General features: G+C 63.3%; 79 protein-coding genes, 1 tRNA gene, 3 other RNA genes and 5 pseudogenes (1 of these 88 running past the window's edge). 49 read left to right on the plus strand and 39 right to left on the minus strand.

The genetic code is table 11. The features are described from left to right. Together tkt and fhuE are read left to right on the plus strand one after the other, a co-directional pair. Positions 1-791: the final stretch of a transketolase gene (tkt, locus tag XaplCFBP3123_RS14885; protein WP_104534738.1), read on the plus strand. It extends 1210 nt beyond the left edge of the window; 791 of the gene's 2001 nt are visible here — the last part of the coding sequence; its start codon lies beyond the left edge, outside the window; its stop codon occupies positions 789-791. A 521-nt stretch (positions 792-1312) separates the two neighbouring features. Continuing rightward, positions 1313-3505, plus strand: coding sequence for a ferric-rhodotorulic acid/ferric-coprogen receptor FhuE (fhuE, locus tag XaplCFBP3123_RS14895; RefSeq protein WP_104534740.1), 2193 nt, complete (start codon positions 1313-1315; stop codon positions 3503-3505). 283 nt (positions 3506-3788) lie between these two features. On the opposite strand, the gene XaplCFBP3123_RS14900 is transcribed toward fhuE, so the two are convergent. Beyond that, positions 3789-4766, minus strand: a complete 978-nt coding sequence (locus XaplCFBP3123_RS14900; RefSeq protein WP_172453297.1) for a LysR family transcriptional regulator — start codon at positions 4764-4766, stop codon at positions 3789-3791. Between the two features lie 97 nt (positions 4767-4863). On the opposite strand from XaplCFBP3123_RS14900, the gene XaplCFBP3123_RS14905 reads away from it, so the two are divergent. Then, complete coding sequence (locus XaplCFBP3123_RS14905; RefSeq protein WP_104534741.1) at positions 4864-5625, plus strand: SDR family NAD(P)-dependent oxidoreductase; 762 nt, start codon at positions 4864-4866, stop codon at positions 5623-5625. 55 nt (positions 5626-5680) lie between these two features. Here XaplCFBP3123_RS14905 and XaplCFBP3123_RS14910 read toward each other — a convergent pair whose 3' ends face one another. Together XaplCFBP3123_RS14910 and XaplCFBP3123_RS14915 are read right to left on the minus strand one after the other, a co-directional pair. Continuing rightward, positions 5681-6409, minus strand: a complete 729-nt coding sequence (locus tag XaplCFBP3123_RS14910; RefSeq protein ID WP_104534742.1) for a M23 family metallopeptidase — start codon at positions 6407-6409, stop codon at positions 5681-5683. Between the two features lie 2 nt (positions 6410-6411). Further along, the gene (locus XaplCFBP3123_RS14915) at positions 6412-7335 is read right to left on the minus strand and encodes a L,D-transpeptidase family protein (RefSeq protein WP_172453298.1); all 924 of its coding nucleotides are present in this window, start codon (positions 7333-7335) and stop codon (positions 6412-6414) included. A 200-nt stretch (positions 7336-7535) separates the two neighbouring features. Between XaplCFBP3123_RS14915 and XaplCFBP3123_RS14920 the strand changes: the two genes are divergently transcribed. Continuing rightward, positions 7536-7601, plus strand: a non-coding RNA gene (locus XaplCFBP3123_RS14920) — sX9 sRNA. Positions 7602-7839: 238 nt separating this feature from the next. Here the strand turns inward: XaplCFBP3123_RS14920 and XaplCFBP3123_RS14925 are convergent. From XaplCFBP3123_RS14925 to XaplCFBP3123_RS14935, 3 genes are all read right to left on the minus strand, one after another. Beyond that, positions 7840-10554, minus strand: a complete 2715-nt coding sequence (locus tag XaplCFBP3123_RS14925; RefSeq protein ID WP_104534744.1) for a TonB-dependent receptor — start codon at positions 10552-10554, stop codon at positions 7840-7842. 136 nt (positions 10555-10690) lie between these two features. Next, positions 10691-11866, minus strand: a complete 1176-nt coding sequence (locus XaplCFBP3123_RS14930) for a phosphatidylinositol-specific phospholipase C1-like protein (protein WP_429001631.1) — start codon at positions 11864-11866, stop codon at positions 10691-10693. Between the two features lie 131 nt (positions 11867-11997). Then, positions 11998-13956, minus strand: a complete 1959-nt coding sequence (locus XaplCFBP3123_RS14935) for an acetyl-CoA hydrolase/transferase C-terminal domain-containing protein (RefSeq protein WP_104534746.1) — start codon at positions 13954-13956, stop codon at positions 11998-12000. A 152-nt stretch (positions 13957-14108) separates the two neighbouring features. On the opposite strand from XaplCFBP3123_RS14935, the gene XaplCFBP3123_RS14940 reads away from it, so the two are divergent. The 4 genes from XaplCFBP3123_RS14940 to XaplCFBP3123_RS14955 all read left to right on the plus strand — a co-directional run bounded on the left by XaplCFBP3123_RS14940 (position 14109) and on the right by XaplCFBP3123_RS14955 (position 16493). After that, positions 14109-14477, plus strand: a complete 369-nt coding sequence (locus XaplCFBP3123_RS14940; RefSeq protein ID WP_104534747.1) for a BlaI/MecI/CopY family transcriptional regulator — start codon at positions 14109-14111, stop codon at positions 14475-14477. Continuing rightward, positions 14467-15765: a TonB family protein gene (locus XaplCFBP3123_RS14945; protein WP_104534748.1), complete on the plus strand. Its 1299-nt coding sequence runs from the start codon at positions 14467-14469 to the stop codon at positions 15763-15765. Before XaplCFBP3123_RS14940 ends, XaplCFBP3123_RS14945 begins: the two co-directional genes overlap by 11 nt. Before the next feature lie 70 nt (positions 15766-15835). Continuing rightward, positions 15836-15911, plus strand: a non-coding RNA gene (locus XaplCFBP3123_RS14950) — sX9 sRNA. Beyond that, the gene (locus XaplCFBP3123_RS14955) at positions 15900-16493 is read left to right on the plus strand and encodes a hypothetical protein (RefSeq protein ID WP_104534818.1); all 594 of its coding nucleotides are present in this window, start codon (positions 15900-15902) and stop codon (positions 16491-16493) included. The genes XaplCFBP3123_RS14950 and XaplCFBP3123_RS14955 overlap by 12 nt, the downstream gene beginning before the upstream one ends. 18 nt (positions 16494-16511) lie before the next feature. On the opposite strand, the gene XaplCFBP3123_RS14960 is transcribed toward XaplCFBP3123_RS14955, so the two are convergent. From XaplCFBP3123_RS14960 to XaplCFBP3123_RS15000, 9 genes and pseudogenes are all read right to left on the minus strand, one after another. Further along, a complete protein-coding gene (locus tag XaplCFBP3123_RS14960; protein WP_104534749.1) occupies positions 16512-17069 on the minus strand; it encodes a flavin reductase family protein in 558 nt (185 codons plus the stop codon). 46 nt (positions 17070-17115) lie between these two features. Beyond that, positions 17116-17730 carry a molybdenum ABC transporter ATP-binding protein gene (gene modC, locus XaplCFBP3123_RS14965; protein ID WP_104534750.1) on the minus strand — a complete coding sequence of 205 codons (615 nt, stop codon included), beginning with the start codon at positions 17728-17730 and terminating at the stop codon, positions 17116-17118. Then, positions 17730-18416 carry a molybdate ABC transporter permease subunit gene (gene modB, locus XaplCFBP3123_RS14970; RefSeq protein ID WP_172453300.1) on the minus strand — a complete coding sequence of 229 codons (687 nt, stop codon included), beginning with the start codon at positions 18414-18416 and terminating at the stop codon, positions 17730-17732. Before modB ends, modC begins: the two co-directional genes overlap by 1 nt. A 15-nt stretch (positions 18417-18431) precedes the next feature. Next, positions 18432-19208, minus strand: a complete 777-nt coding sequence (gene modA / locus XaplCFBP3123_RS14975; protein ID WP_104534752.1) for a molybdate ABC transporter substrate-binding protein — start codon at positions 19206-19208, stop codon at positions 18432-18434. Between the two features lie 75 nt (positions 19209-19283). Beyond that, entirely contained in the window at positions 19284-20108 is an 825-nt protein-coding gene (locus tag XaplCFBP3123_RS14980; protein WP_104534819.1) for an MBL fold metallo-hydrolase, read from the minus strand. Between the two features lie 13 nt (positions 20109-20121). Next, positions 20122-20937, minus strand: coding sequence for a S1/P1 nuclease (locus XaplCFBP3123_RS14985; protein WP_104534753.1), 816 nt, complete (start codon positions 20935-20937; stop codon positions 20122-20124). Between the two features lie 89 nt (positions 20938-21026). Continuing rightward, positions 21027-21641 (minus strand): OmpW/AlkL family protein, encoded by a 615-nt coding sequence (locus tag XaplCFBP3123_RS14990; RefSeq protein ID WP_104534754.1) that lies wholly within the window; start codon positions 21639-21641, stop codon positions 21027-21029. 119 nt (positions 21642-21760) lie between these two features. Beyond that, positions 21761-22384, minus strand: a complete 624-nt coding sequence (locus XaplCFBP3123_RS14995; RefSeq protein ID WP_104534755.1) for an OmpW/AlkL family protein — start codon at positions 22382-22384, stop codon at positions 21761-21763. A gap of 102 nt (positions 22385-22486) precedes the next feature. Further along, a pseudogene (locus tag XaplCFBP3123_RS15000) lies at positions 22487-22723 on the minus strand (SgcJ/EcaC family oxidoreductase); the annotation flags it as partial. 484 nt (positions 22724-23207) lie between these two features. On the opposite strand from XaplCFBP3123_RS15000, the gene gap reads away from it, so the two are divergent. The 8 genes from gap to XaplCFBP3123_RS15040 all read left to right on the plus strand — a co-directional run bounded on the left by gap (position 23208) and on the right by XaplCFBP3123_RS15040 (position 34478). Further along, positions 23208-24209, plus strand: coding sequence for a type I glyceraldehyde-3-phosphate dehydrogenase (gap, locus tag XaplCFBP3123_RS15005; RefSeq protein WP_104534756.1), 1002 nt, complete (start codon positions 23208-23210; stop codon positions 24207-24209). A 216-nt stretch (positions 24210-24425) separates the two neighbouring features. After that, positions 24426-24896: a hypothetical protein gene (locus XaplCFBP3123_RS15010; protein WP_104534757.1), complete on the plus strand. Its 471-nt coding sequence runs from the start codon at positions 24426-24428 to the stop codon at positions 24894-24896. Positions 24897-25090: 194 nt separating this feature from the next. After that, on the plus strand, positions 25091-27862 hold the full coding sequence (locus XaplCFBP3123_RS15015) for a DUF2339 domain-containing protein (RefSeq protein ID WP_429001633.1): 2772 nt from the start codon (positions 25091-25093) through the stop codon (positions 27860-27862). After that, positions 27859-29217, plus strand: a complete 1359-nt coding sequence (locus XaplCFBP3123_RS15020) for a DUF3999 domain-containing protein (RefSeq protein WP_104534759.1) — start codon at positions 27859-27861, stop codon at positions 29215-29217. The genes XaplCFBP3123_RS15015 and XaplCFBP3123_RS15020 overlap by 4 nt, the downstream gene beginning before the upstream one ends. A gap of 324 nt (positions 29218-29541) precedes the next feature. After that, positions 29542-30717 (plus strand): phosphoglycerate kinase, encoded by a 1176-nt coding sequence (locus tag XaplCFBP3123_RS15025; protein WP_104534760.1) that lies wholly within the window; start codon positions 29542-29544, stop codon positions 30715-30717. After that, positions 30714-31361, plus strand: a complete 648-nt coding sequence (locus tag XaplCFBP3123_RS15030) for an HAD family hydrolase (protein WP_104534761.1) — start codon at positions 30714-30716, stop codon at positions 31359-31361. Before XaplCFBP3123_RS15025 ends, XaplCFBP3123_RS15030 begins: the two co-directional genes overlap by 4 nt. A gap of 344 nt (positions 31362-31705) precedes the next feature. Further along, entirely contained in the window at positions 31706-33172 is a 1467-nt protein-coding gene (gene pyk, locus XaplCFBP3123_RS15035) for a pyruvate kinase (protein WP_104534762.1), read from the plus strand. Between the two features lie 301 nt (positions 33173-33473). Continuing rightward, on the plus strand, positions 33474-34478 hold the full coding sequence (locus tag XaplCFBP3123_RS15040; protein WP_104534763.1) for a class I fructose-bisphosphate aldolase: 1005 nt from the start codon (positions 33474-33476) through the stop codon (positions 34476-34478). A 161-nt stretch (positions 34479-34639) separates the two neighbouring features. Here the strand turns inward: XaplCFBP3123_RS15040 and XaplCFBP3123_RS15045 are convergent, their stop codons facing one another. The 4 genes and pseudogenes from XaplCFBP3123_RS15045 to cobA form a co-directional block, all read right to left on the minus strand. Continuing rightward, complete coding sequence (locus XaplCFBP3123_RS15045; protein WP_024938170.1) at positions 34640-35179, minus strand: O-acetyl-ADP-ribose deacetylase; 540 nt, start codon at positions 35177-35179, stop codon at positions 34640-34642. Positions 35180-35377: 198 nt separating this feature from the next. Next, positions 35378-35587 (minus strand): annotated as a pseudogene (locus tag XaplCFBP3123_RS15050) (methyltransferase family protein); the annotation flags it as partial. Positions 35588-35737: 150 nt separating this feature from the next. Continuing rightward, on the minus strand, positions 35738-36697 hold the full coding sequence (cysK, locus tag XaplCFBP3123_RS15055) for a cysteine synthase A (RefSeq protein ID WP_104534764.1): 960 nt from the start codon (positions 36695-36697) through the stop codon (positions 35738-35740). Between the two features lie 16 nt (positions 36698-36713). Then, complete coding sequence (gene cobA / locus XaplCFBP3123_RS15060; protein ID WP_104534820.1) at positions 36714-37919, minus strand: uroporphyrinogen-III C-methyltransferase; 1206 nt, start codon at positions 37917-37919, stop codon at positions 36714-36716. 163 nt (positions 37920-38082) lie between these two features. On the opposite strand from cobA, the gene XaplCFBP3123_RS15065 reads away from it, so the two are divergent. Together XaplCFBP3123_RS15065 and XaplCFBP3123_RS15070 are read left to right on the plus strand one after the other, a co-directional pair. After that, positions 38083-39066 (plus strand): LysR family transcriptional regulator, encoded by a 984-nt coding sequence (locus tag XaplCFBP3123_RS15065; protein WP_104534765.1) that lies wholly within the window; start codon positions 38083-38085, stop codon positions 39064-39066. Positions 39067-39341: 275 nt separating this feature from the next. Beyond that, on the plus strand, positions 39342-39623 hold the full coding sequence (locus tag XaplCFBP3123_RS15070; RefSeq protein WP_104534766.1) for a hypothetical protein: 282 nt from the start codon (positions 39342-39344) through the stop codon (positions 39621-39623). Between the two features lie 547 nt (positions 39624-40170). Here XaplCFBP3123_RS15070 and XaplCFBP3123_RS15075 read toward each other — a convergent pair. Next, a complete protein-coding gene (locus XaplCFBP3123_RS15075; RefSeq protein WP_102596758.1) occupies positions 40171-41367 on the minus strand; it encodes a GAF domain-containing sensor histidine kinase in 1197 nt (398 codons plus the stop codon). 291 nt (positions 41368-41658) lie between these two features. Here XaplCFBP3123_RS15075 and XaplCFBP3123_RS15080 point away from each other — a divergent pair, with 291 nt between their 5' ends. From XaplCFBP3123_RS15080 to XaplCFBP3123_RS15090, 3 genes are all read left to right on the plus strand, one after another. After that, positions 41659-42093 carry a DUF2946 family protein gene (locus tag XaplCFBP3123_RS15080; protein WP_102596952.1) on the plus strand — a complete coding sequence of 145 codons (435 nt, stop codon included), beginning with the start codon at positions 41659-41661 and terminating at the stop codon, positions 42091-42093. Between the two features lie 196 nt (positions 42094-42289). Then, positions 42290-44293 (plus strand): TonB-dependent receptor, encoded by a 2004-nt coding sequence (locus XaplCFBP3123_RS15085; protein ID WP_172453301.1) that lies wholly within the window; start codon positions 42290-42292, stop codon positions 44291-44293. After that, on the plus strand, positions 44293-45858 hold the full coding sequence (locus XaplCFBP3123_RS15090) for a PepSY-associated TM helix domain-containing protein (protein ID WP_104534767.1): 1566 nt from the start codon (positions 44293-44295) through the stop codon (positions 45856-45858). The genes XaplCFBP3123_RS15085 and XaplCFBP3123_RS15090 overlap by 1 nt, the downstream gene beginning before the upstream one ends. Positions 45859-45987: 129 nt before the next feature. Here XaplCFBP3123_RS15090 and XaplCFBP3123_RS15095 read toward each other — a convergent pair whose 3' ends face one another. The 3 genes from XaplCFBP3123_RS15095 to XaplCFBP3123_RS15105 all read right to left on the minus strand — a co-directional run bounded on the left by XaplCFBP3123_RS15095 (position 45988) and on the right by XaplCFBP3123_RS15105 (position 50372). Then, complete coding sequence (locus XaplCFBP3123_RS15095) at positions 45988-46713, minus strand: phosphoadenylyl-sulfate reductase (RefSeq protein WP_104534768.1); 726 nt, start codon at positions 46711-46713, stop codon at positions 45988-45990. Then, a complete protein-coding gene (gene cysI, locus XaplCFBP3123_RS15100) occupies positions 46710-48416 on the minus strand; it encodes an assimilatory sulfite reductase (NADPH) hemoprotein subunit (protein ID WP_104534769.1) in 1707 nt (568 codons plus the stop codon). The genes XaplCFBP3123_RS15095 and cysI overlap by 4 nt, the downstream gene beginning before the upstream one ends. 108 nt (positions 48417-48524) lie before the next feature. After that, on the minus strand, positions 48525-50372 hold the full coding sequence (locus tag XaplCFBP3123_RS15105; protein ID WP_104534770.1) for an assimilatory sulfite reductase (NADPH) flavoprotein subunit: 1848 nt from the start codon (positions 50370-50372) through the stop codon (positions 48525-48527). A gap of 180 nt (positions 50373-50552) precedes the next feature. Here XaplCFBP3123_RS15105 and cysD point away from each other — a divergent pair, with 180 nt between their 5' ends. From cysD to XaplCFBP3123_RS15150, 9 genes are all read left to right on the plus strand, one after another. Further along, positions 50553-51461 carry a sulfate adenylyltransferase subunit CysD gene (cysD, locus tag XaplCFBP3123_RS15110; RefSeq protein WP_104534771.1) on the plus strand — a complete coding sequence of 303 codons (909 nt, stop codon included), beginning with the start codon at positions 50553-50555 and terminating at the stop codon, positions 51459-51461. After that, on the plus strand, positions 51461-53437 hold the full coding sequence (gene cysN, locus XaplCFBP3123_RS15115; RefSeq protein ID WP_104534772.1) for a sulfate adenylyltransferase subunit CysN: 1977 nt from the start codon (positions 51461-51463) through the stop codon (positions 53435-53437). The genes cysD and cysN overlap by 1 nt, the downstream gene beginning before the upstream one ends. A gap of 119 nt (positions 53438-53556) precedes the next feature. Beyond that, a complete protein-coding gene (locus XaplCFBP3123_RS15120; protein ID WP_104534773.1) occupies positions 53557-54642 on the plus strand; it encodes an efflux RND transporter periplasmic adaptor subunit in 1086 nt (361 codons plus the stop codon). Beyond that, positions 54639-57764, plus strand: a complete 3126-nt coding sequence (locus XaplCFBP3123_RS15125; protein ID WP_104534774.1) for an efflux RND transporter permease subunit — start codon at positions 54639-54641, stop codon at positions 57762-57764. The genes XaplCFBP3123_RS15120 and XaplCFBP3123_RS15125 overlap by 4 nt, the downstream gene beginning before the upstream one ends. Positions 57765-57918: 154 nt before the next feature. Next, positions 57919-60594: a M1 family metallopeptidase gene (locus XaplCFBP3123_RS15130; protein WP_104534775.1), complete on the plus strand. Its 2676-nt coding sequence runs from the start codon at positions 57919-57921 to the stop codon at positions 60592-60594. Between the two features lie 116 nt (positions 60595-60710). Further along, positions 60711-60787, plus strand: a non-coding RNA gene (locus XaplCFBP3123_RS15135) — sX9 sRNA. Positions 60788-60804: 17 nt separating this feature from the next. Beyond that, positions 60805-61347, plus strand: coding sequence for a GNAT family N-acetyltransferase (locus XaplCFBP3123_RS15140; RefSeq protein ID WP_104534776.1), 543 nt, complete (start codon positions 60805-60807; stop codon positions 61345-61347). 322 nt (positions 61348-61669) lie between these two features. Continuing rightward, entirely contained in the window at positions 61670-62593 is a 924-nt protein-coding gene (locus tag XaplCFBP3123_RS15145; RefSeq protein WP_104534777.1) for a TrmH family RNA methyltransferase, read from the plus strand. Next, positions 62590-64104, plus strand: coding sequence for a carboxylesterase/lipase family protein (locus tag XaplCFBP3123_RS15150; RefSeq protein WP_172453286.1), 1515 nt, complete (start codon positions 62590-62592; stop codon positions 64102-64104). Before XaplCFBP3123_RS15145 ends, XaplCFBP3123_RS15150 begins: the two co-directional genes overlap by 4 nt. Before the next feature lie 74 nt (positions 64105-64178). Here the strand turns inward: XaplCFBP3123_RS15150 and XaplCFBP3123_RS15155 are convergent, their stop codons facing one another. Then, complete coding sequence (locus XaplCFBP3123_RS15155; protein WP_104534779.1) at positions 64179-66143, minus strand: glycoside hydrolase family 97 protein; 1965 nt, start codon at positions 66141-66143, stop codon at positions 64179-64181. Positions 66144-66362: 219 nt separating this feature from the next. Between XaplCFBP3123_RS15155 and XaplCFBP3123_RS15160 the strand changes: the two genes are divergently transcribed. Both XaplCFBP3123_RS15160 and XaplCFBP3123_RS15165 read left to right on the plus strand, forming a co-directional pair. After that, entirely contained in the window at positions 66363-69833 is a 3471-nt protein-coding gene (locus tag XaplCFBP3123_RS15160; protein ID WP_104534780.1) for a glycosyl hydrolase 2 galactose-binding domain-containing protein, read from the plus strand. Positions 69834-69974: 141 nt separating this feature from the next. Continuing rightward, entirely contained in the window at positions 69975-72911 is a 2937-nt protein-coding gene (locus XaplCFBP3123_RS15165; protein ID WP_104534781.1) for a TonB-dependent receptor, read from the plus strand. Between the two features lie 244 nt (positions 72912-73155). On the opposite strand, the gene XaplCFBP3123_RS15170 is transcribed toward XaplCFBP3123_RS15165, so the two are convergent. From XaplCFBP3123_RS15170 to XaplCFBP3123_RS15190, 5 genes are all read right to left on the minus strand, one after another. Then, entirely contained in the window at positions 73156-74208 is a 1053-nt protein-coding gene (locus XaplCFBP3123_RS15170; protein ID WP_104534782.1) for a LacI family DNA-binding transcriptional regulator, read from the minus strand. Between the two features lie 192 nt (positions 74209-74400). Continuing rightward, entirely contained in the window at positions 74401-75819 is a 1419-nt protein-coding gene (locus tag XaplCFBP3123_RS15175; protein ID WP_104534783.1) for a M28 family peptidase, read from the minus strand. A gap of 109 nt (positions 75820-75928) precedes the next feature. After that, on the minus strand, positions 75929-76360 hold the full coding sequence (gene mscL, locus XaplCFBP3123_RS15180) for a large-conductance mechanosensitive channel protein MscL (protein WP_024940317.1): 432 nt from the start codon (positions 76358-76360) through the stop codon (positions 75929-75931). Positions 76361-76420: 60 nt separating this feature from the next. Beyond that, positions 76421-77134 carry a fumarylacetoacetate hydrolase family protein gene (locus XaplCFBP3123_RS15185; RefSeq protein WP_104534784.1) on the minus strand — a complete coding sequence of 238 codons (714 nt, stop codon included), beginning with the start codon at positions 77132-77134 and terminating at the stop codon, positions 76421-76423. 220 nt (positions 77135-77354) lie between these two features. Then, positions 77355-77630 (minus strand): hypothetical protein, encoded by a 276-nt coding sequence (locus XaplCFBP3123_RS15190; protein WP_104534785.1) that lies wholly within the window; start codon positions 77628-77630, stop codon positions 77355-77357. 252 nt (positions 77631-77882) lie between these two features. Between XaplCFBP3123_RS15190 and XaplCFBP3123_RS15195 the strand changes: the two genes are divergently transcribed. Continuing rightward, the gene (locus XaplCFBP3123_RS15195) at positions 77883-78224 is read left to right on the plus strand and encodes a Rieske (2Fe-2S) protein (RefSeq protein WP_016903330.1); all 342 of its coding nucleotides are present in this window, start codon (positions 77883-77885) and stop codon (positions 78222-78224) included. A 75-nt stretch (positions 78225-78299) separates the two neighbouring features. On the opposite strand, the gene XaplCFBP3123_RS15200 is transcribed toward XaplCFBP3123_RS15195, so the two are convergent. From XaplCFBP3123_RS15200 to thiS, 4 genes are all read right to left on the minus strand, one after another. Beyond that, positions 78300-80162 (minus strand): SLC13 family permease, encoded by a 1863-nt coding sequence (locus XaplCFBP3123_RS15200; protein ID WP_104534786.1) that lies wholly within the window; start codon positions 80160-80162, stop codon positions 78300-78302. 66 nt (positions 80163-80228) lie between these two features. Further along, positions 80229-81014, minus strand: coding sequence for a tRNA (guanosine(46)-N7)-methyltransferase TrmB (gene trmB, locus XaplCFBP3123_RS15205; RefSeq protein WP_104534787.1), 786 nt, complete (start codon positions 81012-81014; stop codon positions 80229-80231). 172 nt (positions 81015-81186) lie between these two features. Continuing rightward, entirely contained in the window at positions 81187-81981 is a 795-nt protein-coding gene (locus XaplCFBP3123_RS15210; RefSeq protein WP_104534788.1) for a thiazole synthase, read from the minus strand. 49 nt (positions 81982-82030) lie between these two features. Then, the gene (gene thiS / locus XaplCFBP3123_RS15215) at positions 82031-82231 is read right to left on the minus strand and encodes a sulfur carrier protein ThiS (RefSeq protein ID WP_104534789.1); all 201 of its coding nucleotides are present in this window, start codon (positions 82229-82231) and stop codon (positions 82031-82033) included. Between the two features lie 190 nt (positions 82232-82421). Here thiS and XaplCFBP3123_RS15220 point away from each other — a divergent pair, with 190 nt between their 5' ends. The 5 genes from XaplCFBP3123_RS15220 to XaplCFBP3123_RS15240 all read left to right on the plus strand — a co-directional run bounded on the left by XaplCFBP3123_RS15220 (position 82422) and on the right by XaplCFBP3123_RS15240 (position 88141). Further along, on the plus strand, positions 82422-84206 hold the full coding sequence (locus XaplCFBP3123_RS15220) for an autotransporter outer membrane beta-barrel domain-containing protein (RefSeq protein ID WP_104534790.1): 1785 nt from the start codon (positions 82422-82424) through the stop codon (positions 84204-84206). A 104-nt stretch (positions 84207-84310) separates the two neighbouring features. Beyond that, a tRNA-Gly gene (locus XaplCFBP3123_RS15225) sits at positions 84311-84384 on the plus strand. Positions 84385-84622: 238 nt separating this feature from the next. Next, positions 84623-86503, plus strand: a complete 1881-nt coding sequence (locus XaplCFBP3123_RS15230; protein ID WP_172453287.1) for a tyrosine-type recombinase/integrase — start codon at positions 84623-84625, stop codon at positions 86501-86503. A 184-nt stretch (positions 86504-86687) separates the two neighbouring features. After that, positions 86688-87113, plus strand: coding sequence for a hypothetical protein (locus tag XaplCFBP3123_RS15235; RefSeq protein WP_104534792.1), 426 nt, complete (start codon positions 86688-86690; stop codon positions 87111-87113). A 26-nt stretch (positions 87114-87139) separates the two neighbouring features. Then, positions 87140-88141, plus strand: a complete 1002-nt coding sequence (locus XaplCFBP3123_RS15240; RefSeq protein ID WP_104534793.1) for an XVIPCD domain-containing protein — start codon at positions 87140-87142, stop codon at positions 88139-88141. A 57-nt stretch (positions 88142-88198) separates the two neighbouring features. Here XaplCFBP3123_RS15240 and XaplCFBP3123_RS15245 read toward each other — a convergent pair whose 3' ends face one another. After that, the gene (locus XaplCFBP3123_RS15245; RefSeq protein WP_104534794.1) at positions 88199-88855 is read right to left on the minus strand and encodes a LysR family transcriptional regulator substrate-binding protein; all 657 of its coding nucleotides are present in this window, start codon (positions 88853-88855) and stop codon (positions 88199-88201) included. Positions 88856-88956: 101 nt separating this feature from the next. Between XaplCFBP3123_RS15245 and XaplCFBP3123_RS15250 the strand changes: the two genes are divergently transcribed. Continuing rightward, positions 88957-89250, plus strand: coding sequence for a helix-turn-helix domain-containing protein (locus tag XaplCFBP3123_RS15250; RefSeq protein WP_039512342.1), 294 nt, complete (start codon positions 88957-88959; stop codon positions 89248-89250). A 266-nt stretch (positions 89251-89516) separates the two neighbouring features. On the opposite strand, the gene XaplCFBP3123_RS15255 is transcribed toward XaplCFBP3123_RS15250, so the two are convergent. From XaplCFBP3123_RS15255 to XaplCFBP3123_RS15260, 3 genes are all read right to left on the minus strand, one after another. After that, on the minus strand, positions 89517-90161 hold the full coding sequence (locus XaplCFBP3123_RS15255; protein ID WP_429001632.1) for a LysR family transcriptional regulator: 645 nt from the start codon (positions 90159-90161) through the stop codon (positions 89517-89519). 481 nt (positions 90162-90642) lie between these two features. Continuing rightward, positions 90643-91740 (minus strand): hypothetical protein, encoded by a 1098-nt coding sequence (locus XaplCFBP3123_RS21265; protein ID WP_146091355.1) that lies wholly within the window; start codon positions 91738-91740, stop codon positions 90643-90645. Next, positions 91737-92573 (minus strand): hypothetical protein, encoded by an 837-nt coding sequence (locus tag XaplCFBP3123_RS15260; protein WP_253254213.1) that lies wholly within the window; start codon positions 92571-92573, stop codon positions 91737-91739. Before XaplCFBP3123_RS15260 ends, XaplCFBP3123_RS21265 begins: the two co-directional genes overlap by 4 nt. Positions 92574-92977: 404 nt before the next feature. Here XaplCFBP3123_RS15260 and XaplCFBP3123_RS15265 point away from each other — a divergent pair, with 404 nt between their 5' ends. Continuing rightward, positions 92978-93691 (plus strand): hypothetical protein, encoded by a 714-nt coding sequence (locus tag XaplCFBP3123_RS15265; RefSeq protein WP_104534795.1) that lies wholly within the window; start codon positions 92978-92980, stop codon positions 93689-93691. A 186-nt stretch (positions 93692-93877) separates the two neighbouring features. Beyond that, complete coding sequence (locus XaplCFBP3123_RS15270; RefSeq protein ID WP_104534823.1) at positions 93878-97105, plus strand: hypothetical protein; 3228 nt, start codon at positions 93878-93880, stop codon at positions 97103-97105. Between the two features lie 231 nt (positions 97106-97336). Here XaplCFBP3123_RS15270 and XaplCFBP3123_RS15275 read toward each other — a convergent pair whose 3' ends face one another. Next, positions 97337-100600, minus strand: coding sequence for a DEAD/DEAH box helicase (locus XaplCFBP3123_RS15275; protein WP_104534796.1), 3264 nt, complete (start codon positions 100598-100600; stop codon positions 97337-97339). 59 nt (positions 100601-100659) lie between these two features. Between XaplCFBP3123_RS15275 and XaplCFBP3123_RS15280 the strand changes: the two are divergent. The 8 genes and pseudogenes from XaplCFBP3123_RS15280 to XaplCFBP3123_RS15325 all read left to right on the plus strand — a co-directional run. Further along, positions 100660-100821: pseudogene (locus XaplCFBP3123_RS15280) on the plus strand (transposase); the annotation flags it as partial. Between the two features lie 967 nt (positions 100822-101788). After that, a pseudogene (locus XaplCFBP3123_RS21860) lies at positions 101789-103335 on the plus strand (MASE1 domain-containing protein). Positions 103336-104354: 1019 nt separating this feature from the next. After that, positions 104355-105002, plus strand: a complete 648-nt coding sequence (locus XaplCFBP3123_RS15300; RefSeq protein ID WP_033836538.1) for a hypothetical protein — start codon at positions 104355-104357, stop codon at positions 105000-105002. A 31-nt stretch (positions 105003-105033) separates the two neighbouring features. Further along, entirely contained in the window at positions 105034-106170 is a 1137-nt protein-coding gene (locus tag XaplCFBP3123_RS15305; protein ID WP_104534797.1) for a type IV secretion system protein, read from the plus strand. A 43-nt stretch (positions 106171-106213) separates the two neighbouring features. After that, positions 106214-106732, plus strand: a complete 519-nt coding sequence (locus XaplCFBP3123_RS15310) for a DUF4189 domain-containing protein (protein WP_172453288.1) — start codon at positions 106214-106216, stop codon at positions 106730-106732. Between the two features lie 377 nt (positions 106733-107109). Next, complete coding sequence (locus XaplCFBP3123_RS15315) at positions 107110-107640, plus strand: hypothetical protein (protein WP_104534799.1); 531 nt, start codon at positions 107110-107112, stop codon at positions 107638-107640. Beyond that, complete coding sequence (locus XaplCFBP3123_RS15320) at positions 107637-108296, plus strand: hypothetical protein (RefSeq protein WP_053045106.1); 660 nt, start codon at positions 107637-107639, stop codon at positions 108294-108296. Before XaplCFBP3123_RS15315 ends, XaplCFBP3123_RS15320 begins: the two co-directional genes overlap by 4 nt. Next, positions 108293-109675, plus strand: coding sequence for a DUF6792 domain-containing protein (locus XaplCFBP3123_RS15325; protein WP_104534800.1), 1383 nt, complete (start codon positions 108293-108295; stop codon positions 109673-109675). Before XaplCFBP3123_RS15320 ends, XaplCFBP3123_RS15325 begins: the two co-directional genes overlap by 4 nt. Positions 109676-109849: 174 nt before the next feature. Here XaplCFBP3123_RS15325 and mobH read toward each other — a convergent pair. Beyond that, a pseudogene (gene mobH / locus XaplCFBP3123_RS15330) lies at positions 109850-111532 on the minus strand (MobH family relaxase); the annotation flags it as partial. Between the last annotated feature and the right edge of the window lie 50 nt (positions 111533-111582).

Below are 111582 nucleotides of genomic sequence, written 5' to 3' on the forward strand. Positions count from 1 at the left end.
ATGCCAACTACGTCTATTACGGCGTGCGCGAGTTCGGCATGACCGCCATTGCCAACGGCCTGGCGCTGCATGGCGGCTTCATTCCGTTCGACGCCACCTTCCTGGTGTTCAGCGATTACGCCCGCAACGGCGTGCGCATGAGTGCGCTGAATCCGGCGCACGCCATCCACGTCTACACGCACGACTCGATCGGCCTGGGCGAAGACGGCCCGACCCATCAGCCGGTGGAACACCTGGCCTCGCTGCGCTACATCCCCAACAACGATGTGTGGCGCCCGGGCGATGCGGTGGAATCGGCGGTGAGCTGGAAGGCCGCCATCACCCGCAAGGACGGCCCCAGCTGCCTGGTGTTCAGCCGCCAGAACCTGCAGCACCAGCCGCGCAGCGACGAGCAGCTCAAGCTGATCGAGCGCGGTGGCTATGTGCTGGCCGAGGCCGAAGGCGGCGTGCCTGACGTGATCCTGATCGCCACCGGTTCGGAAGTCGGGTTGGCGGTGGAAGCCAAGCAGACCCTGGACGCGGCCGGGCTGAAGACACGCGTGGTGTCGATGCCGTCGACCGATGTGTTCGATCGCCAGGATGCGGCCTATCGCGAGTCGGTGCTGCCGAATGCGGTGCGCAAGCGCGTGGCGGTGGAAGCGGGTGTGACCGGCTTCTGGCGCAAGTATGTGGGTCTGGATGGCGATGTGGTCGGCATCGACACCTTCGGCGCCTCGGCGCCGGCCGATCAGCTGTACGCGTACTTCAAGATCACCGCCGAGCATGTGGTTGCGGCGGCCAAGGCGCTGTAAGGCCTTGCGTATTGCCTGAAGAAAAAGCCGGCGAAAGCCGGCTTTTTTGTTGGACCTCGTGCGCGATGGGTCATCGTGCAATGGAGGCATTGCACGTGTCAGTGCGCGTCCTCGGCCAGTGCCGATGCGCGGATCTGGTCAGCACTTGTACCTGCGCATCCCGCATCGGCGGATTGGGATCGTGCCCGGTGCGTGGCAGCACGGGGATTGCCTGGTCTGGGCAGACAGTCCATCGAACAGGTCGTGCTGCTCCCCCTTCGAGACGGCCGGATCCGGTCCGCGCTGAATCGGGTGGATCGCTATGGCGAATGGCGGACCGCGATCGATCTGCGCGCCCGCGTCCAGGTCGCGCTCGCTTGTGTCAAGTGGATGCTAAAAATTTGTCAATCCGCTATTTAAAATGTGAATCATTCCCATTAAAATGGTGTACTGCCGGTGGTAAGGCACACGTTTCCTCCCCATTGTTGCCGGCGCGGCGTCTTCGCAGCGCGTGGTCTGATCCGTCTGCGTTGGAGTCCCCGATGATCCGTAGTACCGAATTGCGTCTTGCTTCCGTGGGCGCGCGTCGCCATTTACTGCCGCGCGCGCTGGTCGCTGCGCTGTGCACGATGGCCGCCGGCCAGGTGCTGGCCGAGACGCCCGTTGCCGCACCCGATGCCGAGGTCACCACCCTGGACCGGCTGATCGTGCAGGGCGAGCAGGCCAAGGGCTATACGGTGGAGAAGACCACCGCCGGCACGCGCATGGATCTGTCGTTGCGGGAGATTCCGCAGTCGGTGACCGTGATCACCCGCGACCGCATGGACGACCAGAACCTGCAGAGCATTACCGACGTGCTCAACAACGTCACCGGCATCTCGGTGGCGCAGAGCGACAGCGAGCGGCTGGAGTTCTACGCACGCGGCTTCTACATCGACAACTACCAGTTCGACGGCATTCCGGCCTACATGGAGCAGGCCTGGAGCTACGGTGACTCGGCGCTGGACGTGGCGCTGTACGACCGCATCGAAGTGGTGCGTGGTGCCACCGGCCTGCTCACCGGCTCGGGCAATCCGTCGGCCTCGATCAACCTGGTGCGCAAGCATGCGCTCAGTCGCGACTTCACCGGCACCGTGTCGGTGGGTGGCGGCGATTTCAACAAGACTCGCAGCGTAGCCGATGTCACCGTGCCGCTCAGCCCCAGTGGCAACGTGCGCGCACGGGTGATAGGCGTGTACCAGGACGGCGAGTCGGACATGGACCGCTACACCCTGCGCAAGAAGATCGGCTCGGCCATCATCGATGCCGACCTCACCGACAGCACCTTGCTGAGCGTGGGCTACGAGTACCAGAAGAAGGAATCGGACGATGTCACCTGGGGCGGCTTCCCGCTGTTCTACAGCGATGGCACCCGCACGAACTATGATCGTTCGTTCAACCCGGCGGCCGACTGGACCTTCTGGGACACGCGTCTGCAGCGCACCTTCGCCAGCCTGCAGCAGAGCTTCGACAACGGTTGGAACCTCAAGGCCAATCTGAGCCACGAGAAGACCGAAGCGGCCAATCACCTGTTCTATCCGTTCTATACGATCTTCGGATTCGACCGTGCCACCGGTAGCGGCGTGGTGCCGTACTCGGGCAACTACCTGACCGAGCGCAAGGCCGATGGTGCCGATGTCTATGCGGAAGGCCCGTTCCAGCTGTTTGGCCGCGAGCATCAGCTGGTCGCCGGCGCCAGCTACAACCGCCGCGAGTACGTCAACAACGGCACCTTCGATTTCCCGGCGGCACTTGACAGCTACTTCGGCTGGACCGGCGCCTATCCGGAACCCAACTGGAGCCCGCGCACGGTGCAGAGCGACGGCACCATCAAGCAGAAGGCCGCCTATGTGGCTGCACGCTTCTCGCTGGCCGATCCGCTGACGCTGCTGGTGGGTGCGCGCTATACCGATTGGCAGATCGATGGCCGCAACTTCGATTCGACCACGCAAGGCCTGGTGCCGTTTTCCGACACCCAGACTGAAGTCACCCCGTACGCCGGCCTGGTCTACGACATCAACGATGTGTGGTCGACCTACGTCAGCTATACCGAAATCTTCAATCCGCAGACGCTGCGCGATGCCAATGGCGGCTACCTGGACCCGTTGAGCGGCAAGGGCTACGAGGCCGGCGTCAAGGCCGCGTGGTTCGACGACAGGCTCAATGCCTCGCTGGCGGTGTTCCGCATCGAGCAGGACAACCTGGGCGTGGTCACGAGCATTCTTGTGCCGGGTAGTAGCGATTTTGCGTACGTAGCCGCCAACGGCGTGGTCAGCGAAGGCTTCGATTTCGAGGTGTCCGGGCGGGTGACCGAGAGCTGGAACACCACCTTCGGCGCCTCGCACTACACCGCGCGCGACGACAGCGGCACCTCGATCAATACGCATCTGCCGCGCACCACCCTCAAGCTGTTTAACAGCTACACCCCGCAAGGTGCGTGGAGCGATCTGACCGTGGGTGGTGGCGTCAACTGGCAGAACCGCTCGTACTACGTGGACCCGGTCTATGGCGCCTTTCAGCAGAGTGCTTACGCACTGGTCAGCGCGTTTGCGCGCTACCAGTTGTCACCGCAGTTCTCGGTGCAGCTCAATGTCGACAACCTGCTCGACAAGCGCTACTACGCGCAGTTCAACGGTGGCTATGGCGCATGGGGCGCATCGCGCAACGGCATGCTGACCTTCAACTACACGTTCTGATCGCAGACCAGGCCGGGCGCGATTCGGGCGTCTGGCTGTCGCTGCCGCGATGCACAGGCACCTTGCAAAAGGTGCCTGTTTTTTTGTCTGGAGCCTGCAGAGCGATCGTAGATCTGTTGCGCGTGCCGCACTGCCTGCGCTGCATGCTGGTATCGGGTTGCTTCGGTGGTGTCGAAGTGGCGCGCAAGGCGCTGGTGCCTTTCCCGCCGGCGTCGGCGCGCTGCACAGAGGCTCCCTACATACGCGTACGCGATGACTTGCCGGCAGTCGCATCCACGGCGGTCTAGGGCTGCAGCGGTTCCAGATGCGGCGCCATCACCTCTGCAACCCAATCCATGAACGCACGCACGCGTTGCGGCAGATGGCGACGCTGCGCGTAGAGCAGCGTGACCGGCATCGGTTCCGGTGCAAGGTCGGCAAGCACTTCGATCAGTGCGCCGCTGTCCAGATGCGGGCGTAACGGGCTGGCCGGCGCCTGGATGATGCCCAGGCCCGCCAATGCCGCAGCAAGATAGGCATCGCCGTTGTTGACCGTCACCGGCCCGCGCATCGGCAGTAGCTGGTAGGCGTGTCCGTCGTGGTACTCGAAGCCGGACGAGCGCTGGCCCAGCGTCGGCACGTAATGCACCAGGTCGTGGTGAGCCAGATCGTCCAGGCGCTGCGGCGTGCCCCGTCGTGCGAGGTAGCCGGCACTGGCGCAGTTGACGATGCGAAACGCACCGAGCGGCCGTGCGACCAGGTTGGTGTCTTCGAGCGTACCCACGCGCAACACGCAATCGAAGCCTTCGCGCACCACGTCGACGCGGCGGTCGGTGCCGCTGATTTCCACTTCCAGCTGCGGATGCTGCGCCAGGAACCCTGGCAATGCGGGAATCACGAATGTGCGCGCGATGCCGGAGGACATGTCCACCCGCAGGCGGCCACGCAGCTGGCTGCGTTCGCGCTGAAACATGCTCTGCAACTCGTCCATGTCGTCGAGCAGATCGCGGCTGCGCTGGTAGAACGTAGTGCCGTCACCGGTGAGTTGCACGCGGCGCGTCGTGCGATGCAGGAGCTGCGTGCCGAGCGAGGCCTCGAGCCGCTGCACGGCGGTGGAGACGCTGGCTTTGGGTAGCCCCAGCGTGTCGGCGGCACGCGTAAAGCTGCCGAGCTCTGCCACGCGCAGGAAGGCGCGCAGCGACTCCAGGGTGTCCATCGATTGGTCGAGGCTCTTGAACGGTGCAATCAGGTTGGACTGATTTATGCGATGCGGCAAGCGCAATAGTCTGGGCATGGCGGGCAACGTCACGCCCGTCTCGCGGTCACGGCTGGTTTGTTGATCGCTCCACCTCGCATCCAACACGTACCGGAGTCCATCCATGTCGACCACCACACCGATCACCCTGATTACCGGCGGCAGCCGCGGCCTGGGCCGCAATGCCGCGCTTGCGCTCGCTGCAGCCGGCAGCGACATCGTGCTGACCTACCGCAGCCAGGCAGATGAGGCCGCTGAGGTGGTCGCGCAGATCCACACGCTCGGCCGCCGCGCGCACGCACTGCCGCTGGATGTTGCCGACGCCGGGTCGTTCGCGGCATTCGCCACGCAGCTGAAGCAGGTGCTGGCCGGTTGGGACCGCACGCAGGTCGATGCGCTGGTCAACAACGCGGGCGCCGGGTTGCATGCGGCCATCGCCGACACCACGCCGGCGCAGTTCGATGCCTTGGTCAACCTCCATCTCAAGGGGCCGTATTTCCTGACCCAGGCGCTGTTGCCGCTGATCGCCGATGGCGGACGCATCCTCAATGTGTCCAGTGGCCTGGCACGCTTCGCGCTGCCCGGTGCATCGGCCTACGCGATGATGAAAGGCGGCGTGGAAGTGTTCACCCGCTATCTGGCCAAGGAACTGGGGGCGCGTGGCATCCGTGCCAATACGCTGGCGCCGGGCGCGATCGAAACGGACTTCAACGGCGGCAGCGTGCGCGATAATGCCCAGGTCAACGCGATGGTGTCGTCGGTCACGGCGCTCGGACGTCCAGGGCTGCCGGACGATATCGGGCCGGTGGTCGCTGCGTTACTCGCGCCGGGAACGGGGTGGATCAATGCGCAGCGCATCGAGGTATCGGGCGGGATGCTGATCTGAATGCGAAGGCCTGCGCATCACGCGCAGGCCCGTGTCTGCACCGCCGCTGGACGCATCACTGCAGGGGTTGATCGCCATGCAACACGGGATAGGGATTCAAGATCTCTCCCTTCCACCATTGTTTTTCCGTTCCCAGGCGATGGATCTCGAAGTGCAGATGCGGCGCGGCAGGATCGGCATTGCCGGTGCTGCCGACGTAGCCGATGATCTGGCCGCGCTTGATCGACTGCTTTTCCGCCAGACCGTCGGCATAGCGCTCCAGGTGCGCATAGTAGTAGCAGTACGTCCCGGCCGGGTCGAATTGATAAATGGTCAGGCCGCCGCGTTCGCTGTTGAACAGTTTCTCGACCGTACCGTCTGCCACCGCAATCACCGGCGTGCCGGTCGGCGCAAGAATGTCGATGGCATCGTGCACGCGGCCTTCGCTGCGCGCATCGGTAAACGTATTCTGCAGCTGGCCATTGCTGATGCCTTGCACCGGAATCAGCAGGCCGCTGCCTGCGCTTGCAGCGTCAGGCGAGGGGGCGGATGCTGCTGCGGTTGGCGCGTCTGCAGCACCTGCCGTTCCGGTGGAGGGCGAGGTGGCAACAGCCGGTGTAGCGGCAGCCGGAGCAGCAGCGGAGGATGCCGCCGTTTCAGCGCCTGCCGTTTGGGTCTGCGCTGCAACCGCAGCCGCAGCGGTGGACGCTGGTGCCACCGCTGCCTGCGGCGCCTCGCGTTCCAGCCACCAATAGCCGGCCGCACCAAGCAACACGCCTATCACCAGCATCATCAGCAGTTTCATGCTTACTCCTGCATCACCACCGGCATGGACGGGCCGACCACGCTGGCCAGATTGACCACGTCCCAGTTGGTCAGGCGCACGCAACCATGCGATTCGGTCTTGCCGACATGGCCGGGCTCCGGCGTGCCGTGCAGGCCGTAATGCGGTTTGGACAGATCGATCCACACCCGCCCGACCGGATTGTTCGGGCCGGAGGGCAGGGTGGCCTTTTGGTCGCCCTTCTTCGCGTCCCAGAACAGCTTGGGGTTGTACTTGAACACCGGGTCGCGCGCCACGCCCAGCACCTTCCAGCGGCCGATCGGCAGCGGATCGTGCTTGCTGCCGGAAGACACCGGGAACTGCGCATAGACCTTGCCGTCGGCATCGAACAGGCGCAGCGTCGACTCGGACTTGTCGACCACCAGCTTGGCCGGCTTGGCCAAGGGCGGGGCGCCGTCGATGTTCGGCACCTGGATCACGCCACCGGCCTTGTTCAAGTCCACGCCGGGATTGAGTTGGCGCAGCAGCTCCGGATCGGCATGGAACCGCTCGCCCAGTGCCTCATCCACCGAGGTATACCCGAGCGACGTCAGCTTGGCCTGTTCGGCCGGTCCCTTCGGAATCGGCTGGAACGGTCCGGCCACATCGGCATCGGTGAGCGTGTATTGCACCAGCGCCGGCGTGGTGTCGGCCTGCAAGGCCTGCCAGGTGGGCTCATCCAGCTCGCCGGTCACCTTGACCTTGTGCGCGGCCTGAAACCCGGACACCGCACGCTTCTGATTGGAGCCACGCTTGCCATCGATCTGCCCCGGCGAAAAGTGCGCGCGATCCAGCAGCACCTGTGCGTGCAGATCCGAACGCGGGCCGGTCGGCACGACGGTCGCAGCGGGCGTTGCTGCAGGGGCAGGTGCCGCCGCGGGCTGCGGCGCTTGCGCCAGTGCCGACAGGGAGGTGCCCAGAGCAAGGGCGAGCAAGCAGGCGTGAGCGTGGATGCGTGGTGGCATGAGCAGGTCCGAAAGAGGCATGCGCGCACCTTGCCCGAGCCGCCTGCGTGGTCTGCGTGAAATGGCTGCACCGTGACTGACTGATAGCAGCTATCAAAACTACTGTACAGCCCAGGCGGGCGCGACCGCTGCCCGGAATCGGCATGTACCCCCCGCACGCTCCGTTCCTCCGCGCCCACCTGACAACTGCTCGCTACGTTTTGTTAGCTGCTCTAAGGGCGCAGTAGCGATGCGGGTGAGGAGTGGATACCTGCCATCTCGTGTCCGCGCAGCGGCCGATTAGAGGCCGCCGCGTGCTGCTGATGCTTCCATCCGCACGGCGGAGGGGAGTGGTGCACCATGCACCAATCGATCGCCTGCGTGTCAGTCAGGCGATTGCTTCGGATCGGTGCAGACCCGGTCCCTGCAGCGGCCGACATCGCGCAGCAGCTGTCTGCAGGTCCGCCGTCAGTAGGTGTAGCCCAAGGTCAGCATGTACACCCGCCCGGTCTGCACATAGGCGCCATCGGCACCGGGGTCGTAGGCCATGTAGCGCTTGGACTTGCCCTGGGTTTCGTAGAACGTGGCGGCATTGAGCAGGTTCTTGGCCGACACTCCGACGTCGACATGATGCGGCAGATGATAGGTCGCAGTGACGTCCAGTGACTTGACCGGTTGCAGGTAATAGTTGAGCCGGTCGCTGGTCAGCCCCAGCAATTGCAGGCCGGTGTAGTTGTAGCTCAGGTCGGCGCGCAGGTGCGTATCGTCGTAGAACAGATCCAGGTTGTAGATCCGTTCTGGTGCGCGCGGCAGCCAGGTCTTTTCCGGTTGATCGCTGCGTTTGCTGTCTGCCTGGCTGTGTTGCAGCGTGAGGTTGGCGGTGACGCCGACGTTGCTCCACCGTCCCGGCAAATCCTGCAGGCGCTTGCTCGCTGCCAGCTCCAGTCCATACAGCGTTGCGGTGCCGCCGTTCTGCGGCATGGTCACCGGCACGCCGTTTTCGAAGGTGGTGCCGGTCGGTACCAGCCCGCCCAACGTGTTGTCATTGCTGGTCGCCGATTGCGAGGTGTAGATGAAGCCGGCGATGCGCTTGTAATAGGTCGATGCGCTGAGTACGCCACCGCTGTGGTCGTAGAACTCGGCGGAGAGATCGGCGTTGTCGGCCTTGCTCGGATGCAGATCGGGATTGGGCTTGGAGATGCCGATCACCTGCTGGGTATCGTCGATGGTGTATACCGTCTCGCCGGAAATCAGGCCGAACGCCGGGCGGCTGAAACTGCGGCGCAATGACGCGCGGTACACGGTGAGATCATCCGGCCGATAGTTGATGCTGATACCCGGCAGCACTTGCCCATAGGTGCTGCCGGTGCCGACGAAGCTGCCGGTGCTGCCATCGCCGCTGGATTGCCAGGATTGGGCCGAATAGCGTGTCAACTCGTAGCGCACGCCGGGCAGCACGCTCACCGAGCCGACATGCAGGGCGGCCATCGCATAACCGGAATAGATCGCCTCGGTGCTGGAGGTGGTGTTGGCGTTGTAGTCGTTGGCGGTATAGACACCTGCGCCGTTGGGATCGTTGACATATTTGTATGGCAGCGCCTGCGCAAGCATCCAGTTGCGGTCCAGCAGCTTGAACGGGCCGGCGTAGCGGCCGTCGAACGCGTGGTAGGTGACGCGGCCCGGGATCGCGCTCAGCGCTGGCCCGCCGGCGGTGGGGAATGCGTAGTTGGTGCCACCAAAGTAAGGCCCGTTGGTGACGAAGTTGCCGTCCTTGTGGAAGAACGGGTGATCGTAGGCGCCGCGATCGGAGTGGTCGGCAGACAGGCCGAGCTTGACGCTGTCCAGCAGGTCGCCATCGACCTGGTAGGTGATATCGGTGTGCGCGTTGATGCGGTTGTCGTGGCTGCCGGCGTCATGCCCCTGCACCTTCCACAGCAACGACGAATCCAGGTTGTAGAAGAAGTCCTGCAAGGCAGGCGCGCTCGGCGCGATGCTGGGATAGCGCGGGTTGCCAAGGCCGAAGGCGAAGCTGCCGGGCGTAAAGCCATACAAGCTGGCCGACACGTAGTCCGGGCGGCTGCGGGTGCCGCGACCGACCGAGCTGCCGTAGTCGAAGCGCAAGCGCTCCAGCGTGGTCTGGCCTCCCAGCTGCAGCGTCGCCAGTTTTTCGTCGATATCGTGCGTGTTGAAATAGCCGCCGCGCACCGCGGTGGGCTGGTTGCGATAGGTTTCCAGGCGCGCGCTGGACTGGTCCTGTTGTCCGGTGACGCCGTAGCTGCCGTAGATGGCACGCGCATACAGCGCGCTGTTGTCGCCTTGCCAATCCAGCGAGAGGTTGCCGCCGTAGCGTTCGATCTGGCTGGTGTAGAGGCTGTACTTGTAGCGGGTGCTGATCAACGGCCCGACATCGCGCAGGTCGGTTGCAGCGGCCAATGCGGGATCGGCCGGCAGGTACTTGCTGTTGGGCGCCGGCGCCTGCGCCATGTTGTTGTTCCTGCCGTAATACGCCGATGCGTAGAGGCCGAAGGCATGGCCATCGCCGAATTTCCAGGCCAGCTCCTGCTGGAAGGTGCCGCCGCTGTGCTTGCCGCCCAGCTTCGAGGCCAGCGCGTTGAACTGACCTTGCGCGGTGCTCTTGGCGTAGAGATCCTGGCCGAAGTCGAAGGCATTGGGCGTGCGCATGTCGATCGCGCCGCCGATCGAATCTCCGGGCATGTCGGGTGTGGGGGATTTGGACACCTGCACCGACTGGATGCCGAACGGCGCCAGCATGTTCAACGAGATCGCACGCGTCGACGAATCGGTTTCCGGCATGCCGAAGCCGTTGAGCGTGTAGGCGTTGTAGCTGGCGTCCATGCCGCGAATGCTGACGTAGGCGTTTTCGCCGGTGGTGGCCTGGCCCAGATGCATGTCGCTGTATGCGGACAGGCCCGGCATGTGCGACACGACATCGGCGATGCCGCCCGAGGGGATCGCATCGATCTGCTGCTTGCTCATCACGCTGTTGACGCTGCTGGACAGGCGCTGTTCGTTGAGCGACCCCGGTGTGGCGGCGTGCTTGGCCTGCACGTTCACCGAATCCAGCGTGGTGGTGCCGGGCTCCGGCGTCTCGGCAAACGCAGGGACGGACAGCGCCAGCGCGATAGCGCAGGTCAGGCGATGGGTGGTGCGGGGGGGCTGCATGCAGTTGGCTCGCGTGGTTGGAGAACGTGGGGTGCCCGGCCCTCGTGACGCGGGTACGGGTGTGCAACACCGACGCCTTCCATTGCGACAGGTCTGTGTGTGGTGCGGAGACTGCGACGACGGCCGCGACCTCGACTCAATGCGTGAGGTCGACGCCCTTGCAGTGCGCCTGCGCCAGCTGGGGATTGCAGCGTGCGACCGCAACGCCATCGAAACGCACCACGTAACCGTTGCCTGCCGGCTCATGTGCGGGGAAGTCGGTGCTGAGCAATTGCGCGCCGCTGGCCAGCATGCGGTCGCGGCGGGTGGTGTCGTGTCGCAGCGCTTCCTTCAGGTCTGCGTCGGTCCGCGTGCGCACCAGATAGCCGGCTTTCACCAGCTGGGTGATCGTCTCGGCGGGGCCATCGTTGAGCTCGGTGAACGCGGCATCGTCTTGGCCCGGCACGGCATTGGTGAAGCACACACGTCCGCGCAGCGACGGATGCCCGGGCAGGTAGCTCGTACCGGCCGCGCGTTGGTCGAGCAGGAACACCACCTTGCCGCGTGCCTCACTCAACGACGGCCAGCCATGCGCACGCACCGCGGCGTTGAGCGTGGCTGCGGTGCCACGGACCTGATCGGGGCTGAGGTACTCGCCGGGTCGAAACACCGAGCGCAGTTCGGCATCCAATGCATCCATCGCCGCCGGATCGAACGGCTCCGGCTGCACGGTCGGAAAGGCCAGGTGCACCGGCGCCTGCTTGGTTTCCAGCAGGATGAAGATCGGCACATGCCCGGGGTGCTGCATCGACCACGCGCGCACTTCCTGCAGGCACGCGATCAACGGCTGGCAGGTGCTGCGCTGGTCCAGATCCTGCACATGCATGACTTTGAAGCCCGGTTTGTCCATGACCCCGGCCGGTGCGCTGGGCGCTGCGGGCGGCAAGCCGGCCTTGGCGAGCTGCGCGACGATGGCCGGGTGCGCGTAGCGGCCACCGTTGGCGTCGGCGAAGACATCCAGTTCGAGTTGTCTGACGCCATCGTCCAGTTGTTGCCTCAGCGGCGGATGGCGGTAATCCAGTGCGGCGAACAATTCCGGATTCAGTTGTTGCAGCAGCGTCGCTTCGCTGGGGGCGAAGCCGGCGTGGTAGCTGTTGTGGCTGCCGATGTATTGCAGATCGGTAAGGCGAGGCGTGGCATGCGCGGTCACGCCGGCCATCAGCAGCAGGCCAAGGCATGTAGTGCTGCGCGTGTTGCTCGGCTTCGCGCGCGCTGGCGTCGCTCTGCGGTCATCGCCTGGATTCACAGCCGAAACAACGAATAAGCAGCGCATGCAGCCAGGCCGGAAAGAAGGTGCTCGCCATCATCCGGGCCAAATCTGACGCAAGGCTTTCCGCCGTATTGCCGTCGTGCGTCACAGTGCGGAAAACGCGCCATGGCATCGTTTTTCGCGACATGGACGCTTCAGGGCACTCTGGTCTTCTGCAAGGCATACGCCAGCAGCCGTGCCTGCACGCGTTCGGCGATGCTGCGTGGCGCCTCCAATGCCATCCGTTGCAGGCAGGCGGCGTCGTGTGCATCGCCCGTATCGCGTGACAGCAGTGCGCGGCAGACGGTCGTCAGCTTTGCGCCGTTGCCGGCGGTTGCACGTTTGAGCCAGCTCAGGGCGCGCAGCAGGTGTTGTTCGACATCGGTGAAGTCGCTGCCGAGCGGGTAGTCGGGCAGGCTGCCGTCGCGGCGGAACGGCGCCAGCGCCTGCTCCAGCGCCTGCGGTGTGTTGCGTTGCGCACGTGCAGGCAGTGCAGGGTCGCCACGCAGCTTGCGCGATGCCTTGGCAGTCGCCAGCAATGCGTCCTGGAAGCGTGCATCGCAGATGCCGGCCATCGCCAGTACGCAGTCCTGATCGGTCTGGTGGCGCAGGTCGGCGATGCCGTACTCGCTGATGTACAGATCGCGCAGATGGCGCGGGATGGTGGTGTGCCCGTAGTTCCAGCGCACATTGCTCGCTGCGTGTCCACCGGCATCGCGCGTGGCCCGCAGCATCAATGCGCTGCGCGCCTGCGGCAAGGCATGCGCCATCGCCACGAAGTTGTACTGGCCGCCGACACCGGAGACCACACGGCCATCTTCCAGCCCATCGGACACCGCCGCACCGAGCGCGGTTGCCATCATGCAGGAGTTGAAGAAGCGCGCATCGCGGCGTTGCAGGCGCTCCAGCGTTTCGTTGCTGCCATACAGCTGATTGATCTCGCTGATGCGGCGCATGCCGATGGCATCGCGCGTGTCCGCGTCCAGATCGCGTAGCCATTGGTAGAAATCCGGCGAGCCGAGATAGAACGCGCCGTGCAGAAACTCGCCTTCGCGTGCCAGGCGCGCGCGATCGACCGCGTCGGCGCTACCGTCGGCGATGCGCTGCATCAGCGCCAGATCGTCGTGCACCTTGCGGCGGATCACCCCGCTGTCCACCAACTGCTTGAAACCTTCATTGAGCATTTCGCTGCAGCCGTACAGGCCGATCTCGAACGGCGCCAGGCCACCGCTGGCGCGCACGGCAGGGTGCTGTTCCAGTTCCGGGTCCAGCGCATGCAGTACGCGCCGGTAGGTGGCGTTGTCGGTATGCCGCAATACCAGCGCATGGCTCAGCGCATCGGCCAGGGCGCCGATGCCGATCTGCAAGGTGCCGCCGTCGCGGACCAGCGTGCTGGCATACAGACCGATGGCGTAGTCGACGGTGTTCACCGGTTGCCTGGGCAACCCGAACAGGCGCGGCGACGGACCGGGCAGGTCGATCACCAGATCGAAGAACGCCTCCTCCACGGCCGCACTTCCATCGATCCACGGCAGTTGCGTGTCCACTTCCGCCACCAGCATGGGGCGCGGCAAGCCGAGTGCCTGCACCGCATCCAGCGTGTCCTGGGTGATGTCGTTGTTGCACGACAACGACAGCCGCGTGCCGCCCGGTTCGCGCGCCACCTTCTGCACGATCAGGTTCGGCGCGCGCTGCGCCACCGCTGCGGCAGCGTGGGTGTAATTGAGACTCGTGTAGTCGGCCTGCGCCTGGGTGGAGTGCAGCAGCCCGCCGGACTGCATGTAGAACTCTTCCACCTGCACATGCGCCGGCAGCGCATCGCGCAGCATGTCATCGACGTAGGCAAGACGCGGGAAATCCTCACCGAAATGGCGCGCAATGAACGGTGCCGCAAAGCGCGCCTCCAGTCCTGCGCCGGGCTTGGGCGGATTGAGTGACAACGCCGTGTACAGCGCCAGCGGCCGCGCCGGGGTGTGCTTGAGCTGCGCATACAGCGCGTTCAACAACCGGTGCGGCTTGCCGATGCCCAACGGCGCGCCGACGCGCAGCGGGCCATCGAGACGCTGCAGGATATGCGCAACAGCGCTGGGCAGGTCGGTCAGGTGTTCGGTCATCGGTCCAGGGTAGCCGAGGCGATGGTGGGGTGGTTAACCGGATCGCCGACAAGGCCGGGTCGATGCCCGCGTTTCCCGCAAGGCGATCGAGAACGGACTTGACAGGCGTAAGGTTTACATGCGTAATCGATAAAAATTACGGATGTAATCGCATGTCGATCAGTGACGCCGAAGCGGTGGTGATGCAGGTGCTCTGGGACGCGGCGCCACGCAGCGCCGACGACGTGGTCGGCGCGCTGGCAGGGCACAGCGACTGGGCTGAGCCGACTGTGAAAACCTTGCTCAACCGCCTGCTCGGCAAGGGCGCCATCCGCGCGGTGAAACAAGGGCGACGCTATCTCTACTCGCCGGTGCTGGCGCGCGAGCAGTGGGTGCAGCAGCAGAGCGAGGGATTGCTGCAACGCCTGTTCGGTGGGCGGGTGGCGCCACTGGTGGCGCACTTCAGCGAGCGCGGAAAACTCAGCGCATCCGACATCGCGGAACTGAAAAAACTGATCAAGGAGTTGGACGATGAACCCTGAGGCCTGGGTCTTGCTGTCGCGCGCGACGCTCTACATCAGCGCTGCGCTGCTGGTCTGTCTGCTCCTGCGTCGCCCACTGCGCAATTTGTTGGGTGCCGCCGCGGCGTATGCGATCTGGTCCTGCGTACCGCTGGCCCTGGTGGCGGCCTTGTTGCCCGGCCCGTCTCTGGGTGTCGTGGTGCCGAGGTTGCCGGCGCTGACTGCCATGCCGGCGCTCTCCAGCGTGCATGGCGAAGGTCGTGCGTGGGCAACATGGCTGGCAGTGGCGTGGCTGGGTGGTACGGTGGTGATGGCGATCGGAGTGTGGACGCGGCAACGGCGTTTCATGCGCAGCCTGGGGCCGTTGCACCGGCTCAACGACCGGCTCTGGTCGGCCGCGTGCGATGCCGGTCTTCCTGCATCGTTGGGACTCTGGCGTCCGCGCATCGTGCTGCCGGCGGATTTCAGTGAGCGTTACAACGCCGATGAGCGCGCCCTGATCCTGGCGCATGAGCGCATGCATCTGCGCCGCGGCGACCTGCATGCCAATCTGCTGGCGGCACTGATGCTCTGCATCGGCTGGTTCAACCCGCTGATGCATCTGGGCTGGCGTGCGTTCCGGCTGGATCAGGAGCTGGCCTGCGATGCGGCCGTGCTGGCGCAACATCCGGGCAAGCGCCGCAGTTACGCCACCGCCATGCTCAAGACTCAGCTTGGAGGAGACTTTACGCCGCTCGCCTGTCATTGGGCTGCATCGCATCCGTTGACGCAGCGGATCGCGGCGCTGCGCGGTTTGCCCATCGCTGCCGGACGTGCGCGTTGGCGCGTGGCAATGGTACTGCTGCTGGCGGCGGGGATCAGCACCGCCGCCTGGGCCGTGCAGCCGGCACGCATTGCGTTAGCGGCACAACCGGCGCTGGCGGCCGGCAACGCGGTGGATTTCGCCACGATGCAACCGCCGAGATATCCGGCAGCCGCGGTCGACAGCGGCATCGAGGGCTTTGTCGAACTGCAGATCGAGATCAGTCCAGGCGGCGTACCGCGGCACATCGCCGTCGTGCAGAGCATGCCGGCCGGCGTGTTCGATCGAGCGGTGCTGGAGGCAGCGCGCCGGTGGCGGCTGAAACCTGCCTATGCACATGGCAAGGCGATTGCTTCCACGGTGCGCGTGCCGGTGAAGTTCGAAATGGATGCGCCGGAGCAAACGTCTACCGATGCCGATGCCAGGGCCGCGCGCTCGGAGGCGCCAGCATCCAACCGCCTTGCCGGTTGTGCTTCAGCAGGCTGCGCAATGCAGGAGAGGCCGTGATGCAATCTAGAGCAGCCAGCAAAACGACTGCACAACTGTCAGGCGGGCGCGGCCGGTGCCCAGGATTGGCATGTACCACTCGTACACCCCGGTTCCTGCGCGCTGGCCACGGCCACCCGACGATTGCTCGCCACGTGTTGTCGGCCGCCCTCGCGCCGACCTGCGCTGCAATCCTGGCGCTGTCGCTTGGCGCATGTGCAACGCAAGGCGTGCAGGAACAGCAGCGCAGCCAGCGCGAAGATTCGGTGGACCAGCGCATGCTGAGCGCGCAGTCGGGCGGTGAGGGCGGCGGCTCCATCCAGCCTTACACACTGGCGCCGGCGCAGCGCTTCCGGATGCCGCGCGCGCTGCGCAGCGCGGCGCCGACGCTGCCGGCCGATTCGCCACGGAAGAGCTTGCCGCCGACCACCGTGTGCGCGCATGTGATCCTGACCGCCGAAGGCCTAGTACAGCGCGTCGACCCCATGTCCGATCGCGACGAATGCGCGGCCGGTCTGCTGCCGGACAACGCCGATCTGCTGCAGGCGGTGCGTACCACGGTACAGCAATGGCGGTTCGTGCCGGCCGCACTGTGCACGTTTGCCGCCGGCGTGGCGCAGCCGGCAGCGCTGGACGACTGCAGCGGCGCGATCAGCCAGGAACCGGTACCGGTGACGCTGTCGTTCGCGTTCACCTTCGAAGTGCGGCAGGGCAAGGTCAGCGTGCGCACCGACAAGGCCGCGCACTGAGCGTGCGCATCGCTGCCATCAGAGCATGTCGGGTGCGAACAGACGCCGCCGCGAGACTTCGTCGCCGGACAGCATGAAGCGGCCATCGCCGCGGTAGTGCACCGTCCTGGGCAGCGCGGGCCGCTTGGCCACCTGCGCGCTTATCACTTCCCATACAAAGAGGGCGTGGCGGTTGATCTGCCGACCGTCGTGCAGGCGGCATTCGAAACTGGCGTAGCACTCGGCGATGGCTGGCGCTGCGACCCGTTGGCCGGGGACGGCAGTCAGTCCGAAGTGGTCGAACTTGTCCATCTGTGCACCGCTGCTGTTGCCGATGCCGATCACGGTGTCGAGCAGCTCGGCCGTCGGCAGGTTGATCACGCACTGTTTGCTGCGCCTGACCAGTTCGAAGCTGTGGTTGCCGCGAGCGATGCAGCAGGCGATCAGCGAGGGCGAAAACTCCAGCACCATATGCCAGCCCATGGTCATGATGTCGCGCTGGCCCTTGTGGGCCGAGCTCACCAGCACCACCGGGCCGGGTTCGAGGAAGCGGCGCGCCTGTTCCACCGGGAATGCATGTTTTCGATACTGTTTCATGGACACTCCAGGTGATTGGATGCGGTGATCGTCGGTGCCGATGCGCTCATCCCAGTCCATGCACGCTATCGGCGATGCGTTGTACTTCATCGGGATTGTGGCTGACGTACAACATCGGCAGACGGATCTCGTCGCGCACGCGCTGCAGGTAGGGAATCAGTTCTTCGCGTCGCGCCTGATCCAGTGCCGACAAGGGCTCGTCGAACAACAGGATCGCCGGTTGCGACAACAAGGCGCGGCCGATCGCCACGCGCTGCGCTTCGCCCCCGGACAGATTGCGCGGCCGGCGTTGCAGCAACGGCGCGATACCCAGCAGCGCCACCACATCGTCGAAGCCGAATGGCGCCGCGCCACGGGCATGCCGGCCGTAACGTAGATTGCGGCGCACATCCAGATGCGGAAACAGCCGCGCATCCTGAAACACGTAGCCGATCCTGCGCTTGTGCGTGGGCAGGTTGATGTCTTGCCGGGCGTCGTACAGGCAGCGCCCGTCGATGCGGATATGCCCGGCCTGCGGCCGCACCAGCCCGGCGATTGCGTTGAGCACCGTGGTCTTGCCCGCACCGGAAGGGCCGACCAGGGCCACTACGCGCGCCTGGTCCTGGATGTGGATATGCCGTTGGAAATTGCCGCGCTGCAGGTGCAGGTCGATATCGAGCATCAGCCGTCCTCGCGTGGATGCGGTCTACGCACCAGCCACTCGGACAGCAGCAGCGCCGCCAGCGAGATCGCCAACGCAACGCCGGCCAGCCGCCACACGCCCGATTCCATGCCCGGCACCTGCATCAGCCCGTAGATGGCCGACGACAAGGTCTGGGTTTCGCCAGGAATATTGGACACGAAGGTGATGGTCGCGCCGAATTCGCCCAGGGCCTTGGCGAACGCCAGCACCATGCCGGCCACCAGGCCCGGCCAGGCCAGCGGCAAGGTGATGCTGAAGAACACCCGCCACGGGCCCGCGCCGAGCGTGGCGGCGGCCGCTTCCAGACGGCGGTCGGTCGCTTCGATGGACAAGCGGATCGCGCGCACCATCAGCGGGAATCCCATCACCGCGCATGCCAGCGCCGCGCCGGTCCAGCGGAACGCGAACTGGATGCCGAGATGTTGCAGCAACCAGCTGCCGACCGGCCCCTGCGTGCCCAGCACCACCAGCAGCGCGTAGCCGGTCACCACCGGTGGCATCACCAGCGGCAGATGCAGCAGGGCGTCCAGCAGCGCCTTGCCCGGGAAGCGCCGCCGCGCCAGCAGCCAGCCGCAGGCGATGCCCGGCGGCAGGCTGGCGATGGCCGCAACGATGGCGACCTTGAGACTCAGGCCGATCGCGGTCAGCTCCTGCGGTGTGAACATCGACAACGGCGCGTCTCAATCCTGCAACGAGAAACCACGGCGAACGAAGATCGCCCTGGCCGGCTTGCTGCCCAGCCATTGCACGAACGCGGCGGTGCCGGCATTGCTGCTGTTCTTCAAGGCGGCCACCGGATACACGATGGCATCGTGGCTGTCGTCGGGGAAGGTGGCGACCACGCGGACCTTGGGGTCGGCGCGTGCATCCGAGCCGTACACGATGCCCAGCGGGGCTTCGCCGCGCGACACCAGCATCAATGCGGCGCGCACGCTTTCCGACTCGGCCAGACGATTGCGCACGCCATCCCACTGGCCGAGTTTACGCAGCGCTGCGGCGGCATACTTGCCGGCCGGCACGCTGTTGGTCTGGCCAACCGCCAACCGACCGCTGTCGCCGAGCGCCTTGGCAATCGCGCCCGGCTGGCGCGGATCCACACGCAGCGTGCTGGTGGCCGGGGCGATCAGCACCAGGGTATTGCCGAGCAGGTTGCGACGCTGCGCCGGCACGACCAGGCCGCGCTGCTGCAGATAATCCATCCATTCCAGGTCGGCCGAAAAGAACACGTCTGCCGGTGCGCCTTGTTCGATCTGGCGTGCCAATGCAGAGCTGGCGGCGTAGGACACGCGCACGGGTGTGCCGGTTGCCTTTTCGTAAGCGGCCGCAGCCTCGTCCATCGATTCCTTCAGGCTTGCAGCAGCGAACACCGTCACCGGCGCGGTCTGCGCAGTGGCCAGGACGGGCAGGGCAAGCATCAGCACGCAGAAGGCGCGCTGCCAAAAACCGATCGTGCGCATGGGAAGCTCCAGCTGGGTCAGACACCGATCATAGCGGCTGCGCGTCATCGGCCGCGTCGCGGTCACGCTGGCGCGTCAGCGAACCAGCCCATCGCAACGGCCGGCCTGCAGGTTGGTCTGCAATGCCGGCCGGATCAGCTTGGGCTCGGGCAGTGTGGCATCGCGGGCCTGGCGCTGCGCCACGAATGCATCGATCTCCACCCCGTCGCGCACGTGGATATTGCTGCGCCGCTGTTCGCCGATGCTGGTCTGATACGCCACGCTGCGGCCGCCCGGGCCGTAGTCGTGGCAGACGAACACGCGGGTGTCTTGCGGTAGCGCGTACATGCGCTGGATCGAGGCGAACAGTTGCCGTGCGTCGCCACCGGGGAAATCGCAGCGCGCGGTGCCGGCGTCCGGCATGAACAACGAATCGCCGGGGAACAGCGCATCGCCGATCAGATACGCGATGCTGTCGCTGGTATGCCCAGGTACCGCGATGACACGCACCTGCAGCTTGCCCAGAGCGAAGCGCTCGTCATCGGCGAACAGGTGATCGAACTGCGAGCCATCGGCACGGAAGTCGTCCGGCAACGCGCAGCGTGGCGCAAGCGTCTGTTGCACGTCCCGGATGCCGTCACCGATGCCGATGCGTGCCTGCGGCCAGTGTTGCTTCAGCCACTGCGCGGCAGACAGGTGATCGGCATGCGCATGGGTTTCCAGCAGCCACTGCACCTGCCAGCCGTGGTGGGTGATGGCATCGACAATGGCCTGGGCGGCGCGCGTGCTCGCCTGGCCGGTGTCGGCCGCATAGTCCAGCGCCGGATCGATCACCGCTGCCGCTCCGGTCGCCGCGTCGGCGACCACATAGGTGAAGGTGTTGCTGTCGGCGTGGAAGAACGCAAGCACCTCGGGCTGCATCGGCGTCTCCATCTCAGGGCGCGGCCAGCGCCGCATTGAGCACGGCGGCCAGTCGGTCGCCGGCCTCGCGCAATCGGGTCTCGGCAAGCGGACGATAAGTCGCGATGTAGTCGTCCGGCAACACGTGCTTGCTCGGATAGACGCCCGGCGTGATCGCGATCCTGCAGGAGGCCTGCGCCCAGGCCGCAGCCGGCGGTGGCAGCACCGGTGATGTCGCAGCGGTCGCCGGCAACGCCAGCAGGCGTTGCAGATAGGCATCGTCGCCAAGCTGACGATCGTTGAGCATGCCGCTGTCCCACAGCGCATGCAGGTTGCTGCCCTTGCCTGCGACCTGCAGCTGAAATGCATTGCCGCCCTTGTCGTGCGCGTAGCCGGCATGCATCGGCTGATGGATGTCGCCGACAAAATGCACCACGAACTTCAGGGCCTGCCGACGCACGTCCAGGGGCTGGCTGCGATCGGCAAGCAGCGCGGTCTGCCGATCCAGCGCGGCGATCACGCAGTTGCCGTCCGGGCAGTCGCGCGGCGGCTCGTACGTACAGTCGTGCTCGCCAAGATTGACGTAATGCCACGGGCCGGAGCGCTTGCCCAGGTCCGGATCATGCTCGCGCAATTCGTCGGCCCAGGTGGCGACACCGGCCAATGTCGGGTTGGCTTCGCCTTTGAGCAATTGCACCACCTGCGCTTGCGCCTGCGGGCTCAGTTCAGTCTCGGCAATGCGCGCCACCAGACGGTGGCCCTGCGGCCCCCAGGCGAAGGCGCCGATGGGCTGGAGTGCCGCGGCAACGGTTGCGGCAAGAATGAGGATGCGAGGGGAGAAGGTCTTCATCCGGCAATTGTACGCATCGGTCCGGGACGGTTTGATGGCCGTGCCCTGTCCAACCACAGCCACGGCTCAGCGTGGCGTCTGCGGCAGGCTCAGAAGTACACCAGGTACGACACGCCATAGGTCAGCGGATCGATCCGCGCCTTGCCCAGCCGGCTGCCATTGAAGTCCACGTTGCTGCGCGAATCGGTCCAGCGCGCATCCACCCGCAAGCCGCTGCGCTCGTTGAAGATGAAGTCCACACCGACATGCGCGGTGGCGCCCACCGAGTCGTCGAAGCTCAGGTCGCCATTGCCGAAGGCGTCATCCACGTCCTCGCCGAGATACGTGGTGTAGTTGATGCCGATGCCCACGAACGGCGACACCGTGCCGTAGCCGTTGATGTGGTACTGCAACAGCACGCTCGGCGGCACCGACCAGTAGCTGCCCACCTTGCCGACGCCCTCAAGCTCCAGATCGTGCTTGCCCGACACCGCGGCATGCACCTCGATGCCGAGGTTGTTGCGCAGGAAGTATTCGTAGGTGAACGACAGCGCCGGGGCGCCCTTGATCTCGGCACGCGTGCCACCGAAGCTGCCGCTGTCGGACTTGGGCGAGACATAGCCGGCGCCGTAGCCAGTGGTCCAGTGGCCGGCCGATTGTGCAAGGGCGGGTGCGGCCAAGGTGGCCAGTGCGATGGCGAGGGCGGTACGGATCAGCATGCTCATGGAATCCCCGGATAGGTCGGACAGGCGGTCGACGTGACCAACCTGTCCGCAACTCCGGCGGTGGATTCACGTCCCTGGACGCCAAGTGTGCCAGAGATGCATCGCGCACGCTGCCGGGCTCAGAACCGGTGTACGTAGGCCACGCCGTAGACCAGCGGGTCGATGTTGACCGTGCCGATGCGGTTGCCATCCAGGCGCGCTTCGGTATCGATGTCGATCCAGCGCAGGTTCACCCGCAGCGCGCCGCGCTCGCTGAGCTTGTAGTCCACGCCCGCGTGCAGTGCCAGGCCCCAGGAATCGTCCAGTTCCAGCTCGCTGCCGGCCAGCGCGCCGCGCGTGTCTGTGCTGAAGAAACGGGTGTAGTTGATGCCCGCGCCAACGAACGGCGAGAGCTTGCCCTGGCTGTTGAAGTGGTACTGCAGCGAAATCACCGGCGGCAGATGCTTGGTACTGCCGACACGCCCCAGGCCACGGAGCGCGATGTCGTGCTCGAACGGCAGCGCAGCCAGTACTTCGATGCCCAGGTTGTCAGCGATGAAGTATTCCGCGGTGAAGGTGGGCTTGATGTCCTTGCCGACGTCCGCCTCCAGCGTACCGCCGACCAGACGGCCGTTATCGGACTTGGGCGCGACCTGGTGGGCACCGATGGCAACGGTCCAGTCGCCTTTGGATTGAGCCAGTGCGGGGACGCTGGCGAAGGTGGCGGCCAGGCCGGCGAGGAGAAGGGTAGAGCGCATGCGCATGGAAAGTCTCGTTGTGTGCAGAGGATGGAGGAAGTCTTGGGGCTTTGCCCGATGGATGCCTTGATCCTGATCAATCCGTCGGCGCAACGACGCTGTGGGTCATGCACGGACGTGAGCAGTGACCGGCAGCGACAACAGCGATCTGCGCCGTGCGGGTGATCGCACCGGCGCCGGGTTGCCGGTAGCCAGTGACGCGTTCCAGGTGTCGAACAGCGCGGCGACTGCGCGCGCGTGGCCATCGGCGGGCAGCGTGGCCTTGTCGGTGTAATGCATCACGCCGCCAGCCAGCGCCGGGGCGGCAACCAGGGCCAGAACCAGACAGAGAAGGGTGCGACGCATGGGGAATCTCCGTTCTGATGGATGGGTGCCTGAGCAGGCAGGGCCAGTATCAAAATTGACGGAGCGCCGAAGTTCCGCTGTTCGGCAGATGCATGAATATGCCTTTCAGCGTATCGATGTAAAAATTAAGTAATTGAAATGGATTGGATATATCGAAAAATAGGGCGCAGTTCCGATTGTCGCTTCCGTGCGGCGGCCCAGATCGTCACGGGCCCTCGAGTCAGGGGGGCGTCAGCGCATACCGCGCTGGCGCTGCCGAGCTCATCACGTTGTCGGTTGACGGCACCCGGACAGGGTGCCCACCTTCCGATTCCCGATTCCCGATTCCCCAATCCCCAATCCCCACCACGCATGCACCACGGCACAACGTCCCCGCGCCACATACCGCAGCGCTGGCCGCAGCACGGCTGCGCGAGTGCGACGCTGCTAGAATGGCGGTCCCTTTCCATCCGCCGCGCCATTGCGGCCGCAGGAGCTAGTGAACATGGCAATCAAGGTTGGCATCAACGGATTCGGTCGCATCGGCCGCAACGTGCTGCGCTCTGCGGTGCAGAACTTCGCCAATGACATCGAGATCGTGGCCATCAATGACCTGCTCGAGCCCGATTACCTCGCCTACATGCTGCAGTACGACTCGGTGCATGGCCGCTTCAAGGCCGATGTGTCGGTCGACGGCAACACGCTGATCGTCAACGGCAACAAGATCCGCCTCACGCAGGAACGCGACCCGGCCAACCTCAAGTGGGATGCGGTCGGCGCCGACGTGGTGATCGAGTCCACCGGCCTGTTCCTGACCAAGGAAACTGCGCAGAAGCACATCGACGCGGGCGCCAAGAAGGTGATCCTGTCGGCACCGTCCAAGGACGACACGCCGATGTTCGTGTTCGGCGTCAACGACAAGACCTACAAGGGCGAAGCGATCGTCTCCAACGCCTCGTGCACCACCAACTGCCTTGCGCCGTTGGCCAAGGTGATCAACGACAAGTGGGGCATCAAGCGCGGCCTGATGACCACCGTGCACGCGGCCACGGCAACGCAGAAGACCGTGGACGGCCCGTCGAACAAGGATTGGCGCGGTGGGCGCGGCATCCTGGAGAACATCATTCCGTCCTCCACCGGTGCCGCCAAAGCCGTGGGCGTGGTGATTCCTGAGCTCAACAAGAAGTTGACCGGCATGAGCTTCCGCGTGCCGACCTCGGACGTGTCGGTGGTCGACCTCACCGTTGAACTGGAAAAGCCGGCCACCTACGCCGAGATCTGTGCCGAAGTGAAAGCGCAGAGCGAAGGCGCCTTGAAGGGCGTGCTGGGGTATACCGAGGACAAGGTCGTGGCCACCGACTTCCGTGGCGAAACCTGCACCTCGGTGTTCGACGCCGACGCCGGCATCGCGCTGGACTCGACCTTCGTCAAGCTGGTGTCCTGGTACGACAACGAGTGGGGCTATTCCAACAAGTGCCTGGAAATGGTGCGGGTTGTCGCGAAGTAAGTTCGCGCTTAGGCGATGCGTAGAGGCCCCGGCATGCCGGGGCCTTTCGTTTTGTGTCTGCCGGAATGTGTTGCGTGCATGTACCGTCGCCGCTTCGTCGTCAGTACGAGAAGTGGACTTTGCGAGGCCCACGTGCGCTAATTTGCGGGCACGGCGGCCGTTCCCGTGTCGTGTACGAAGGATCGGGGAACTCCATGGATCGAGAGAACAAAACTCATGAGTAAATTTCTGGCGGGCGTATTGGCGCTCGGTGTGGTGTTTGCGGTGTCGGCTCCGTCGAACAGTTGGGCGGCGAAAAAGCAGACCGGTACGCCGGCCTGGATGAATGCCGATGGTGAGGTGATCAAGTCCTCCGATGTGGAGGCGGGTTATGGCGAAACGGTCAAGGGTGTCAACGATTACGAAGGCGAGATCACCGGCAAGCCGGCGCCTGACAGCAAGTTCACCCAGCTGAAGATCGGCATGCCGATGAAGCAGGTGACCGATCTGATTGGTCAGCCTAACGATCAGGGGTCCTACGTGACCGGCAAGGCGTTCATCCCGTTCTTCTTCGGTGGCGACCGTTACCGTTATGAGATGGCCTACAAGGGCCAGGGGCGTCTGGTGTTCGCTGGCAAGTCGATGGACACCGGCGGCAACCTGATCTGGATCATCCATAACAAGAACGACAGCGGCTACCGCGAATGATGTTCAAAACGCCCGGTTCTCCCGGGCGTTTTTTTTGGGGGGCGTGTACATGCATGTAGCCATTGCGCGCGGATGTCGCCAACGGCATCGCGTCGCTACGCCTCAGCCGGTGATCGGCTGCCCAGACGCGGCCTGAGCCTGTATGGTTCGCGCATTCGGCCGGATGCCGACTCAGGGGTTGTGCGTTGGAAACGATGATTGGGTTGGTGGTGCTGTTGCTGCTTGCGGTGCCGGTCGGGTTGGTGATCGCCCTGGTGTGGATCGCCGGGCTGCGGCGGCGCGTGGGTGCGCTGGAACAGCGGCTCGCGCAATGGCAGGCCAGCGGCGCAGGGGGCGCGGACGCCGCGGCGGTGCACAGGCAAGCGCCAGCGCCAGTCAATGCATGGGAGCCGCAACAGGCGTCAGACCTCGGCATGTCTGCGTCTGGCGAGCCTGAGGCGCCTCGCGCAGCAGATCTGCAAGCCGCGCGGTCGCCGACGCCGGTCGCGCCAATGCCGAGACCGATGCCGCCATCGTTGCCGGCAGAAGCTCCCGCATCGTCGTCGGCGCGCGGCGCAGTCGACGCACCGGCCTTGATCGCTGCGCCTGCCGCGTTCGAGCAGCAAGCGCACGACGTCCCCTCCGGACCAGGCCCGCTGGCGCGCGTGGCCAGCGCAGTGAAGCGCTGGTTCACCGAAGGCAATGTGCCGGTCAAGGTCGGCATGCTGGTGTTGCTGGCCGGTGTGGCGTCGCTGTTGAAGTACGCCAGCGACCAGGGCTGGATGCGCATGCCGATCGAGCTGCGGCTGGCCGGCATCAGTGTGCTGGCGCTCGCCGGCCTGGTCCTGGGCTGGAAGCAGCGGCTGCAACGGCCCGGCTTTGCGTTGGCGTTGCAGGGCGGGGCCATCGGCGGCTTGCTGCTGACGGTGTTTGCCGCGTTCAAGTTGTATGGGCTGCTCGGCGCAGGCCTGGCGATGGGCATCAGCGTGGTGCTGATCGCGGGCATGTGCGTGCTGGCGGTGGTGCAGGATTCGCGCACGCTGGCGGTGCTGGGTGTGCTGGCCGGCTTCCTTGCGCCGATCTGGCTGTCCACCGGCAGCGGCAATCATGTCGCGCTGTTTTCGTACTACGCAGTGCTCAATGCCGGCATCGTGGCGATCGCCTGGACGCGTCCGTGGCGGGTGCTGAACCTGCTCGGATTCGCCTTCACCTTCGGCATCGGCACGCTGTGGGGCGCGCTGCAATACACCCCGGCGAAATTCGCCACGACCGAGCCGTTCCTGCTGTTGTTCTTCGCCATGTATGTGGCGATTCCGGTACTGCATGCGCGGCGTGGCGATGGCAGTGCGGGCAAGCGCATCGACGGCAGCCTGCTGTTCGGCACACCGCTGGTGGCGTTCGCGTTGCAGGCGCGCCTGCTGGATGGCGAGCGCTTGCCGCTGGCGCTATGCGCGTTGGCGGTGGCTGCGCTATACGCGGGTCTGGCCAGCTGGTTGCTGCGGCGTGCCTCCACACGTTTGCTGGGCCAGGCGCATGCGATGTTGGCCGTCGGCTTTGCCACCCTGGCGGTGCCGCTGGCCTTGTCGGCGCGTGCCACCGCCAGCGTCTTCGCGCTCGAAGGCGCCGGTCTGCTGTGGCTGGGGCTGCGGCAGGGGCGTCGGATCTCGCAGTTCAGCGGGGTGGCGTTGCAGTTGCTGGCGGCCGTCGGTGTCGCGTTCGGTGTGGATGCGTGGCGTTACGACGCAGTGGCGGTGGCCAATGCCACCTGCATGAGCACCTTGCTGCTTGCGCTGGCCGGCTGGGCCAGTGCCTGGTTCCTGCGCGACGCAGGGCAGCCGCGCCGCGCGCTGGTGGCGTACCTGTGGGGGCTGGGCTGGTGGACGCTGTGCGGTGTGCACGAGATCCTGCGCTTTGCCGACGACCTGCGCAGCGAGCCGGATCTGCTGCTGGGCTTTGTCGCGCTCAGCGTGTGGCTGGCCGCCGAGGTGCATCGGCGTCGCCCGGCAACGGCGCTGGTGTGGACGGCGATGGTCGGGCTGGCGCTGGCTGCGCCGCTGGCGCTGTGGCAACGCCATGCGCATACGCAACCGTTCGCGCATTGGGGGGCGCTGGCCTGGTTGGCGTTCGCCGTGGCCGGCACGCGCGCCCTTTGGTGCCTGCGCAGGCAGCACGGCGCCGGCGCGGTGGCCGCACAGTTCGTCTGGTGGCTGCTATGGCCGCTGGTGGTCTCGTTGGGCGTGGCTTGGCTGGCCGATACGTTCATGCTGGCAAATGGCTGGCGGTGCGCCTTGCTGGCCGCGCCCTGGCTGATCGTGGCGGCGGTGGGGCTGTTGCGTTGGCCGTGGCTGGCGTGGCCGCAGGGTGCCGGCTTCGATCGGGCACGCAATGCCTTGCTGGGCTGTGTGTTCGCGGTACTGGGCATCGGTTGGCTGATCGTGCTGCTGGACCCGGTGAGCGCAGCGCCATTGCCGTGGCTGCCCTTGCTCAACCCGGCCGAGCTGGCGCAACTGGCGGTGCTGGCCTTGCTGGCGCGTTGGGGCTGGTCTGCGCAGGCGCCGTTGGCCGTGCAACGGTGGCGGGTCACTACGCTGGGCGTGTCGGGCTGGGCCTTGATCACCGGCAGCACCTTGCACAGCGTGCATCACTGGGGTGGTGTGGCGTGGGATGCCGGGCTGATCGGCGCGACCCTGTCGCAGACCAGCCTGACCATCGTGTGGAGCGTGCTGGGCGTGCTGGGCTGGGTGATCGGCTCGCGGCGCGGTCAGCGAGGGCTATGGCTGGGTGGGGCGTTGTTGATGGGCCTGGTGCTGGCCAAGCTGGTGTTGGTCGACCGCCAGCATCTGGGCAATCTGCTCGGTATCGGCTCGTTCATGGCCTATGGCCTGTTGTGCACCGTGGTGGGCTATCTGGCACCGGCGCCGCCGCGCCAGCTGGTGGCCGAAGAGCAGGCTGTCGGAGACGATGGCGTGGACAAGGATCAGGCATGAGATCGAGGCAATGGGGATGGCTGTTGCTGGTGCCGCTAATGGCGCAGGCGGCCGATGTGCGCCAGGACTATCGTCAACAGTGGCCGCTGGAGGCGGCCGGTTCGGACGCCGGTATGTATCAGCTGCGGTTGAACGCGGCGATCTATCGCAGCGCCCATGACGCGGCGCTGCGCGATGTCACGGTGATCGACGCGCGTGGCGAGGAGATGCCGGCCGCGCTATTGCCGGTGGATGCCGCGCCGGCTGCCGCGCCGCGTCGGCAACGCCTGCCCTTGTTCGCGCTGCCGGCCGGTGTGGCGCCTGCCAACGGCGATCTGCAGCTGATCGCCGAACGCGATGCCAGTGGCGCGGTGCGTCGGCTGGAAGGCCGCTTCGCCACCGGCACCGCTGCCGTTGCAGGCGCCGGTGGCAGCTGGCTGATCGATGCCAGCGCGTTGCGCGATCGTCCGCGTGCGCTGTGGCTGGACTGGGATGGCAATACGCCGGTGCAGGCCCGGCTGCGTGTGGAAGGCAGCGACGATCTGCGCGTCTGGCGCGTGCTCGCCGCCGATGCCACCGTGATGGCGCTGGACAATCGGGCGCAGCGTCTGCAGCAGCGTCGCATCGCGTTGGACGATGGCGCGCGTTATCTGCGTTTCGTGCCGGTGTCGGGCGATCTGCCGGCCTTGCGCGTGGTCGATGCGGAACTGGAAGGCGTCTCCGCGCCCCTGCAATCGCAGTGGCTGGAATTGCCGGGCACTGCGCAGGACAAGGCGGTGGTGTATGCCTTGCCTGGGCGCTTTCCGATCACCCAGGTCGATGTCAGCGGCGGTCGGGCCGAGGCGATCGAATGGCTCGTGGAAAGCCGTGATGCCGACGACGCGCCGTGGCTGCAACGTGCCGGGCCGTGGTTGGCGTATCGTCTGGGTACTGGCACCGCCGCTGCGTCGCCGCCGCAACAGTTGTCGGCCCCGGTGCGCGACCGTCAGTGGCGGTCGCTCGCCGTACAAGGGCGCAGCACTGCGATGCCGTCGCTGCGTCTTGGCTACCAGCCGGAGCGGATGATGTTCCTCGCACAGGGGCAGCCGCCGTATGCGGTGGTCGCGGGCAGCGCGCGGGTGCAACGTGGCGACGCGCCCCTGGCCTCGATGCTGCAGGCACTGCGCCACGAACGCGGGGCGCAATGGCAACCGGCGCAGGCCAACGTCGCCGCGCAGGCACAGCCGTTGGCCGGCGATGCCGCGCTGCAGCCGGCCGCCACACCGCGCGACTGGAAGCGCTGGTTGCTATGGGCGCTGCTGGTCGGCGGCGCCTTGCTGGTCGGTGGTTTCGCCGTGAGTCTGCTGCGCAGCTCGGCGGCCAGTCGCAGCCCCTGAAGACGACGTGCGTCGCACGGCGGTTTGCCGCTGCGGCGCGAAGGTCCGACAATGGGCATCCCCCGTCGCCAAGGCAGCCGCATTGCCCGTCGTCTTCGACCGACCATCCCCCGCATCGCCAGCCGTATGGGCGGCGACACGCGGACAGGCAAGCGGCAATCTCCGCGACCTGCACGCGGGCCAGACTCACGTCGTGCGGCTGCTCCCAGGGCGTCGTCTGCCCGCGCAGCGCCCAGACACTGGCGCCACGTGCACCAGCCGCCTTTTCGATTCCCCAATCCCGATTCCCCAATCCCCAATCCCCAGACCTAGCGAGCTGACCCCATGTCCATCGTCCGCATGACCGACCTCGATCTCTCCGGCAAGCGCGTGCTGATCCGCCAGGATCTCAACGTGCCGATCGACAACGGCCAGATCACCTCCGAGCAGCGCATCACCGCCTCGGTGCCCACCATCCAACTGGCGCTGGAAAAGGGCGCCGCGGTGATGGTCACCTCGCACCTGGGCCGCCCCAAGGAAGGCAGCTGGACCGAAGAAGATTCGCTGGCGCCGGTGGCCGCGCGCCTGACCGCGCTGCTGGGCGTCGACGTGCCGCTGGTGCGCGACTGGGTCGATGGCGTGGAGGTGGCGCCGGGCCAGGTGGTACTGCTGGAAAACTGCCGCATGAACGTCGGCGAGGGCAAGGACGACGAGACCCTGGCGCGCAAGTACGCCGCGCTGTGCGATGTGTTCGTCATGGACGCCTTCGGCACCGCGCATCGCGCGCAGGCCTCCACCCATGGCGTGATCCGCTTCGCGCCGGTGGCTGCCGGTGGTCCGCTGTTGATGGCCGAACTCGATGCGCTGGCCAAGGCGCTGGACAACCCGGCCAAGCCGCTGCTGGCGATCGTGGCCGGCAGCAAGGTGTCCACCAAGCTGGAGCTGCTGTCCAACCTGGTCAACAAGGTCGACCAGCTGATCGTCGGCGGCGGCATCGCCAACACCTTCATCGCCGCGGCCGGGCATGACGTCGGCAAGTCCCTGAGCGAGCCGGATCTGATCCCCACCGCCAACCAGATCGTCGCCGATGCGAAAGTGCGCGGCGCGGAGATTCCGTTGCCGACCGATGTGGTCGTCGCCAAGCAGTTCCTGCCCGATGCCGAGGCGACGGTGAAGTCGCTCGACGCCGTGGAGGCCGACGATCTGATTCTGGACATCGGCCCGCAGACCGCCGCGCGCTATGCCGAGCTGATCGCCAGCGCCGGCACCGTGGTGTGGAACGGGCCGGTCGGCGTGTTCGAGTTCGAGCCCTTCAGTCACGGCACCGAAACCCTGGCGCGTGCGATCGCCAGCTCCCAGGCATTCTCGATCGCCGGTGGCGGCGACACCCTGGCCGCCGTGGACAAGTACGACATCGCCAAGGACGTCACCTACATCTCCACCGGCGGCGGCGCGTTCCTGGAGTTCCTGGAAGGCAAGACCTTGCCGGCGGTGGCGGCGCTCGAGGCGCGCGGCAAGTGAGTGCAGCCACGCTGTTCTTCGATCTGGACGGCACCCTGGTCGATTCGGAGCCGGGCATCGTCGCCAGCATCGTGCATGCCTTCGACGCGGTGGGCCAGCCGCGTCCGTCGCCGCAAACCCTGCGTGCGTGGATCGGCCCGCCGCTGCGCGACAGCTTCACCGACTGTTTTCCCGACGATCCGGCGCTGGTGCAGCGCGCACTGGCGGCGTATCGCGGGCGGTACGACGCGGTGGGCTGGACCGAACTGAGCGTATTCGACGGTATCGGTGAGGTCGTCATCGACCTGCAGCGCGCCGGCCATCGCCTGGCGGTGGTGACCTCCAAGAACGAGCGCTACGCGCGCCGCATCGTCGAGCATCTGCCGTTCGGTGCGTGCTTCGAGAACGTGATCGGGGCCAGCGAAGACGGCGAGCGCCGCTTCAAACCGGACCTGATCGCCGAAGCATTGCGGCGCCTGGACATCGCCAAGACCGGCTGCGTGATGATCGGCGACCGTCGGATGGATATCGATGGCGCCAACCACCACGGCATCCATAGCATCGGCGTGTTGTGGGGGTTCGGCGATGAAGCCGAGTTGCGTGCCGCAGGTGCCGGCGCGATCGCGCACACGCCTGCCGGGTTGCGCGCCTTGATCGAGCCGTAGGCGTTACGAACAAAGCAGTTGCGCGCATCGTCAGACGAGCGCGGCCGGCGCTCGCCAGCGGGGAGCAGCACGTGCACGCTGCGAGGGTCTTGCAGCATCCGCGCTGCGACGGCCGCTCGACGCGTTCCAGTTGCCGTTGCGACCCGTGGGACCTTCACCGCTGCCGCGTTAGGGTGGCAGCCCACAGCAACAACCCGCCGCGCGCCCAGCGCGCTGCGGAAAGCGTACGTACTGTCCCGCACTGTCTACAGGACATGCCGGAATGCGAGGGTGGCTATGCCGCAATGCCATCCTCGGTAGGTGACGCGTGTGTTAAGTTTCGCGGCTTTTACAGGGAGGCCATCATGAAAGAACGTCAACGCCGCACCAAGATCCTCGCCACGCTCGGACCGGCGACGGATCCGCCCGGTGTGCTGGACGCCTTGTTCAAGGCGGGCGTCAACGTGGTGCGCCTCAACTTCAGCCATGGCGACCCGTCCGGCCAGGCCAAGCGCGCTGCCGAAGTGCGCGCCGCGGCCGTGCGTGTCGGTGCCGAAGTCGGCATCCTGGCCGACCTGCCGGGCCCGAAGATCCGCGTCGAACGCTTTGCCGAAGGCAAGATCAAGCTGACCACCGGCGAGCGTTTCGACTTGTTGGCCGACCCCAATGCGCCGGCCGGCGACCAGCATCAGGTCGGCGTCAGCTACCTCGGCCTGCCGCAGGACGTGGCCGCTGGCGACGTGCTGCTGCTGGACGATGGTCTGGTGCAGCTGCAGGTCACCGAGGTGCAGGGGCAGCGCATCGTCACCACCGTGCTCAACGATGGCGTGCTGTCCGATCGCAAGGGCCTGAACAAGCAGGGCGGCGGCCTGTCGCTGGGTGCGCTGACCGAGCGCGACAAGGAACTGATCGGCATCGTCGCCAAGATCGGTGTGGACTTCATCGCGGTGTCGTTCTGTCGCAACGCCGAAGACATGAATGACGCGCGCCGTATCGCCCGTCAGCACGGCTGCGATGCCGCGCTGGTGTCCAAGATCGAGCGCACCGAAGCGATCGAGAACCTGGTCGAGATCGTCGAAGCCTCCGACGTGGTGATGGTGGCGCGCGGCGATCTGGGCGTGGAAATCGGCGATGCCGAATTGCCCGGCCTGCAGAAGAAGATCATCCGCGAATCGCTGGCGCAGAACAAAGTGGTGATCACCGCCACGCAGATGCTGCAGTCGATGGTGGAAAGCCCGATCCCGACCCGCGCCGAAGTGCTCGACGTGGCCAACGCGGTCATCGACGGCACCGACGCGGTGATGCTCTCGGCCGAAACCGCGGCCGGCGCCTACCCGGTGCGTGCGGTGGAAGCGATGGCGCGCATCTGTCTGGGTGCCGAGCGCCAGTTCGAGTTCGACACCGACTTCGAAGCGGCGCAACGTAATCTGCAACGCGCCGACCAGGCGATCGCGATGGCGACCATGTTCCTGTCCGAGCACATCGGTCTGGCCGGCGTCGTTGCATTGACCGAATCCGGCGGCACGCCGCGTTACCTGTCGCGCTTCCGTTCCAACATGCCGATCTACGCCTTCACCCGTCACGATGGCGCGCGCCGCCACATGGCGATGATGCGGGGCGTGTTCCCGATCAGCTTCGACAGCCGCGGCCTGACCCCCCGCGAAGCCGCACGTGCGGCGATCCGTCTGCTGGTGGAGAACGAGCGCATGGGACCTGGCGACCGCGTGGTGTTCACCAGCGGCGAGCACATGGAAACCCATGGCGCCACCAACACGCTGCGTCTGCTGGAAGTGGGCGAAGACGGCCGCGCCAGCGGCCTGGGCGAGCTGTAACGCCGGGGACCGCGCAGCGCGTGCTTTGTCGGTCGACGCACGCGCTGCATCCACATCGTTGCGTATAAATATAAACACAGCGGCGGCCTGCGGGTCGCCGTTGTGCTGTGCGCGACATGGTCTGCATTGCGGTACGCGCCTGCAGGCGCTCGCAGCGCGAAGCACGCGCATCATGCTGCGAGCCGCGCCACATATCTGTCATGCAGGACACGTGTAATCGGTTGCAGACATTCCGTGAAGGAATGTCTGCGACTTTCGTCGCTATACTTTCGTTCTCCCCCGCAGCTGCCACAGGAACTACATGAGCATCGAACAGCTTGCCGAAACCGCCCAGGCCATGGTCGCCCCGGGCAAGGGCATCATCGCCATCGACGAATCGACCAGCACGATCGCCAAGCGTTTTGCCAGCGTCGGCATCGAGAACATCGAAGAAAACCGTCGCGCCTATCGCGAACTGCTGCTGACCACGCCCAAGCTGAGCGACTACATCTCCGGCGCGATCCTGTTCGACGAGACCATCCGTCAGAAGACCAAGGACGGCGTGCCGTTCGCCGAGTACATGACCGCCCACGGCATCATCCCGGGCATCAAGGTCGACAAGGGCGCGCAGCCGCTGGCCGGCATGCCGGGCGAGCTGGTCACCGAAGGTCTGGACGGTCTGCGCGCGCGTCTGGAGGAGTACTACACGCTGGGTGCGCGGTTCGCCAAGTGGCGTGCGGTCATCAACATCGGCGAAGACATCCCGTCAGGCACCTGCATCGAGGCCAACTCGCATGCGCTGGCGCGTTACGCTGCGCTGTGTCAGGAGCAGGGCCTGGTGCCGATGGTCGAGCCGGAAGTGATCATGGACGGCAACCACGACATCGAAACCTGCTACGAAGTCACCGAAGCCACGCTGCGTTCGCTGTTCGGTGCGCTGTATGAGCAGAATGTCGTACTCGAAGGCACCATCCTGAAGGCCTCGATGGTCATCTCCGGCAAGGGCTGCGAAGAGCAGGCCGGCGTCGAGGAGGTGGCCGAGTCCACCGTGATGTGCCTGAAGTCGACCGTGCCGGCGATCCTGCCGGGCATCGTGTTCCTGTCCGGCGGGCAGACCGACGAGCAGTCCACCGCCCACCTCAACGAGATGCACCAGCTCGGCAACCTGCCGTGGCCGCTGAGTTTTTCCTACGGCCGTGCGATGCAGCAGGCCGCACTCAAGTTGTGGGCCAAGGACATGACCGGCAACGTCGCCAAGGCGCAGCAGATCATCTATGAGCGCGCCAAGGAAAACGGCCTGGCCGCGCTGGGCAAGTGGAAGGGTTGATCGCCGTGCCGGACGCTTTGCGGCCGGATCGAACGTAGCAAAGAACGCCGGCAGCGATGCCGGCGTTTTTGTTTGCGTGGATCGCGCGGCGCCTGCACAACTGCCCAAACGCAGCGAGCGCCTCGCGGCGCTCCTCATTGCCAACCCCTGCATCGCAGGTGTCAGGCGGCAGCGGTTTCCTGCGCAGCCAGGGCCTGCTGGTAGGCCTTGAACGTTGCCTCGTTATAGGCCACCAGCACGATGTGCTTGGGCACCTTGTGCGAGCGCTGCCAGTCGCGGGTTTCGGTCACGGCGATGCGCGCGGCCTGGTACAGCGGATAGCCATAGATGCCGCAGCTGATCGCCGGGAACGCGATCGAATGCAGCATCATCTGCTCGGCCAGTTTCAACGACTGCCAGTAGCAGTTGGCCAGTTGTTCCGGCTCGTTGTGCTTGCCGTCGCGCCAGACCGGGCCGACGGTATGAAAGACATGCCGCGCCTTGAGATCGAAACCGTCGGTGATGCGGATTTCGCCGGTGGGGCAACGCACGCCCGGACGCACCTGCGGCAATGCCTCGCAGGCCTGCAGCAGGCGCGGGCCGGCAGCGCGGTGGATGGCGCCATCCACGCCGCCACCGCCCAGCAATGATTCGTTGGCGGCGTTGACGATGACGTCAACGTCGAGTTCGGTGATGTCGCCTTGCCAGACTTCGATCTTCATGGCGCGATAATTATGGGATTTGCATGAGGAACGCGTGATGGGGTATGCGTTGCGGATTGGACGCGCTATCGCCCATTCATCTCACCTGCTGCGATTGCCGGGAATGGCTGTGGCGGTCGCGATACGGCAAGCGCGCAAACACGCCGATGCGATCGATCGGCTCAATCGCCGATCAGCTGTATTCCGACGATCACGGACTTACAACCAGCGCCGCACGTACGCGCAGTAGGCGCTGTAGTGGCAGCCGAATTGGTTGTGCAGACGCGCTTCTTCGAACGGAATCACATACCGCTGCAGGGCCAGCCATGGCAGCGGCAGCAACACGACCGCCCATGGCAGGCCGAGCTGCAGGCACAGGCCGACATGGCTGATCACCAGTGCCAGGTACACCGGGCTGCGCGACATACGCGCACCTACGAATGCGCAGTGATCCGGACGTCTCTATGGCACCACGCGATTCCACGCCGAAGAAGGCCAGCGCGATGGCTGGACCGACCACCAGCAAACAGGCCGCGCTATGGGCGCGGCCTGTGCGTGCAGAACCAACCATGTGATCGGTCAGGGCAGACCGGCCAGCCAATCGTCGTCGGAGCCTTCGTTGATGTCGGCAAACAGCGGCGTGGAGAAATAGCGCTCGCCGGTATCGGGCAGCATCGCCAGCACCACCGCGCCGGGCGCCGCGCTTTCGGCCACGCGCAAGGCGGTCGCGACAGTGGCGCCGCCGGAGATACCGGTGAAGATGCCCTCTTCGGCGGCCAGGCGGCGCGCCACGCTGATCGCGTCGGTGTCTTCCACGCTCAGCACTTCGTGGGCGACCTCACGGTTGAGCACTTCCGGCACGAAGTCCGGGGTCCAGCCCTGGATCTTGTGCGGCTTCCAGTCCTGGCCTTGCAACAGCGCAGCGCCGGCCGGTTCGGTAGCGGTGATGCGCACTTCCGGGCGGGCCACGCGCAGCACTTCGCCCACGCCGGTGAGCGTGCCGCCGGTGCCCCAGCCGGTGACGAAATGGTCCAGCCGGTGGCCGGCGAAATCGCGCAGGATTTCGGCCGCAGTGGTATTGCGGTGGTAGGCCGGATTGGCCGGGTTGGCGAATTGGCTGGCCAGGAACCAGCCATGCTGCTCGGCCAGCTCCCTGGCCTTGCGCACCATGCCGCTGCCGCGCTCGGCCGCCGGGGTCAGGATCACCTTGGCGCCATAGGCGCGCATCAGCTTGCGGCGCTCGATGGAGAAGGTTTCCACCATGGTGGCGACGAACTTGTAGCCGCGCGCGGCGGCCACCATCGCCAGCGCCACGCCGGTGTTTCCGGAGGTGGCTTCGACAATGGTGTCGCCGGGCTTGAGCAGGCCCTTGGCTTCGGCATCGAGGATGATCGCCAGCGCCAGGCGGTCCTTGACCGAGCCGCCCGGATTGAACGACTCGACCTTGACGTACAGGGTCACGTGCGCGGGCGCGAGGCGATGGAGCTTGACCACCGGGGTGCGGCCGATGGTGTCGAGGATGTTGTCGTACAGGGCCATGGGGTCTCCGTCGGAATCAGGCTGCGTGGGCGAGTGTGGGCGCGTCGGGCGTTGCGATGGGTGAGTGTGGGGGCGGCTGCGCGGTCAACGGCGCTGCGCCGAACCAGTGCAGGCTGGCGGCCAGCCCGGCGACCTCGCCCAGGATCAGCAGGGCCGGGGCGCGCACGGCGTGCTGCTGCGCGGTTGCGGCCAGGCTGGCGAGCGTGCCGGTGATCACGCGTTGCTGCGGGCGCGAGCCGTTTTCCACCAGCGCGAACGGCGTGGTGGGCGCGCGGCCGGCCTGCAGCAGGCGCTGCTGGATGCCCTCCAGACCGGCCACGCCCATGTAGAAGGCCAGGGTCTGGCGTTCCTGGCCGAGCGCCTGCCAATCCAGTGTGTCCAGCGAATCCTTGCAGTGCGCGGTGATCAGCCGCAGCGATTGCGCGTGGTCGCGATGGGTGAGCGGAATGCCGGCGTAGGCGGCGCAGGCGATCGCGGCGGTGATGCCGGGAATGACCTGGAAGCCGATGCCGTGCGCGCGCAGGAATTCCAGCTCTTCGCCGCCGCGGCCGAACACGAACGGGTCGCCGCCTTTCAGCCGCACTACGCGGCGACCGGCGCGCGCATGCTCGCGCATCAGTGCGTGGATCTGTTCCTGGCGCGTGCTGTGGCCCTGGGCGGCCTTGCCGACTTCCACACGCAGCGCGTCGCGCCGGGCCAGTTGCAGGATCTGCGGGCTGACCAGGCGATCGTAGAGCAGCACATCGGCCTGGCGCAGCGCGCGCAAGGCATGCCGGGTGAGCAGGCCGGGGTCGCCGGGGCCGGCACCGACCAGGGTCACGCTGCCGGCGGAGAGCCGGCCGACCGCGGTGCGGGGCGCCGGGGACCGTGCAGGTGTTGCTGTCGAAACGGCGGGCGTGGCGTCGTGGGTGAGCAGGCGGCGTGCGCTGGCTGCGGCACGCAAGGCATCGTTGAGGTCGGGCGCGGTGCTGGCGGCGATGGTGAGCCAGACCGGTTGATCGGGCAGGTCCAGCCATGCCGGCTCGAACCGTCCCACCAGCCAATGCAGTCGCCCGGCCTGCGCCCAGCCGTGCAGTTGCGGGCTGAGCTCCGGCGCGCCCACTAATGGCAGTGCGCCGGCTTGCAGCAGTGCGGCGGTGGCGCGCTCGGCCTCGGCGCCGCCGCCGATCACCAGGACGGCACGGCCACGCAGGTCGGCGAGAAGCGGGAACACAGAGGGCACGGCCAGCGCATCGAGAAGGGAGGGCAAGACCGTAACGCCGGCATATAGCCGTCGGAAATGACTTCATACACCCTGAAAATAGCGTTCGGTTATAAGCTGGCCTGCAGAACTCCTCTACAGTCGAGTCCTTCGTGGCGCCTCGCGCTTTTTTGGATGTAAGCCCATGACGCTGACCCAACTCCGCTATCTGGTCGCCATCGCCGATGCCGAGCTCAACATCACGCTCGCTGCCGCGCGCGTGCATGCGACCCAGCCCGGTCTGTCCAAGCAGCTCAAGCAGCTGGAGGACGAACTGGGTTTTCTGTTGTTCGTGCGCAAGGGGCGCAGCCTGGATGCGGTGACGCCGGCCGGCGTGGAAGTGATCGAGCGCGCGCGCTCGGTGCTGTCGGAAGCCAACAACATCCGCACCTACGCGGCCAACCAGCGCCGCGAGAGTCAGGGCCAGCTGACCCTGACCACCACCCACACCCAGGCACGCTTCGTGCTGCCGCCGGCGGTGGCGCAGATCAAGCACGCCTATCCGCAGGTGAGCGTGCATCTGCAGCAGGCCGCCGAAAGCGCGGCGCTGGATCTGCTCAGCCAGGGCGATGCGGATATCGCGGTGGTCAGCACCGCCGGCGGCGAACCGAGCGCCGGCATCGCGGTGCCGCTGTATCGCTGGCGTCGGCTGGTGATCGTGCCGCGCGGCCATCCGCTGGATCAGGCGCGCACCGCGCCGGACATGCAGGCCTTGTCGCAGCACCCGTTGATCAGCTACGAATCCTCCACGCGGCCGGGCTCGTCGCTGCAGCGCGCGTTCGCCCAGGTCGGGCTGGAGCCGAGCATCGCGTTGACCGCGCTGGATGCGGACCTGATCAAGACCTATGTGCGTGCCGGGCTGGGCGTCGGGCTGGTGGCGGAGATGGCGGTCAGCGCCAGCGACGAGGACCTGCGCGCCTGGCCGGCACCGGCGCCGATCGCCGAGTGCATCGCCTGGGCGGTGCTGCCGCGCGACCGCGTGCTGCGCGACTACGCGTTGGATCTGGTGCACGTGCTGGCGCCGCAGATCGACAAGCGCGACCTGCGCCGCGTGCTGGACGGCAACCAGGCCCCGGCCTGGCCGCTGCCGCCGACCTGGGAATCGCTGACCCAGACCATTACCAGCTGAGCTGGCTGTCGAACACTGCAGCGCGCATCGACCACACTTGCTCACGACGTCTGCGGTGTTTGTAAGAGTGCGTCGGTCACTGAGGGGCGCTTGCAGGCGTACCGGCATGGGACACGCCGCAAGTACGTCCACGTAGCAGCTGTGCAACTGCGTCATGCCGGCGGTCAGTGTTCGGAATCGATGGCGACTGTTCGTACACTGCGATCTGCGCGGGTGTCCCGATTCTGTTGACTGCACGCGCGGTCCCCGTTCGCCACTGTGAGGCACTGCAACCGATGACCGAACCACTGCGTCCGCCACTGAGCAGACTGTGGTCGCCCGATCAGGACGGCGGCATGTCGTTGCAATTGTCGGCCAGTGTCGAGGGACGTGAGCACGCAGTCCTGACGGTGCTGGCCGATTCCCAGGACGAATCGTTATGGGTGGCAGTGCAAGTGAGCGGCACCCAGGTGCAGATTCCGCTGGCGGTGCTGCGCCAGCTGTTGGAGGTGGCGGCAGAAGAGGTGCATTCGGCCGACTGGTTCGCACGCCAGGATGCGGCCGATTCCGAGGGTTGAGGCGGTCATGATGATCCGCGACAGCGCATCAGAATGCTGCGCCGCAGCGCCCGCTTGGCGCGAAAAACCATCGTGTCATCAATCGCCTGCCTAAGCGTTCGCACTGACCGGACTGCGCGCTGTCAGTGATTCTGCTTACAGGTGTCAGAGTGGCAGCGGCGGTGTGGTCTGGCCGCATCAAGTTGGGCGCTGCGCTGTCGCAAATGCTTATAGCAACCATGACGCGGCACTGTCGGACGTCTAGGGGTGGGCGGCGCTGGCCCGTCGATGCGGTACATCGCATGGCCGGTCTGTTTGTCGGTGTCGTCAAGCGGTTGCTGGCGCTGTCGCATCGGCACTGTGCGAGGCTGCGCAATGGGGCGACTGGCGTACCCGGGCCCCTGGGGGAGAACTGGCGTGCTTGGCGGCGGATCCGGGCCGGGAGCCCGGGTCCGCCTTTTTTGCGGTATCGGCCGGGCGGGAGGTGCCGGTCTGCGCAGCGCTGGCAAGCCAGCGCACTCTGCTGCGCGGGGGCGGCGGTCTGGCGCGGCGCTGCCGAGCGCCGTTGTCAGGCCAGCGGGATGCGTACCGCAAAGCAAGTGCCGCCGCTCGGGCGTGGGCGCACATCCACTTCGCAACCCAGGGTCTCGGCGGTGCGGTGCACGATCCACAGACCGATGCCCAGCCCGTCGCTGCGCGGGTCGGCCTGGCGGAAGGCCTGGAACACCTGGTCGGGGTTGTCCAGGTTCAGGCCGATGCCGCTGTCGATGATTTCCACCACCGCATGGCCGGGGCGACGCCGGACGCCGACCAGCACGCGCCCGCGTTCGGTGTACTTGACCGCATTGCCGATCAGATTGCCGAGCAAGGTGGTCAGCAGCGTGGGATGGCTGCGCACGCGTAGCGAGGTGGGCACATGGCGCAAGGCCAGGCACTTGTCGATCGCCGGTTGCCGCCACACGCCGAGCACCGCATGCAGCACATCTTCCAGCGCCAGCGGCTGCAGATCCGGCGTAACGGTCTCGCTGGCGGCCGCCAGGGTGGCCAGCTCGTCGAGGTTGCGCGCCACCAGATTGATCGCATCGCGCGCGGTGACCAGGGTCGGGATGGAATCGACATTGGCATGCCGGCGCATCTTGTCGATGGCGTAGGCGGCGGTGCGCAGAGGGGTCTTCAGGTCGTGCCCGGCGATTGCCATCAAGCGACTGCGGTAGCGGTCGGATTCTTCGGCCACCTGCAGCGCGCGGCGCAGTTCCAGCTGCGCCATGGTCTGGCGCGCGAGTGCGCGCAGCGCATCGACCTGCTCGGTGCTGAGCTGGCGCGGCTGGCGGTCGAGCACGCAGACGGTGCCCAGCGGGAGGCCTTCGCTGGTCTTGAGTACGGCGCCGGCATAGAAATGCAGCGGCGCCTCGCCGGTCACCAGCGGATTGCGCGCGAAGCGCACATCCTCGCGCGTGTCCGGGACCACCAGCACGTCGCTATCGAGCAGCGCATGCGCGCACATCGACTTGAACAGCGGCGTTTCGCGCTCGCCCATGCCGAGCTCGCTCTTGAACCACTGACGGTCGGCATCCACCAGGCTGATCAGCGCGATCGGGGTCTGGCAGATGATCGAGGCCAGCCTGGTGATGTCCTCGAAGGCGGCCTCGCGCGGCGTATCGAGAATGCTGTAACTGCGCAGCGCCTGAAGGCGCAACGCTTCGCTCGGTGGCTTGGCAGCGCAAGGAAGGGGCTCGGCCGCTGGATCGGACAGGACGGTGCTCATGCGCGCGCAGGGAGGAGGGGTGACGTATAAGCATAGGGCATGCAAGGGGCTGCCATGTGTGCGCTGTCACGTCCACTGCCGGAACTGTGATTGCCGACCTCGACAACGGCGGTGCGTCGACTCTTCATGACTGCGCCTGCAACTGCGCGTCGGCGAGGTTCGGGATCGGGTCGGCAGCTCCCGCCAGTGGCCATTCCGGTGGCAAGGCGACCGATGCTGGCGGGTGCGACATGCGGTCGCGCACCGGCCGCCACCATCGCCCCGCGGCATGTGGCGGCTTACACTCGCGCAATGCGTTTTCTCTCTCGCCAGCATTGCCTGTACCTGCTTGCCTGTCTGGCGGTGATGCTGATGCTGGTGGCGCCGCTGATCAGCCGTTGGAGCCAGGCGCCGTCGGTCGAGCCGATGTGCATGAGCGGGCCGGCGCGGGACGCGGGCGGTTCGCTGCATGCGGGCCACCAGGCCATGCCGGCGCAGACGGCCGCGCATCAGCACGACGCCGCTGCATCGCCAGCCAAGCCGTATACCGGCGAACACGCCGGTGCGCACGGCGAAGCCTGCGATTACTGCGTGCTGGCCGCGCGCCTGCTGCCGTGGCTGGCGCTGTTGGTGTTGTGCCTGCTGCAACTGCGGCAGGCGCCAGCGCCGGTGCACTGGCAGGCACGCGCAGCATCGATGGTGCGATGGGCCGCACTCGGGGCACGTGGGCCACCGCTGCACGCGTGAGTCTTGGCCCCATTGCGGGCGTCCGTTGCGGTGTAGCGATTGCGTGCCCGATCTTCTGGCACGCCTGCATGCAGCTGCGTGGACGATCCGTTTTCCTGAAGTGATGCCTGTGCCCGCTGCCATGCCGCGGCGCACGGCGGTGTTGCCGTGCCGGCACGGCGAAGGGTTGGTCATGCGGTTGCGATTATTGAAAACGCTGTGGTACGCGCCATCGTTGGCGCTGGTGTGGGGACCTGCCTGCAATGTGCAGGCGCAGGATGCGGCATTGACCCTGGGCAAGGTGCAGGTGAGCGCGCAGCCCGAGCGCAGCCCGAGCACGGCACGCGTGCTGAGTTCGGTGGATGTGATCGATGGCGAGCTGCTGCACGATCAACACGTGGACTACAGCTGGGAACTGCTGATGCGCGCGCCGGGTGTGCAGGTCACCCAGTTCCGCATGGGCACCGACGCGGGGCGGTTCTCGTTCCGTGGTTTCAACGGCGAGGGGCGGATCAATGCGGTGAAGCTGCTGATCGACGGCATCCCCAGCAACGACAACGCCGGCGGCATGCCGTATCTGGATGCGGTGTTTGCGCAGGACATCAGCGCGATCGAGATCGTGCGCGGCACCAACGACGCGCGCTACGGTTTGCATGCGATCGCCGGCAGCGTGGACGTGCTGACCCGTAGCGGCGGCAACGATGGCCGCCTGAGCGTGACGGCGGGTAGTTTCGGTGCGCGCGAGGTGCAGCTGGGCAAGGGCTTCGAACATGGCGCCTGGAGCCAGAACTATGTGCTGGCCTGGCGCGACTCCGATGGCTATCGCGAGCATGCCGACGCGCGCAAACGCAGCGTGGCCGGCAAGTGGTTCTATACCGACCCCGATGGCGGCTTCCGCGCCGGGCTCAGCACGCGTTACTACGACAATCACGCGCTGGAAGCCGGTTATCTGGATGCGGCCAGCGCACGCGCGGCGCCACGCAGTTCGCCGGCTTATGCGCAGGAAGATCGCAGCGAACGTCAGCTGCGGCAGACCGCGTTGCACGCGGACGGCACGCTGGGCGCCGCTGCGCAGTGGAGCGCCAAGGCCTACCAGAACGACTACCGCAACCGGCGCTGGGTGCGCTTTTCTGCAGCCGGCCTGCAGCAGCAACGCGATACCGACGAAACCCATCGCGGCCTGCTGTTGCGCGGCAACTGGCAGCCCGATTGGGGCATGCTGGCGGCCAATCTCGAAGCCGGCGTGGACGCGCAGTGGCAGGACAATCAGGCGCAGCGTTACCGCACCGTGGCACGGGTGCGCGGCGCGCAATTGCGCGATTGGAATGACGACCTGCGCACGCACGGGGCCTACGTACAGGCGGTGCTGACCCCGGTCGAGCGGCTGCAGCTGGTGCCGGGCTATCGCATCGACCGCGTCGCTGGCGACCTGCACGACGTGCGTGCCGGCATCTACGCACCGACCTACGACTACGGCACCATCAAGCAGCCCAAGTTCAGTGCCAGCTACCGGCTGGCCGGGCAGAGCAGCGTGTACGCCAACTGGGGGCGCACCTTCCAGATCGGCAGCGGCGACGGTGCATATCGGCGCCAGCCGGCAAATCTGGGCCCGTCGATCAATGACGGCTGGGAGGCCGGCTTCAAGTTCGCGCCATCGGCGTTGATGGACGGCCGCCTGGCGTATTGGGAGCAACGCGCCTCCGGCGAAGTCGCCACCATCCTGGGCGTCAATGGCGTGGCCGGTGTCGGCGATGTGGCCAATGTCGGGCGCACGCTGCGGCGCGGCTGGGATGCGCAATTGAACCTGCAGCCGGCCGAACACTGGCGGGCCTGGATGGCGTATTCGCGGCAAAAGGCCAGCATCGCCACGCCCGATCCGAGTGCGCCGGCCACGCGCGGCAAGGAGATCGAGAACGTGCCGCACTGGCTGGCCACCGCCGGGCTGGAGTGGCAGCTCACTGCGGCCGTGCAGCTGAGCGCCTGGGGCAATGCGCAAGGCGATTATTATCTGGAGCGCAGCAACACGCTGGGCCGCACCGGTGGCTATGCCCTGCTCAATCTGGGCGCGCGCTGGAATGTGGATGCGCGCAACGCGCTCAGCCTGCAGCTGCGCAATGTCACCGATCGCGCATACGTGTATGCGTGGTACGACACGGGCAGTTTCGGCTATTCGCCGGGCGATGGACGTGCGCTGTCGCTGTCGTGGGATTGGAGCTTCTGATGCGCGCAATCACAGTGGATGACAGCGTCGCCGCTCCGCGCCGGGACGGCCGCTGGCGCTTCTATCGCGCGGTGTGGCGCTGGCATTTCTATGCCGGTTTGCTGGTGCTGCCCTCCATCGTCTGGCTGGCGCTGACCGGCGCGGCGTTTCTGTACCAGGATGCGATCGACCGCAGCGTGCACCACGGGTTGAAGGTGGTGCCGATGGGCGAGGTGCGGGTGTCTGCGCAACGCCTGGTCGATGCGGTGCAGCACAGGTACGGCGGTACGTTGTTTCGTTACACCACGCCCAGTCGCGCCGATGCCAGTGCCGAGATCGGCTTGGTAGACACGCACGGTGTGCGGCAGGTGGTGTATGTCGACCCGTATGGCGCACGCGTGCTCGGCGCGCTGCCCGAGCATGGCACGCTGGCCTGGACGATCCGTCGGCTGCACAGTCTCGCATTGGTCGGGCCGTTTGCGCGCGGGTTGATCGAAATGGCGGCCGGCTGGGCGATCGTGTTGGTGCTGACCGGTGTGTATCTGTGGTGGCCGCGCGGGCGCGGCGGCGGGGTGGTCAGCGTGCGCGGCAAGCCGGCGCAGCGGCTGTTCTGGCGCGATCTGCATGCGGTCGCAGGTGCGAGCGTCGGTGCGGCGTTGCTGTTCCTGGCGCTGACCGGGATGCCGTGGTCGTGGCTGTGGGGCGCGCAGGTCAATCGCTGGGTCAATGGGCAGGATTTCGGGTATCCGGCCGGTCTGCGGGTGCAGCAGCCGATGTCGCAACAGCGCTTGTCCGAGACGACCGATCCGGCGTGGTCGTTGCGGCAGGCGCGCATGCCGGCGTCTGTCGTGCCTGGGCGTGGAGCTATGGGGGTGGGTGAGGGTTTGCATGACGGGCGGGTGGGCGTGACGCGGGCGTATGCGGTGCGTGCGGTCGACCCTGATCCTGCGGAACACACAGAACACACAGAACACTCCGAACACCCCAGCCAGTCAGAACATGCAGTCCAGCCGGAACATGCAGCCCACAGTGGCACGGGCAGTGTCGCTGCGCCCGGTCATGGTGCGATAGGGTTGGATGCGGCGATGGCGCGCTTCGATGCGCTCGGCATCGCGCCGGGCTATAGCGTCTCGCCACCGCGTGGCGCCGCCGGGGTGTATACCGCCTCGGTGTATCCGGCCGACCTGCAGCGCCAGCGCGTGATCCATCTGGATCAGTACAGCGGCGCGGTGCTGCTGGACATGCGCTATCGCGATTACGGGCCGGTCGGGCGCGCGCTGGAATGGGGCATCAACGTGCATCTGGGCCAGCAATACGGCACGGCCAATCAGGTGATCCTGTTGCTGGCGTGCGTGGCGATCGTGCTGCTGTGCGTGAGCGCGGCGGTGATGTGGTGGAAGCGTCGCCCGGTCGGCGGCCTGGGCGTGCCGCCTCTGCCGGCAGATCCGCACACGCTGCGCGGTCTGATGGTCCTGCTGGTGATCTGCGGGCTGATCTTCCCGCTGGTCGGCGTGTCGCTGTTGCTGATGTGGCTGCTGGATCGTTACTGGATGCAGCGCAATCAGACACGTCTTCCCGCGCCATGAGGACTTGCACGCCACCTCAATGCGCTGCGGCCTCGCCGAGGCAGCGACGCGCTCGGCGGTGCGTTCACCGGGAAACTCGACGCGTCGTGGCGCATGCAAGCTTCGTAACGGGCGCGCACCGCGCTGCGCTCAGATGTTCTCGTGGATGCCGCACTCGCGCTTCAAGCCGAAGAAGCGCGTGTCTTCTTCGCGCATGCCCGGTTCCCAGCGGCGCGTGGTGTGGAAGTCGCCGATGGACACGTAGCCTTGTTCCCACAGCGGGTGATACGGCAGATCGTGCGCCTGCAGGTATTGCCACACGTCGCGGTCGGTCCAGTCGGCGATCGGACTGACTTTGTAGCGCTCGCCGCGCTTTTGCACGATCGGCGTCTGTGCGCGTCCGCCGGACTGGCTGCGGCGCAGGCCGGTGAACCAGGTGCCCACGTCGAGCTCGTCCAGTGCGCGCCGCATCGGCTCGACCTTGCGCAGGTTGTTGTACTGGTCGATGCCGACCATGCCCTGTTCCCACAGGCGGCCGTGGCGCGCTTCCATCCAGGCACGGCTGACCAGCGGGCGATACACCTTGAGGTTGAGCTTGAGCCGGTCGGCCAGCGCGTCGGCAAACCGGTAGGTTTCCGGAAAGAGGTAGCCGGTATCGATCAGGATCACCGGAATGTCCGGGCGCTGCTGGGTGAGCAGGTGCAGCGTGACCGCCGACTGCGCGCCGAAACTGGACGACAGCGCCGCCTCCCGTGGGCCGTGTTGCAGTGCCCAGGCCACGCGCGCGTCGGCGCGCAGGCCTTCCAGTTGCGCGTTGAGCGCGTCCAGGTCGTCCAGCGCGGACGCAGTGATCGATGCAGCAGGCAGCGCGGTCATGCGAGCAATTCCAGGTCGAGGTGACGGTGTGTGGGGTAGGGCGGCAGGGCGATCAGGCCGCTGCGATGCAGGAAGTCGCCGAAGCCTTCGTCGCCGGCCTGGTCGCGTTCGGCCGCATAGCGCGCCAGCAGCGGTTCGAGCGCGGCGAGGATGTCGGCCTCGGTGATGTTTTCGCGGTACAGCGTGTTCAAGCGCTGGCCACGGCGATCGCCGCCCAGCATCAGGTTGTAGCGGCCCGGTGCCTTGCCCACCAGCGCGATCTCGGCCAGATACGGGCGCGAGCAGCCATTTGGGCAGCCGGACAGACGCAGCACGATCGGGGTATCGGCCAGTCCGTGTCGCTCCAGCAACGGCTGCAAGGCCGCGCTGAAGTCGGGAAGGTAGCGTTCGGCCTCGGCCATCGCCAGGCCGCAGGTCGGCAGCGCCACGCAGGCCATTGCGCCGCGAGCCAGTGCGGTGGGCGCGCGATTGCCGGCATCCAGACCGTATTGCGCGACCAGGGCATCGACGCGTGCGCGCTCGCTGGCCAGCACGCCGGCGATGACCAGGTTCTGATTGGGCGTCATGCGGAACTGGCCGACGTTCAATTGCGCAATCGCCCGCAGGCCGCTCAGATGCGCAGCAGTGTCGGAATCGGCGATGCGCCCGGCAGGCAAGGCCAGGGTCAGGTGCGACAGGCCGTCGTCGCCCTCGACCCAGCCGTAGCGATCGCCGTTGTGCTCGAACGCGAACGGCCTTGCAGGTTGCAGCGCAAAGCCGGCACGGCGTTCGATCTCGGCCACGATGGTGTCCAGGCCGTGATCGTCGATGGTGTACTTGAAGCGCGCGCGCTTGCGCACCGCACGGTTGCCGAAGTCGCGCTGGGTGGTGACCACGGCGGTGGCCACCTCCAGCAACTGGTCGCGGGTGACGAACCCGATGACATTGGCCACGCGCGGCCAGGTTTCCGCATCGCTGTGGCTGGCGCCCATACCGCCGCCGATGCTGACGTTATAGCCGAGCAACTCGCCCTCGCGCAGGATCGCGATGAAGCCCAGATCGTTGGCGAACACGTCCACATCGTTGAGCGGCGGCGCGGCGAAACCGATCTTGAACTTGCGCGGCAGATAGCGGTCGCCGTAGATCGGTTCTTCTTCGTTGCCGGAGCCGGATACGCGCTCTTCGTCCAGCCAGATCTCGTAATACGCCCGCGTGTTCGGCAACAGATGCTCTGACACCCGCGCGGCATCGGCATACAGCGTGGCATGCGCCTGCGACAGCAGCGGATTGGCGGCGACCTGCACGTTGCGATTGACATCGCCGCAGGCGGCCAGCGTGTCGATCAAGGTGGCGTTGATCGCCTGCATGGTCGCCTTGAGTTCGCGCTTGATCACGCCATGGAACTGGAACGCCTGGCGCGTGGTGATGCGCAGCGAATGATTGGCGTACCGCGTGGCAATGCCATCCAGCGCCAGCCACTGCGTGGGCGAAATCACCCCGCCCGGCGTGCGCGTACGGATCATGAACTGGTATGCCGGTTCGAGCTTTTGCCGACGCCGCTCATCGCGGATGTCGCGATCGTCCTGCTGGTAGCTGCCGTGGTACTTGATCAGGGTCTGATCGTCCTCGCGCAGGGCCCCGGTCACCGCATCGGCCAGGCTCTGTTCCAGCGACCCGCGCAGACGGCGACTTTCGGATTTGATGTCTTCGACGGAATGGGTCATGGGAATCGGGAGTCGGGAATGGGGAATCGTAAGAAGCGGCTTGGTCTGCCGGGAGAATTTAGTTGCGGACTGTACCGATTCCCGATTCCCCACTCCCGATTCCCGGCGCTAATAAACATCGCGTGCATATCGCCCCTCCACTTGCAGCTGGGTGAGATAGGCCGCGGCGGCTTCCGCGTCCAGGGCGCCGTGGGTGGCGACGATGTCGAGCAGGGCGGCGTGCACGTCCTTGCCCATGCCGATGGCGCCGCACACGTACAGATGCGCGCCGCCCTGCAGCCAGGCATAGACCTCGGCGCCGCGCGCGCGCAGGCGCTGCTGCACGTAGATCTTTTCGGCCTGGTCGCGTGAGAACGCGACTTCCAGTGCGTGCAGTTCGCCGCGCTGCAAGGCCTGCTGCCATTCGGCCTGATACAGGAAATCGGTATTGAAATGCTGGGCGCCGAAGAACAGCCAGTTGCGGCCCCTGGCGCCGGTTTCGGCGCGTTCCTGCACGAAGCCGCGGAACGGTGCCACGCCGGTGCCCGGGCCGATCATCAAAATGTCGCGATCGGGGTCGGCCGGCACCCGGAAGCGCTCGTTCGGCTCGATGTAGACCGGGGCGGTGTCGCCTTCGCGCAGTGCGGCAAGAAAGCCGCTGGCTGAGCCCAGGTGCGCATGCCCGTGCGCCTGGTAGGTGAGTTCGTCCACCACCAGATGCACCTCCTCGCCCACACGCTTGCGGCTGGAGGCGATCGAGTACAGGCGCGGTGTGAGTGGACGCAGCGCGGCCAGCAGGCCGGCATGGTCCCAATCCGCCGGCCAGCGTCGCAGCACGTCGATCAGCTGGTGATCGGCGAGCAATGACGCCAGGCCGGCGGTCTGGGTCGGGGTGAGCAGCGCTTGCAGCTCGTCGGCGCGCGCACGCTCGGCATGTGCGGCCAGCAGCGGCCGCGACAGCTTGGTCAGTTCGCGCCGGGTGGCCAGCCACTCGTGCAAGGCCAGCGTCTCTTCGCCGACGGTGACCGCGGCATGACCATCCAGGCGCAGCGTCTGCAGCACCGCATCCACCAGCGCGGGCGGATTGCGATGGCGGATCCCCAGCGCATCGCCGGGCTCGTAGCTCAACCCGCTGCCTTCCAGCGAAAATTCCAGATGGCGCACGCGCTTGCCCGGCAAGGCGTATACGCGGAACTGCGGGCCCTTGAAGTCGCGCCCGCTGACAATCTGGTTGGCCAGCAATTCGGCAGGGAAGGGCTGCTGATGCGACCACACCGGCGCGGCCGCACTGCTGCGCAACGGCGTGATGGTGGCCGATGGCGGGCCGCTCCTGAGCTGTTCGCGTGCGTGCTTGAGCGCTTGCGCGCGCCACGGCGCAGCGACGCTGTCGATATCCAGATCGGCTTCGCCGCGCGGCTGCACGCGGCTGCCGCCAAGTTCGGCCAGGCGGTCGTCGATGCGGCGGGCGATGCCGCAGAATTCCGCGTAACTGGAATCGCCCAGGCCCAGCACCGCGTACTTGAGCTCGGGCAGCTTGGGCGCGCGGCGGCTGGCCAGGAATTCCACCAGCCCGATCGCATCGTCCGGTGGGTCGCCTTCGCCCTGGGTGCTGATGACCACGTAGAGCAGCCGCTCGCTGGCCAGTTCGCGGGTGGGGTACTGGTCGGCGCGCAGCAGGCGCACGCTCAGGCCGGCGGCCTCGGCCTCGGCCGCCAGCCGCTCGGCTTCGCGGCGGGCATTGCCGGTCTGGCTGCCGTACAGCACGGTCAGGCGCTGGCTTTCCTGCGGGTGCGCGTGCAGCTGGCCGCCTGGCAACACCGCCAACGAGCGCGGCGGCTGGCCTTGTGCCAGCCCGGCGGTGTAACCGGACAGCCACCACAGCGATGCGGCATCCAGGCCGTCGACCAACCGTTCCAGTAGCGCCTTGCGCTCGTCGGGCAAGGGGCTGGGCGGTAGCGCGGAACTGGCGGCGGTCATTCGGATCCAGGGCGGTTGATGAGACCAGCGATGTTAGGGATGCGTTGCCGCGGCCAGAAAGGATGAGCCGTTATCGCGTTATGCCGGCCGCTTATTTGGGTGCGGGCGGCCGGCGCCACACACTGCGGCGCCTTGCCCTACCATCGGCTGGTCTGCCCCGCCGACGCCCACGACACCCCGATGACCCTGTTGCCCCTGTCACACCTGGATCGGCTCGAGGCCGAAAGCATCCATATCCTGCGCGAGGTCGCCGCCGAATTCCGGGCCCCGGTGATGCTGTATTCGGTGGGCAAGGACAGCTCGGTGCTGCTGCACCTGCTGCTCAAGGCCTTCGCGCCGTCGCCGCCACCGATTCCGTTACTGCATGTGGACACGCGCTGGAAGTTCGGCGAGATGATCGCCTTCCGCGACCGCCGCGCGGCCGAGACCGGCGTGGACCTGCGCGTGCACATCAATCCCGACGGTATCGCCCAGGACGTCGGCCCGATCAGCCACGGTGCGGCGGTACATACCGACATCATGAAGACCCAGGGCCTGAAGCAGGCGCTGGAGCAGGGCGGTTTCGATGCGGCGATCGGCGGGGCACGCCGCGACGAGGAGAAATCGCGCGCCAAGGAGCGCGTGTTCTCGTTCCGCAACGCACGTCATCGCTGGGACCCCAAGAACCAGCGCCCGGAGTTGTGGAATCTCTACAACGCGCGCACCAAACCCGGCGAAAGCGTGCGCGTGTTTCCGCTGTCCAACTGGACCGAGCTGGATATCTGGCTGTACATCTACCGCGAACGGATACCGGTGGTGCCGCTGTACTTCGCCGCGCCGCGCCCGGTGGTGGAGCGCGACGGCGCCTGGATCATGGTCGACGACGACCGCCTGCCGCTGCGCGATGGCGAGACGCCGCAACTGCGCTCGGTGCGCTTCCGCACGCTGGGCTGCTATCCGCTGACCGGCGCGATCGAATCGAGGGCAGACACGCTGGAAGCGGTGATCGCCGAAATGCTGGTCAGCACCAGCTCCGAACGCCAGGGCCGCATGATCGACCATGCGCCCGGTGCGTCGATGGAACAGAAGAAGCTTGAGGGGTATTTTTGATGGGCAGGGAATCGGGAGTCGGGAATGGAGAATCGGAACAGCAGCTCGCTGCAAACGTCGCGACGCAGGAAGACGCCTTTGCGATTCCCGATTCCCCACTCCCGAATCCCGGCGCCATCGGCGCCTACCTGCATCAACACGAATCAAAGCCGCTGCTGCGCTTCATTACCTGCGGCAGCGTGGACGATGGCAAGAGCACGCTGATCGGGCGGTTGTTGTACGACAGCAAGCGGCTGTTCGACGATCAGCTTGCCGCGCTGGAGAGCGATAGCCGGCGGCATGGCACGCAGGGCGAGGGTATCGACTATGCGTTGCTGATGGATGGGCTGGCCGCCGAGCGGGAGCAGGGCATCACCATCGATGTGGCGTACCGTTACTTCGATACCGACCAGCGCAAGTTCATCGTCGCCGACTGCCCCGGGCATGAGCAGTACACGCGCAACATGGCCACCGGCGCATCCACTGCCGATGTCGCGGTGGTGCTGGTGGATGCGCGCAAGGGACTGTTGGCGCAGACGCGCCGGCACAGTTACATCGTGTCGTTGCTGGGTATCGGCCACGTGGTGCTGGCGGTCAACAAGATGGATCTGGTGGACTACGACGCGCAGGTGTTTTCCGACATCGCCGAGGGCTATCGCGCGCTGGCCGCGCAGCTGGGCATCGCCGATGTGCAGTGCATTCCGTTGTCGGCACTGGCTGGCGACAATCTGTCCAGCGCCTCGACGCGGATGCCGTGGTACCGCGGCCCGCATCTGTTGCAGCACCTTGAAAGCGTGCAGTTGGAAGCGCCGGAAGCCGGCAGCGGCTTCCGGCTGCCGGTGCAGTGGGTCAATCGCCCCCACCAGCACTTTCGTGGCTACGCCGGCACCATCGCGGCCGGGCAGGTGCGGGTGGGCGATGCCGTGGTGGTGGTGCCATCCGGGCGCCGCACGCAGGTGGCATCGGTGCTGGATGCCAACGGCGAGGTGGGCAGCGCACGCGCCGGTCAGGCGGTCACGCTGACCTTGCGCGAGGAGATCGACATCAGCCGCGGCGATATCATCGCCGCCGTCGACGACCCGCCGGAAGTGGCCGACCAGTTCGCCGCGCATCTGCTGTGGATGGACGATGCCGCCTTGCTGCCGGGCCGCCCGTACTGGCTCAAGATCGGCACGCGTAACGTCACCGCGAGCATCAGCGAGATCAAGCACAAGGTCGATGTGAACACGCAGGAGCGGCTGGCCGCCAAGCGGCTGGAGCTCAATGAGGTGGGCTACTGCAATCTGGCGCTGGACGAGCCGATCGCGTTCGCGCCGTATGCGCGCAACCGCGTACTGGGCGGCTTCATCCTGGTCGATCGGCAGAGCAATGCCACGGTGGCCGCCGGCACGCTGGAGTTTGCGCTACGCCGCGCCGGCAACGTGCACTGGCAACATCTGGACGTCGATCGCGCCGCGCGTGCGCGCATCAAGGGCCAAGCGCCGCGCGTGCTGTGGTTCACCGGCTTGTCGGGCGCGGGCAAATCCACTGTCGCCAATCTGGTCGACAAGCGGCTGCATGCGCTGGGCTATCACACCTTCATCCTGGACGGCGACAACGTGCGCCACGGGCTCAACCGCGATCTGGGCTTCACCGACGAAGACCGCGTGGAAAACATCCGCCGCGTGGCCGAGGTGGCACGCCTGATGGCCGATGCCGGCCTGATCGTGCTGGTGAGCTTCATCTCGCCGTTCCGTGCCGAGCGGCAACTGGCGCGCGAGCGGTTCGACGACGGGCAATTCGTCGAGGTGTTCGTGGACGTGCCGCTTGCGGTCGCCGAGGCGCGCGATGTGAAGGGGCTGTACCGCAAGGCGCGGGCCGGGCAGATTCCCAACTTCACCGGCATCGATTCGCCCTACGAGGCACCGGAGGCGCCGGAGGTCCATCTTCACGCCGATGGTGAGAACGTAGAGGCGCTGGCACGTCATGTGCTCGAGTTTCTCGAATTGGAACGTTGACCAGCGCATCGCGCCGACGACAGCAAGGGTCTTTGGTCATGGTGCAAAGCACGCCCCTTCTGTCAACTCCATGGCGGCTAGGTCGTTAAACTTTCGACGTACCCCGCCAGGATGTTCTGATGCTTGTTCGACCCAGCGCGCGTTTCGGCGCAGCGCTCTTGTTGGCCGTCGTGCTGGCCGGTTGTAGCCGTCAGGCCGCCGCGCCTGCCGCCGCCAAACCCATCCCGGTGGCTGTGCAGGCGGTGACCACCCAGCCCTGGAACTCGACCGTGCAGTCGATCGCCACCGTGCGCGCGCGCGAATCGGTGGCGCTGACCGCGGCGGTCAGCGATGTGGTGGAGCAGGTCAATTTCGACAGTGGCGACGAGGTCGAGGCCGGGCAGCTGCTGCTGCGCCTGCGCGGCAATTCGCAGCAGGCGGCGCTGACCGCCGCCCAGGCCACCTTCGAAGAAACCGATCAGCTGTACCGGCGCCAGTTGAGTCTGGTTGGTCAGCAGCTGGTGGCCAAATCCACCGTCGATACGCAGCGCGCGCTGCGCGATGCGGCGCAGGCGCGCGTGCAGCAGATGCGCGCGGAGATCACCGACCGCGAAGTGCGCGCGCCGTTCTCTGGCGTGCTCGGCATCCGCCAGATCAGCCCGGGCTCGTTGATCACCTCCAGCACGGTGATCGCCACGCTGGACGATGTGGCGCGCATGTACGTGGACTTCCAGGTGCCGGAGTCGCAGTTCGGCCTGGTGCAGCTCGGCAATACCGTCGATGGCACCGCGGCGGCGTACCCGGGCCAGCAGTTCGAAGGTGTGGTGGCGGCGATCGATTCGCGCATCGACGAGACCACCCGTTCGGTGACGGTGCGGGCGGATTTCCCCAACGGCGATCGCCGCCTGCGCCCGGGCATGTTGCTGGATGTGCGCCTGTTCCAGCCGGCGCGACAGGCGATGGTGATCCCGGAGATTGCGGTGGTGCAGGTGGGGCGCGAGTCCTACGTGTTCCGGGTCAAACCCGACAGCAGCGTGGAGCGCGCCGACGTGCGCCTGGGCGAGCGCCGTGACGGCAAGGTGGAAATTCTCGACGGGGTCAAGGCCGGTGAGCGCATCGTGGTGGACGGCACCGGCAAGTTGCGTCCGGGCCTGAAGGTGGTCGATCAGGCCGCGCCCGTGCCCGCATCGATACCGGCAGCGGCGCGCCCGCAGGCAGCCCGATGAAACTCTCCGACCTGTCCATTACCCGCCCGGTGATGGCGGTGGTGATGAGCCTGCTGCTGATCGTGCTGGGGGTGATGTCGTTCACCCGGCTCACATTGCGCGAGTTGCCGGCGATCGACCCGCCGATCGTGTCGGTGGATGTGGAATACACCGGCGCCTCGGCCGCGGTGGTGGAAAGCCGCATCACGCAGGTACTGGAAGATGCGCTGGCCGGCATCGAAGGGATCGAGACCATCGAGGCGCGCAGCCGCAATGGTTCTTCCGATATCAGTATCGAATTCGTGCAGTCGCGCGATGTGGAAGCCGCCGCCAACGACGTGCGCGATGCGGTCAGCCGTGTCTCCGACCGCATGCCCGACCAGGCGCGGCCGCCGGAGATTTCCAAGGTCGAGGCCGACGCCGACCCCATCCTCTGGCTCAACATGAGCTCCAGCACGATGGACACGCTGCAGCTGTCCGACTACGCCGAGCGCTATGTGGTGGACCGCTTCTCCAGCCTGGACGGCGTGGCGCAGGTGCGTATCGGCGGGCGCCAGCGCTATGCAATGCGCATCTGGCTGGACCGCGATCAACTGGCCGCGCGCGAACTCACCGTGGCCGATGTGGAAGCGGCGCTGCAGAACGAGAACGTGGAGCTGCCGGCCGGCAGCATCGAATCGGCGCAGCGCGATTTCACCTTGCGCGTGGAGCGCAGTTATCTCAAGCCCGAGGACTTCGCCAAGCTGCCGCTCAGCAAGGGCGAGGGCGGCTATGTGGTGCGTCTGGGCGACGTAGCCAGGGTCGAGCTGACCTCAGCCGAGCGACGCGCCTATTTCCAGAGCAACGGCGTGCCCAATGTGGGCCTGGGTATCGTACGCAACTCCACCGCCAACGCGTTGGACGTTGCACGCGCGGCGCGCGCGCAGGCCGAGGAAGTGCAGAAATCGCTGCCGCAGGGCACCAACATCTTCGTCGCCTTCGACACCACGACCTTCATCGATGCGGCGGTGGAGCGCGTGTATCACACGCTGATCGAAGCGGTGGTGCTGGTGCTGGTGGTGATCTGGGTGTTTCTGGGCAGCGCACGCGCGGCCCTGATTCCCGCAGTGACGGTGCCGGTATGTCTGATCGCTGCATTCATCGCGCTGTACGCGTTCGATTTTTCGATCAACCTGCTGACCTTGCTTGCGCTGGTGCTGTGTATCGGCCTGGTGGTGGACGATGCCATCGTGGTGGTGGAGAACATCCAGCGCCGCATCGATCTTGGCGAGCCGCCATTGGTGGCCGCCAAGCGCGGTACCGGCCAGGTCGCCTTCGCGGTGATCGCCACCACTGCGGTGCTGGTGGCGGTGTTCCTGCCGGTGGGCTTTCTGGAAGGTAATACCGGGCGCCTGTTCCGCGAGCTGGCGGTGGCATTGGCGGCGGCGGTAGCGATTTCGGCTTTCGTGGCGCTGACGCTGACGCCGATGATGTCGTCCAAGCTGTTGCGCTCGCATGCGCAGGCCAGACCCAATCGCTTCCATCGCTGGTTCGACGGCCGCATGCAGGCGGTGTCCGGTGCGTACGGACGCTCGCTGCAGCGGCATGTGCATCGCACCTGGATCTTCGCGCTGCTGATGCTGTTGGCGCTGGGTGCCAGCGCGTGGTTGATGAGCCGGATTCCCTCCGAGCTGGCACCGGCCGAAGATCGCGGCAATTTCCAGATCATGATCGATGGGCCCGAGGGCGCCGGCTTCGATTACACCGTAGGGCAGATGCATCAGGTCGAGGCGATTCTCGGCCCCTACGTGGGACCGGACAAGCCGATCGTGCGCGCCAACCCGCGCGTGCCCGGCGGCTTCGGCAGCAGCGAGGAGATGCACACTGGCCGGGTCAGCGTGTTCCTGCAGGATTGGGAAAAACGCACGCGCCCGACCACCGACGTGGCCGACGAACTGCAGCAGAAACTCAACGTGCTCAGCGGTGTGCGTGCGCGCACGCAGGTGAGCGGCGGGTTGGTGCGTAGCCGCGGGCAGCCGTTCCAGCTGGTGCTGGGCGGGCCGGATTACGCGCAGATCGCGCAGTGGCGCGACCGCATCCTGCAGCGCATGGAAGCCAATCCCGGGCTGGTCGGTCCGGACTCCGACTACAAGGAAACCCGCCCGCAGATGCGCGTCAATATCGACCGCCTGCGTGCGGCCGATCTGGGCGTGCCGGTCACCGCGATCGGTGGCGCGCTGGAGGCGATGATGGGCTCGCGCCGGGTGACCACATTCGTGGACAACGGCGAGGAATACGACGTGATGCTGCAGGCCGGCCGCGAAGGCCGCATGGCGCCGGAAGACCTCACCGCCATCCGCGTGCGTTCCACGCGTGGCGAGCTGATTCCGCTGTCCAACCTGGTCACGCTCAGCGAAGTGGCCGAGGCCGGCACCTTGAATCGCTTCAACCGCCTGCGTGCGATCACCATCAGTGCCGGCCTGGCACCGGGCTACCCGCTCGGCGATGCGATCGCCTGGGCGCAGCAGACCGCACGCGAGGAATTGCCCGAGTACGCGCAGGTGGACTGGAAGGGCGAATCGCGCGAGTACCAGCAGTCCGGCAGCGCGGTGCTGCTGACCTTCGGCATGGCCTTGCTGGTGGTGTACCTGGTGCTGGCCGCGCAGTTCGAAAGCTTCGCCCATCCGCTGGTGATCATGCTGACGGTGCCGTTGGCGGTGCTGGGTGCGCTGGTCGGGTTGTGGGTCACCGGCGGCACGCTCAACCTGTTCAGTCAGATCGGCATCGTGATGCTGGTGGGGCTGGCGGCCAAGAACGGCATCCTGATCGTGGAGTTCGCCAATCAGTTGCGCGACGAAGGCCGCAGCGTGCATGAGGCGATCGTGGAATCGGCATCGGTGCGCCTGCGTCCGATCCTGATGACCTCGATCGCCACCGTGGTCGGCGCGGTTCCGCTGGTGGTGGCCGGCGGGCCCGGCTCGGCCAGCCGCGCCACGATCGGTGTGGTGGTGATCTTCGGCGTGTCGCTGTCCACGTTGCTGTCGCTGTACGTGGTGCCGGCGTTCTACAGCCTGATCGCGCCCTTCACCAAGTCGCCCGAAGCGGTGGCGCGCGAGCTGGAAACCCTGGAGGCGCAGACGCCTTCGGTGGGTGGGCACGCCTGAGCGCTGCCGGCCGCTGACCGGCTGCGGTGCCATGCCCGTGCCTGGCGTGTGGGTGTCTGCGCATCCACCGCGTCGGCCGCGCGATGGCTAAGGTCACATGACAGTCATGCCCCGTTGTGGTCGACTTCCGTAGTTACCATGACCGGAATCGCCAATGCGTCGTCTTGCCTGCCTGCTTGCTCCCTCCCTCCTTGCGCTGTGCTGCGGCACCGCGCTGGCGCAGTCCTCCGGCGAGCCGGTGCCCAATGGCCGCCTGCCGACCTGGGCGGTGCCCGAGCGCTACAGCCTGGCGTTCAAGATCGACCCGGACCAGAGCGAGTTCAGCGGCCGCACCAGCATCCGCGTGCAGCTCAAGCAGGCTTCCGATCACCTCTGGCTGCACGGCAAGGAATTGAAGGTCAGCAAGGTCACGGTCAAGCCGGTCAAGGGCAAGGCGCTGACCGCACGCTACGTGGAAGCCGATGCGCAGGCCGGTGTGGTGCGCCTGGATTTCGGCCGCACGCTCACGCCGCAGACGCTCACCGTGGACATCGTCTACAGCGCGCCGCTCAATCAGCAGCTGCAGGGCCTGTATCAGGTGAAGTACCAGGGCCAGGCCTATGCGATGACGCAGATGGAGCCGATCAGCGCGCGCTATGCGTTCCCGGGTTTCGACGAGCCGGCGTTCAAGACGCCGTTCGACCTCAGCCTGACCGTACCCACCGACGACCAGGCGCTGGCCAACACCATCGCCACCTCGACCAAGCCGGCCGGCAAGGGCTGGAAGACGGTGACCTTCTCTCCGACCGTGCCGCTGCCGACCTATCTGGTCGCCTACGCCGCCGGCCCGTGGGACGTGGTGGACGTGCCGGCAATGCCGGTTACTCCGCAGCGTCCCAACCCGACCCCGTTGCGCGGCATTGCTGCCAAGGGCCAGGGCCCGCGCATCACCCCGGCGCTGGACCAGACCCCGGCGATCATCGCCGCGCTGGAGGACTATTACGCCTTCGGTTATCCGTTCGACAAGCTCGATCTGGTCGCCGCCCCGGACTTCAGCGCCGGCGCGATGGAAAACCCCGGGTTTGTCACCTTCCGCGACTGGCTGTTGTTGCTGGACAAGGACTCGCCGGCCGAGAACGTGCAGCGCTCCTTCAACACCAATGCGCATGAGCTGGCCCACCAGTGGACCGGCGACGCCGTCACCATGGAGTGGTGGGACGACCTGTGGTTGAACGAAGCGTTCGCCACCTGGATGCAGCAGAAGATCACCATGCAGCTGCACCCGGAATACCGCGCCAATCTGGACCGCATCGGCGGCGCGCAGCATGCGATGGACAACGACAGCCTGGTCAGTGCGCGCAAGATCCGCCAGCCGATCACCGGCAACGGCGATATCGAGACCGCCTTCGACGGCATCACTTACCAGAAGGGTGCGGCGGTGCTGGCGATGTTCGAGGCTTTCGTCGGCGAAGATGTGTTCCGCCAAGGCATGCGCGCCTACATCGCCAAGCACACCTTCGGCAGCGCCACCGCCGACGATCTGGTCGATGCGATCGCCGACGCCGCCGGCAAGGGCGAGGCGTTCAAGGCCGCATTCCGCAGCTTCCTCAATCAGCCGGGCGTGCCGTATCTGCAGACCCAGCTCGCCCGCGAAGGCGGCAAGACCGTGGTCAAGCTGCAGCAGCAACGCTACCTGCCGCTGGGTTCCACCGGCTCCACCGCGCAGCAATGGGGCGTGCCGGTGTGCGTCAAGTACGGCAAGGGCAAGAACCAGGTCGGCACCGCCTGCCAGATGCTCGAAGATGGCAGCGGCAGCATTGTGCTGGACGGCGCCGGCAAGAACACCTGGGTATTCCCGAACGCGCGTGGCGCCGGCTACTACCGTTTCAGCCTGCCCAAGAAGCAGCTGGCTGAACTGGGCAAGCAGGTCGGCCAGCTCGACGAAAACGAACGGCTCGCCTATGCCGATGCGATCGATGCGGCCTACCGCCACGGCGATACCGATGGCGACGCCGTGCTGGCAGCGCTCAAGCAGTTGGCGCCGTCCGAGTCGGCCGATGTGTCCACGGCGCTGCTGGACCGCTTCGTGTGGATCTGGCGTTACCAGGCCACCACCGAGGCGCAGCGCGGCGCCTTGCGCAAGGTCGCCGAACAGGCCTATCTGCCGCGTCTGCAGCAGTTGGGTTACACGCGGCGCAGCGGCGAATCGATCGACGACACCACGCTGCGCTCGTCGCTGGCCGGCCTGTTCGCACTGCGTCTGCAGAACGCGGAGGTGCGCAAGGCGCTGCTCGCGCAGGGCGATGCGGTACTGGCCGGCGGCAACGGCGCACTGGACTTCTCCAAGGCCAATCCGGATCTGCTCGGCACTGCGTTGGCAGTGACCGCGCAGGAGCGCGGCGCACCGGCGGTGCAGGCCTTGATCGCTGCGCTGCGCACGCATGCCGACCCGGCGCAGCGCAACGCCATGATCGCCGCCCTGGGCGCGGTGCAGGACCCGGCGCTGCTCACCCAGGTGCGTGATTTCGCGCTGACCGATGCGATCAAGGTGGGCGAGATGAAGAGCCTGCTGGCGCGCGGCCACAGCTACCAGACCTCGCACGATTCGATGTGGCCGTGGTTCACTGCCAACTTCGACCGCATCGTGCAGCGCAGCGGCTCGTTCGATGGCGGCGGTTTGCCGGCGCTGGGTGCGTCCGGTGGCTGCAGCGTGGAAGAAGCCGACCGCCTGGATGCGTTCTTCAAGCCGCGCCTGGCCACGCTCAGCGGCGCCGGCCGCGGCATGGCCCAGACCGGCGAGACCATCCGCCTGTGCGCCGCGCTCAAGCAGGCGCAGACCGCCAAGCGCTGAGTCGCGGCCTGCGGCCCGGGTGCACGGTATCGACGGTGTCGATACCGCGCGATCCGGAGCGGCGAACGAAACGACTGCGCTCACCGTCAGGCGCGCTGCCGGTGCCTGGAATCGGCATGTGCCACGCGTACACTCCGGTTCCGGGCGCGCCTTCCGTATCCACCTGGTGACTGCCCGTTACATTTTGTCAGCCACTCCAGGGACGAAGCGATGGACGAATCATTGATGCTGCACGGAGAGGGCTTCGTGCTGCGCCGCTGGCGCCAGGACGACCTGGGCGCCTTGTTGCTGCACGCCAACGACCCGTTGGTGCCGCGCGGATTGAGTGATCGCTTTCCGCATCCGTATACGCGCGCCGACTGCGAGGCTTTCCTGGCCGGACGCGTGGTCGATCTGCAACACCCGGTCCTAGCCATCGAGATCGACGGCCAGGCCTGCGGCACGATTGCCGTGCGCCCAGGGCTGGGCGAGCGACGCTTTTCGGCGGAGCTGGGCTACTGGATCGGCAGCACGTACTGGGGCCGTGGCTGGATGACGCGCATCGTGGCCACTTATGTGGCCTGGGCGATGCAGGCCCTGCCGCTCCATCGCGTCCAGGCCACCGTGCTCGACACCAATCCGGCATCGGCCAAGGTGCTGCTGCGCAACGGCTTCGCCGAGGAAGGCGTCAGCCGCTGCGAGATCATGAAGCCGGATGGATTGCACGATTTGCGCGTGTTCGCGCGGGTGGGGCGGCCGGCCGAGCTGGTGTGAGCCGCGTCTGCGTGCCACGGCGAACGCATCGGCCGAGCGGGTCTGCGCGCTGCTGATTCGCGCAGATCCATCACCGACATCGGTGCCGATCCTGGGCATGTTCTGAACTGCGTCGAGGTCACCTTGCCTCGCGCCTTGCGGGGCCTTGAACGCCATGCTTCCGCTGCCGCGTGTACGGCTGGCTACGCCAGTGGCTTACCATCGTCGCCATGCGTTTGCACCGCCGGCTGCATCGGCGTGCAGATGACCAACACCGCTGGGTGGTGGAAGGGCGATACGGTCCCTGCAGACCCGGCAGGCAACACGAACCTTGGATACGACGATGACACAGCATGATGGACGGGGCTCACGCCCGCCGCGCGATGGCGGCAGCTCCGGCGCTTCGCACAACCCTTGGGGCCGCGCCGCGCCGCGTGCACCGGCAGCGCGCCCGCCGGCACAGCAGGCGCCAACGGCTTACACGCCTGCTGCCCCGCAGTCCGCGGCTTCGTCGTCCGGCGGCAATGCGCGCGAACTGCGGCTGTACGGCATCAACGCGGTGCAGGCCGTCTTCAAGGCGCGTCCGGAGGCGGTGCGCAAGCTGTATCTGAGCCAGGCGCGCATTCCGCAGTTCAAGGCCTTGCTGGCCTGGTGCGTGGCCCAGCGCATCGGTTACCGCGTGGTCGAGGAGGCCGATCTCAGCAAGCTCGCCGCCAGCACGCACCACGAGGGTGTGGTGGCCGATGTGCTGCGCGTCGCCCCGCAGCCGTTGCAGGACTGGCTGGCCGCGTTGCCGCAGGGGCGGGTGCTGGCGTTGTGGCTGGATGGCGTGGGCAACCCGCACAACTTCGGCGCGATCCTGCGCTCGTCCGCGCACTTCGGGGTGGCCGGCCTGCTGCTGCCTGCCGGCTCCACGCTGGGTTTGTCCGGCGCAGCCGCGCGCGTGGCCGAAGGTGGCGCCGAGGCGGTGCCGCTGGTGCAACTGCCCGAGACCGCAACGGCGATGGCGCAGCTGCGTCAGGCCGGTTTCGCAGTGGCGGCCACCCTGGTGGAAGGTGGCCAGGACGTGTTCGCCGCCGCGCTTCCGCAGCGGCTGGTGTATGTGATGGGCGCGGAGAGCGAGGGCATGGACCGCCAGTTCGCGCGCGATTGCGACCTGCAGTTGTCGATCCGCGGCAGCGGCAAGGTCGAAAGCCTCAACGTGGCCTCGGCCACCGCCGTGTTCCAGGCTGCCTGGCGTGCCCGTGCACTTGGCGGAGAAGCGTGATGCGCCTGTGTGCCGGTCTGCTTGCCGCCGCTTGTGCGTTGAGCGTCAGCGTGCATGCTGCAGCGGCCTCCACGCCTGCCGCACCGCCACAGGTGCGCACCGATCACGGCCTGGTGCGCGGGCAGTGGCAGGACGACGGCAGTGCGGTGTTTCGCGCGATTCCGTTTGCCGCACCGCCGCTGGGCGCATTGCGCTGGCAGCCGCCGCAACCGGCTGCCGCCTGGTCGGACGTGCGCGATGCCACCCAGGCCGCCACCCCGTGCGCGCAACCGGCGCTGGGCTGGAACAATGCGATGGCCAGGCGCGGCAGCGAAGATTGTCTTTACGTCGAGGTGCAGACGCCGACGCTGCAGCCGGCCAAGCCGCTGCCGGTGTTCGTCTGGATCCACGGCGGCGCCAATGTGGCCGGCGGCGCCGATGGTCATCTGCCGACCAACCTGGCCGCACAGGACATGCTGGTAGTGACGCTGCAGTACCGGCTCGGCGCGCTCGGTTTCCTGTCGCTGCCGGAACTGCGCGATGGCGACCATCAAGCCGCGGGCAACTACGCCTTGCTCGATCAGATCGCCGCGCTGCAATGGGTGCGCGACAACATCGCGCAGTTCGGTGGCGATCCTGCGCGGGTCACCATCGCCGGGCAGTCGGCCGGTGGCCAGGATGTGGGCTTGCTGATGCTCAGCCCGCTGGCACGTGGCCTGTTTTCGGCGGCGATCGAGCAGAGCGGCACCGCCGGTTTCGGATTGCCGGCGCGTTCGCTGGAGGACAATCGCGCGCTGGGTGTGGAGATCGCCAAGCGCGCAGGTATCGATGATCCTGCAACGCGTCTGGCGCTGCTGCGTGCGCTGCCGGTGGAGCAGCTGATCAAGGCCGGGCAGGGTGTCGATGTGCCGGCATTGGACGACGACGGCTACATCTGGCTGCAGGCGGTCGTCGATGGGCGCGTGCTGCCGCGTGCGCCGGCCGCGTTGCTGGCCGACGGTGCGCAGGCCAGGGTGCCGTTGTTGATCGGCTACGTGGTGCAGGAGCTGGAATACGGCGGCAAACAGGGCGCGCAGGCGCGGCTGCGCCGCGACTATCCGGCGCAGGCCGATGCCGTGCTGCAGGCGCAGCGCGCGCATGCGGCGCAGCGTGCCGGGCGTGAGGGCGATGCGGCGATGCAACTGTCCACCGATCTGACCTTTCGTTGCCCGGCAGTGACCGTCGCCCAGCATCAGGCTGCGCTCGGCGTGCCGGTGTGGCATTACGTGTTCGATACCGCCGCCCCGGGCGGGCAGGTGACGCATAGCGCCGAGCTGCCGTTCCTGTTCAAGGGTCTGCCGATCGGCCAGCCGCCGGTGAGTCTGCAGCGCTATTGGGCCGCGTTCGTGCAGCGTGGCAATCCCAACACCAAGGGCTTGCCGGCCTGGCCTGCGTTCGCACCCGGGCATGCGGCATTGCAGTTCGACGGCAGTGGCGTGCGCCCGCTCAAGGATGCACGCCCGGCCGTGTGCGCGGGGGTGGACTTGCCGTAATGGATCGCGCGTACCGACACGGTACGCGCGACTGACTCAATTCAACTCAACGTGCGCAGCCCGGCCCGCCGATCTTATTTTTTTTGCAGTCGCACGGCGGCACCGCCATTTGCGGCCAATGGCAGCTGCAGGCTGTCGTTGGAGGTGAGCTTGCGCGTGTCGATACGCACGTCCGTCGGGTCCTCGCCATCGGCGTAGATGGTTGCGGTCCAGCTGCCTTTGCCCAGAAATGCCAACGGCAAGGTCAGCGTGCGAGCCTGCTCGTTGGTCATCGCGCCCACGTACCAGTCCTTGCCGCTACGCCGCGCCAGCGCGATGTGCTCGCCGATGGCGCCATCGAGTGCGCGTGTCTCATCCCAGCTCGCCGGCACATCGCGCAGGAACTGCGCGGCCGGCACGTTTTCGTATTGTTCCGGGCTGTCGGCGACCACCGCGAACGGGCTTTCGTAGACCACATACATCGCCAGTTGCTGCGCACGCGTGGTCATCACCTGCGGTGCGATGTGCTGCATCTTGAACTCGGCAGGGCGCACATTGCGGAAGCCGCCCGGGGTGTAGTCCATCGGGCCGAGCAACATGCGCGTAAACGGCAGCGTGAGGTTGTGGGTTGCGGTGATGCGCGTGGTCCATTTGTTGTACTCGGCGCCGAGCACGCCTTCCTGCGTGAGGTAATTGGGGTAGGTGCGGGTTAGGCCGGTCGGGTGATAGGCGCCATGCAGGTCCACCAGCAGTTTGTGCTCGGCGGCCTTGGTTAACAGGCGGTGATAGAAATCCACCATCTGCTGATCGTCGCGGTCCATGAAGTCGACCTTGATGCCCTTGATGCCGAGCTGCTGATACCAGGCGAGCGCTTCGTCCATGTGCGCATCCAGCGCGCGCCAATGCGCCCATAGCCACAGCCCGACATCGCGCTGCCGTGCGTAGGCCACCAGGCCCGGCAGGTCGAGCTGCTCCACCGGCCGGCGGATATCGGCATCGGCGTTGTACTGACCGTCGCCGGTGCTGCCGACATACCAGCCGTCGTCGATCAGCATGTATTGCAGTTTCAATTGCTGCGCGTGATCGATATAGCGCTCGATCGTGGCGGTATTCATGCCCGGCTGCGTCACACCGCTGGCCAGCGCGCCCGACCACCAGTCCCACGCCGATTTGCCCGCGCGCACCCAGCTCGCATCGAAGGCAGGCGGTGGGTTGAGTGCGGAAATCAGGTTGGATTCGATCAGACTCGCCGGGCTGTCGCCCAGCATGATCACACGCCATGGCGTGGCGAAATCGCGGCCTTTGGCATCGACGCTGACCGCCAGCTTGGGGTCGTCCAGGCGTGGCGATAATTTCGCCGATACGCCCAGGCCGCCATCCTCGCGGCCGGTGAGGTACAGGCCGGCATAGTCGCGCAGGTTCGCCTCGGCAATCGCCAGCGTGGTGCCGCTGGCATCGGTCTGGCACACCAGCGGCAACTCGAGCAGATTGTGCGGGCGCAATCTGGATGCGGCGATCGCATCGTATTCGCCCTCGTGGCTGGTGCCGAAGCGGCCCAGGTTCAAGGTCCAGCATGCGTAATCGCTGGGGAATGCAAAGCCGGTGAGCTCGTTGCGAATCCGCACCTCACCGGCATCGGGCAGCACATAACGCAGCGCGACGCCGTCGTCGTAGGCACGCAGTTCCACCGTCAGGCGTCGCTGTTTGGGGTCTGACAACTGCACGCGCAATTGGCGGTACTGATCGCGTGCCTGGCGCGTCTTGCCCACGGGCAGGGCGAACCGGCTGTCATGCGTTTCGGTCGTACTGCCTTGCAGCGTCATCGCCTTGCCGAGTGTGTTGGCGCGGCCCAGATCCAGTCCGAGCGGGGCGTCGTCGAGCACGACTTTGTTGCGATACAGCACGCGATAGGTCGGCACGCCGCCCTCGCGCAGCGCGAATTCCACCTGCGTACGTGCGTCGGGCGATTGCACCTGCAAACGCTGTGCAGCTGCAGGCAGCGCGATCGAAAACAGCAAGGCGCATGCGGCCGGTAATGCGGACTGGATCAGGTTTCGCATGAGTCCCTCCTCCTGGGAGCGCCTACCCTAACGCAGAAGTGTTGTCGTCGATATCCACCTGGGGTAACGTTACCTCGCACCATGGCCGCTGAAACAGGGGCGGCAGCCACGGGCGGCATCACGGCAGATGCACTGACAAGGCGGCTACGCGTCGCTTTGACGGTTGCGCCGACGCGATGTGCACCGTTGCTTGGCAGTAGAGCTTGGGAGAGGCCTCTAATGCTGATGGTTCGCAAGGCGTTCCGCCGTGGAGCGCTGTGGGTGTTGTGTGGTTGCATCGCGTGGACTGCAGTGGAGGCTGCACCCGCCGATGCCGACCCGCCCGGTCCCTACGACGTGCGCGTGCTCGCTGGCGGTGTCGGGCTGAGCAAGAAGCTCGCCGCCGGGACACCGCTGCTGGCCGCCGATGCGGATTGGAGCGTGTCCGGCTGGGTGCGGCCGTCCAGCGGGACGACCGGCCCGGCGTTGATTGCCGGTCTTGGCGATCCGCAGGCGGCTGGCCGATTCTTCGTCATCGACAACGGCATGCTGGGCTTTGCCCAAGGCGCAGATCATCTGCTGCGCAGCAAGCAGCAGATGCGTGCCGGTGTCTGGACGCAGGTCGCCGCGATTGCACAGGGCACGCGCCTGCGCCTGTACGCCAATGGCCGTCAGGTGGCCAGCGGCAGCGTGCAGCAAACCGCTGTCACGGCCACGCTGGTGTTCGGTCCGCGCCAGCAACCGGTGGCGTATACGCAGCACTTCGGCGGCGAGATCGCAGGCTTTACCGCACAGGCCGGTGCGCTGGATGCGGCGGCCATCGCACGGCTTGCCGGACAGACGCCGGATCCGGCGTTGCAGCGCTTCGAAGACGCATCGCCCGGCTGGCGCGTGCAGGTCAAACAGATGGCGGGGCAACTCGCACCGCAAGCGGCGGCGACCCTGCCGCGCAGTGCGGCGCCCTTCCCGGCGCCGGTCGCCAGGCCGGTGTCGGATGCGCCTGCGTTGCAGGCGCTGGATGCCGCCTCATGGCGGGTCGGCGCATGGCAACTCGCTGCTGCGCCAGAGCTCGGTCAAGCCAGCGGTGCGACGCTGTCGCGCAGCGATTACGCCGCCGGCAACACCCGCTGGCGCGCCGCGACCGTACCGGGCACGGTGCTCACCACGCTGGTCGATCGTGGCGTGTATCCGGACCCGGACATCGGCCTCAACAACATGGCGATTCCCGAATCGCTGAGCCGGCAGGACTGGTGGTACCGCAGCAGTTTCGATCTGCCGGCGTCACTGCAAGGCAAGCGACTGGAACTGCTGTTCAACGGCATCAACTATGCCGGCGAGATCTGGGTCAACGGCGCCCAGGTCGGGCGTACCCGTGGCGCATTCGCACGCGGTCGCTTCGATGTCGGCAAGCAGCTCAAGCCGGGCAGGAATGTCATCGCGGTGCGCGTGTCGCCACCGCCGCATCCCGGCATCGCGCACGAACAATCGATGACGGCGGGCGTCGGCGAAAATGGCGGCATGCAGGCGCTGGACGGACCGACCTTCATCGCCAGCGAAGGCTGGGACTGGATTCCGGCGGTACGCGATCGCAATGCCGGTCTCTGGCAGGACGTGCAACTGCATGTCACAGGTCCCGTGGCGCTGGGCGATACGCAGGTCGTCACCGCACGGTTGGCACCGGATCACCGCCGTGCGGAACTCGAGATCAACGTGCCGCTGCGCAACGACACCGCCGCAGCAGTGCAGGGCACGCTGCAGCTGGCCTTCGGCGATGTGCGCATCCGGCGCGAGGTCAACGTACCGGCCGGTGGCAGCACGCTCAAGCTCACCGCCGCCGATACGCCGCAGCTGGTCGTCGCCAATCCACGCCTGTGGTGGCCAAACGGCTATGGCGAGCCTGCGCTGTATACCTTGCAGGCAAGTGTCGAGGTGGCCGGTGCGCCATCGGATGCGCGGCAGCTGCGCTTCGGCATTCGTCAGGTGACCTACGAGCTGTCGTTGTTCGACGACGATGGCGCGTTGCGTCGCGTCCTGGTCGATCTCAATCAAGCCCGGCAACGCGGCGAGCGCATCGTTGACGTGCGGCATGCAGCGATCCGGCCGGTACCGGGTGGCAATGCGCAATCCCTGTATCCCGGCGCCCTGTCTTCGCCGGCCGTGCAACTGCTCGACGACACCCGCCTGGCCCCGCATCTGGCGCTGCGCATCAACGGCGTGCGCATTGCGGTGAAGGGCGGCAACTGGGGCATGGACGATTGGCGCAAGCGGGTCTCGCGCGAGCGGCTGGAGCCGTATTTCCGTCTGCAGCGCGATGCGCACTTCAATGTGGTGCGCAACTGGGTGGGGCAGAACACCGAAGCCAGTTTCTACGAGCTGGCCGACGAATACGGCATGCTGGTGTTCAACGACTTCTGGCAGTCCACCCAGAACTACAACATGGAGCCGGCCGACGCGGCGCTGTTCCTGGACAATGCCGCCGAGGTGATCAAGCGCTTCCGCAATCATCCTTCGATCGTGCTGTGGTTCGGGCGCAACGAAGGCGTGCCGGCACCGATCCTCAATGAAGGCCTGGACACACTGGTTGCCGAACTCGATGGCACGCGCTGGTACACCGGCAGTTCCAACGAGATCAATCTGCAGGTCAGTGGCCCGTACAACTACCGCGAGCCGCTGGCGTACTTCAACAAACTGGCGCAGGGCTTTTCGGTGGAGGTGGGCACGCCCTCGTTCTCCACCCTGGAGTCGTTCAAGGCATCGGTGCCTGCCGTGCAGGACCAGTGGCCGATCGGCGATGCCTGGGCGTATCACGACTGGCACCAGTCCGGTAACGGCGACACTGCCAGCTTCATGCGCGCGCTGACCGACAAGTTCGGTGCGCCGACCAGCCTGGCCGACTTCGAACGCAAGGCGCAGCTGCTCAACTACGAAACGCATCGCGCCATCTTCGAAGGTTTCAACGCCCAGCTGTGGAGCAAGAACAGCGGGCGGCTGCTATGGATGAGCCATCCGGCCTGGCCTAGCAGTATGTGGCAGATCTACAGCCACGACTACGACACCCACGCGGCCTATTACGGTGTGCGCAACGCGGCAGAGATGCTGCATGTGCAGATGAACCTGCCCGGCCACGAGGTGGTGGTGGTCAACAATGCGGCCGAGCCTGTGAGCGGCCTGCGCGTACGCGCGGAAGTCTATGCCGCCGACGGAAAGTTGCTGCAGCAGCGCGAGCAAGCGCTGGAAGCCGCAGCGGTTTCGGTGTCGGCACCGGTGCTGCAACTTGCGCCATTACTCAAGGACACCAATGGCCTGGGCTTTGTACGGCTGCAATTGCTCGATCGCGATGCGGTCGTGCGTTCACGCAATTTCTACTGGGTGGCGCGCGATGCGGCGGCCATGCGCGGCCTGGATGCGCTGGCGGCAGTGCCGGTGCAGCTCAGCACGCGGCTGCAGGAGGGCGCGAAACCGGTGCTGCGCGCCACCGTGCGCAATGCCTCGCAACAGGTGGCGCTCAACACCAAGCTGACCCTGGTGGACGCGCAGGGCCAGCGCATCCTGCCGGCGTATTACAGCGACAACTATCTCAGTCTGGTGCCGGGCGAGCAGCGCGAGGTCGAGATTCGCGGCCCGTCCGCGGCGAGCCTGCGCAACGCCACGCTGCAGGTGCGCGGCTGGAATGTCCAACCATCAACAGGCATTGCCAGCGGGCCTCCGTAGCGGCGCCAGCGCGTTGCCACGCCGTGCCCCCGCACGGCGGTCGCACTGACGCGCCGATTGCGCGTCAGCCAATACCGCATTGCCGTTCCTGCAATGCCATTCGAAACGGTCGTGGATTGTCGTCATCCCTGGGAGGGGACCATGAACAAGCTGCATGCGAACACCTGCCACACCCCACTGGCCGCCGCACTCGCGGCCGCACTCACGCTGCTTGCAGGCAGCGCAGGCGCACAGGACGCCGGCAACGCCGCCGGGGTCACCGACCTGGACAAGGTCATGGTCAAGGGCGTGCGCGGCGCGCAGGCCGAGGCCATCGAAAACAAGCGCACCGCTGCGCAGATCATCGACTCGATCTCTGCAGAGGACATCGGCAAGTTGCCCGATGTCACCATCACCGATTCGCTGCAACGCGTGCCCGGCGTGCAGATCCGGCGTTCGGCCGGCGAGGGCTCGCAGCTCAATATCCGCGGCATGCCGCAGGTGCAGACCACCATGAACGGCGAGTTGTACCTGAGCGCCGGTGGCGGCGACCAGTACGGCCAACCGAACATCGGCCGCGCGCAGCCGGATTTCGTCGACATCCCGCCGACGCTGTTCAGCGGCGTGGACGTGATCAAATCGCCGACCGCCGCCGATCTGGATGGCGGGATCAGCGGTACCGTCTCGCTGAAGACGCGGCGCCCGTTCGACCTGCCGGAAGGCTGGACCTTCAGCGGCCAGGCCGAGGGCTCCTACGGCGACCGCGTGCAGGAACTCAACGAGCTGTACTCGGGCCTGGCCAGTTTCCGCACCGAGCGTTGGGGCGCGTTGCTGGCGGTGTCGTACTCCGATGCCACGCTGGAGAACAAGCATCCCAGCGTGTATTCCAATGGCGCGCAGAAATCCACCGAGCAGAACGTGGGCTTTGATTTCAACGGCGATGGCCGCATCGGCAGCAATACCGATCCGTCCAACCTGCCACGCGATTATTTCTACAACTGGGTCGCCACCGAGCTGGACAACCGCAGCACCGATCGCCAGCGCACCGGCATCAACGGCTCGTTTCAGTTCAACATCAACGACGCATGGACGGTGCTGGCCGATGCGGCCTACACCAAGCTCGAAGACCAGGACACCTCGGTCGCGGCGCAGCTGCACACCGGTTGGGCCACCAACCAGCTGCAGCCCGGATCGGTGGTCGATTCCAATGGCGTGCTGGAATACGGTCAGTTCCGCTACAACCGCTTTCAGGCCCACTCGATGGCCGGCGTCGCCGACTCGGACGCGCTCAACACCAATCTGGAACTGCGCTTCGATGACGGTGGCCCCTTGCGTGCCTCGTTCCGGTGGGTGCATGGCGATGCGCAGCGCACCTACGACGAAGCGCGTGCCGATGCGGTGGTGACACGCGGCGACCAGATCACCCGCGCAGGCGGGGTGACGCAGTGGGCCAACGCCAATGGCCTGCCGACGGTGGATGCCTCGGTGGATTTCCGCGGCACCTATCCGGCGGTCAACCTCGGCACCGATGTGTCCAACCCGGACAACTGGCAGCTGATGTCGACCTGGGCGCAGGGCAACAAGATCGAAGCGACGATGGACGCATTCCGCGCCGATGGCACCTTCGAGTTCGACGAGGGCGTGGTGCGTGGCTTCCAGTTCGGCATCCGCTACGGCGAGCGCGAGGTCAAGCTGGACACCTATCGCTATCTATCGCCGGTGTCGACCACCTGCGCCGACCCGAATCGCTCGCTGTATTACTTCAAGGATCCGCTGATCGTGGACACCTGCAGCGGCGTCTCCGAAGCGCGTCTGCTGCCGTTCAATTCGATTCCCGGTTACTGGGCGTATTTCAACGACTTCGATCCGCTCAAGGTCACCGGCCTGGGCAGCCAGGGGCTGCCGGCGATCAATCCGCAGGTCATGAAGGACCCGGTGGGCTATCTCAACAGTCTGTACCCCGGCAACGTGGCCTATCAGCAGGCTGCCGATTCGTACAAGGTCACCGAGAAGAGCACTGCGGCGTATTTTCTGGCGAATCTGGAAGGTGGTACCGGCAGCGCGGTCCCGTGGACGGCTAACATCGGCGCACGCATCGTGCAGACCAAGCTGGCGATCGATCAGTACCTGAGCAGCGGCAATGTGTTCATCGGCAACGTGGAATGGAACGGCGTCAGCCCGGCGATCGGTACCAATCGATTGAACCGCCAATACACCGACGTGCTGCCCACCGCCAACCTGTCGCTGGACATCACCGATGCGCAGAAGATGCGTTTCGCCTACAACAAGGCGGTGGCGCGCCAGGACCTGCCCGATCTCGGGCGTGGGCTGGTGAGCTTCTACGCGGTCAACGGCACGCCACCGCGCAATCCCGCGTTGCCCTCGGATGCGGTGCTGTTCCTCAATGGCCGCTCCGGCAATCCGGATCTGGATCCGTATCGCGCCACCAACTACAACGCCTCGTGGGAATGGTATTTCTCCGATGCGTCGCTGATCAGCGTGGGTGCGTTCCTGATCGACGTGAAGTCGTTCCCCACCACGGTGACCAACATCGAACTATTGCCCGACGCCGATGGCGTGGCGCGGCTGGGCGGCCCGGTGGAGCGCATCGTCAATGGCGGTGGCGGCAAGATCAAGGGCTTTGAAGTGGGGTATCAGCAAGCCTTCGACTTCCTGCCCGGCTGGTTGAGCGGCTTCGGTACCAACATCAACTACACCTTCTCCGACGCCGACACCGACAACACCGATATCGAAGGCAATACGTTGCCGATTGGCGACAATTCCAAGCATCAGGCCAATGCGGTGCTGTGGTACCAGAAGGACAAGTTGCAGGCACGCGTGGCCTACAACTGGCGCAGCAAGCGCTTCAGCCAGGTCAACAGCGGTGCATGGGGCGACGAGCTGGCGATTTGGAACGACGACGTCGGCTATCTCGATGCGTCCTTCAGCTACGACGTCAACGACCATCTGACCCTGTACGCTCAGGCGACCAACCTGACCGGCGAAAGCGAGCGGCGCTACGCGCAGTGGACCAACCACTACTACGATCAGAACATCTTCGAGCGCCGTTACTACGCCGGCCTGCGTCTACGGTTCTGATCCGGCTGCATGGTTGTGCGACACGGCGCACCTGCGCGCCGTGTCGCACATGTTTCGCTGTTGTCACGTTCCAAGCGGTCATTGCGCTCTACTTCCCGTCGCCGCTGATTGCGGCGCTGCAGTACGCCTGACGGCAACGTCGGGCACCCTCCCATTCGGCCGCATCGTCGGGAAGCGATGTGGCCGTTTTTTTGTGCGTGCTGCGGCCGCGCTCAGGTATCACACGCTGCTGATCGACGCACCATTACCGCGCCGGCGGCCCTGCCGTCGAGCCGCGCTTGACCACGGTGTACTTCATCACCTGATGCACGCCCGGTGCGGTATCGCCCTTGCGTCGCTGACGGATCGCATCGGCCAGCAGCGACACCGCCGCGCGGCCCATCGCAGTGACCGGTTGATGCACGGTGGTGAGTTCGGGCCAGATGGTGGTGGCCACCGGGGTGTCGTCGAAGCCGGCGACCGACACATCCTCGGGCACGCGCAAGCCCAGGCCGTGTGCGACCGCAACGGCCGCAGCCGCCATATCGTCGTTGCTGCAGAAGATGGCGGTGGGTGGTTGTGCCTGTGCGAGCAGGCTGCGCGCGGCAAGCAGGCCGGAGTGATAGGTGAACAGACCGTCTGCCATCAATTCTTCGGCCACAGGCAGGCCGGCGGCCTGCAGGCTGTCGAGATAGCCGTTGGCACGTAACGCGCTTGGCGTGTGCTTGGGGTCGCCCTTGATCAAGGCGATGCGGCGATGGCCGAGTTCGATCAGGTGATCGACGATGCCGCGCGCGGCCTGGTAGTCGTCGATGCGCACCGAGCTGATTTGCGCCATCGGTGCGCCGCTCGCCACCGCCACGACCGGGATACCGCGCGCATCGAGTTCGGCGATGGTCTGGCGTGAATCGCATAACGGGGGCGGCAGGATCACCCCGTCCACGCCGGCCGCCAGCAAACGCTCGGTGGCGGCACGCTGGCTGCGGATGGCGCCGCATTTTTCCACCAGCACCTGGCTGCCATTGAGGCTGCTCTGTTCGAGCAGGCCGAGCATGAATTGATTGAGGTAGGCCGCGCTGGGATTGCTGTACAGCACGCCGATGCGCAACAGCCCGCTGGTGCGCAACGAACGGCCTGCCAGGTTGGGGCGATACCCCAATGCCTGTACCGAGGCTTCCACGCGTACGCGCATCTCCTCGCCGACATGCGGGTGGCGGTTGATGACGCGCGAGGCCGTCATCGGCGAGACGCCGGCGTGCTTGGCGACATCCAGCAAGGTCGCTGCGTTGTTGGCACTGCGTTGGCGCTTGGCCGCCATTGTGTGTGCTCGTCCTGGAGTGGAAGCGAAAGGGCAGATGATGCGCTTGAGGCCTGCAGCAACCGAGACGTGCCTGGCCGCTGGCAATCGTCACTGCCGATGTCGGGTATCGGCACAGACAACGCGCACCGTGCGCGTCACCTGTGCCATCCGCACTCAACCGAGGTGCGCCCGCGACGTCTTCAGCCGCACTTACTCGCTCGGCGGTTGCACGCTCTTCGCGCGACTACCGAAATCGCCATCCGCTTCGGCCGCCAGATACGCAAATACCGTGTAGGCCGCGACGTTTTGCGCAAGCGCCTTGGGGTCGATCTTGTCCAGCGTGTCGTCTGCGGTGTGGTGCAGATCGAAGTAGTCGGTGCCGTCCTGCGCCAGCCATGCCCATGCGCCGCCCTTGGTGGAGATCGGGCCGACATCCGGGCCGGGACCGCCCTTGTCCGGCGCATAGGCGATGCCCAACGGCGCGAGCACCTCGGCGATCTGTTTGGTCGCGGCGCGCGAGTCTTCCGGTGCCGCCGAGCCGGTGTTGAACGCATAGATGCGCCCGGCACCGAAGTCGCTCTCCGCACCGATCTGATGCAGCGCCATGTCCCTGGCATCCTTGCCGTGCGCGGCCGCATACGCCTTGCCGCCGTACAGGCCCTGCTCCTCGTTGGCGAAGGCCACCACGCGGATGCTGCGCTTGGGCGCCTGCTTGAGTTGGCCGATCAGGTGGCCTGCGGCCATGGTGATCGCCACGCCGGCGCCATCGTCGATCGCGCCGGTGCCCAGATCCCACGAATCCAGATGCCCGCCGATCACCACCACTTCCTTCGGTTTGCTGCGTCCGGTGATTTCGCCGATCACGTTGTAGGAGGTCGCGGTGCCGTCCCAGCCGCAATCCAGTGCCAGCCGCACACGCGTGCTGCCCAGCGCGGCCAGGCGCGCGAGCTGGTTGGCATCGGGCACCGACAACGCCGCTGCCGGTACCGGCGTCAGGCCTTCATCGAAACGGGTGATGCCGGTATGCGGCACACGGTGCGAGTCGGTGCCGGCCGAGCGCATCACGAAGCCGACCGCGCCCTTGCGGATCGCTTCCGACGGGCCCTTGCTGCGCACCGCGCCGCCATTGCCGTAATCCTTGCCGTCGCGCGCCTTGGTCATCTGGTAATCGACGAACGCGATCTTGCCGGCCAGCGAGCCGGCCGGCGCGGCCTGCAGTGCGGCCAGGTTTTCGAAGCGCACCACCTCGCCTTCGACGGTGCCGCCCGGGCTGCCGCCCAGTGCGGTGATGTGCAGGGGCTGCGCATGCGCACCGATCACCGCGGCCTGCTCGCTGCGCCGCTGCCACTTGGGAAAACTCACCGGCTCGGTCCACACCTTGTCGAAACCCAGCGACTGGAACTTGGCCTTGGCCCAGGCCACCGCGCGCGGATCGGCCTCGCCACCGGCAATGCGCGGGCCCACTTCGGTGGTCAGCGATTCCACCACCGCAACGCCGGTGGTGTCGGCCAGGGCCTGCTCGCGCAGCTGCGCGGCGGTGCGTAGCGCGCCATCGGCGATGGTGGTCTGTGCGGCAAGCGCAGGCGCGCAGGCGAGTAGGGCAGAGATGGCAACAGCGAGGCGACGCATGCAGGACGGCTCCAACGACAAGGGGACCCCGAGCTTATCAGCGCGAGGTCCCCCGTCTGCGTGCGAAAGGTCATCCCCCTGCGCGAAGTTGCGCAGCGGATGCGTCCGCTTACGGCACGCCCGGTGTCTTCAGCGTGTCGTTCTTCAACGAATCGCGGATCTCGCGCAGCAACAGCACTTCTTCGCTCGGGCCCTTGGGGGCGTCCGGCTTGCGGTGGGTCAGGCGGTTGATCAACTTGACCACCATGAAGATCGCAAAGGCGATGATCACGAACTGCACGACGGTGTTGATGAAATCGCCGTAGCCGATGGCCACTGCCGGAATTTCCTTGCCGGTGGCATCGACACCGGCTGGCTTGAGCACCCAGGCCAGGCGCGAGAAATCCACATTGCCGATGGCCCAGCCGATCGGCGGCATGATGATCTTTTCCACCAGCGCAGTGACGATCTTGCCGAACGCTGCACCGATAACCACACCGACCGCCAGGTCGATGACATTGCCACGCATCGCGAATTGCTTGAATTCGCTGACCATTCCCATAGCGCACTCCAGATGCGGTCGCGGACCAACTGCCGCGGTGTGATCGTAGCGGGCGGCGTGTCAGCCCGCGATGATGCCGTGGCGCTCGGCGACGTTTTCCAGGCGTGCGCTGAACTGATCGCCGGGCAGCAGCGGGCCGACGCCGGCCGGCGTGCCCATGAAGATCAGATCGCCCGCGCGCAATGCGTAGAGTTTGGAGAGCTCATGCAGGATCTCCGGCACGTTCCAGATCATCTGATCCAGCAACGACTGCTGACGCACCTGGCCATTGACCTCCAGCGACAGATTCAAGGCCTCCAGCGCACCCACTTCGCCGGCATGCACCAATTCGCTGATCGGAGCGGAGTGATCGAAGCCCTTGGCGATGTCCCACGGCAGCCCCTTGGCCTTGGCGGCCGCCTGCAGGTCGCGTCGGGTCAGATCCAGGCCCACGCCGTAGCCGTAGATCAGCGTCTCTGCCTGTTCCACCGGCAACTCGCCGGCCGGCGCATCGCTGCCCAGTGCCACCACCAGTTCCACTTCGTGGTGCAGTTCCCTGGTGCCGGGCGGATACGGAATATGGTCGCCGTGGCCGACCACGATCGCATCGGCAGGCTTCATGAAAAAGGTCGGCTGGCCACGTTCGGCCTTGGAAGCAGGCGCATTGGCGCCCATCTCGCGTGCGTGATCGGCAAAGTTGCGGCCGACGCAGTAGATGCGGTGCACCGGAAAGCTGCCGCCACCAACCACTGGAATGCGCGGAACATCGGCGGCGGGAATCACATCGTGGGTCATGCACGCATCCTTGGGGCGACGGAGCACGTGAGTCTAGCCGTTTGACTGTGCATGACGGAACCGCCGTGCTGCGCGTTGAGTGCATCGCGCTGCCTGCCTGGCAGTGCGTGCGATCACGGTCTGCGTCGGCGCAGGCGAAAGCGCGCATGCCGGTCAGGTCATGCGCGCAGTGACATCAGGATTCAATGCCCACCGCACCAGATGGCGGTGGAATGGCGCTTCAGTGCGACAACGGCAGCACGGGCTTGCGCACCACGCGGTATTCGGCCTCGACCACGCGCGTGTGCTGCGGCGTGCGGCGGTCCGACTTGCTCAACAGCTTCCAGGCAATGCCGCCCAGGATCATCGCCGCGCCCACGAACACGCTGAAGAAGATCAGCACCGCAAGGATGACCAGGCCAGCCAGCCCGGCGGCCACACGCACCAGCGGGTGACGCGGCTTGCGCGGGGCAAACAGGTGGTGGAGGTTGCCGAACTGGAAGATGCGTGCAGGCATGGCGGTGGGCTGCCGGGAAGGAAACAGGCCCGCAGTATCGTTGCGGTTTCATGTCATTGAGTGAAAACTTCGTTAAACAATGGTCCGTTTTGCAAAATCCATCACATCCGATGAGGTGCGACATCGTCGTCGTACCGGTCAGAAGTATTGCCCGCGGTGGTGACAAGCGCGCGCGAGTGGCCGCTATCGCATGGCGTCTGAGCGATGCAGGCGCATGCCACAATCGCAGTCCGTTCTAGAACAGCAGACCGCATGTCTTCGTCATCGTCCACCACGCTCGCCGAACTGGCGCAGATTCCCGATGCCGGATTTCTGGAAGTCGAAGCGGTCTGGGACGGCGGCCCGGAGTCATTGGTGCTGTATCGCGATGGTGCGCAGGTGCGCGCCTGGTTGAACGTCTGCCCGCACGCCGGCCGTCGGCTGGACTGGGCGCCCGGCCAGTTCCTCAAGACCAAGGAAGGCCATCTGGTGTGCGCAGCGCATGGCGCAGCGTTCGAGCTGGGTGGCGGCGAATGCATCAGCGGCCCGTGCCGCGGTCAATCGCTGCTGGCGGTGCCGGTGCGTGTCGAAGGTGATCAGGTGGTCCTTGGCTAGGTTGCTGGTCCGGGGCGTGGTCGCCATCGTCCGCGCACATTCGCAGCGATCGCTATCGCCGACCAACACGCCGGCTCACCGCGCTGCCCACCAGAACATCAGGTTGATCATCGACACCATCACCACGATATAGATCAGCGACAGCGGTGCGCCCACGCGCCACAGCTCGCGCGGCTGATAGTTGGCCGGGCCGGCCACCATCGAAATCACGGGGTTGGAGGCAGTCATCAGATTGTTGGACGCCGACAACGCCACGATCAGCGCGAACGCGGTGGGGTTGCCGTTGGCTGCCAGCGCCAGGTTGACCGCGATCGGCACCATCACGATGGTGGCGCCGACATGGCTGATCACCAGCGAAAACGCGGTGGTCAGCAGCGCCAGGCTGATTTCCAGCGCCCACACCGGAATGCCTTCGGGCAGGCGGTCGATGGTATGGCCGGCCACCCAGGCCGCGGTGCCGCTGCTGTCCATCGCCCAGCCCAGCGGAATCAGGCCGGCCATCATGAAGATGGTCTTCCAGTTGATCGAGGCGTAGGCCTCGTCCATGCGCAGCACGCCGCTGACCAGCATGCAGGCCACGCCGGTCATCAACGTCAGCGCCACCGGCAAGCGCGAGGTCAGCGCGATCAGGATGGTGAAGGCGAAGATCGCCATGGCGATCTTGAACTTGTGCGGGCGCTGCTCGCCCTTGGGGAAGTCGGTCACCGGCACGAAATCGCGGCTTTCCGCCGCCTGCGCCAGGTCCTGCCAGATGCTGTGGAACACCAGCATGTCGCCGCCGCGCAGCGGCACGTTGCGTACGTCCTCGCGGATCACCTGTTTGTCGCGGTTGATCGCCAGCAGGCTGATGCCGCTCTGCTTGCGCAGGCGCAACTCGGCCGCGGTCTTGCCGATCAGCCGCGAGTTGGGCGGAATCAAGGCTTCGGAAATGCCAGCCAGGCTGGGATTGAACAGGTCGCCCAGGTTGCGCAGGCGCGAAGACATGCGCAGGAACTGGTTCTGCGCAAAGTCGGTCACTTCCTGGCGCGGCCCCATCGCGCCGAGCACGCTGCCGACCCAGATGCGCATGTCGGCCGGCGGCGCCAGGCGGGTGTCGTTGCCGGTCTTCAGGGCAAGCAGCAACGGCGCGTTGTGCAGCGCCTCGGCTTCGCCCAGGGTCATGCCGACCAGGGGACTTTCGGCGCTGACGGTGAGCTCGAACACATCGCCGTCGATGCCGTAGGTCTTGGCGAAATAGCTTTCGGTGCGCGAGGGCGTGACGCCTTCGTTGATCAGGCGTTCTTCTTCGATCAGCTTGCGGTCGCCGTAGAAACGGAAGTACAGCAGCGCGGCGATCAGCAAGGCCACGCCGATCGGCAGCGGTGCGAACATCGTCAACGGCTCGATGCTGGCCATGCCCGAGGGCAGGTTGTTGTTGGCCGATACCAATAGGTCGTTGAGCAGGATCAGCGGCGAATTGCCCACCATGGTCAGCGCGCCGCCCATCACGATGGCTGCGGCGATCGGCAGCAGCATGCGTTGCAGGGTCAGCCCGGTGCGCGCGGCCAGCCGCGAGGCGACCGGCAGGTACAAGGCCATCACCGACGGGTTCTGCATGAAGGACGAGTTCAGGCCGGAGATGGCCAGCGTCATCATCATCAGGCGTTGTTCGCTGCCGTGCGAGCGCCGCAGCAACCAGGTCGCCAGGCGATTCAACGCACCGGTGCGCTCCAGCCCCGCACCGAGAATGGTGGTGGCGATGATGCTCATCACCGCGTTACCGGAGAAGCCACCGAACAGTTCTTCCGGCGCCACCAGCCCGGTCACGCCCAGCACCACCAGCACGATCAAGGCCACCACGTCGGCGCGGATGCGCTCGAACAAAAACATCGCCATCGTGAAACCGACCAGCCCGAGGACGAGCTTCATATCGTTGGTCAGTGTCAGCGCGGTGTCCATTAGGGGCCGGGAATGGGGAGTCGGGAATAGGGAATTGGCAGAGCGGGAAAGCGCTGACGCTGTGAGTTATCCGGGGGGCGCCGCCGTTTGCTCCTGCGATTCCCGATTCCCGATTCCCGAATCCCGGTCATACAGCAGATCCCACACGCCGTGGCCGAGCTTCTGGCCGCGGGTTTCGAAGTGGGTCTGCGGGCGCCAGGCGGGGCGGTCGACGTGGCCGCGCGGGCCGGCGCGATTGACCAGGCCCGCTGTGGCGTCGAGCACGTCCCACATCTGTTCGGCGTAATCGGCCCAGTCGGTGGCCGCGTGCAGGCGGCCGCCATCGCGCAGCTTGCGCACCACCAATTCCGCAAACGCCGGCTGGATCAGGCGGCGCTTGTTGTGGCGCTTCTTGTGCCACGGATCGGGGAAGTAGATGCGCACCTCGTCCAGCGCGCCGTCGGCAATCTCGTGCTCGAGCACTTCCACCGCATCGTGGTGGTACAGGCGCACGTGCGTGCTGCCATCATCGTCCAGCGCATTGAGCAGGCGGCCGACGCCGGGCGCATGTACCTCGATGCCGATGTAGTCGCGGCCCGGGTCCTGCTGCGCGGCGAAGCGCAATGCCGCCCCGTTGCCAAACCCGATCTCCAGCACCTTGGGCGCGGGACGGCCGAAGGCCGCATCGAGATCGCGCGGCGTACCGCTGTAGTCCAGGCCGAAGCGCGGCCACAACTCGTCGAACGCCCGTTGCTGCGCCGGGGTGAAGCGGCCCTGGCGCAGCACGAAGCTGCGCACCTGCCGGCGGCCCTCTTCGATGGTGAAGGGCTTGGGCGGCATCTTGGCGCCGTCGCTGGTGAAAGGATCGGTCATGAGTCAGTCACATCAAAAAACGAAGCCCCTCTCCCTTTGAGAGAGGGGGTTGGGTGAGGGTACGGCGTGAGGGGGGCACTCGCAGCAATACGCGACCCAGCAACGGCCACATCCGGCACGTCACACGGCCAAGCATTGCGCATCGACTGCAATGTCAACGCAGCACACCCGCTCATCCAATCACACCATCCACCGGACTCGATGCCGATGCATACCGCTTGCGCGGAATCCGCCCGGCCAGAAACGCCTCGCGTCCGGCCTCGATCGCCTTGCGCATCGCGCTTGCCATCAGAATCGGATCGCGCGCACCGGCGATGGCGGTATTCATCAGCACGCCGTCGCAGCCCAGCTCCATTGCGATCGCCGCATCCGATGCCGTGCCCACACCGGCATCGACAATGATCGGCACCTTGGCGTTTTCGATGATTTCCAGCAGGTTGTACTTGTTCTGGATGCCCAGCCCTGAGCCGATCGGGGCGGCCAGCGGCATCACCGCCACGCAGCCGATCTCTTCCAGCCGCTTGGCCAGGATCGGATCGTCCGAGGTATAGACCATGACGTCGAAGCCGTCGGCAACCAGCTGCTCGGCGGCCTTGAGCGTCTGCACCACGTCCGGATACAGCGTGCGCGCGTCGCCGAGCACCTCCAGCTTGGTCAGGTTGTGGCCGTCCAGCAATTCGCGCGCCAGCCGGCAGGTGCGCACCGCATCTTCAGCGGTGTAGCAGCCGGCGGTGTTGGGCAGCAGCGTGTAGCGATCCGGCGGCAGCACATCGAGCAGGCTGGGCGCGTTCGGGTCCTGGCCGATGTTCACCCGGCGGATCGCCACGGTGACGATCTGCGCGGCGGCCGCGTCGGTGGCCAGGCGGGTTTCGTCCAGATCCTTGAACTTGCCGGTGCCGGTCAGCAGGCGCGAACGGTAGGGCTTGCCGGCGATGATCAGCGCATCAGAGGGGGCGGTATTGGTCATCAGGCAATTATCACCGATCGCGCGCAGCTGCGCCGGCCTGCGCGCCGCATCAACCGCCGCCCAGCGCGTGCACGATCTCCACCACATCGCCGGCACGCAACCGATGCGTGGCATGCCGCCCTCTCGACACGATTTCGCCATTGACCTCCACCGCCACGCGCCGTTGTGCAAGACCTTCCTGCTCCAGCAGGGTTGCCAGCAGCAAGTCGTCGGGAAGGTCGCGCAGGGTGCCGTTGAGTCGAATGTTCATGTCATCATTGTGGCATCGCGTGCCGTCAGGGCGCGCGTTTTTACGTTATGCGGCAATGCAGCGTGAGCGCGGGCGGCGAGGGTGAAACCATGTGCCATGCGCCGGCGTACGTCAGCAGGTCCGGTCCAGTTCCACACTACCTTGAACAGGCACTCCCATGGCTTCAACTCTTCGCCCGATCCGTTCCCTGATGGCCGTGGCCATCGCCATTGCGGCCACCCCGGCCATGGCCGCGTCTGCCTTCGACCAGACCGTGTTCTTCGGTGACAGCCTTACCGACAGCGGCTACTACAACCCGTTGCTGCCGGCCGCCTCGCGCGCCGTCACCGGCAAGTTCACCACCAACCCGGGCTGGGTCTGGGCCGAATACGTCGCCGACCATTACGGCACCAATGCCGCGCCCAACGGCAACGGCCAGACCGGCGACAACTACGCTGCCGGCGGCGCACGCATCCAGGCCAGTTCGACCAGCGTGCTCGGCGCCGCGCCCTCGGTGACCAGCCAGATCAACACCTACCTGGGCGCCAACGGCGGCCAGGCCGATCCGAACGCGCTCTACACCGTGTGGGGCGGCGCCAACGACCTGCTCGCCGCTGCAGCCGCGCCGGCCCAGGCGCAGGCCATCATCGGCAACGCGGTCACCGCCCAGGTCGGTGCGGTCGGCGCCTTTCAGGCGGCCGGCGCGCGCTATGTGATGGTGCCGACCATTCCGGACGTGGGTATCACCCCGCGCTTCCGCGCCGGCGGTGCCGCCGCGATGGCGCAGGGCACTGCTGCGGCAACCGCCTACAACACCGCATTGTTCAATGGCCTGCGTTCGGCCGGCCTGCGCGTGATCCCGGTCGACACCTTCCACATCCTGCAGGAAGTGGTCGCCGATCCGGGCACCTACGGCTTCAGCAACGTCACCAGCACCGCCTGCAACCCGGCCGTGCCGCTGCCGGCCTGCAACCCGACCAGCCTGGTCGCTGCCAACGCGGCTAACACCTATGTGTTTGCCGACGGTATCCATCCGAGCACCGCCACCCACCAGATCCTGGGCCAGTACGCCATCTCGCTGCTGGAAGCGCCGCGCCTGCAGCAGGTGCTGACGCATTCGGCGCAGGCCATCGGCCGCGCGCGCGCCGACCAGGTGGCGTGGCATCTGGACGGCAAGCCGGACGCCGATGGCCTGCGTTGGTGGGGCAGCGTGCGTGGCGACATGCAGCGCTACGATCACGCCGATCTGTACGACGGCATGGCTCCGGCCGGCCTGTTCGGCGTGGACTGGACTGCGGGCGACCTGGTGTTCGGCGGCTTTGCAGGCTTCGGCAGCATGGACGCCGACTTCGGCAACCGTAACGGCAGCTTCAAGCAGGACGACACCACCCTGGGTGGCTTCTTCGGCTGGTACACCGGCCCGGTCTGGGTCAACGCCCAGGTCAGCTACAGCTGGCTGAGCTACGACGTCGACCGCGAAGTGCAGCTCGGGCCGGCTACGCGCGTGCACAGCGGCTCGCCGGACGGCAGCAACCTCACCGCCGCGGTCAACGCCGGCTATTCGCTGGGCGAAGGCAACGTCAAGTACGGCCCGGTGGTCGGCCTGACCTGGCAGAAGCTCAAGCTCGACGGCTACACCGAGAGCAACGAAAGCTCCACCGCATTGGGCTATGCCGATCAGGACATCGATTCGATGGTCGGCCGTATCGGCTTCCAGGTGCGCCTGGACGGCGCAATGGTCAAGCCGTACCTGCAGGCGACCTACGACCACGAGTTCAAGGACGGTACCGAGGCCAGCGCCTGGCTGCAGTCGATGCCGGAAGTGGGTATGTACACCGTCCCGGGGCAGAACTTCGATCGCAACTACGCCACCGTCGTGCTGGGGGCCCGCACCGGCCTGTGGGGCCTGCAGAGCAACATCGGCCTGAGCACCACCACCGCCCAGCGCAGCGCCCGCGATGCGACGCTGTTCGTGAATTTCAGCGGCAACTTCTGATCCACGCACCACATGTGTTGCAGACGAGGGCCGGGCAACCGGCCCTCGTCACGTCTACGCATTGCGCCCGACACCCGCACCCGCCTACACTCTCGCAACGCCGCGCGGGCGTAGCTCAATGGTAGAGCTGTAGCTTCCCAAGCTACTGACGTGGGTTCGATTCCCATCGCCCGCTCCACTTCAACTTTCCACTGACGTCCACCAAGCGCCAAGGAACGTTGTAAGTGACTGATCTGGTTCTGAATTACCCCTCTTCTTCAGTCCAGTGACGTCCAGCGAAATCCACTGACTACCGGTCAAAATCGGTACGTTTTGCGGTCAAAATGCGGTGAACACCCGTTCCGCATTGTTGCTGGAAGAGCAGGCCCCCCGGAACAAACATCGCATCCAACTCGCAGCATCAGGAGTTGGTACGCATGCTCACAGATATGGTCGTCCGGCAAGCCAAAGCCAGCGACAAGCCCTACACACTCGCAGACTTTGATGGTCTATTTCTTCACGTCTCTACTGTTGGCGGCAAAGCCTGGCACTTCCGCTACACCTGGGTAGGACAACGTGCCCGGATTTCACTTGGCAGCTATCCCGAACTGTCTCTGCGGGAGGCTCGTGAATTTCGTGACCAGGCTCGGGCGCTCGTCGCCAAGGGCATCAACCCACGCACAGACCGAAAGCAAAAACGCCAGGCCATCCGGTTGGCTGGCGAAAACACCTTCATGGCGGTCTACGGAAAGTGGATGGAACACCGGCAACTGACCCTCGAAGAAGGTCGTCAGAGTTCGCTGGAACAGATCCGCCGCGTGTTCAAAAAAGATGTATTCCCTTACCTCAAACGCTACACCATCTACGAGATCACCCGTCCGGTGCTACTGGAAGTGATCGGCCGCATCGAGAAACGCGAGTCACTGTCCGTCGCCGAAAAGGTGCGCACCTGGCTCAAGCAACTCGCCGACTACGCCATGGTGGTCATTCCGGGCATGGTCGAGCACCCCGCCATCGATCTACACGTGGTCGCTGTGCCGTTGCCGCCCGTTGAGCACAACCCATTCCTGCGTATGCCCGAGCTACCCCTGTTTCTGCAGACACTTCGCAAGTACCGCGGCATGCAGATGACCCAATTGGCCATTCGCCTGTTGCTGCTGACGGGTGTACGCACAGGCGAACTACGTTTGGCCACGCCGGACCAATTCGATCTGGAACAAGGTTTGTGGATCATCCCGGTGATGTCGCTCAAGCAGCGCAAGATGCTGACCAAGAAGAAGCGAAAGCGCGTAACCGACATCCCGCCCTACATCGTGCCGCTGCCTGTGCAGGCCATCGAGATCGTGCGGCACATGCTTGATCAGTTTAAACCCGCGCAAACGTATCTCTTTCCGGGCGTAAAGCAGATCAGTGCCCGCATGAGCGAAAACACGGTCAACCGCGCAATCAAGCGGCTGGGCTATGACGGTCGCCTCACTGGTCATGGCATCCGGGCGACGATTTCAACAGCACTCAATGAATTGGGCTATCCAAAGGTATGGGTCGACGCGCAACTCTCACATGCTGACCCCAATCGCATCAGCGCAACCTACAACCATGCCGAGTACGTTGAACAGCGTCGGCTAATGATGCAGGACCGGGCTGATCGGCTGGATCTGTTCGAGCAAAATCAGGTTCAGATTGCCAGCACGCACCTCACCATCCACCTTCAGGGCGTTCCCACGATTGCCGGTCAGAAGGTCACGCCGCTGCCGGCGTTGGGCCAACACGCTCCCATCATGCTGGTAGCACCCAATGAGCAAACGATGCCAGCAGTCGGCGCCGGGACTCAGCGGCTCTCTGCAGTACAAATGCCTGAATACGCTCTACCGAAGATCTCTGAGGTCCAGCGAGAGCGATTGGAGGTACTGGACATTTTTGAAGGGCCCGACAACCTGGTCGTCGCGGACTATGCCAAGCTCGCGGGCAAATCGCGGCGGTGGATTACTTACGAGATCCAGGCCCGCAACCTGCTTTCAATTCAGTTGGGAAACAAGGGGCAGCGGGTACCGGTGTGGCAACTCAACATGTTCAAGCGCCGCTTGGTGCAGGCGGTACTCAAGCGCCTGCACCGTGGCGTTGATACATGGGATATCTACTACGCCTTGACGCGACCTTGCGAGGAACTTGAAGGCAAGTCGCCTATTGAAGCGCTCACCTCGGACAATCAGCAAGCGATGGTCGAGGCGGTTTGCCGGGCAGTATCGGAAACAGCGACGCCAGTCGTTGAGAAGCGAGTCCCCATAAAAAGAGTTGCCGAATGCATGTCTGAATTTTGAGGCAGGTATGAAGGCCGAGCAAGGCGAATGGGGCTTCAAAAGTCATATTTAAGGGCGAGGCCCCAAGTGCTCCTCTAATGGGTAGTCAAACCGACAAGCCTTACTGTTCCACTTACACTGGTGTTCCGTCACTCTCGCAGCATCGTCGAAGTGTGACGCGTTAAGCGCTTATCAGGAGAGCAAAATGAAACCTCGGCTGAAAGTTTTCACTATCATTAGTTTGGCAATCTCCTCATTAGGAGGATGCAACGCGTTCCTAGCCACCGGGAAGATTCCCACAGCTTCCGATCACTTGATGATTCCTCACGACCTGCCAAACCAACGTCTTTTTGACTGCGCCGAACTCAGCATCAGCCAACTTTCTGCAACCGATAGTTCTTGGAGAGAGGTCACGCATAGGGACAGCACTAATGGAGTACTTGAATCCGGAACCTTTGACGATAAGAACCGCACCGGATTCCGCATGCGCATCGAACGTGCGCAAGGAGCGAACCAGGCGGATATAACGCTTAGAGGTGGCGGTCCCTACTTTATTGACCTAGGGGTGGCACAGGCGATGAACAACCTCAAGAGCTTGCTAGACTCGTGCGTCTCTAGCAGGAAGCAATAGCAAAGCATTCATGGATTGATCAGAGCATGCCGAAATATACGATTGAAGCAAGATCACTCAATGTTCTTGGTGTAGCTGGACACGATTTCTGGGTTTTGCGCGATGAGCGGGGGAAAGCTCTAGCTGAGTTACACGGCTTGGCCACTGATCGACAAACCGGCGAAGCACTTACAATAGGTACTGACGAGGCTAGGCATTCCCTTCGTGCTTGGAACCTTGCCCTCGATAGTGCATATGCAGCCTCAGTTGGCACCGACGTGAGTCGAAGTACCTTCATTGAGGATAACCAGCAATCACGCACAGTCGCCATCGGAGATAAGGATGAGATCCTTGCGCGTTGGAACACTGCAGTTAAAGCGATGCCAGAACTCAATGCACTGAATCTGAACTATCCCAAGTATGGCTTCAAGGTCTTTGGTGACACCGTTAATAGCAATTCCGCCTTCCGAACCTTAGGCGAATTGATGAGTTTACCGGTAGAGGGTTTTCCTGGCAGGATCGAGCCGGGCCTTGGCAACCGTATGCTGCCGCAGGAACGTATAGAGGAACTGCGCTACCGCGAGCAACCAACTGAGGATCGGGAGCCCGAGCGTAAGCCAGCTAACGACCCTACACGCTATGATCATCCGGATCACGCATTGATGCAGCAGATACGCAAGAAGATCGAGGGACTAAACGGTTCCGGCCACTTGCATGCTGCAGACAATGACCGCATCAGCGCCAGTGTTTACGCACTCGCCAAGCAAAACAATTTCAGTAGTGTTGACGAAATCGCCCTGAGCCAACAGACCAGCGCCGCAGCGGCTGGCGAAAAAATCTTCATTCTGCAGGGCGCTTCAGACAATCCTGCAGCACTGCGTGCTTACATGCCGACTAAGGAAGCGATACAGACCCCAGTTGAGCAGTCATTCGAAAAGGTGCAAACACTGCAGAGCAGTGGATCGGCACAGGAGCACGCGCAACAGCAACCTTCACACCAGATCCCGGAGCAGGAAGCACGGCAACGAACAACTGTGCCGTCTTTGTAGCAGCGTTGCCAATATCCCGATGTGAATCCCGGACGTAAACGCTTTATCTCACTTCAGCTATTTTCGCCGAGAGCATTTGCTTTCAGTGGATATTGCTATCCGAGACGCGCGCTCGACAAACCTTTCAGTTGCAGGCGAGAGAGCAGCTGCCGGCCGAAAAAGACAGGTGTAGGACCATTGCGGAGTGCCGAGGATCGGACGCATTACGATACCCCGATTACGGGCATTGATGATGCAATTCTGCGGCGCGATACCGATGCCATATCCCGCGGCTACAAGCACCGCCAGCAAATCGAAAGAAGTTACTGAAGTACAGCATAGATGAGCCCCACAATCATCCGTTGCTGCCTCGTTATAAAACCCTTCAGCGCAAGCGTTCGAGTACCAACAGATAAGTGGGTAGCTTAGGACCGCACCTAACGAAATGGCTTGATGCGCTAGTAATGGAGAGCGCGGGGGCAAGGCGAGAGCCAGACGGTCGCGCCATAGTGGCTGGACGGCCAGCGTATCAATTGCTGCAGGCCAGCCTATGCCCAAGTCGTAAGTACCGCCAAGTACGCCCGTTGAGAGCACGTCCTGGGTGACTTCCTCTAGTAGAACCGGTGTCTCGGGCTCTTCTGTTCGCTGAAGCGCAAGAAGATTCGCCAGCTCAGGTGACAGCACTGCTGGAGCGGCGGCAACCCTGATCGTTTGATGGCAATAATCCTGGCTCATGGTCTGTCCCTCTGGTGTAGGTAGGGGAAAGTCATAAAGCATTATACAAAGAGTTAAGTTTAACGTGGTTTAGTTAAGCTTGATGCGCGACGCTTTCGCTAATGCAAAAGCGCACAATGAAACCAGGCCGCCCAGCGGGCGCCACCACCTATGAGGCCGAGCCTGCGATAGCTTTCGGCAAGGCAGTACGTGCCGCACGTGTTGCGCGTCAGATATCGCAAGAAGAGCTTGCTACTCGCGCGGGTATTGAGCGTTCTCACATGGGGAAGATTGAACGTGGGCAACACATGCCTACCTTGGCATTGATCCTGAGAGTCGCTACAGCCTTGAACGAAACCGCGGCGAATTTGATGGCTGCTACCGAAAACAATCTGCAAGTCGACCTAAAAAATTGAACTGCACGCCGTGCAGCCCTCCCTCAATCGATTTTCTCCTTGAGGCGTGCCGTAAACCTGTCCAAAGAAATTGAGGTCGCCGTACCCGTGCTTTTCAGCATGTAGGTTGTAATAAGTGCCGAGTCATCTGCTAAAGGACGTATTACCACATCAGGATGTTTACAGGGCACCATCCTGGCGGCAGAGGCCAGACCGACTCCGTACCCAGCAGCAACGAGAGTGAGCATTACATCAAGTGACGCTGCCCGCTCAATAACGTTCGGTTGCTAGTCCAAGGCCTGCAAGAGCCGGGTGAGTACTCTGTGGTAGCCCTCATAAGCTTGGCGGTCGCACATGATCAAAGAGACCCGAAAGAGTTCTTCAACCGGAACCTCCCTGAAAGCCAGTAACGGATGGCGAGCCGGTATGACGACAACCATTCTTGCTTGCCAGATCGGTTCTACAGCGATTCCCTCCCCAACCACATCGGTGTGCGTAAAACCGACGGTGAAGTCTCCAGACCTCAATCCGCGCAGGAGCTCGGGAAGTGCGACTTCGGTTAGGCGAGCCTCAACTTCAGGTTCCTCCTCGCGGCACATTGCGAGAAAATCAGATAGGCGAGGGTCGATTGCGCCATAGGATACGGCGATACGCAAACTGCTTTTATAGCCCGAAGATACCGCTTTAACGTTGTCCCGAGCCTGTTCCAAGGTCGTAAACAAGCGCCGTACATCCGGCAGAAACACTTTTCCGGCTTCGGTCAGCTGTGTGCCTCTTCGGTCTCGATTAAACAGCAGGGTGCCCAATTCCTCCTCAAGCTCCTTGATGGTTCGGGATAAAGGGGACTGCTCAATGTGCAGACGTTCAGCTGCCCTCGTAAAGTGGAGCTCCTCAGCCAAAACAGTGAAGCATCGCAGATGTCGCAACTCCATGCGCCAGACTCCTTAAACGGTCGCAATCATCTGTGCCAACAGCAGAGGGATAAAATAATTCAGTTGCTGGCTCGTATCATCGCTTAGGTTGGCAACGAATTTCCTGACACAATTCATAGTTTGACGATGCGGAAATTTCTAATTAAGCAAAAAGAAGGATATCTGCTATAGATATCGCCCGACATGCTGGCACTACGCAATCAAGTCGATTAAAGTTAAGCTGTTTTTTATCAGCTGATGCTAACTGCACGCTTTTATCGAGCAGGAAACGGCTTGACCAACATAGAGGTCATAGTTCAACCTGCCCATAGCACATCCGTACTATTGAGCGCAGCCGATCAAACAGCTACGCTTTCGAAGATCGCACCCAGGAAAAAATTACTACGCACAACAAAAAATTAGTTCCATTACAACCACTACAAGCGGGTAATTCGTATTCAATTAGAAATGCAAAGGATATGGCTTTTATCAGAAGCTACTACTAGTTTAGGAATTTGCATTGCGCCTCGCTTTCATCAACTATTGGGAGTTGAAGCTGACGATTTCTGATAGGCGTCAATGCTCGCCAAGCATTCGAAATCCTGACGGTAAGACTGATTTCCTTTACTTTAGGTTCAAGGGCTGATCGCACAGCCTGCCAAGTCTCGCGCTTCATTTGAATCCCACTATTGATACTCCAACCGCCGTTTGGTGTTGGCGGTCGACCAACAAATAGTGGACGAAGGTATTGGAGAAGAAAGCCTGACACCCACGGGAAGTCCCGGACACCGCCGTGAAGATAAAAATTGCTCCATCGATAGATTTTCCACACGTCATGCACATCTACTGCGAATTCGATTTCACTCTGCCTTGTTTGAATGGCCTCAAAGAGCTTACTAAGGTCGATAGGGATCATTTCTTCTGGCTTGCTCGGGTCCACAAGGCTATTGACGCAAAAGGCATGTCGCAAGCGTAGCTCTATAGCCGTGCGAAGAACTGCTACAGGCGTGTAGGGAGCCCTATCGGCATGAGTCATGCCTGAGTAAACGCCGTAGATAATCTGCTCAGTGCCTTTAAAGACTTCAAATGGCGTTTCGCGTCGACGTCGCCATGCAGCAAAGAAGCCGTGCACGCCAGCAACTTCTCGGGCAGCATCTTCTAACAGAACTACTGCTAGCTCCATCATGTCCATTAGCGCTCGATGCAAAGTATGTATCGATGCATTCGCAGCAAAGGGCACCTCTGTTTTTGAAAACTGATCAAAATTAGCGATACTTGAGCAATATCGTTTAGCCTCTGCGTCCAACATGGTGAGCTGGGCTTGATAAAACGGGGCATCTGACATCTTCTTGCGGTCCGCCACCGAAACGATCAACCCCTGACGCACTGCCTCAGCATCTTTCATTGGTTTAAGTTTCAGCGGCACGGACGGTGCCTGAGCCTTCGGGTGCTTAGCTTTGGGGGTCAAAATGATGCCTCCTAGCTCGTCCCAAAGCCATGGAAGTGCTTCGTTCTGTACCCAAGTCCCCAAGGCAATCATGTTTACTGCGTTTACTTCTTTAAGCTGCGCAAGCCTTTCTGAATAGTCCTTGCTGTTCATGAATCTTCCTTTGTACTGTTGCTCTGAGCATTTATTTCCAAATCATGTTGCTTGACATAACGGATCGCCAGTTCAATCAGCGCGATCACCTGATCGGGGCGTTCCCGTCGACCGATCGCATAGAAGGCGAGCAGATAGAAGCAACAAGTCAGAATCAAGGGCGCCCACAGCATAAAGCTGCTGCCTTGCTTAGCTAGAATAGTGACAGAGATGGCGGCAGCTGCAAAAGCTGGGAAGATGCCGATTTTTCGAATATCACCGACCAGGAGTGACACTCGTCCGTCAACAGTACTCCAGCGATGCTTATATTGCAGCAATCCATACTCAAGGGTTATTTTGTCAAATTCAGCTAGCCTTCCGATAAACTGAGCGTCGTCCAAAAGATCGCTTTCCAACCGTTTCAATATAAGTGCAAACATTTTTCTCCGGTGTTGCCGAAAGAGTTGATAGAGCCCAATGCTGAGGGTGACAAAGTAAAGCAGTGAAATAAAGAGCAGGACCCAATTGGTAACCTGTATTGCACCGATCATCTTCACGACTGGCGCATCTGGCCCATAGCGATACCACGCTGCAAAAAATAGAATCACCAGAATAGTGATCAAGAAACTGATCATCAGCCAGTTTTCGATTTTCTTCAGCCACTTAGATGGCAAAGAAGCAAAGTTTTTGTCCTCGGCAAGGGTCATCTCTTCAAGTAACTTATACAGCGCAGCAACTTCTTCGTTTAGTGGCGCCATGATCACACCGTAAAAGTGAGCAATAGTGCATAATTCAATCAGTTGGAGAATTGCATTCCACTTGACCACCCTTTTACATTGCCACTGACCAGTCATTTGCATTCGACGTGACAAAGCGTTGCACAAGACTTGACCGGCGCTGCATGCCTTCGACCGGCTGGAGTCGACCCGAAGCAGGCCTTCGTTAAGGACTGCTAACGGCCAAAGCGGACAGTTACGAAGGGTTAGCAGCTCTTCCTTGACGCCTGGAGGCGTCTACAGAAGAAGGGGCGATTCAGGCTCAACGTTTTGCAGCAGGTGATCGTACTGCCTCTAGAGGTCGGCACTGCGGGCATTGCGCCAATTTGAGCATTTGTGACAGCATCGCATGTAACATCAACAGCTCCTGCTATCGGCATGGGACAATCAATCTCACGTAGGCGCGGGCCAAGGATTACCAGTGGCCAGGGGCTGAGCTGAGGGGGTAGTCAAGCTACAATTATACAAGGATAGTTTTGGTTATGTCGTACATTAACTTGCCCAGTGATCAGCAAGCTGCGATCAGCGACGTCGACGAGGCGGTGCTTCGGGCGGCAGTACAAAAGTGCCTAGACGAAGAGCGCGTAGGGCCGATTCATGGCCTTGGCTTCATTAACTGTGGGCCCTACGTGGCTAACAAGCTCCATGGTTTCCAACAAGCGATCGCTGAGTACAGCAATGCCAAGGCGCATGCGAAGCGCGAACGTACTCGGCAGGGTGCGCTGCATGCCGGCAGTGACCTCATTCACGCCGTGCAGCAAATGAAAGGGCGGCTCGAAACTGAGCGCCAAGAGGGGGACCTGTTCTTCATTGACGATCAGATTAGGCCGCCTTTCCATCTCAGCAAGCGGCTATCAGTGCAAGTGTCGTTCCGATGGCGAGCGTCGCCGTCTGCGGACTGGAAGCACGGGCAACTGACGTTCTTCTACGATTTCTCCCCTCATCCCAGCTACACTCTGCCCCTGCCCAAGCGCAAACCCAGTGCGGCCCAGGTAGCGAGGGATCTCGAAGATAGTCTGTATCGGGAGTGGGAGCGCTTGAAGGCTCAGGCGCTCTTCTCTATGAAGCAGTTCTTCCGCGATGGTGGCGACGGTGATGCGGTGCCTGAAGTGTTCGCCGTGAGGCCTAGTCCCTTCGGCGGGGGCTTAAATAACTTCAGCTGCAATTTTTGGCAGCCCGAGAGGCCGGTACCATAAATTCGAGCAAGCATCAGCCTCGGTAATTAGGGCTGATGTGAACGACTGTCCACTCACCAAGTCTGCGCAGACGTCCCCAGTATCGTGAACCGTACACCATCACGATGACGTCGAGCCCTATGTTGACCTAGGGCCAGAGCGTTGATCGTAGCCGTGCGATGCTATTGGTCATTTCAGGAGTGGATGATGGACAAGGAACAATTGGCTTCCAAGATTACTGGCCCTAAGCCGCAAGACTACCTGCGAGCGAGACGTCCGGAGCAATTCTCGGACTCTTTAAAGCTACATGAGTCGACTATCGACCGCTCCATGCTGGAGTACCATTTCGATACCCTGAACAATCGAAGCCAGGAGCTTGAGTTCGAGATATTCGTACGCAAGCTTTGTGAGCGAGAAATCTGTCCCAACCTGGTTCCTCAGACCGGGCCAACAGCAGGTGGCGACGGTAAAACTGACACCGAGACGTATCCTGTCTCCAGCCAAATCGCTTTCTTCTGGGGGCTAAACGAGGCTCCGGAGTCCCAGCGATGGGCATTCGGTGTTAGCACCCAGAAAGACTGGAAGACAAAGTGCACGAAAGATGTCGAGAGCATCATGTCCACTGGACGTGGGTACGTCCGTATCTTCTGTGTCTCCAGCCGGTTCATCAAGAACAGCCTGAGAGCGCAGCTTCAGGACGACCTTTCGAAAAAGCATGGCATCAAGGTGACCATCTACGATCGAACCTGGCTGCTTGATAAAACGCTGCAACCCAAGAACCAGCACCTTGCCATCGATCACTTAGGTCTCACTGGCAATATTGAGAGCAAAATTCAGATCGGCCCGTTCGACGCTGACAAGCAAATCCAGCTAACAGAGATCGAAAGTCAGATCGACCAAATCGAAGATCCAGGCCATTTGACGCTTTCCCAGGTCGACCTCTACACCAAGCGCGCCATCATCTGCAAAGAGCTGGAACGGGATTCCGCTGCTGTTGAGCATCAGTTCAATATCGCTGTGCGGACAGCGAAAAAGTTTGGTACCCATAGGCAGCATTTCGATGCCCTTTACCAGCTGACATGGGCCGCGTACTGGTGGCTGGAAAATACCGAACTCTTTGAGGAATCCTTTGAGAAAGCACTCGGTGTGGCCCAAGAGACCGAAAACGTTGAGGTGTGGGAGAGAGTCGTAACTTTGTTCAATCTAGTAGTCACCACTCATCGAGACGGTAAGTGCACCCTCGATGTGGACTCCCTAGAGACCACCATTCGAGAGAGATTGAACTCGATAGCCAACGACGCGGATATGATCAGCGGCGCACTACAAGCCAAGACATCTTTGGCGCTTCTGGATCTGCTGGTTGCCGAAAATGAGGAGCAAGCCAATAACACCTTCCGGTCGTTGAGCAAAATCGCTGATAGCGCCCATAAGCTGATTGGCTACCCTATGGCTCGTCTCGTCAACTTGCTGGAAGCTCTCGATGTGGCCTTCGGAGATCTCAAAGCTTATGAAGACCTGATGGATAAACTCATTGATGATGCGGGTGCGCGGGAAAATAGCCGGATTAAGGCAGATAAGTATCTGAGGCGAGGTGCGCTGAGCAGCGATAAAAAGGATTACTACAGGGCGATCAAGTGCTTCGGGTTATCTCTGTATGGGCTGTACAGCAGTGAAAGCAAGACGGAAGTCTTCTCTGCCCTTTACATGTTGTCCAATGCATACGACAAGCAGGGCCTGCTGTGGGCTGCGCGAGGAGCAGCGCTGATGGCAGCTTATGTAGTCACCGCTGACGCGCTTAAGGAACAGCGAAGCAGTGCCAAGCAAGCTGCTATTTACCAACGACTCATGTGGATTGAAGGTCAACTAGGTCGCGTAGGGCAGTCTTTGACTTGGTATCACTTAGCTCAACTGGTTTCTCAAACGCTGGATGAAAATCCGTGGACAGAAAATCAGAAAATGAATTATGAGGTTCTGATTGGTAAGCTATTTCTCAACGCCAATTTTTCAGACGTAGAAAGGATAGCCTGGTTACCGGACAAGCTGAATCAGTTGGATCTAGGGCTCAGTGCAGATGCGCTATTGGTTTGCTTAGGCCATGAAGATAAAGCGGGGCCTGAGGGTGAGCTAATTGATCTTAACTTTATGAATATGTGGCGCAGTATTGACATGGGGGCACCGGTGGCCCAGCTCGACCTATATCTGGATCGCTGGACATCCATAAGCTCCTACATCTTGGGTTGTAAGGTGTCTGTGTCCTTCCCTGTAAAATCTCCATGCATCGAGTTAGCGCAGCAATTGATGGCTGTATTAGAGAGTTTCTGCGCACCGATGATGGCAGACCATACAGCCGCTACAGTGCCCGCAGTGAATATTGATATCTTATTGGAAGATGAGGACAACTTCATACTGGAGCATAGTTTTGACACCGCTGCGCAGGTAACCTCTGCAGAGATCCTCTGTTCGCCGTTCAGTATTGCCAATTTGACCGATGAAAAACGAGATGCGATCAGGAACTTCTATAGTGAATTCTGCCTTCAATTTGTGTCCATCATTTGCCCTCAAATTGGCTGGTCGAGACTCGAAGAGATGCTTCGAGACGACAAAGCCCTGGAGCGAGCAGTTGTCTTCAACTGCAATATAGGTTTAGACGGCTATTTCTTGGGGCGTGATGCTGTCCCAGGCATCGGGTCTCATCAGGATGCTACCTTCGAATTGTATAAGCCAACTCGGCTCGTAGCTTGGTTTGAGCACTACAATATAGAGGCTATGGATTGGCGCCCTAAATCTGATGAGCCTGAGGAACGTCCAAAACATCCGTTCCAGTTTTCTACAATGAAGCATAGAGAGCTTAGGGTTGTCTCTCTCATTCAGGAGAGCCTGTGGAATCAAGCCGGCTGGAAGGGCTTAGGCTTTCAAACATGCAAAGGCGAAATTCCAGTGCTAATGTTCGCCTTCGAGAATGTCGCCGTTGGGCATAAGATATTCGAGAACATCGCAAAAACTATCGGAGAAAAAGATCCCAATAATGCGTTGCGCATCGCATTGATACGAGGCATTAACAGGCAGAATGCTGCGCATTATCGTGTGGGTATTACAAGTAATTTTGATCGATTTAATGATGGATCTTCGAAAGTCCAAACGGCACTTTCTAGGCTACATACCATGACGCCGAGTTCTTCTGAAAATATTGACCGATTTTTGAAAGATTACGAAATACATAAGAGGTGTCATGTTGCTACGGTGAATTCTAAGGGGGAGCTCGTTAGCCATCTAGAAACTTCTGGCATCGTCGTTATGCATGCCTGGGAGATCGATGAAAACGACCAGGAGATTTCGGCGATCCAGCCTGATGACGATATCCTTATTCCGGCAGGTATGGAAAATCCTCCAATCAGCCGTGCGTTGGCGAAGCTTCGTTCATTTGAAGCCAGATAATGATTAGCAATCTGCCTTAGGCGTCCGATCAATGGCGCCTGGGGAGCTTTGTGCCTTGCGACGAACGACGCATTCGGTTGAAATTGGTCCGAGTATTCGCTTCTGGTCGATTTCTGCCGCTCAGGGTCGGCCAGCGGACTGGTCAAATTCGATGCAAACGACTGGTCAAATCTATGCAATCACTCACAGTAAAGCGAAAAGTCCATCCCGCTACGCTGCTGTGAAAGCCCATTACTCGTGGGCCCGAATATCCTGAATTGGTAGCAGATCCATCACATCACAGAACAATGGCCGATGTTTCCAGTCGTTTCTGTCGCCAATCACATAGAGGCGCCGCTTGGCGCGCGTCGCCGCCACGTTCAGCAGGTTTGGTTCCGAAACAGCCCAGTTGCGAGCGCCAGATCCTGCCGTGTTGCCCCCCAGTACGACTATGACGACCGACGCCTCTTTGCCCTGCATAGTGTGGATGGTGCCGGACACCATCTTGCCTGGGAGCATGCGCTTTAAGTTCTGCTGCACAGCCTTGAAAGGAGTGATGACCGAAATATCTTTCGCCTCTACGCCATCGCCATGTAGCCGCTTGAGCAGGTCTCGTAAGACTTGGCCTTCTGCAGGCACCCAATTTCCTTCGGATGTGCCACTGATATGTATCCACCCTGTCGGCAGACTGGCGCGGGTGTCTTTGTCGGCGCGCGGCGCGATCGTTCCATACACCATCGCTCCGTCGTAGGCGATACGGTTGGCGAGTGCATACATGGGCCTGTCGCAGCGGCGATGCACGACCAGTGGCAATCCTACCCAAGACTTGCCGCCGGCAGGCCCAGCCATGCGCCCCCAAGGGGTGGCTTCGTCGGCCAGTACCTGCGCAGATTTTTGGTTGGGAATCCAGTGCGCATCAACGCCGTAACGTGTACGCATGTGTTCTAGCACTGCATCGGAGACGGTGACTATGGGCTTGAGTTGCAGAGGGTCTCCAACCAGCAACGCACGCCTGGACCGCCATAGCGCACCGACTGCAGCTTGAGGTGCGGCCTGACCAGCCTCATCCACGAGTAACCAGCCAATTTCACTTGCGCCCAATGAGCCAAACGAACGAGCGAATGATGCAAAAGTGCTGCTCAACACTGGAACGACCATGAACAAAGAAGCCCATGCCGAACGGATTGCGTCGCGCGACATCCCTTGAAAGCGTGAGCCACCCAACATCCCGTTAATCATGAACAAATTAGAGCGCAGTCTTGAAGCTTCCAGCTCGAAGAACGTCCGGTGGAGCTTCAATGCCTGGATGAAAACCCGCGCCCGTGCCTTCCGCCAGCCTTCAATGCGCCAGGGCTCGGCCAGTTCAATGACATCCCCACGCCCGATAGCATTGTCTTTCAACCAAGCGAGCAGATGGTCAGCCTGATGAGTGGTTGCGAGTTCCAAGGCATCGCTCGTAAGCGTTTTATCCTGCTGCTGCGATCCCTGAAGCACTCGACGCGCTTCAGCGATTTTTCCTTCCACCTGGGCCTTATCGCTATCAAGTTGTTGGGTGAGGCGCGTGATCCGCGCGAACTCAGCCTTAGCGATGTCATGCTGGCTTTCTAGCAGTTCCCGAGCGGTCCTCCAATCGCGTCGAGCATTTCCGAGACTGAATAAATTTGACCAGAAACCGGGCTTTTTTGGCAGCTTCTCAAGCGCGTCAATACACTTCTTGAGCGCCATGTTGGCGGGGCCACCTTCCTCGTTATCCAAGCGCGAGAGTTTATTTGCTACCTCAATCAGCGACTGTTCGAATGCTCGGAGTTTTTCGGAGTCTTCGGCAATCGTCTTCCTGATTTTGAGAATAGCCAAGATCAGCTCACGAATTCGACTGGCGTCATTGCATGCTTTGCGTTCTTCCGCCTTGACCGCCTCGTAATGAGAGACAGCTTGCTGCCACAACGCTTGACGTTGCTCTGGGGAGCGGTCCGCATTCGCTTCTACACTCACATTGAGCCAGCCCCAAAAACCCTTCGGGCCCTTGTCCTCCTCGGGTGGTGCATCTTCGTTCTGGTTCTCGCTATCGTCAGCGTGTTCCGTCTCAGCAGAGGGAGTCGAAAAGAGTGCCTCCACAATGTTGTCGACTTCCTCATCAGGCTCTACCTCAGTCTCGTCTTCTACCTCCGCAGCAGCCTTGTCTTCGCTGCCAAACGGGAGCTGACCATAGAAGTAACGATCGACGAACTTGTTGCGTCGTGCCTTGCTCCCCAATGCCCCAGAAATCAATCCCCACGCAGGTTTGCCCGAGACCAGCTCCCCCAGCTCGGCGAAGTACTCTGCTTCTGGCAACCAGCTTTCATCAATCTTGTCTCGCTGAGGCAGTTCGAGCGTGACATTTTCCACAGCACCGTTGTTGGATGAAGCGACCACGATTTCAAAGCCATAAAGTGCAGGATTTAGCTTGTAACTGTATTGCTGCTTACCACCGTCGTTGGCAGCTTCGCGTCCATCGCTCGCGAATGCATCTGATGCGCGACGTAGCTTGGCAAGCGTATCGGCGCGGCTGGTAATAATCGCTGCGATCAGGTCGCGTAATAGCGTCGTCTTGCCCGTACCAGGTGGGCCGTTGACGCCAAGCAGCCCGTGACCATCGGCAAGATTGGACTGGATTGTGTTGACTGCTAGCTGTTGGGAATGTACTAGGCCCAAATGGTGTTCTGTAGGCCAACAGCTACTGGCATACGCATCCGGCATCAGTCGTCCCATCAATGGCAGCGACGCACGCTGATCGTCCATATGCAGGCGAGGCTTTGGATCGTGATGACGCAGGTACTGATCCAGTGGTTCGCTTTTCACCCCTCTGGAGATCGCATCGGCGACATCTGCAAGATCGTCCAGCAAAAAGCTGTTCAGCGGATCGTCTTCCGACTCGGGTTTGTCGGGCTTGATTGGTTGTGAGCGAAAGCGAAAAAGACGGTGGTCCATCTCACCAAAAAAGTCCCCCAACCCCAGGAACTGGAGGGTCCAGTGAGTCAGTTCGCGCAAGCCTTCGCTTGATACCTCCCCCTCGAACTGACTGTTAGCGCGCTCCCTGAGGGTCTTTTGGTCGGTCTCGAACCCTCTAGTCCAATCTTTGCCGGTCAACACCCGCCCAAGAAACCACGCTTCGCTTGATAGAACGAAACTGTCATCGACCAGTCGCCCTCCCGCCGTAAATTTTGCCGCAAACACGGCTGACTCGCGAAACTTGGGTTCCTGGTAGCCCTGATCGGCGCCGTACATCGCATCGAGCTTCTCGGCAACGAGCCGACTGTCGTAAAGATGAGCATAGAGCGTGTGGCTCCATATGCGCTTCTTGGGCAGCTCCTGCTTACTGACGATACTTTCCGGGGTCCACGGAAGCAGCGGGCGCTGAATTGGCGTGTCATGGATAAACGCTTCGTATCGATTACTGCGTTTTTTCAGCTTGGGTGCTGATTGCGGTTGCAACAACTCGACCGCGTGCCAGTACCGGATGATGCTTTCTTGATCCATCAAATGACTTCCTCTAGAGCATGATATGAACTTTGCCCTTGTCACACTAACGTATACGGATGAAGCCTCGTAAGCCTCATTCAACCGACATTTCCGAAGAAGAATGGGCCTTTGCTGCGCCGTATTTGACACTAATGGATGCGCAGGCGCCACAGCGTAAGTAAGCGCTACGCGCGATGTTCAACGCACTGCGCTGGATCGCACGGGCCGGCGCACCATGGTGATTGCTTCCCAACGATTTCCGCCTTGGGAGCCGGTGTATCAGCAACCCAAAGTTGGCTGCAGAGTTCACTTTCCTGCAGGCGAACATACAAAGGTTGCGGGTTCACTTCCCACTGGCCGATGCGTAGGAACCCATTCGCACAGAAAGGCAATGCGCGATCCACATCGCGAACAGGAGCGTGGTGGTATTCCCGCAAAGTCTCAGAAGCATGTTTCTGAGTCAGCGGGCGATGCCCGTCAAGGCCTATAGCCCCACTTCGCGATGATGGCTTCCAAGATGGCTTGATTCGGTGCAGTCGCGCCTGGACATGTCGTCAGATATACCCGGCGTGCCGCCGCCGTGGCCGGTGGGTTGAAGGCCGGGCTCCATACCTGGATGGCGTGGAAGGTTGCGATCGGCGCTGCACATTCAGGAGACGGAGTGCCGAAGCCGGTCATGCTGGACATGCAAAGAAAGACCGAGCAAGGATCAGGCGCCTGGGCGCGAGCTGGGGCGCTCAGGCCAAGGCCTAAAGCCGCAGCCAGTGCGAAAGTGGCGGCAGTGGTGCGTGGCTTCATGACAAGTACCTCCCTGGTAGTGGTTGAAATGACGTGCTCGCTTAGATGTGGTGATGATGGCACGCTTTTACTTTGGCTGGGACGCCGTGCCTGGCGGCAGCGCTCTTTCCCAGCGTGACAGGGTGCCGTCCTCGTCACCGAAGAACACTGCTCATCGCGTGACCAAGCCGAATTGCATTCCAGGGCTCCCGCCAACTCCACGCTCCCCGCCACGGCCTCTGTCCATCTGATCAAGCCGAGGGGGCAAGGACGTCCATGTTTTTGCAGCAGGCTCTCTACATACCTGACGCGCATCTGTGGCGTACCCGTTTCACTGGGGTGTAGGGGCATGTACCGGTCTTGGTCACCCACACCGTTACGGCCCCCGCTCAGGTATGCTCTGGCGTCGTCAAAACTCAAGGTATTCCCATGGAAGGGCTGAAAAGTGTGACGCAGGGCCTGTTAACCGCTACGGCCTACTGCTTGGCGTTTCAACTGTCTTGGCACTGCTCACTGGATCAGTGGTACCTGCCAGCTGGCCTTCGGATCGCAGCGTTGCTGCTCGCCCCTTCTCGCTTGCTACCCTGGATACTGATGGGCGATGTCGCGGCATTGCTGATGATTCGGGTTCCTGCGATCAGCAGTGTCGGTGTCAATCCTACCTGGGCCTACGCAAGCCCCTGGATCCTGGTCCCGGCCATTGCTCTGGTCCCTATTGCTATTCGGGCAAGGTATGGGGCAGTACATCGCGCAGGAGCGTCACTGATCCCGATGCTTCTGGTCACGGCAGTCTGGGGCGCGCTCTGCACTCTGGGGACCAACATCATGCTCGACGGACCTTCGTCGGCAATAAGCGGCGTCAAGTTCGCCCGTTTCGCTGTAGGTGACTACCTCGGAATGTTGATGGTGGTCCTGCCGGTGCTTCTATGGATGCGCCGCCACGACGAAGAGACGCCCAGCCGCCTGACGCCTCATTGCGCACTGGCGGTTCTGGCGACTGCATTGATCTTTGCATTAGCAACACTGCCGCAAAGCAATGTTGCACGGTTGGGCTTAATGTCGTTGCTGATCGTTCCTGCCGTTCTACTCACCTGGCTGCATGGCTGGCGGGGCGCGGCCATCGGCGTTGTGCTGGCGAATACCGCTCTGGCATTTTCACTGCGAAATACGGGTGTGCTGGGGGCCTATGACTCAATAGGCTTTGTTGTGCAGGTGATGCTCGCAACAACGGCTACGGGACTATTCGTGCTGGGCGCGCGTATCTCCAGCACCCTTGCCGAAGTGCGCCTGCGTCTGCGAGGCGAGCAACAGGCATTGGATACGGCAAAACTGAGCTACCTATGGGCTGAGCGGGAATTGCGCGAGCACGTGATCGAGTACGTCGACATGAGGTACAGATGAACCGACTACGCCGCGACATCGAAAGTCATCTCAAGTCACGCGGACAACATGAAGCCGCCATGCGGATGATTCGCACGGGCTCTATCCAATCGAAGATGCTGCACGAGTACATCAATGCTTTGTACCCGCTGGAGATCGAGACGCATGGCCTCTATCACGTTTTCCGTTCGCCAGGCTTCGCCAGCTCCAGTCACACAGAAATCCACCCAGTCATGCTTCGCGGCAATCCCATGCAATTGTCTGTTGGGCTGCAGCTTGCCGTCTACAGATGCACCCAGCAGGCGATTGCCTGTCTGCCTCCAGCAAGGCGTCATACTATCAAGGCCAGGGTCGGAAAACTGCGCGGGCTCCAGGGCATTGCTGTATCTATTTACGGGGATAAGCCAGAGAGCAAGCCTGCCAGTCGGACCGCTCTTGAGAACACAGCAGAGTTGTCCAGCAGGGTGCGCTCGTATGGTGGCACCTGCCGGCGCCACCATACGGGCAAGATCAGCTTCTTTGTTTCCGAACCAACAGGGACACGATCAATTTTTAGGTACGATGAGCCAGCTGTCACCACGCGGGAGTGTCTGTAGCAGCACCGTCATACCATCTCCTTCATATACGACTGTACCGCTCGGGCGTGAACCCGCCGCCAAGAACGTGGTGCGGTCTGCATCGATACCAACCGGCATGACCCAACGGGTACCGTCGATCCACCCGATTGCAGTTCGGACATCGCCACTAGGGCCATTGACTTGCAGGTAGCGGATCCCATCTCGCTCGAACGTATACACGTGCAAGGTGCTGACAGCCGAGAGATCAGTAGCAGAGGGACGACTGGCCCCCAGCCCTGTTGTTGCTGCAGCGGGGCTATGACCGACATCCGGACAGCATGCCGCCGCACTGTATGACAGTGCCAGTCCTAGCAGTCCCACAGCAACTTTTGCCGCACGTTGGAAGTTACGCATCACATGTCCTTTCCCCTCGAAGAGGGAGTGCTCGCCTGCGGTCCAGGCAGCTGCGACGGTACGCGATCCAGAGCTTTCCTCGGTTGACAAATATCGTGCGGACTCAACCGGGCACGCCACTGCAGAGGGTGGGGAATTGCCGTTCCCGAATGTCAGATTTTTCCTACCCAGGCAACCTTGTCCCTTGAGGTGGCGGCCGCTAGACGGTGAGAGGACGGTCTGGAGGGGGAGCTGGTAGTGGCAATCTGCCTTGACCTATGCCAGAGTTCGACCCAACCTGCCTCAATAGCACATAAGGATAATGGCCCTAGCAGGCGCTCATCTCCGCACCCCCGGCGGCGTCTTTCTCGTCGCTGTGCCTGTGTCTGAACAAAATTCTCTCGCTTCATGATTGCGTTACGCGCTTGACTCCCCACCACCTGCCTGGGCTGCCTATCGCCTTCCGGGCTGTGCCCTCTATATCCCTCGTTTGCTATCCCCGCCATCCATCTGCACCAATAAGACCGACGAGTCCCGCCATGAATGACCGCTCACGCCGCTCACGCCTTTCATTTTCACGTCTCGCCGCAGGCTTGTTGCTTGCGGCCGGTCTTAGTGTTGGGCCCGCGAATGCAGTGGGAGTGATTGTCAATGACCCAACGTCGATGGCGAAGGCCTTACAGGAGTACGCAGAGCAGGCTAAGCGATGGACCGAGACCCTCAAGCAGTATCAGCAGCAGCTGGATCACTATCAGCAGCAGCTCATCAAGCTTCAGCGGTTGAACCTAGGGACGTCCACCATGGCTGACAACTTTGCCGAACGTCCAGAAGACTATGGCCTGGAAGACGACTGTCCGGGTGCCCCAAAGACAGGCCTCTCAGGGGTGCTGCAGCAATTCAAGTCTCTCGCCCCCAACATGAAAGGAAATATGGTGGAGGAGCAAATGAAGGTCTGCACACGCATGGTGCTGGCAAAAAATGCCAAGTACAACGAGTCGGTACGCATGCTCAAGCGCCTTATAGAACGCAACAACCAGTTTAAAGCGATTGAGGCGCAGCGCGACCGAGGTGGCACCAGCCAAGGGGCGCTTGCTGCCAACGATAACGAAGTTCAGCGTTTCGTAGCACAAAACGCCATGGACCTGGACTACTGGCAGGCCCAGATGACGGCATATGACAGCTATATCGTCGGGCTCAAGGAAGATCAGTCGCGAATGGCCAGAAAAGCTTTGGATGGCGACCAAAATAGCTGGCTCAAACCGCTGGGACAGCTCGTGCAGGCCGCAACGCTGAAAGCCGCGTTATCCAATTGATCGCTACACGACGACAGACAGGCAGAAGGTAATGGACGCAATTCTCCACGGAGCGATGAACTGGTTGCAGCCTTTGGCGGATATCGGCCTCGGTGAGTTCGTTTTCTTCAAACTGGTCAACGACTACTTCAGCAATGAGATTCAAGAGTTCGGCTTGGAGTTGATGAGCCGCGCTATGAGGTGGGTCAGTACGATCGCTTTGACAGTAACCACTCTGTGGGTACTGATTCTGGGCTATCGCATCGCAACCGGGCAGTCGCGTGAAAGTGCAATGGCGACCATGATCAAGGCCGGCAAGGTCGCGATCATCATCAGCCTTGCTTCAGCTGTCGGGGTTAACGGGGCAATGCTGCACCAGACCATGACCCAAAACCTGGACAAAGAGATCCATGGTCTTTTTACGGGTGATGAAGACAGCACCGCCTCCGATGCTATTGACGAAAATCTTGCCTACACGCAGGTGGCGTTGACCGCGCTGGATGCGGTGCGCGTCGACCCAACCGATCCGGAGGCAATAGAGAAGAAAGGCCGCGCTGTATTGATGGCGGGCTTCGGCACCGCCAGTCCGCCGATGGCGGCTGGAGCGATGCTGTTGTTGTTCAAGTTCACTATGGCGTTCCTGATCGGGATCGGGCCAATCTTCATCTTGGCACTGATCTTCGACCAGACCAAAGACCTGTTCAAGAAGTGGTTGTTCTACGTGATCGGCACGCTGTTCTCGATGGCAATGCTGTCGGTGGTCACGGCGATGGTGCTGAAATTCACAGCAAAAGTAGCTGCAGCCTATTGGGCTGCCCAACTCATCACATTGGGCAACGCTGAAGGACTGTCTAGCCAAGCCCTACAACAGGGCGGTATCGGACTGGTCATGACCTTGTTGATAATCAGCGTTCCAACGTTGGCGGCCGCAATTTGGCAGGGTAATATGGGTACGTTCATGGCGTATTCAGCATTTGATCGTGGCGGCGCGGCGAGTCCTGGGCCGCAGGGGCAACCAGCTGGGTCTTATGTGCCGCAGCGCACAGCAGCTAGTGAGGACAGATCAGAGGCTAACGTTCAGAAAGGTGTTGGAACGGCTACCAGGACTATAGCTGGCGCAGACTCCAGTGAAACAGTTGCTAAAGGCTCACGAGGCTTGGCTGGACAAAATTCACGGGATCAAGCTTAGTTAGCTGGCTCGACCTCTTAGAAAACCGTACAAGGTAATGGAAATGAAAAATACGGTCCTGTTGGTTTTTTTAGTTTTTATAGGCATGGGCACTAATGCCCAAGCTGAGCAGGGCTGCCCGCCTGGGCAGTATCCCATCGGGGGACAAGGGGTGGCTGCATGTGCGCCAATTCCGCAAGAAAACTCTATCCAGCAAGAGCCTCGTGCGAGCGGTAAGTGGATAAAAACCTGGGGGGCTATAGCTAGTGACGGGGGGGATAACTTGGGCGTGGCAAAGGGCAAGTTGACAAAGTCAGATGCTCAAGAAGAAGCGTTGTCAAAATGCAAATCCGTGAGCGGAAAAGAGTGCCAAATTGATTTCGTATACAAAAATCAGTGTACTGCGATAGCAGAGCCACATAAGAACGAAAGTGCTGTGCCAGGAGTACTTTCGTACACTGGTGGCCCAACGGTTGATGTCGCGAGTAGTGACGCTCTTGCAAACTGCAATAAACACAACAAAGGTTTAGACTGCAGAGTGATATATCAGGCATGCTCTGAGCCTTATTTTCAAAAGTACTGATCCGCTTCACAAGCCGAAAATAATTGCTTACTTAGGGATATTCCATGAAAAAGCTTAGTCTATTTGCAGCTTTCATGATGTATGCCACAGCTATCCAGTCACCGGCACAGAACGGCGGTTTCGATGAATTCCTTCCCTAATATAACAACCACCCATTTACCTTTCGCACAGTTGGCGTTCCAACGGACTGCTGGCTGCCGGTAAGCCCTGCGACAGGCACTTACGTTGTGACCTATCCCAAATGCTTCAACCCCGTCTCAGCACAGATGTTTGCACGCGCTTGCCCAAAAGCGTTTCCAACAGGCATCTCTTAAAGCTGGTCCCGTACCCCTGACCACGTTCGCCGTTAGTTCAATAGAGCTCGTAGGAGCGATGTAATGGATAGCGTGTTCTCGCCCCACACCGCACATTGGTACCGGTCACCCAAGGGCGTTCGGCGCATGTTGACTATCCTGCTGATGTCAACCTTACTGACCGCAAGCTTGGTTGTTCTTGCCTATCGAACTTCGTTTACGGTCCTGCTGGACCTTGCACAGTATGCGGCCACTATCTGTGCTGTATTGCACTTCGCTGTAGTGTCGATGCTGCTGAGTCTCATTGCAGGTGCTCTGAAAGTATGGAAAAAGCTGCAAGCAGACGGGAAAAATACCTGTGAATTGAAGCAGCTGCGTCGGGGCATCGTTAGTACAACTGCAATGACGGGTTTGATGTTTCTGCTAGCAGTGGGAGCGGCGTGTGTCCCCGCAGTGATGGAGATAATCAGACAAATCCCAGAGTTCGGGGTGGTGTTCGCTCTTATGATCATTGCCTTGCTGATACATGGCATCAACATCAACCGCGCCTGTCGACGACTGACCGACTCAGTCACGGCGGCGCAGCGTGCCGCACAACGCACGATGGCTGCATGAACGGGTATCTGAGGATCAAGATTGTCGGCTGGTTTTTTCTAGTGCTCTTAGCAGGATGCAACCCCATGAATACTGCCTCTGAAAGACACGACACCGATTCGACCACCACCGACGGCGATCCGGTCTACCGCAAGAACCCGCATCCGACACAGGCGTACCGGATCACGATGACCATCGAGGATGCGCCGGGGCCGTTTGAGTGGATATCAGGAACTGCGTTCTATGAAATGACCAACCACAAGCAATGCACGCCAATCGAGCCTATTGCAGGTGTCTGGAGCAAATCTAAAGAGGATGGAATACCCATCCATTTTAAGAAAATCAACGAATCTACATATGTGGCGACGATCTACGCAGATGGAATGGTGGATTCGGACTACTACGGCAAGGGCGTCTGCCGATGGGAGCTAACTAGCGCAGATGTTTCGTTAAGAGCTACCGGTAAGCATGAAGAAACACGATTTCAGCCAGGGATTTATAAAGATAAATTGCTTAGTGGCGAGCCGGGGGTGACATATTTCTGGTCTGGCGGATACCCGAAAGATGAAATGGATAACTATCCCGACTCTGGCCATTCGGACCCCACTCAGTTCAAGGAAAGTTTGCGCAACCAGTTGTTCAAAGTGACCCTGCTTTCCACCAAGGAAACGCCATGACTCTGACTGCGCAACAATATGCTGCTTTGGCGAGCTATGTTTATGACGAGCCACGCGAAACTGGTGAAAATAGTCGAACGGTAGATATCGGTGGTGCTCCATACAAGCGGCTTGAATACGTTGATAGGCCTTCTGGCTATCAGGGCATGATCTACAGGAGGGTCGACACAGGCGAACTTGTTGTCGCCCATCGCGGCACCGAGTTTGAGCGGCAACTCCAGCAGGATGGTGTGTCCGCGGATGGCGGGATGGTTGCAGCACGTCACAACAACCAGTCAGACGATGCAATTGAATTGACCCGCCATGCAATGGAGACAGCTGAGCGACTAGGCAAGCGTGACGGGCACAAACCCGACGTCTTTGTCACCGGCCATTCCCTCGGTGGCAACCTGGCCCAGGTCACCGCCCACCACTTCGGGCTCAGGGGCGAGACCTTCAACGCCTACGGCGCGGTCAGCCTGGATCGGCGGATTCCAGAAGGCGGCACCGACGTGATCAACCACGTGATGGCCGGCGATGCCGTCAGCGCTGCCAGCAAGCACTATGGCCAGGTGAAGGTGTATGCCACACCACATGAGGTTGCCACCCTGGAACAGGCTGGTTACGCCAATACCGCCAGTGTGCTGGATGCGCGCAATCCGTTTGTTGCCATCCCCCTGGGCGATTCGCACCGCATCCACAACTTCCTCCCAGTGGACGGCAACGGCAATCCAGATCGCTCGGTATTGGAAGACCCTAAAGCGCAGCAGTTGGCGCAAAAGTACTCACCGATGATCGACAAGTACCGCGACGACATAGCGTCGATGCGCCTCGGTGCCACGCTCGGTACACGTAGCATGCAGGCAATGACCATGGCCGATGGCATCGATCAGTTGCGCGGCACGCTCGCACCCGGCGCAGGGCGCGCGGACATGGCAGCGGCACGCTGGGAGGAGGTACAGCAGCGCATGCAGAGCGAGCATGCGCCGACATATGTCCCGCCAGGCTGGAAGATGCCTTTGGGCCCATCTGGCGGCGAAGTGGGTGCTCCGGCAGCACCGCGTGGTCGGTTCGACGAGCCTGCATCTGCATCGGTTCCCAACGATCCGCTTTACCAAGCCATCCACAGCAAACTACCTGCAGGAACCTCTCCAGCCGAAGCGATGCACGCCACTGTCGAGGCCAAACGCGTGGGTATCCTGCGTGTCGATCAGTTGCAAAGCGTGACCTCGCATCAGGACGCGGTTTGGATCGTCGGCCAGACACCGGGCTTCCGGGTCAAGGTGGATCTGTCCGAGACCGTGCCTCCATTGCAGGAAAGCATCCGCCAATCACAAGCCTTGGATGCCCAGCGGACGCAGCCGGACGTAGCTCAGCAGTCACCAGCGCGTGTGCTTTAAGGCTCTGAACTGCCACGTTGGCTCGACGAACACGGCTACGCGGGCTGCCAATTCACGTAGACACGCTCACTAGTCCCACGCCTCGACATCCGGTTTAATACTTACGGCCGTGGCTCTGAGGTAGACGTGAACGCTACTGGCTCACACTCAAGCACACCAATGAGGGGTAGACCTTCAGTCATCAAGTGAAGTGGATGCGTCCGTATGGATCGGCGGTTGTGAGTTTCCTTCCTGGAGCGTCAGGTATGGATTGTTTGGCGGAAGCTCCCCAAATACACCCTGCCAACGCTCAAGCAGGTAGCCGTGGAGCCGTCGCGATTTGCGAGGTCCGGTTACTTCGCACGTCCAGATGTTCAGGCCATTGGCTTGCTTACGGTGTAGATGCAATTTCTCAAATCTCTTTTGCGCCCACTGCCAATCTGCCATCTCTTCACGATTGGCATAGTCAGCGATTTGAGGATGTTCTTGCGCATAGCGCTGAAACACACCTGGGCTTACCAGATAGACGGCATCCGCCACGATATGCACCAGCGCCTTAGCGTCGTTGATGACAAGTCGGCGCGATGCAATCGCCTGCTGCAGCCATGTCACGAAATGATCGGCTGACATTTGAGTTGAGGTGCCATTCGACTCGTCCCTGGATGGTTGGGTACTGGTCGACATTGGATTTTTTTTCGCTGGGACGGACTCGCTCACCTGGTGTGGCTTTCCGGGAGCTTCAGGCATTGGCTGAGATGATGAACTTCCTTGGTCATCGCCCTTCGGTGGATCTGGTGCCCCAATCATTGCCAGCAGTTCATCCATCATATCCGGCGCGTTTCTCGCTACGGGTTGTGTGCTCAAGGAAGGCTTCGATTCCAACGGTGAATTGGCTCGATCATCGGCGGTGTCCTGCATGGCCGAGTCAAGCAAGTCCGGCGCACTCTGGCCGGTTGCATCGGCACCTTGGCCTGCTTCAACAAGCACCGTCCCCGCGTATGCGGCCGGCCGCTCACCAGCCTCCCAGATCAGGGCCGGCGAGAGCCGCAGTAACGTAAAGGCATGTGACCAGCCGCTTGAGCTGGTCACCGTTGCACGCCAGATCGCTTTGCCGTCCGGTGCGGGCTGGAGCATGCTGTGCTCTTGAAGAACGTTGAACACAGCCGAGTTGCTCGCTGGGATGCCGTCTATGCCTTGCGATAACAGGTGGGCACGCAACTTGTCCGAAATAGTCTTGCTCACCAGCCATAGCGCATCCTCCGTGAGCCAGCCATCTGATGCCTCTGGCTGGTTCAGTTTCAACTGCTCTTTTAGCAGGTAGCGCAGCCCCTCAAGCAGCTTGCGTTGCAGTGCGTGCTTTGGTGCGGCCATCACCTTCGCCGGATCTCCACCAAGCTCCTGCGCAACCGAGGCGCGATCGGCCTGGACCACCAATTCGCCAAGCATGTCAGCATGCTCATATTGGCCAGACAGCACGTAAAGCAACTGGGACCATAGGGCTGGATAGCCGCTGAGCCAGTCAAGCGCGGCGCTATCGAGTATCCGGGTGTAGAGCAATCCAGTCGCAGCCCCATGCAAGCGATATTCGCGACCCTCGCGATGGCGAAAACGATAAGGCTGGTTCAGTGGTCCATGCCAGGGGTGCCAGATCCTCCCCCCCTGCAGCTCTACATGCAGATCGACAGCGATCTTGCCGATGTCGTGTAGCAGTGCGGCATAAGCAACAGCTGCAGTCCAAGCCTCCGCTTGCGCCGCTTGGTCCTCAGGCGAAGCTCCTGCGGGGAGCAGGTGCGACTGTCGCAACTTCAACGCGAACGCGACGATTTCAAGGCCATGATCCAGCATGCCTCCCAGGTACGCGTGGTGATGGCTTTCAGATGTCGACTCCCCACAATTCAATGCCAGCTAAAACTAGAGGTCTGCGGTTG

The sequence above is a fragment of the Xanthomonas arboricola pv. populi genome (assembly GCF_002939945.1).
Classification (GTDB): domain Bacteria; phylum Pseudomonadota; class Gammaproteobacteria; order Xanthomonadales; family Xanthomonadaceae; genus Xanthomonas; species Xanthomonas arboricola_A.

Bases quoted from the DNA above. Each gene is read 5' to 3' on its own strand.
- fhuE (WP_104534740.1), top strand. From the start codon at position 1,313: ATGATCCGTAGTACCGAATTGCGTCTTGCTTCCGTGGGCGCGCGTCGC.
- XaplCFBP3123_RS14905 (WP_104534741.1), top strand. From the start codon at position 4,864: ATGTCGACCACCACACCGATCACCCTGATTACCGGCGGCAGCCGCGGC.
- XaplCFBP3123_RS14910 (WP_104534742.1), bottom strand. From the start codon at position 6,409: ATGAAACTGCTGATGATGCTGGTGATAGGCGTGTTGCTTGGTGCGGCC.
- XaplCFBP3123_RS14925 (WP_104534744.1), bottom strand. From the start codon at position 10,554: ATGCAGCCCCCCCGCACCACCCATCGCCTGACCTGCGCTATCGCGCTG.
- XaplCFBP3123_RS14930 (WP_429001631.1), bottom strand. From the start codon at position 11,866: ATGCGCTGCTTATTCGTTGTTTCGGCTGTGAATCCAGGCGATGACCGC.
- XaplCFBP3123_RS14935 (WP_104534746.1), bottom strand. From the start codon at position 13,956: ATGACCGAACACCTGACCGACCTGCCCAGCGCTGTTGCGCATATCCTG.
- XaplCFBP3123_RS14940 (WP_104534747.1), top strand. From the start codon at position 14,109: ATGTCGATCAGTGACGCCGAAGCGGTGGTGATGCAGGTGCTCTGGGAC.
- XaplCFBP3123_RS14945 (WP_104534748.1), top strand. From the start codon at position 14,467: ATGAACCCTGAGGCCTGGGTCTTGCTGTCGCGCGCGACGCTCTACATC.
- XaplCFBP3123_RS14960 (WP_104534749.1), bottom strand. From the start codon at position 17,069: ATGAAACAGTATCGAAAACATGCATTCCCGGTGGAACAGGCGCGCCGC.
- modC (WP_104534750.1), bottom strand. From the start codon at position 17,730: ATGCTCGATATCGACCTGCACCTGCAGCGCGGCAATTTCCAACGGCAT.
- modB (WP_172453300.1), bottom strand. From the start codon at position 18,416: ATGTTCACACCGCAGGAGCTGACCGCGATCGGCCTGAGTCTCAAGGTC.
- modA (WP_104534752.1), bottom strand. From the start codon at position 19,208: ATGCGCACGATCGGTTTTTGGCAGCGCGCCTTCTGCGTGCTGATGCTT.
- XaplCFBP3123_RS14980 (WP_104534819.1), bottom strand. From the start codon at position 20,108: ATGCAGCCCGAGGTGCTTGCGTTCTTCCACGCCGACAGCAACACCTTC.
- XaplCFBP3123_RS14985 (WP_104534753.1), bottom strand. From the start codon at position 20,937: ATGAAGACCTTCTCCCCTCGCATCCTCATTCTTGCCGCAACCGTTGCC.
- XaplCFBP3123_RS14990 (WP_104534754.1), bottom strand. From the start codon at position 21,641: ATGAGCATGCTGATCCGTACCGCCCTCGCCATCGCACTGGCCACCTTG.
- XaplCFBP3123_RS14995 (WP_104534755.1), bottom strand. From the start codon at position 22,384: ATGCGCATGCGCTCTACCCTTCTCCTCGCCGGCCTGGCCGCCACCTTC.
- gap (WP_104534756.1), top strand. From the start codon at position 23,208: ATGGCAATCAAGGTTGGCATCAACGGATTCGGTCGCATCGGCCGCAAC.
- XaplCFBP3123_RS15010 (WP_104534757.1), top strand. From the start codon at position 24,426: ATGAGTAAATTTCTGGCGGGCGTATTGGCGCTCGGTGTGGTGTTTGCG.
- XaplCFBP3123_RS15015 (WP_429001633.1), top strand. From the start codon at position 25,091: ATGATTGGGTTGGTGGTGCTGTTGCTGCTTGCGGTGCCGGTCGGGTTG.
- XaplCFBP3123_RS15020 (WP_104534759.1), top strand. From the start codon at position 27,859: ATGAGATCGAGGCAATGGGGATGGCTGTTGCTGGTGCCGCTAATGGCG.
- XaplCFBP3123_RS15025 (WP_104534760.1), top strand. From the start codon at position 29,542: ATGTCCATCGTCCGCATGACCGACCTCGATCTCTCCGGCAAGCGCGTG.
- pyk (WP_104534762.1), top strand. From the start codon at position 31,706: ATGAAAGAACGTCAACGCCGCACCAAGATCCTCGCCACGCTCGGACCG.
- XaplCFBP3123_RS15040 (WP_104534763.1), top strand. From the start codon at position 33,474: ATGAGCATCGAACAGCTTGCCGAAACCGCCCAGGCCATGGTCGCCCCG.
- XaplCFBP3123_RS15045 (WP_024938170.1), bottom strand. From the start codon at position 35,179: ATGAAGATCGAAGTCTGGCAAGGCGACATCACCGAACTCGACGTTGAC.
- cysK (WP_104534764.1), bottom strand. From the start codon at position 36,697: ATGGCCCTGTACGACAACATCCTCGACACCATCGGCCGCACCCCGGTG.
- XaplCFBP3123_RS15065 (WP_104534765.1), top strand. From the start codon at position 38,083: ATGACGCTGACCCAACTCCGCTATCTGGTCGCCATCGCCGATGCCGAG.
- XaplCFBP3123_RS15070 (WP_104534766.1), top strand. From the start codon at position 39,342: ATGACCGAACCACTGCGTCCGCCACTGAGCAGACTGTGGTCGCCCGAT.
- XaplCFBP3123_RS15075 (WP_102596758.1), bottom strand. From the start codon at position 41,367: ATGAGCACCGTCCTGTCCGATCCAGCGGCCGAGCCCCTTCCTTGCGCT.
- XaplCFBP3123_RS15080 (WP_102596952.1), top strand. From the start codon at position 41,659: ATGCGTTTTCTCTCTCGCCAGCATTGCCTGTACCTGCTTGCCTGTCTG.
- XaplCFBP3123_RS15090 (WP_104534767.1), top strand. From the start codon at position 44,293: ATGCGCGCAATCACAGTGGATGACAGCGTCGCCGCTCCGCGCCGGGAC.
- XaplCFBP3123_RS15095 (WP_104534768.1), bottom strand. From the start codon at position 46,713: ATGACCGCGCTGCCTGCTGCATCGATCACTGCGTCCGCGCTGGACGAC.
- cysI (WP_104534769.1), bottom strand. From the start codon at position 48,416: ATGACCCATTCCGTCGAAGACATCAAATCCGAAAGTCGCCGTCTGCGC.
- XaplCFBP3123_RS15105 (WP_104534770.1), bottom strand. From the start codon at position 50,372: ATGACCGCCGCCAGTTCCGCGCTACCGCCCAGCCCCTTGCCCGACGAG.
- cysD (WP_104534771.1), top strand. From the start codon at position 50,553: ATGACCCTGTTGCCCCTGTCACACCTGGATCGGCTCGAGGCCGAAAGC.
- cysN (WP_104534772.1), top strand. From the start codon at position 51,461: ATGGGCAGGGAATCGGGAGTCGGGAATGGAGAATCGGAACAGCAGCTC.
- XaplCFBP3123_RS15120 (WP_104534773.1), top strand. From the start codon at position 53,557: ATGCTTGTTCGACCCAGCGCGCGTTTCGGCGCAGCGCTCTTGTTGGCC.
- XaplCFBP3123_RS15125 (WP_104534774.1), top strand. From the start codon at position 54,639: ATGAAACTCTCCGACCTGTCCATTACCCGCCCGGTGATGGCGGTGGTG.
- XaplCFBP3123_RS15130 (WP_104534775.1), top strand. From the start codon at position 57,919: ATGCGTCGTCTTGCCTGCCTGCTTGCTCCCTCCCTCCTTGCGCTGTGC.
- XaplCFBP3123_RS15140 (WP_104534776.1), top strand. From the start codon at position 60,805: ATGGACGAATCATTGATGCTGCACGGAGAGGGCTTCGTGCTGCGCCGC.
- XaplCFBP3123_RS15145 (WP_104534777.1), top strand. From the start codon at position 61,670: ATGACACAGCATGATGGACGGGGCTCACGCCCGCCGCGCGATGGCGGC.
- XaplCFBP3123_RS15155 (WP_104534779.1), bottom strand. From the start codon at position 66,143: ATGCGAAACCTGATCCAGTCCGCATTACCGGCCGCATGCGCCTTGCTG.
- XaplCFBP3123_RS15160 (WP_104534780.1), top strand. From the start codon at position 66,363: ATGCTGATGGTTCGCAAGGCGTTCCGCCGTGGAGCGCTGTGGGTGTTG.
- XaplCFBP3123_RS15165 (WP_104534781.1), top strand. From the start codon at position 69,975: ATGAACAAGCTGCATGCGAACACCTGCCACACCCCACTGGCCGCCGCA.
- XaplCFBP3123_RS15170 (WP_104534782.1), bottom strand. From the start codon at position 74,208: ATGGCGGCCAAGCGCCAACGCAGTGCCAACAACGCAGCGACCTTGCTG.
- XaplCFBP3123_RS15175 (WP_104534783.1), bottom strand. From the start codon at position 75,819: ATGCGTCGCCTCGCTGTTGCCATCTCTGCCCTACTCGCCTGCGCGCCT.
- mscL (WP_024940317.1), bottom strand. From the start codon at position 76,360: ATGGGAATGGTCAGCGAATTCAAGCAATTCGCGATGCGTGGCAATGTC.
- XaplCFBP3123_RS15185 (WP_104534784.1), bottom strand. From the start codon at position 77,134: ATGACCCACGATGTGATTCCCGCCGCCGATGTTCCGCGCATTCCAGTG.
- XaplCFBP3123_RS15190 (WP_104534785.1), bottom strand. From the start codon at position 77,630: ATGCCTGCACGCATCTTCCAGTTCGGCAACCTCCACCACCTGTTTGCC.
- XaplCFBP3123_RS15195 (WP_016903330.1), top strand. From the start codon at position 77,883: ATGTCTTCGTCATCGTCCACCACGCTCGCCGAACTGGCGCAGATTCCC.
- XaplCFBP3123_RS15200 (WP_104534786.1), bottom strand. From the start codon at position 80,162: ATGGACACCGCGCTGACACTGACCAACGATATGAAGCTCGTCCTCGGG.
- trmB (WP_104534787.1), bottom strand. From the start codon at position 81,014: ATGACCGATCCTTTCACCAGCGACGGCGCCAAGATGCCGCCCAAGCCC.
- XaplCFBP3123_RS15210 (WP_104534788.1), bottom strand. From the start codon at position 81,981: ATGACCAATACCGCCCCCTCTGATGCGCTGATCATCGCCGGCAAGCCC.
- thiS (WP_104534789.1), bottom strand. From the start codon at position 82,231: ATGAACATTCGACTCAACGGCACCCTGCGCGACCTTCCCGACGACTTG.
- XaplCFBP3123_RS15220 (WP_104534790.1), top strand. From the start codon at position 82,422: ATGGCCGTGGCCATCGCCATTGCGGCCACCCCGGCCATGGCCGCGTCT.
- XaplCFBP3123_RS15230 (WP_172453287.1), top strand. From the start codon at position 84,623: ATGCTCACAGATATGGTCGTCCGGCAAGCCAAAGCCAGCGACAAGCCC.
- XaplCFBP3123_RS15235 (WP_104534792.1), top strand. From the start codon at position 86,688: ATGAAACCTCGGCTGAAAGTTTTCACTATCATTAGTTTGGCAATCTCC.
- XaplCFBP3123_RS15240 (WP_104534793.1), top strand. From the start codon at position 87,140: ATGCCGAAATATACGATTGAAGCAAGATCACTCAATGTTCTTGGTGTA.
- XaplCFBP3123_RS15245 (WP_104534794.1), bottom strand. From the start codon at position 88,855: ATGAGCCAGGATTATTGCCATCAAACGATCAGGGTTGCCGCCGCTCCA.
- XaplCFBP3123_RS15250 (WP_039512342.1), top strand. From the start codon at position 88,957: ATGCAAAAGCGCACAATGAAACCAGGCCGCCCAGCGGGCGCCACCACC.
- XaplCFBP3123_RS15255 (WP_429001632.1), bottom strand. From the start codon at position 90,161: ATGGAGTTGCGACATCTGCGATGCTTCACTGTTTTGGCTGAGGAGCTC.
- XaplCFBP3123_RS21265 (WP_146091355.1), bottom strand. From the start codon at position 91,740: ATGAACAGCAAGGACTATTCAGAAAGGCTTGCGCAGCTTAAAGAAGTA.
- XaplCFBP3123_RS15260 (WP_253254213.1), bottom strand. From the start codon at position 92,573: ATGACTGGTCAGTGGCAATGTAAAAGGGTGGTCAAGTGGAATGCAATT.
- XaplCFBP3123_RS15265 (WP_104534795.1), top strand. From the start codon at position 92,978: ATGTCGTACATTAACTTGCCCAGTGATCAGCAAGCTGCGATCAGCGAC.
- XaplCFBP3123_RS15270 (WP_104534823.1), top strand. From the start codon at position 93,878: ATGGACAAGGAACAATTGGCTTCCAAGATTACTGGCCCTAAGCCGCAA.
- XaplCFBP3123_RS15275 (WP_104534796.1), bottom strand. From the start codon at position 100,600: ATGGATCAAGAAAGCATCATCCGGTACTGGCACGCGGTCGAGTTGTTG.
- XaplCFBP3123_RS15300 (WP_033836538.1), top strand. From the start codon at position 104,355: ATGGCGAAGGCCTTACAGGAGTACGCAGAGCAGGCTAAGCGATGGACC.
- XaplCFBP3123_RS15305 (WP_104534797.1), top strand. From the start codon at position 105,034: ATGGACGCAATTCTCCACGGAGCGATGAACTGGTTGCAGCCTTTGGCG.
- XaplCFBP3123_RS15310 (WP_172453288.1), top strand. From the start codon at position 106,214: ATGAAAAATACGGTCCTGTTGGTTTTTTTAGTTTTTATAGGCATGGGC.
- XaplCFBP3123_RS15315 (WP_104534799.1), top strand. From the start codon at position 107,110: ATGGATAGCGTGTTCTCGCCCCACACCGCACATTGGTACCGGTCACCC.
- XaplCFBP3123_RS15320 (WP_053045106.1), top strand. From the start codon at position 107,637: ATGAACGGGTATCTGAGGATCAAGATTGTCGGCTGGTTTTTTCTAGTG.
- XaplCFBP3123_RS15325 (WP_104534800.1), top strand. From the start codon at position 108,293: ATGACTCTGACTGCGCAACAATATGCTGCTTTGGCGAGCTATGTTTAT.